Source organism: bacterium (genome assembly GCA_019912885.1).
GTDB lineage: Bacteria > Lernaellota > Lernaellaia > JACKCT01 > JACKCT01 > JAIOHV01.
On record JAIOHV010000006.1, the window covers coordinates 1 to 115,343 of the forward strand.

Annotated in this window: 99 protein-coding genes and 1 other RNA gene (1 of these 100 running past the window's edge); 68 read left to right on the forward strand and 32 right to left on the reverse strand. The window is 64.0% G+C overall.

Going from position 1 to position 115,343, the window contains the following annotated elements; genetic code table 11:
• Positions 1-2,010 (reverse strand): hypothetical protein (locus K8I61_00280; protein ID MBZ0270442.1); only part of this gene is annotated, 2,010 nt, incomplete at its 3' end.
• 76 nt (positions 2,011-2,086) lie between these two features.
• Between K8I61_00280 and K8I61_00285 the strand changes: the two genes are divergently transcribed.
• The 5 genes from K8I61_00285 to K8I61_00305 all read left to right on the forward strand — a co-directional run bounded on the left by K8I61_00285 (position 2,087) and on the right by K8I61_00305 (position 7,090).
• On the forward strand, positions 2,087-3,775 hold the full coding sequence (locus K8I61_00285) for a hypothetical protein (protein ID MBZ0270443.1): 1,689 nt from the start codon (positions 2,087-2,089) through the stop codon (positions 3,773-3,775).
• A 66-nt stretch (positions 3,776-3,841) separates the two neighbouring features.
• Entirely contained in the window at positions 3,842-4,123 is a 282-nt protein-coding gene (locus tag K8I61_00290) for a cell division protein ZapA (GenBank protein ID MBZ0270444.1), read from the forward strand.
• Between the two features lie 33 nt (positions 4,124-4,156).
• A non-coding RNA gene (ssrS, locus tag K8I61_00295) (6S RNA) lies at positions 4,157-4,346 on the forward strand.
• Positions 4,347-4,677: 331 nt separating this feature from the next.
• The gene (gene rny, locus K8I61_00300; GenBank protein MBZ0270445.1) at positions 4,678-6,246 is read left to right on the forward strand and encodes a ribonuclease Y; all 1,569 of its coding nucleotides are present in this window, start codon (positions 4,678-4,680) and stop codon (positions 6,244-6,246) included.
• Positions 6,247-6,661: 415 nt separating this feature from the next.
• Positions 6,662-7,090 carry a hypothetical protein gene (locus K8I61_00305; protein ID MBZ0270446.1) on the forward strand — a complete coding sequence of 143 codons (429 nt, stop codon included), beginning with the start codon at positions 6,662-6,664 and terminating at the stop codon, positions 7,088-7,090.
• Here K8I61_00305 and K8I61_00310 read toward each other — a convergent pair.
• From K8I61_00310 to K8I61_00325, 4 genes are all read right to left on the reverse strand, one after another.
• The gene (locus tag K8I61_00310; protein ID MBZ0270447.1) at positions 7,087-8,538 is read right to left on the reverse strand and encodes an amidase; all 1,452 of its coding nucleotides are present in this window, start codon (positions 8,536-8,538) and stop codon (positions 7,087-7,089) included. The genes K8I61_00305 and K8I61_00310 overlap by 4 nt on opposite strands.
• A gap of 120 nt (positions 8,539-8,658) precedes the next feature.
• A complete protein-coding gene (locus K8I61_00315) occupies positions 8,659-9,960 on the reverse strand; it encodes an FAD-binding protein (protein MBZ0270448.1) in 1,302 nt (433 codons plus the stop codon).
• A gap of 33 nt (positions 9,961-9,993) precedes the next feature.
• Positions 9,994-11,517, reverse strand: coding sequence for a mercuric reductase (locus tag K8I61_00320; protein MBZ0270449.1), 1,524 nt, complete (start codon positions 11,515-11,517; stop codon positions 9,994-9,996).
• Between the two features lie 23 nt (positions 11,518-11,540).
• Positions 11,541-12,284, reverse strand: a complete 744-nt coding sequence (locus K8I61_00325; protein ID MBZ0270450.1) for a TVP38/TMEM64 family protein — start codon at positions 12,282-12,284, stop codon at positions 11,541-11,543.
• A 95-nt stretch (positions 12,285-12,379) separates the two neighbouring features.
• Between K8I61_00325 and K8I61_00330 the strand changes: the two genes are divergently transcribed.
• Together K8I61_00330 and K8I61_00335 are read left to right on the forward strand one after the other, a co-directional pair.
• On the forward strand, positions 12,380-13,312 hold the full coding sequence (locus tag K8I61_00330) for an alpha/beta hydrolase (GenBank protein MBZ0270451.1): 933 nt from the start codon (positions 12,380-12,382) through the stop codon (positions 13,310-13,312).
• Positions 13,309-14,259 (forward strand): hypothetical protein, encoded by a 951-nt coding sequence (locus K8I61_00335; protein MBZ0270452.1) that lies wholly within the window; start codon positions 13,309-13,311, stop codon positions 14,257-14,259. Before K8I61_00330 ends, K8I61_00335 begins: the two co-directional genes overlap by 4 nt.
• Here K8I61_00335 and K8I61_00340 read toward each other — a convergent pair.
• Complete coding sequence (locus K8I61_00340; protein MBZ0270453.1) at positions 14,256-15,620, reverse strand: hypothetical protein; 1,365 nt, start codon at positions 15,618-15,620, stop codon at positions 14,256-14,258. The genes K8I61_00335 and K8I61_00340 overlap by 4 nt on opposite strands.
• Before the next feature lie 141 nt (positions 15,621-15,761).
• On the opposite strand from K8I61_00340, the gene K8I61_00345 reads away from it, so the two are divergent.
• The 5 genes from K8I61_00345 (at position 15,762) to K8I61_00365 (ending at position 21,328) form a co-directional block, all read left to right on the forward strand.
• Positions 15,762-17,300 (forward strand): hypothetical protein, encoded by a 1,539-nt coding sequence (locus tag K8I61_00345; GenBank protein MBZ0270454.1) that lies wholly within the window; start codon positions 15,762-15,764, stop codon positions 17,298-17,300.
• Between the two features lie 23 nt (positions 17,301-17,323).
• On the forward strand, positions 17,324-18,667 hold the full coding sequence (locus K8I61_00350) for a hypothetical protein (protein MBZ0270455.1): 1,344 nt from the start codon (positions 17,324-17,326) through the stop codon (positions 18,665-18,667).
• Positions 18,668-18,677: 10 nt separating this feature from the next.
• On the forward strand, positions 18,678-19,160 hold the full coding sequence (locus K8I61_00355) for a hypothetical protein (protein ID MBZ0270456.1): 483 nt from the start codon (positions 18,678-18,680) through the stop codon (positions 19,158-19,160).
• 6 nt (positions 19,161-19,166) lie between these two features.
• Positions 19,167-20,495, forward strand: a complete 1,329-nt coding sequence (locus K8I61_00360) for an outer membrane protein transport protein (protein MBZ0270457.1) — start codon at positions 19,167-19,169, stop codon at positions 20,493-20,495.
• 287 nt (positions 20,496-20,782) lie between these two features.
• Positions 20,783-21,328, forward strand: coding sequence for a TRAP transporter TatT component family protein (locus tag K8I61_00365; protein MBZ0270458.1), 546 nt, complete (start codon positions 20,783-20,785; stop codon positions 21,326-21,328).
• Here K8I61_00365 and K8I61_00370 read toward each other — a convergent pair.
• Together K8I61_00370 and K8I61_00375 are read right to left on the reverse strand one after the other, a co-directional pair.
• Positions 21,322-22,065 (reverse strand): outer membrane lipoprotein-sorting protein, encoded by a 744-nt coding sequence (locus tag K8I61_00370; protein ID MBZ0270459.1) that lies wholly within the window; start codon positions 22,063-22,065, stop codon positions 21,322-21,324. The two genes, K8I61_00365 and K8I61_00370, sit on opposite strands and share 7 nt — an antisense overlap.
• 68 nt (positions 22,066-22,133) lie before the next feature.
• Positions 22,134-24,464 (reverse strand): MMPL family transporter, encoded by a 2,331-nt coding sequence (locus K8I61_00375; GenBank protein MBZ0270460.1) that lies wholly within the window; start codon positions 24,462-24,464, stop codon positions 22,134-22,136.
• Between the two features lie 100 nt (positions 24,465-24,564).
• Here K8I61_00375 and K8I61_00380 point away from each other — a divergent pair, with 100 nt between their 5' ends.
• Positions 24,565-25,236 (forward strand): GNAT family N-acetyltransferase, encoded by a 672-nt coding sequence (locus K8I61_00380; GenBank protein MBZ0270461.1) that lies wholly within the window; start codon positions 24,565-24,567, stop codon positions 25,234-25,236.
• 75 nt (positions 25,237-25,311) lie between these two features.
• Here K8I61_00380 and K8I61_00385 read toward each other — a convergent pair whose 3' ends face one another.
• On the reverse strand, positions 25,312-27,153 hold the full coding sequence (locus tag K8I61_00385; protein MBZ0270462.1) for a hypothetical protein: 1,842 nt from the start codon (positions 27,151-27,153) through the stop codon (positions 25,312-25,314).
• A 133-nt stretch (positions 27,154-27,286) separates the two neighbouring features.
• On the opposite strand from K8I61_00385, the gene K8I61_00390 reads away from it, so the two are divergent.
• From K8I61_00390 to K8I61_00400, 3 genes are all read left to right on the forward strand, one after another.
• The gene (locus K8I61_00390; protein ID MBZ0270463.1) at positions 27,287-28,183 is read left to right on the forward strand and encodes a DMT family transporter; all 897 of its coding nucleotides are present in this window, start codon (positions 27,287-27,289) and stop codon (positions 28,181-28,183) included.
• An 82-nt stretch (positions 28,184-28,265) separates the two neighbouring features.
• Positions 28,266-28,952 (forward strand): hypothetical protein, encoded by a 687-nt coding sequence (locus tag K8I61_00395; GenBank protein ID MBZ0270464.1) that lies wholly within the window; start codon positions 28,266-28,268, stop codon positions 28,950-28,952.
• The gene (locus tag K8I61_00400) at positions 28,952-30,388 is read left to right on the forward strand and encodes a hypothetical protein (GenBank protein ID MBZ0270465.1); all 1,437 of its coding nucleotides are present in this window, start codon (positions 28,952-28,954) and stop codon (positions 30,386-30,388) included. Before K8I61_00395 ends, K8I61_00400 begins: the two co-directional genes overlap by 1 nt.
• 7 nt (positions 30,389-30,395) lie before the next feature.
• Here the strand turns inward: K8I61_00400 and K8I61_00405 are convergent, their stop codons facing one another.
• The 3 genes from K8I61_00405 to K8I61_00415 are packed head-to-tail and all read right to left on the reverse strand — an operon-like array spanning position 30,396 to position 34,202.
• Entirely contained in the window at positions 30,396-31,469 is a 1,074-nt protein-coding gene (locus K8I61_00405) for a hypothetical protein (protein ID MBZ0270466.1), read from the reverse strand.
• Position 31,470: 1 nt separating this feature from the next.
• Entirely contained in the window at positions 31,471-32,550 is a 1,080-nt protein-coding gene (locus tag K8I61_00410; protein ID MBZ0270467.1) for a hypothetical protein, read from the reverse strand.
• Positions 32,547-34,202, reverse strand: coding sequence for a 1-acyl-sn-glycerol-3-phosphate acyltransferase (locus K8I61_00415; GenBank protein MBZ0270468.1), 1,656 nt, complete (start codon positions 34,200-34,202; stop codon positions 32,547-32,549). The genes K8I61_00410 and K8I61_00415 overlap by 4 nt, the downstream gene beginning before the upstream one ends.
• Before the next feature lie 179 nt (positions 34,203-34,381).
• Here K8I61_00415 and egtB point away from each other — a divergent pair, with 179 nt between their 5' ends.
• Positions 34,382-35,653, forward strand: coding sequence for an ergothioneine biosynthesis protein EgtB (gene egtB / locus K8I61_00420; protein MBZ0270469.1), 1,272 nt, complete (start codon positions 34,382-34,384; stop codon positions 35,651-35,653).
• Positions 35,650-36,630, forward strand: coding sequence for an L-histidine N(alpha)-methyltransferase (egtD, locus tag K8I61_00425; GenBank protein ID MBZ0270470.1), 981 nt, complete (start codon positions 35,650-35,652; stop codon positions 36,628-36,630). The genes egtB and egtD overlap by 4 nt, the downstream gene beginning before the upstream one ends.
• On the opposite strand, the gene K8I61_00430 is transcribed toward egtD, so the two are convergent.
• Genes K8I61_00430 through K8I61_00450 form a run of 5 tightly spaced genes read right to left on the reverse strand, consistent with a single transcriptional unit; the run spans position 36,627 to position 40,210 of the window.
• Positions 36,627-37,037 (reverse strand): DUF4198 domain-containing protein, encoded by a 411-nt coding sequence (locus K8I61_00430; GenBank protein MBZ0270471.1) that lies wholly within the window; start codon positions 37,035-37,037, stop codon positions 36,627-36,629. The two genes, egtD and K8I61_00430, sit on opposite strands and share 4 nt — an antisense overlap.
• On the reverse strand, positions 37,034-37,951 hold the full coding sequence (locus tag K8I61_00435; GenBank protein MBZ0270472.1) for a metal ABC transporter permease: 918 nt from the start codon (positions 37,949-37,951) through the stop codon (positions 37,034-37,036). The genes K8I61_00430 and K8I61_00435 overlap by 4 nt, the downstream gene beginning before the upstream one ends.
• A complete protein-coding gene (locus tag K8I61_00440) occupies positions 37,948-38,682 on the reverse strand; it encodes a metal ABC transporter ATP-binding protein (GenBank protein ID MBZ0270473.1) in 735 nt (244 codons plus the stop codon). Before K8I61_00440 ends, K8I61_00435 begins: the two co-directional genes overlap by 4 nt.
• Positions 38,679-39,533, reverse strand: a complete 855-nt coding sequence (locus K8I61_00445) for a zinc ABC transporter substrate-binding protein (GenBank protein ID MBZ0270474.1) — start codon at positions 39,531-39,533, stop codon at positions 38,679-38,681. Before K8I61_00445 ends, K8I61_00440 begins: the two co-directional genes overlap by 4 nt.
• A 26-nt stretch (positions 39,534-39,559) precedes the next feature.
• Positions 39,560-40,210 carry a hypothetical protein gene (locus K8I61_00450; GenBank protein MBZ0270475.1) on the reverse strand — a complete coding sequence of 217 codons (651 nt, stop codon included), beginning with the start codon at positions 40,208-40,210 and terminating at the stop codon, positions 39,560-39,562.
• 78 nt (positions 40,211-40,288) lie between these two features.
• On the opposite strand from K8I61_00450, the gene K8I61_00455 reads away from it, so the two are divergent.
• From K8I61_00455 to K8I61_00465, 3 genes are read left to right on the forward strand one after another with little or no spacing between them, the layout of a single operon-like run.
• Positions 40,289-41,278, forward strand: coding sequence for an alpha/beta fold hydrolase (locus K8I61_00455; protein ID MBZ0270476.1), 990 nt, complete (start codon positions 40,289-40,291; stop codon positions 41,276-41,278).
• A gap of 27 nt (positions 41,279-41,305) precedes the next feature.
• Entirely contained in the window at positions 41,306-42,049 is a 744-nt protein-coding gene (locus tag K8I61_00460; protein MBZ0270477.1) for a sulfite exporter TauE/SafE family protein, read from the forward strand.
• 33 nt (positions 42,050-42,082) lie between these two features.
• A complete protein-coding gene (locus K8I61_00465; GenBank protein ID MBZ0270478.1) occupies positions 42,083-43,222 on the forward strand; it encodes a DUF819 family protein in 1,140 nt (379 codons plus the stop codon).
• Between the two features lie 34 nt (positions 43,223-43,256).
• On the opposite strand, the gene K8I61_00470 is transcribed toward K8I61_00465, so the two are convergent.
• Positions 43,257-44,474: an alanine racemase gene (locus tag K8I61_00470; protein ID MBZ0270479.1), complete on the reverse strand. Its 1,218-nt coding sequence runs from the start codon at positions 44,472-44,474 to the stop codon at positions 43,257-43,259.
• A 74-nt stretch (positions 44,475-44,548) separates the two neighbouring features.
• Between K8I61_00470 and K8I61_00475 the strand changes: the two genes are divergently transcribed.
• From K8I61_00475 to phoU, 9 genes are all read left to right on the forward strand, one after another.
• Positions 44,549-46,174 (forward strand): beta-agarase, encoded by a 1,626-nt coding sequence (locus K8I61_00475; GenBank protein MBZ0270480.1) that lies wholly within the window; start codon positions 44,549-44,551, stop codon positions 46,172-46,174.
• Positions 46,168-46,665: a GNAT family N-acetyltransferase gene (locus K8I61_00480; GenBank protein ID MBZ0270481.1), complete on the forward strand. Its 498-nt coding sequence runs from the start codon at positions 46,168-46,170 to the stop codon at positions 46,663-46,665. Before K8I61_00475 ends, K8I61_00480 begins: the two co-directional genes overlap by 7 nt.
• Positions 46,666-46,753: 88 nt before the next feature.
• Complete coding sequence (locus K8I61_00485; protein ID MBZ0270482.1) at positions 46,754-47,455, forward strand: winged helix-turn-helix domain-containing protein; 702 nt, start codon at positions 46,754-46,756, stop codon at positions 47,453-47,455.
• Positions 47,456-47,458: 3 nt separating this feature from the next.
• Positions 47,459-48,826: a PAS domain-containing protein gene (locus K8I61_00490; GenBank protein ID MBZ0270483.1), complete on the forward strand. Its 1,368-nt coding sequence runs from the start codon at positions 47,459-47,461 to the stop codon at positions 48,824-48,826.
• Between the two features lie 149 nt (positions 48,827-48,975).
• Positions 48,976-50,130: a PstS family phosphate ABC transporter substrate-binding protein gene (locus K8I61_00495; protein ID MBZ0270484.1), complete on the forward strand. Its 1,155-nt coding sequence runs from the start codon at positions 48,976-48,978 to the stop codon at positions 50,128-50,130.
• A gap of 15 nt (positions 50,131-50,145) precedes the next feature.
• The gene (gene pstC, locus K8I61_00500; protein ID MBZ0270485.1) at positions 50,146-51,042 is read left to right on the forward strand and encodes a phosphate ABC transporter permease subunit PstC; all 897 of its coding nucleotides are present in this window, start codon (positions 50,146-50,148) and stop codon (positions 51,040-51,042) included.
• A gap of 4 nt (positions 51,043-51,046) precedes the next feature.
• Positions 51,047-51,898 carry a phosphate ABC transporter permease PstA gene (gene pstA / locus K8I61_00505; GenBank protein ID MBZ0270486.1) on the forward strand — a complete coding sequence of 284 codons (852 nt, stop codon included), beginning with the start codon at positions 51,047-51,049 and terminating at the stop codon, positions 51,896-51,898.
• A 58-nt stretch (positions 51,899-51,956) separates the two neighbouring features.
• Complete coding sequence (gene pstB, locus K8I61_00510; protein ID MBZ0270487.1) at positions 51,957-52,724, forward strand: phosphate ABC transporter ATP-binding protein PstB; 768 nt, start codon at positions 51,957-51,959, stop codon at positions 52,722-52,724.
• 25 nt (positions 52,725-52,749) lie between these two features.
• Complete coding sequence (gene phoU, locus K8I61_00515; protein ID MBZ0270488.1) at positions 52,750-53,481, forward strand: phosphate signaling complex protein PhoU; 732 nt, start codon at positions 52,750-52,752, stop codon at positions 53,479-53,481.
• 48 nt (positions 53,482-53,529) lie between these two features.
• Here phoU and K8I61_00520 read toward each other — a convergent pair whose 3' ends face one another.
• Positions 53,530-54,651 carry a class I SAM-dependent RNA methyltransferase gene (locus K8I61_00520; protein MBZ0270489.1) on the reverse strand — a complete coding sequence of 374 codons (1,122 nt, stop codon included), beginning with the start codon at positions 54,649-54,651 and terminating at the stop codon, positions 53,530-53,532.
• A gap of 99 nt (positions 54,652-54,750) precedes the next feature.
• On the opposite strand from K8I61_00520, the gene uvrB reads away from it, so the two are divergent.
• A complete protein-coding gene (gene uvrB / locus K8I61_00525; GenBank protein MBZ0270490.1) occupies positions 54,751-56,748 on the forward strand; it encodes an excinuclease ABC subunit UvrB in 1,998 nt (665 codons plus the stop codon).
• A 994-nt stretch (positions 56,749-57,742) separates the two neighbouring features.
• On the opposite strand, the gene K8I61_00530 is transcribed toward uvrB, so the two are convergent.
• Together K8I61_00530 and K8I61_00535 are read right to left on the reverse strand one after the other, a co-directional pair.
• On the reverse strand, positions 57,743-58,717 hold the full coding sequence (locus tag K8I61_00530; GenBank protein ID MBZ0270491.1) for a hypothetical protein: 975 nt from the start codon (positions 58,715-58,717) through the stop codon (positions 57,743-57,745).
• A gap of 38 nt (positions 58,718-58,755) precedes the next feature.
• The gene (locus K8I61_00535) at positions 58,756-62,226 is read right to left on the reverse strand and encodes a CPBP family intramembrane metalloprotease (GenBank protein ID MBZ0270492.1); all 3,471 of its coding nucleotides are present in this window, start codon (positions 62,224-62,226) and stop codon (positions 58,756-58,758) included.
• 138 nt (positions 62,227-62,364) lie between these two features.
• Here K8I61_00535 and K8I61_00540 point away from each other — a divergent pair, with 138 nt between their 5' ends.
• Positions 62,365-63,159, forward strand: a complete 795-nt coding sequence (locus tag K8I61_00540; protein ID MBZ0270493.1) for a cytochrome c — start codon at positions 62,365-62,367, stop codon at positions 63,157-63,159.
• 156 nt (positions 63,160-63,315) lie between these two features.
• Here the strand turns inward: K8I61_00540 and K8I61_00545 are convergent, their stop codons facing one another.
• The 3 genes from K8I61_00545 to K8I61_00555 form a co-directional block, all read right to left on the reverse strand.
• A complete protein-coding gene (locus K8I61_00545; protein MBZ0270494.1) occupies positions 63,316-63,624 on the reverse strand; it encodes a hypothetical protein in 309 nt (102 codons plus the stop codon).
• Positions 63,621-66,593: a hypothetical protein gene (locus tag K8I61_00550; GenBank protein MBZ0270495.1), complete on the reverse strand. Its 2,973-nt coding sequence runs from the start codon at positions 66,591-66,593 to the stop codon at positions 63,621-63,623. The genes K8I61_00545 and K8I61_00550 overlap by 4 nt, the downstream gene beginning before the upstream one ends.
• Before the next feature lie 138 nt (positions 66,594-66,731).
• Positions 66,732-69,416: a CehA/McbA family metallohydrolase gene (locus K8I61_00555; GenBank protein ID MBZ0270496.1), complete on the reverse strand. Its 2,685-nt coding sequence runs from the start codon at positions 69,414-69,416 to the stop codon at positions 66,732-66,734.
• Positions 69,417-69,811: 395 nt separating this feature from the next.
• On the opposite strand from K8I61_00555, the gene K8I61_00560 reads away from it, so the two are divergent.
• From K8I61_00560 to glnA, 5 genes are all read left to right on the forward strand, one after another.
• Positions 69,812-70,963: a SpoIIE family protein phosphatase gene (locus tag K8I61_00560; protein ID MBZ0270497.1), complete on the forward strand. Its 1,152-nt coding sequence runs from the start codon at positions 69,812-69,814 to the stop codon at positions 70,961-70,963.
• A 67-nt stretch (positions 70,964-71,030) separates the two neighbouring features.
• Complete coding sequence (locus K8I61_00565) at positions 71,031-71,327, forward strand: STAS domain-containing protein (GenBank protein MBZ0270498.1); 297 nt, start codon at positions 71,031-71,033, stop codon at positions 71,325-71,327.
• Between the two features lie 15 nt (positions 71,328-71,342).
• Positions 71,343-72,053 (forward strand): HNH endonuclease, encoded by a 711-nt coding sequence (locus K8I61_00570; protein MBZ0270499.1) that lies wholly within the window; start codon positions 71,343-71,345, stop codon positions 72,051-72,053.
• A 178-nt stretch (positions 72,054-72,231) separates the two neighbouring features.
• Positions 72,232-72,570, forward strand: coding sequence for a P-II family nitrogen regulator (locus K8I61_00575; protein ID MBZ0270500.1), 339 nt, complete (start codon positions 72,232-72,234; stop codon positions 72,568-72,570).
• 79 nt (positions 72,571-72,649) lie between these two features.
• Positions 72,650-74,062, forward strand: coding sequence for a type I glutamate--ammonia ligase (glnA, locus tag K8I61_00580; GenBank protein ID MBZ0270501.1), 1,413 nt, complete (start codon positions 72,650-72,652; stop codon positions 74,060-74,062).
• 91 nt (positions 74,063-74,153) lie between these two features.
• Here glnA and K8I61_00585 read toward each other — a convergent pair whose 3' ends face one another.
• Positions 74,154-75,473, reverse strand: a complete 1,320-nt coding sequence (locus K8I61_00585; protein ID MBZ0270502.1) for a hypothetical protein — start codon at positions 75,471-75,473, stop codon at positions 74,154-74,156.
• Between the two features lie 239 nt (positions 75,474-75,712).
• Here K8I61_00585 and rpmE point away from each other — a divergent pair, with 239 nt between their 5' ends.
• The 18 genes from rpmE to K8I61_00675 all read left to right on the forward strand — a co-directional run bounded on the left by rpmE (position 75,713) and on the right by K8I61_00675 (position 93,344).
• A complete protein-coding gene (rpmE, locus tag K8I61_00590; protein ID MBZ0270503.1) occupies positions 75,713-75,934 on the forward strand; it encodes a 50S ribosomal protein L31 in 222 nt (73 codons plus the stop codon).
• Between the two features lie 52 nt (positions 75,935-75,986).
• The gene (locus K8I61_00595) at positions 75,987-77,045 is read left to right on the forward strand and encodes a DUF1385 domain-containing protein (GenBank protein MBZ0270504.1); all 1,059 of its coding nucleotides are present in this window, start codon (positions 75,987-75,989) and stop codon (positions 77,043-77,045) included.
• Between the two features lie 29 nt (positions 77,046-77,074).
• Complete coding sequence (prfA, locus tag K8I61_00600) at positions 77,075-78,157, forward strand: peptide chain release factor 1 (protein MBZ0270505.1); 1,083 nt, start codon at positions 77,075-77,077, stop codon at positions 78,155-78,157.
• Positions 78,147-79,055 (forward strand): peptide chain release factor N(5)-glutamine methyltransferase, encoded by a 909-nt coding sequence (gene prmC, locus K8I61_00605; protein ID MBZ0270506.1) that lies wholly within the window; start codon positions 78,147-78,149, stop codon positions 79,053-79,055. The genes prfA and prmC overlap by 11 nt, the downstream gene beginning before the upstream one ends.
• Positions 79,048-80,298, forward strand: a complete 1,251-nt coding sequence (murA, locus tag K8I61_00610) for a UDP-N-acetylglucosamine 1-carboxyvinyltransferase (protein ID MBZ0270507.1) — start codon at positions 79,048-79,050, stop codon at positions 80,296-80,298. The genes prmC and murA overlap by 8 nt, the downstream gene beginning before the upstream one ends.
• On the forward strand, positions 80,295-81,584 hold the full coding sequence (gene hisD, locus K8I61_00615; protein ID MBZ0270508.1) for a histidinol dehydrogenase: 1,290 nt from the start codon (positions 80,295-80,297) through the stop codon (positions 81,582-81,584). The genes murA and hisD overlap by 4 nt, the downstream gene beginning before the upstream one ends.
• A 244-nt stretch (positions 81,585-81,828) precedes the next feature.
• On the forward strand, positions 81,829-82,716 hold the full coding sequence (gene hisG, locus K8I61_00620) for an ATP phosphoribosyltransferase (GenBank protein MBZ0270509.1): 888 nt from the start codon (positions 81,829-81,831) through the stop codon (positions 82,714-82,716).
• Positions 82,717-82,750: 34 nt separating this feature from the next.
• Positions 82,751-83,326, forward strand: coding sequence for an imidazoleglycerol-phosphate dehydratase HisB (gene hisB, locus K8I61_00625; protein MBZ0270510.1), 576 nt, complete (start codon positions 82,751-82,753; stop codon positions 83,324-83,326).
• Complete coding sequence (gene hisH / locus K8I61_00630) at positions 83,323-83,976, forward strand: imidazole glycerol phosphate synthase subunit HisH (protein MBZ0270511.1); 654 nt, start codon at positions 83,323-83,325, stop codon at positions 83,974-83,976. The genes hisB and hisH overlap by 4 nt, the downstream gene beginning before the upstream one ends.
• Entirely contained in the window at positions 83,967-84,704 is a 738-nt protein-coding gene (locus K8I61_00635) for a tRNA-dihydrouridine synthase (protein MBZ0270512.1), read from the forward strand. The genes hisH and K8I61_00635 overlap by 10 nt, the downstream gene beginning before the upstream one ends.
• Positions 84,694-85,473, forward strand: coding sequence for an imidazole glycerol phosphate synthase subunit HisF (hisF, locus tag K8I61_00640; GenBank protein MBZ0270513.1), 780 nt, complete (start codon positions 84,694-84,696; stop codon positions 85,471-85,473). The genes K8I61_00635 and hisF overlap by 11 nt, the downstream gene beginning before the upstream one ends.
• A gap of 200 nt (positions 85,474-85,673) precedes the next feature.
• Positions 85,674-86,018, forward strand: coding sequence for a phosphoribosyl-AMP cyclohydrolase (gene hisI, locus K8I61_00645; protein MBZ0270514.1), 345 nt, complete (start codon positions 85,674-85,676; stop codon positions 86,016-86,018).
• On the forward strand, positions 86,015-87,319 hold the full coding sequence (locus K8I61_00650) for a hypothetical protein (GenBank protein MBZ0270515.1): 1,305 nt from the start codon (positions 86,015-86,017) through the stop codon (positions 87,317-87,319). Before hisI ends, K8I61_00650 begins: the two co-directional genes overlap by 4 nt.
• The gene (locus K8I61_00655) at positions 87,306-88,742 is read left to right on the forward strand and encodes a tetratricopeptide repeat protein (GenBank protein ID MBZ0270516.1); all 1,437 of its coding nucleotides are present in this window, start codon (positions 87,306-87,308) and stop codon (positions 88,740-88,742) included. The genes K8I61_00650 and K8I61_00655 overlap by 14 nt, the downstream gene beginning before the upstream one ends.
• A gap of 60 nt (positions 88,743-88,802) precedes the next feature.
• A complete protein-coding gene (locus K8I61_00660) occupies positions 88,803-89,441 on the forward strand; it encodes an HD-GYP domain-containing protein (protein MBZ0270517.1) in 639 nt (212 codons plus the stop codon).
• 84 nt (positions 89,442-89,525) lie between these two features.
• Positions 89,526-90,095, forward strand: a complete 570-nt coding sequence (locus K8I61_00665; protein MBZ0270518.1) for a HAMP domain-containing protein — start codon at positions 89,526-89,528, stop codon at positions 90,093-90,095.
• A gap of 13 nt (positions 90,096-90,108) precedes the next feature.
• A complete protein-coding gene (locus K8I61_00670) occupies positions 90,109-91,635 on the forward strand; it encodes a hypothetical protein (GenBank protein MBZ0270519.1) in 1,527 nt (508 codons plus the stop codon).
• A complete protein-coding gene (locus tag K8I61_00675) occupies positions 91,632-93,344 on the forward strand; it encodes a glycosyltransferase family 39 protein (protein ID MBZ0270520.1) in 1,713 nt (570 codons plus the stop codon). Before K8I61_00670 ends, K8I61_00675 begins: the two co-directional genes overlap by 4 nt.
• Positions 93,345-93,376: 32 nt before the next feature.
• Here K8I61_00675 and K8I61_00680 read toward each other — a convergent pair whose 3' ends face one another.
• Positions 93,377-93,940, reverse strand: a complete 564-nt coding sequence (locus K8I61_00680; protein ID MBZ0270521.1) for a porin family protein — start codon at positions 93,938-93,940, stop codon at positions 93,377-93,379.
• 80 nt (positions 93,941-94,020) lie between these two features.
• Here K8I61_00680 and K8I61_00685 point away from each other — a divergent pair, with 80 nt between their 5' ends.
• The 13 genes from K8I61_00685 (at position 94,021) to K8I61_00745 (ending at position 108,312) form a co-directional block, all read left to right on the forward strand.
• The gene (locus K8I61_00685; protein MBZ0270522.1) at positions 94,021-95,019 is read left to right on the forward strand and encodes a hypothetical protein; all 999 of its coding nucleotides are present in this window, start codon (positions 94,021-94,023) and stop codon (positions 95,017-95,019) included.
• The gene (locus tag K8I61_00690; GenBank protein ID MBZ0270523.1) at positions 95,010-95,420 is read left to right on the forward strand and encodes a hypothetical protein; all 411 of its coding nucleotides are present in this window, start codon (positions 95,010-95,012) and stop codon (positions 95,418-95,420) included. Before K8I61_00685 ends, K8I61_00690 begins: the two co-directional genes overlap by 10 nt.
• Before the next feature lie 24 nt (positions 95,421-95,444).
• Positions 95,445-96,905: an IMP dehydrogenase gene (gene guaB / locus K8I61_00695; protein MBZ0270524.1), complete on the forward strand. Its 1,461-nt coding sequence runs from the start codon at positions 95,445-95,447 to the stop codon at positions 96,903-96,905.
• Between the two features lie 3 nt (positions 96,906-96,908).
• Positions 96,909-98,459: a glutamine-hydrolyzing GMP synthase gene (guaA, locus tag K8I61_00700; GenBank protein MBZ0270525.1), complete on the forward strand. Its 1,551-nt coding sequence runs from the start codon at positions 96,909-96,911 to the stop codon at positions 98,457-98,459.
• A gap of 58 nt (positions 98,460-98,517) precedes the next feature.
• Entirely contained in the window at positions 98,518-101,952 is a 3,435-nt protein-coding gene (gene dnaE / locus K8I61_00705; protein ID MBZ0270526.1) for a DNA polymerase III subunit alpha, read from the forward strand.
• A 38-nt stretch (positions 101,953-101,990) separates the two neighbouring features.
• The gene (hfq, locus tag K8I61_00710) at positions 101,991-102,305 is read left to right on the forward strand and encodes an RNA chaperone Hfq (protein ID MBZ0270527.1); all 315 of its coding nucleotides are present in this window, start codon (positions 101,991-101,993) and stop codon (positions 102,303-102,305) included.
• A gap of 49 nt (positions 102,306-102,354) precedes the next feature.
• Entirely contained in the window at positions 102,355-103,581 is a 1,227-nt protein-coding gene (hflX, locus tag K8I61_00715; protein ID MBZ0270528.1) for a GTPase HflX, read from the forward strand.
• On the forward strand, positions 103,578-104,687 hold the full coding sequence (locus K8I61_00720; protein ID MBZ0270529.1) for a hypothetical protein: 1,110 nt from the start codon (positions 103,578-103,580) through the stop codon (positions 104,685-104,687). Before hflX ends, K8I61_00720 begins: the two co-directional genes overlap by 4 nt.
• Before the next feature lie 12 nt (positions 104,688-104,699).
• Positions 104,700-105,029, forward strand: coding sequence for a hypothetical protein (locus tag K8I61_00725; GenBank protein MBZ0270530.1), 330 nt, complete (start codon positions 104,700-104,702; stop codon positions 105,027-105,029).
• Entirely contained in the window at positions 105,026-106,174 is a 1,149-nt protein-coding gene (locus K8I61_00730) for an AI-2E family transporter (protein MBZ0270531.1), read from the forward strand. Before K8I61_00725 ends, K8I61_00730 begins: the two co-directional genes overlap by 4 nt.
• Positions 106,174-107,052, forward strand: coding sequence for a phosphodiester glycosidase family protein (locus K8I61_00735; GenBank protein MBZ0270532.1), 879 nt, complete (start codon positions 106,174-106,176; stop codon positions 107,050-107,052). The genes K8I61_00730 and K8I61_00735 overlap by 1 nt, the downstream gene beginning before the upstream one ends.
• A 91-nt stretch (positions 107,053-107,143) precedes the next feature.
• The gene (locus tag K8I61_00740; protein MBZ0270533.1) at positions 107,144-107,836 is read left to right on the forward strand and encodes a Crp/Fnr family transcriptional regulator; all 693 of its coding nucleotides are present in this window, start codon (positions 107,144-107,146) and stop codon (positions 107,834-107,836) included.
• An 8-nt stretch (positions 107,837-107,844) separates the two neighbouring features.
• On the forward strand, positions 107,845-108,312 hold the full coding sequence (locus K8I61_00745) for a hypothetical protein (protein ID MBZ0270534.1): 468 nt from the start codon (positions 107,845-107,847) through the stop codon (positions 108,310-108,312).
• A 6-nt stretch (positions 108,313-108,318) separates the two neighbouring features.
• On the opposite strand, the gene K8I61_00750 is transcribed toward K8I61_00745, so the two are convergent.
• The 6 genes from K8I61_00750 to K8I61_00775 all read right to left on the reverse strand — a co-directional run.
• Entirely contained in the window at positions 108,319-109,122 is an 804-nt protein-coding gene (locus tag K8I61_00750) for a hypothetical protein (GenBank protein MBZ0270535.1), read from the reverse strand.
• A complete protein-coding gene (locus K8I61_00755) occupies positions 109,062-110,018 on the reverse strand; it encodes a response regulator (protein ID MBZ0270536.1) in 957 nt (318 codons plus the stop codon). Before K8I61_00755 ends, K8I61_00750 begins: the two co-directional genes overlap by 61 nt.
• Positions 110,015-110,407, reverse strand: a complete 393-nt coding sequence (locus K8I61_00760; protein MBZ0270537.1) for a response regulator — start codon at positions 110,405-110,407, stop codon at positions 110,015-110,017. Before K8I61_00760 ends, K8I61_00755 begins: the two co-directional genes overlap by 4 nt.
• Positions 110,404-112,242 carry a HAMP domain-containing protein gene (locus K8I61_00765; protein MBZ0270538.1) on the reverse strand — a complete coding sequence of 613 codons (1,839 nt, stop codon included), beginning with the start codon at positions 112,240-112,242 and terminating at the stop codon, positions 110,404-110,406. Before K8I61_00765 ends, K8I61_00760 begins: the two co-directional genes overlap by 4 nt.
• 351 nt (positions 112,243-112,593) lie before the next feature.
• The gene (locus K8I61_00770; protein MBZ0270539.1) at positions 112,594-113,688 is read right to left on the reverse strand and encodes a tyrosine-type recombinase/integrase; all 1,095 of its coding nucleotides are present in this window, start codon (positions 113,686-113,688) and stop codon (positions 112,594-112,596) included.
• A gap of 5 nt (positions 113,689-113,693) precedes the next feature.
• Positions 113,694-115,343, reverse strand: the 3' portion of a protein-coding gene (locus K8I61_00775) for an SIR2 family protein (protein MBZ0270540.1). The gene runs 108 nt beyond the window's last position; only the last 1,650 of its 1,758 coding nucleotides appear in the window; its start codon lies off the right edge, out of view; its stop codon occupies positions 113,694-113,696.

Genomic DNA, 115,343 nt, shown 5'->3' on the forward strand with positions numbered 1-115,343 from the left:
GCCATCTTCGCGCCCCGATTCGATATGTCCGTGGGAAAAACGACGTTCGCGGCCATGCCGGTATTTCTCGCGTCCGGCGCGGGATGGGCGCTTCTTGCCGCTTTTGCCGCCGCCGTCGCTGCCGTCGACGTTGACATACGAAACGCGCGCCGTGCCGCCGGGACCGGCCAAATGGAATGGCGCGTTGCGCCCGGCGTAAGCGACCTGTCGCGGCGACTCGCGCCATAACGCGCCATAGCCGCGCCAGGGAAGATCGGCGAGGCCGGCGAACGTCGGCGCGACGAAGTGGCCGCGCGCCGGTCCGCGAATCGCGAACGCCGCGGCGCTCGACGCGCCGAACGCGAGAATCACGACGGCGATAAGCGAGCGAGCGCGAAAAGACGCCAGGACGGCCGCGACGGCGGCGGCAAAAGCGGCAAGAAGCGCCCATCCCGCGCCGGACGCGAGAAATACCGGCATGGCCGCGAACGTCGTTTTTCCCACGGACATATCGAATCGGGGCGCGAAGATGGCCGCGAACGCAATCGCGATCGCTGCTGACGACACGGCCTGGCCTCGGCGTGTTGCGGGCAGCGCCGCAAGCGGCGCGAAACACAACGCGATCGCGAAGACGAGGAATCGATCCTGCGAACTATAAGGCACAAGCGCGTAATGCCAGAGGATGGCGATCGGGCCAAGTCCCGCGATAACGGCAAGCCCGCGATCGCGCCGGCGCGCGGCTTCGAGAAGGCCCGCCACGATGCCCATGGCCGCCGCGGCGGCAAGCAACGGATGGAAGGCGCGCAGCGTCACACCGGCGGCGGTCGCCGCGTCCGGCACGTGAAACGGGCTTGCGAGCATCGCTTCGCGTGTGTAAAGCCCGGGGAAAAGGTCGATGCCGAAAAACCGCACGTGCGCGGGGAAAATCGGGTTGCCGGTCGCCATGAGATTGCGTACGTACCAGGGCGACGCGACGACGACGGCGGCGACAAGGAACGCGAGCGCATCGCCACGGCGAATCCGGCGCCCGGCCTGGACAACCGCCGCGACGACGACAAGCGGCGCGTAAACGATGGCGGCGTATTTCGTTGCCAGCGCCGCGCCTAGCGCGATTGCGGACATCGCGGCCAAAGCGCGGCGCGGCATGCGTGCGAAATCCATCGCGAAGGCAAGGGCGGCGAGCAAAAACGCCCCCATCATCAGATCGACGCCCGCCGTCGCGGACTGGCGCAACGCCCACGGCGAAATCGCGAACAGAATCGCCGGCAGCGCGGCGCGCGGGCCGGTCGCGCCGACGCCTTGCGCGATCATGATTAGCGCGGCGAGCGCGAGCCCGAAAAAAGGCAACTGCCCGGCGCGCGCCAGGGCGTCGATCCCCGCGAGCTTGAAGGACGTGCCCGGCGCCGGGCCGCGCCACGGCGCCATCAGCCAGGCGAACCATAATTCGCCGGACGCGGGCGCGTAGGCCGGCGCGGCGTCGCCAAACGGCGTCTCGATATGTTCGATGGCGCCCCTCGCCAGCCACTGCGCGGGAAAGTGAAGGTGGTAGGTGAGCTCGTCGTATTCCGCGGTCGGGTTCGACAGGCGCGCCGCGAAAAGGCCCGCGTGCGCGCTGATGGCCAGCAGCGCGAGCGTCGTGACAAGAGCAAGTTCGAGGCGGTTGGGCGTGCCGGAGTACCAGGTCGCGGCCACCCGCTCCCTGACGGTCGCGGCCACCCGCTCCCTGACGGTCGCGGCGCTGTTGTCGGTCGCGGCGCTGTTGTCGGTCGCGGCGCGGTGACGGACGATCGCCTCGACGGCGACGGCGGCCGACGCGAGAAGGATGATGTAGGTCGACGCCGATAAGGCGTGCGCGGCGCCAAGGACTCCGCCGGCCAGGTTGACCAACAGGAACGCGATGAGGATCGCGGCCGCCGCGCGCGCCGCGCCGGAAAAGGCGAGCGCCGCGGGCCCGGTGAGGCGGAGCGCCACGAAGACGACGGGCGCCGTCGCGAGAGCGGCGGCGACGGCGTGCGCCGCGAAATAGGACATGGCGCGATCTTGGCACGACGAAACGCGCGCGAACAAGCGGAGTGTGCTAGAAGAGCCGGACTTGCCGGAGCGCCCGATGAGAACCGACCGCTCTCCAAGCGCCATCCTCGCGCTCGTCGTCATTTTGCTTGCGTTGCCGGCCACGAAATACGCGGGCAGCAATGCCGTGAGCCGGTTTGCGACGACGGTGCGCCTCGTCGAGAACGGCACGGCGGAGCTTGGGCCGTACGCGCTCATGACCGCGGACCGCACGGTCGCCGGCGACGCCAGTTATTCCGACAAGGCGCCGGGCGTCAGCCTTCTGCTCGTTCCATTCTACGCGCTCGTCCGCCTTGCGATGCGCGATTTCGATGCCGCGCGCCATCTGACGCGCCTTGTCGCATTCGTACCGATCGTGCTGATGGGCGCCCTGTACGTCTTCCGTCGGTTGAAGACCCTGACGGGTGACGACAGGCTTGCGCGCTCCTCGGCGTTCGTCCTTTTAACCGCCGGAAGCGTTGCGTGGCCGTATCATGCGATGATCTACGCGCACGGTCTTGCGGCCATTGCCGTCGCGGCGGGACTTGCCGCGCTTTTGGCTTATCGGCGAGGCGACGAACGCCCGGCGGCGACGCTTGCCCTCGCGGGGATTTCGTTCGGCGGCGCGATCGCGATGGAGTACCCCGCGGCGGTTCTTGGCGCGATCGCGGGGCTATATCTGATCTCGTTTGAACGCCGGCCGGCGCGCGTGGCGCTGTTTGCCGCGCTTGGCGCGGCGCTGCCCGCCGCGATCATCCTCTTCTACAACGCCGCCGTATTCGGCGATCCGCTGCGCGTCAGCTACGAGCATGTCGCGTCCGAATACTACGCAACGGCCGCCTCGCGAGGACTATTCGGCATCGGCGCACCGAGTCTGTCCGGGCTCGCGCTGATCCTGCTGTCGCCCGCGAAGGGATTGTTCTTCTACAGCCCGGTGCTGATATTCGGCGTTGTCGGAATCGCCCGCCTTTGGCGCGAAAGCGCGCGGGATGCCCTGCTTCTCGGCGGGTCATTTTTCGCCTATGCGCTTATTTTTTCGGGATATTTCGAGGCGGGCGGCGCCGCGTCTCTTGGGCCGAGGCACCTTGTGCCGGCGATCGGCGCGCTCGTCATCGGCGCGGCGTATTTCGTTTCGAAGTCGAACGCGGCCTGGCGCGGCGCGTTTTGCGGGGCGGGGCTTATTTCGGGGCTCGTCGTGGCGTTCGGGACAATGGTCGAACCGCAAATGCCCGATCGCGTCGCCAATCCGCTCCACGAATTCGCGCGACCGATGTTGAAGGCGGGGGTCGGCGCGGGAAACATCCTGGGCCTGCCCGTCGGCGCGGCGGTTTTGCTCGCGATGCTGCTCGTTGCCGCGCTCTGGTTGTTTATCGCCGCGCACGACCGAAGCGCGCCCCGGCGGGCGCTTGCGGGATTCGCGGGCGCGGCCGTCGGTTTTGCGACGTTCTACCTCTTCATGGCGCCGCATCTTGCGCGAACCGATCCCGGCATTCTCCGCCAGGTGATGGCGAATCACTTTTCGATGCACGAGCGTTACGAGGATGCCGTGGCTGCTTACGGCGAGGCGTACGCGGCGCGCCGGGATCCGAATATCCTTTGGTACGGAGCGCGCGCCGCGTGGCGGTCCGGCGACGAGGCCGCGCTGCGCGGGTTCCTGGCGACGCTGCGCCGCGAGCATCCGGATTACGTGCCGCCCGGCGAGGTCGCGGCGGGAAAAGAAAATCCCGCCGAAAGCGACGCCAATTGACAAGCCCCTGCGCATTCGGCACAAAGGAAGCGAGTTCAAAGCACCAGCGCCGGGTGGAGGCCCCAGGTGGCGGATTTTCTCGAAGTCACGGTTTTTGGAAGAAAAATCCCGCTGAAGGCGGGCCGCGATGACGCGGAATACGTGCGTCGCGTCGTCGACTTCGTGAACGAGCACCTGGATGACGTTCAGCGGCGGCAGCCGGGGTTGTCCGACGTGACCGTCGCGATCCTGGCGGCGCTGGACATCGCCGACCAGTGCCTCTCCACGCGGGAGCGGCAGCGATCCGCGTTCGCGCAGATCGAGGAGCACTGCGACGAGGTGCTGAGCTACATCGACTCGAAGCTCTGACGGGCTTCGCGTCGGTTTTGACAAGAAAAGATGTGTCCCCTGCGGCTCTCGTGATCTGCAGGTGTGTTTGAGCCATCTCTGACGTAAGGGGCTTTGCTCCCTGCGGCCAGACGGCACGTCCCCTCGCAAGAGCGGATACGCCCGAGACCGCAAACCGAGGCCCGCCTGTTGTTGTTTTACAACAGGTTCAAATACTGGCAGACACGGTTTTCGCGGGGGGCATGTTTCGATGCGAATGCGCGCGGTGGTGCCGCGCGCTGGTAGATAAAAACCTCGGGGCGAAATTCCTCAGGGGTGACCGGGAGTCCGAAACCGACTAGCGATCCGGCGCAAGCCGGATCTAAAGATAACGATCGCGCACCTCGCGGCACGATAACGCGGCCGTGCGCGGTCCCGCCTTTTGTCGGCGGCGCCTTTGCGCGCATGGCGCAACGCGCCCGGACTTCCTGTTGATTTCGCCCTGATTTGGAGTCGCGTCGCGCGGATCGTCGCCGTGCGCGGATAACACCGCCGCGCCGGCCTGGGACGTTTCGCGCGTTGCGTAGGAGGCATCCATGAACGGTGGCTTCATTGTCGCCCTGATCGCCATTGTCGTGGCGCTCGGCGGCGGCGGGGCGGCGGGATATTATCTCGCGCGAACCGCCGGCGCGCGGCGCGTTCGCGAACTCGAGCTTCTGGCCGAACAAACCAGCAAGGAATCCGAGTCGCGTCAAAAAACGTTGACCAAGGATTTTGAACTGCGTCTCAAGGACGAGCAGCTTCGTCTGAAATCGGCCTTCGAGAACGAGGCGCAAGCATCCCGCGATCGCCTCAAGCATCAGGAACAGCGTGTCCGCCAAAAAAGCGAGATCGCCGACCGCAAGGCGGAGACGGTGGACAAGAAAGAGGTCGAGGTCGGGCAGCGCGAACGCACGCTGATCGTCCGCGAGCGCGCGCTGGTGCAGCAGGAAAAGAAATACCAGGCGCTCGTGGACGAGTGGATGTCGAAGGTCGAGCGCGCCAGCGGTTTCACCGCCGGTGAGGCGAAAAAGCAGCTCATCGACACCATGCTCTCGGAGGCCAAGCACGAGGCGGCCAAGACGATCCGCGAGATCGAGGAAGAAACGCGCGAAAATTCGGAGAAGAGCGCCAAAAAGATCATCGCGCTCGCGACGCAGCGCCTGGCGGTCGAATACAACAACGAGGCGTCGGTTTCGGTGGTGCATCTCCCGAGCGAGGACATGAAGGGCCGCATCATCGGCCGCGAGGGGCGCAACATCCGCGCGCTCGAGGCGGCGACCGGCGTCGATTTCATCGTGGACGACACGCCCGAGGCGGTCATTCTGTCGGCGCACAATCCGGTGCGCCGCGCGGTGGCGCGATTGTCGCTGCAAACGCTCATCCAGGACGGGCGCATCCATCCGGGCCGCATCGAGGAAGTCGTCCGCAAGTGCGAGTCGGATATTGAAAAAGAGATCTGGCAGGCGGGCGAGCAGGCGACATTCGACGTCGGCGTGCACGGCATCCATCCGGAACTCATCAAGCTGCTCGGGCGCCTGAAGTTCCGCACGAGCTATTCGCAAAACCAGCTCAGCCACGCCATCGAGGTGTCGTTCATCGCGAGTATCATGGCCGCGGAGCTTGGGGTGAACCAGAAGCTCGCCAAGCGCGCGGGCCTTCTGCACGACATCGGCAAGGCGGTGGATCACGACGTGGAGGGCTCGCACGCGCTCATCGGCATGGACCTCGTCAAGAAGTACAACGAGCATCCGGACGTATGCCACGCCGTCGGCGCGCACCACGAGGACATCAAGATGGAATCGACGCTCGATATCATCACGCAGGTGGCCGATGCGCTCTCCGGCGCGCGTCCCGGCGCCCGGCGCGAGATGTTTGAGTCGTACATCAAGCGGCTCACGGACCTGGAGCGCATCGCCAGCAGCTTCACCGGCGTCGAGAAGACGTTCGCCATCCAGGCGGGCCGCGAGATCCGCGTCATCGTCGAATCCGACAAGATCACAGATGACGACAGCGTGGTGCTGTCCAAGGACATCGCGAAGAAGATCGAGGAGGAGATGGTCTATCCCGGCCAGATCCGCGTCGTTGTCATTCGCGAGAGCCGCGCGGTGGATTACGCGAGGTAGGAGAAACGTCCGTCGAAAAACCACGCACCAGCTCTGACTTTCGAAAGCGCGGGCCTATGGGGTTCGCGTTTTTCGTTGGCGCTGTTCGTCGGCACCTTTTGCCGACTTGGTACGTCGCATTGACGATATTCTTTTCGATGTTTCTCGTTTCCTACCACATCGAGGACCGCGCCTTGATCGGGCACATGACGGCGGCGCTATGGCTGGGAATGTCGGCGGACGAACTCGTTGCAGTGACAGGCACTCCAATCTCTCGAAATGCCGACATTTGTCGCCGCTCAATACGCAGGGATTGTCCGTGGTGCGAATCTGCACGCACCGATTTTGACGCATGCGTCGTTTACAGAGACCGCACGTCTATCGTATCGATGCAATGCGTTGCGCTCGTCAAAGACGCAGTGTTCATGGAACTGATATGCACGTGCCAATGAAAACGAATGCCAAGAACGGAACCTCGAAGAAATTGCTAAAAGTGCTCGTCGTAATTTTCGTGGCTCCGCCCGCCGCCTTCGTCACTGCACTTATTATTGAATCCGCGCTTTATGGAGGAGTTTCGCAACCGCATCTTGGCCAAAAAGATTTCCGAATAAACCAGACTCGCGTAGCCATCACCGAAAAGTTCGGTGAAGCCGCCACGACGATTCAAGGTGCGGGTGCGTGCATCGACGCGGCGCGGCGGATCACAGGAAGGGCGCTTTCGTCGAAATCAGCGGAATATTGCCTGGTGTATCCGCGTTTTCTCGGCGAACATTCCGGACGCCGGTGTTTCCTCGCCTTTAACGCGGAAGACAGATTGCTCGAAGCCGTATGCGGCGACCGCCACGAGAAGCGTCCCGGATTTTAGTTCCACTCCCCCAGTTGCCGCGGCGGCGTCCAGCCGCCGAAGCGGCGCTCCAGTTCCATCGCCACCGCGACGCACAGATGGTCGTTGCCGTGCCTGGCGATGACCTGTACGCCGGTGGGCACGCCTTTTTTGTTCAGGCCGAGGGGCACCTGCGTCGCGGGGAGTTCGAGCGTGTTGATGATCCCCGTGTATACGAAGTTGAACGGCGCCACGAGCGGAAGGTAGTGCAGCGGCGCGGGCGAGCTGTACGACGGGAAAAGCATCACCCCGTCGTCGCCGAGTGCATCCGCGATCTCGTCTTTCAGGCGCTGGCCAAGTTCAAAGAAACGCTTCATCCGCGCGGGGAACGCTTTTTCGATCGACTCCGTCGCCGCGAGCATCAGTGTGGGCAGCGTGTGCGGCGACTTCCGCAAGATCCAGCTCGGAAGCTCCGCGAAGGCGTTCATGGCCTTGCCGTTGCCCAACAGTTCCGCGAACGACGGGCCTCCCGCCAGGGTGAGCGTCGAGCCCCAGATGTTGAACGATTTGCCGAGGTCCTTGAAGCGCGTTTTTTCCACCGCCGCGCCAAGCGAGCGCAAGTGCGTCGCCACGTCGCGCTGAGCGATGCGCAAATCGTCCGAAACGGGCGTGTGGCCGTTGTCGGGCACGTTCAGCACGCGCAGCTTCGCCACATCGACGGCGTGCGGATCGCCGACTTCCCACGGCACGCAGGAAAGGTCTTCGCCGTCGGGTCCGGCGAACGCCTTGACGAGCGTCCAGAGATCCTCCGCGCGCCGGGCGATCGGGCCGGTCGAGAGGCTGCGCAGCGCGTGGCCGTGCGCCATGGGGTATTGCCCCGTCGCGGGGATCATCGTGCCGGTCGCCTTGTGGCCGAAGACTCCGTTGAAAAACGCGGGCAGGCGGATCGATCCGCCAATGTCCGCGCCGAGTCCGAAGGGGGAGGAGCCCGAACCGATCAGGGCGCCCTCGCCGCCGGAGCTGCCGCCGACGATGCGCGTGGGGTCGTACGGATTGTTTGTACGGCCGTAGATGCGGTTTTCCGTCTCCATCCACATGCAGAGTTCCGGCACGTTCGTCGTGCCGATGGGGATCGCTCCCGTGGCGAGCAGGCGCGACACGCACGTCGCGTTTTTGGTCGCGATCATGTTTTTTCTGGCGACGAGGCCGGATGTCTGCGGAAACCCGACAAACGCGAAATTTTCCTTGATGGAGCAGGGCACGCCGAAAAAGGGCGGCAGGCCGTCCGTGCCTTTTTCGCGGATGCGCGCGTCCGCGGCGCGGGCTTCCTCGCGGGCCTTGTCGAATCGCAACTGGATGATGGCATTGATCGTCGGATTCACGCTTTGCGCTCGCCGGATGTGCGTCTCGACGATATCCTCCGAGGAGGCGGCCCCGTCGCGGATCAGGCGCGCGAGCGCGGTTCCGGATTTCAGCAGATATTCGTTCATGGGATTCACGTCCGAGGGTTTGGCGGCGTCAAAATGACGCGCCGCGACACAAAGCGGAATCTACGCTGAACGGCGATTCAGGAAAAGGGCGCAATGCCCCCGGCGCGGAAAAAACCCGCGTCAGACGGCGCGGCCGATCACCCGGCGCAGGTGATCGTTCAGGAACGTGCCCCGCGGATCAAACCGTTCGCGCACGGCGAGAAAGTCGTTCCAGCGGGGGTACAGGCGCGCGAAATCGGCGGCGGTCCTCGTGTGGCACTTTCCCCAATGCGGCCGGCCGTCGAATGCGCCCATACGCGCCTCGAAATCGTGGAAGAAATCGTCCCACGGCATGCCGTGGTGCTGGAATGCGCCGAGGTAACAACTGTCGCGGCCGTGCGCCGGCGAGAGCCACGGCGCGTCACCGCGCACGAAACGCACCTCGAGGATGAAGCCGATGTCGCGGTCGTGCTCATCGACGCACGCCTGCCTTGCGAGGATCGCCTCGCGCGCGTGTTCGATCGGCACGGCGTATTCGGATTCCCAATGGCGGGTGCGTACCCGGAAGTTGAATACGCGGTCGCTGCGATCGACGTATTCGATTGTTTTCGGCGAAACGGCGGCCAGCAGCCTGTGAAAGGCGCGCACGCGGCGCGGCTTCGGCGCGCAGGCGGCCAAGCCAAGGTCGACGATGTAGTTGCGCACCAATTCGCGGTGAATCAGGCGGTTGACCCGATGGCCACGCGGTTTTTCGTCCGTGCGGTTTTGCCGGAAGACCAGGGCGTAGTCCGTGTGTGGCAGGCACCAGAATTTGAAATGTTCGTTATCGCGCACGTAGGCGTCGAGATTCGCGAGCACCTCGTCAACGGTCAGCATTTCCTCGACGCAATGGACATTGAACGCGGGCACGCACTCCATTGTCACTTCGGACACCACGCCGAAAAGGCCAAGCGAGCAGGCGGCCGCGTGCAGCAATTCTCCGTCGCTCTCATCGATGCGCACGATCTCACCGTCGCCGGTGACGATCGTCAGGCCGCGCACGAGGTCGGAGAGCGTGCCGAAGCCGATGCCGGAACCGTGCGTCGCCGTGGAGATAAGCCCGGCAACGCTCTGCACGTCGATGGAACCGAGGTTCGCGAGCGCCACGCCGTGCGCGGCGAGCATCGCGTTGAGTTGCGCAAGACGCAGGCCGCCCTCAACGGTGAATCGCCCCGCGTCACGATCGACGAAAAGCAGCCGCTGGTGGCGGTCCAGGGTGATAAGTTCGCCGTCGCAGCGCGTCGCCTCCGACCAGGAGTGCCCGCCGCCAACGACGCGCACGTGGGCTTGAGAGGCCGCGGCGCGCCGCACGATGTCGCGGATTTCGGATTGCGTGCGCGGGCGGTGAAACGCGCGCGGGCGATTGACGACGTTGCGCGGCCAGTTCGTCCAGACGGGATCCACGAACCTACACTATGTTTCGATCGCGCCTGCCGTCTACCGCCGCCACGCGAGAAAGCGCCTGAACCATTTCGCCACGGACGGCGTGAAACGCGTGCGATTGTAGGCATCCGCCGCGCGCTTGATGGCCTCGGCCTGCGTGGGGTAGGGGTGGATAACGCTCGCGAGGCCGCCAAGGCCGATGCCGTGCACCATCGCGGTCGTGATTTCGCCGATCATCTCGCCCGCGTGGCGCGCGACGATGGTGGCGCCGACGATCTCGTCCGTACCCTTTTTCACGCGCACTTTCACGAAGCCGTCCGTCTCGCCCTCGGCCATCGCGCGGTCGTTCTCGGCGAGGTCGTGGCGATAGGTGTCGATCGCGATGCCGCGCTCGGCAGCCATCGACTCGGTCAGGCCGATCGCGGCGATTTCCGGATCGGTGTAGGTGCATCGGGGGATTTGCAGCGCGGAGAGTTTTTTGCTCCCGAAAAACAGCGCGTTCTGGATGACGATGCGTGCGGCGGCATCGGCGGCGTGCGTGAATTTCTGCTCCATGCAGATATCGCCTGCGGCGAAGATGCGTTTGTTCGATGTGCGCAGCGCGTCGTCGACCTTCACGCCCGTTCGCGGATCGTACGCGACGCGCGCGGCCTCGAGATTCATCGTATCGACATTCGGCTTGCGGCCGACGCCGACAAGAATCTCATCGACGTTCAGAATCGATTCGACGCCGCCGCGATCGAGCGTGAGCGCTTTTCCGTCGCCGTCGGAGGCAACGCGCGACAGTTTCGTGCCGAGGCGCACGTCGATGCCTTCCGCCTGAAAACGCGAAAGCAGAAGGCGCGCCGCGTCCGGGTCCTCGCGCAACAGAAATTGATCCATCGCCTCGACGATCGTCACCTCGGACCCCAGGCGCCGGAAAGCCTGGGCCAGTTCGCATCCGATCGGCCCGCCGCCGAGCACCGCGAGCCGGCGCGGCAGGCGCGTAATGTTGAAGACGGTCTCGTTGGTCAGGAAGCCGGCCTCGGCCAGGCCCGGGATCGGCGGCGTTGCGGGGCGCGCGCCCGCCGCGATGACGGCGCGCGAAAAGCGCAGTGTACGGCCATCGACGTCGATCGCGTCGGGCGCGCTGAAACGCGCGGTCCCGATGAAAACGTCCACGCCGAGGTCGCGGTAGCGCGCGGCGGCGTCAACCTTGCTGATATCCGCGCGAACACGGCGCACGCGCTCCATGACGCGCGCGAAATCGATTCGCGGATCGCCGGCGGATACGCCAAAACTCGCGGCGTCGCGAATGTCCCTGGCGGCGCGCGAACTTCGGATGATCGTCTTGCTCGGAACGCACCCGACGTTCAGGCAGTCTCCTCCCAGGAGGTGCTTTTCGATGAGCGCGACCTTTGCGCCGAGCCCCGCCGCCCCGATCGCGGTGACGAGTCCGGCCGCGCCGGCGCCGATGACGACAAGGTTGTATTTCGGCGCCGGTGTCGGATTGATCCAGTCGAGCGGGCGGACGTTCGCGATGAGACGTTCGTTCTGCTCGTCGCGCGGCTCGATCGGAAACGCGGGCGACCCGGACATTACGGCCATGGTGGTGGTTTGCGTCATGCGTCGTCTCCATCGGCCTCGATCGACACGCCGGCCGCTTTTTCCTTCTCCTGCAACTTCTTTTTCGCCGCGCGGACGATGAGGACGAGCACGCCGATGGCCGCACCGAATACCGCGACGAGCGCCCAGGGAATTTTGCCCTGTTCAAGGCCCCTCGTGACCGCGTCCGCGCCGACGACGTACAGCACCGTGCCCGGAATCATGCATACAAACGACCAGAGCGCGTAAGTCAAAAACGTAACGCGCGTCAGGCCGAATCCGTAGTTGAGCAGGTTGAACGGGAAGACAGGCACGAGCCTTGTCAGCGCGACGATGATCGCGCCGTGCGTTTCGGTGAGGCGATCAAGCTTCCTGAATTTCTCGTTCTTGCCGAGCCAGGCGGCGATGGCGTCCCGCGCGAAGTAGCGCGCGACAAGAAACGCCAGGCACGCGCCGAGCGTTGCGCCGACAATGACACTCGCGACGCCGACGACGGAGCCGAACAGCCCGCCCGCCGCGATGGTCAGCGCCGAGCCGGGGATCGCCGCGACGGTTGCGACGGCGTAGATCAGTACGAACACGACTGGGCCAAGCCAGCCGAGCGCGTCGATGAAGCCGCGCAGCCTGCCGAGCTGCGCGCCGATATCAAAGACGTACGAAAGGACGAGCACGGCTATCACCGCGGCCATGAGCGCGATCGGGCGCCAAGCGGACGCCTTGCGCGCGGACGGCGGTGCGTTGGGGTTCATGGTGTCGATCATGCCTTCTCCCGATCGGCGTGAAAACCGTTGCGCCGGATCGTCGAAGGATACGCGCGGGCAGGCGCGGGCGTTTCCGGCAAATCGCGGTTGACGGAGTGCGCGAATTTGCCGACGCTCATTCCTCGATGCTTTCCGTCGATACCGACTCCTTTGAGCACGCGACCGTGCCGACAAGCACGCTGCGTTTCCATGTGGTGCGCAAGGGCGACGGGCCGCCCGTCCTGATGCTGCACGGCTTTCCGGAGCACTGGTTTGCCTGGCGCTATCAGATCGACGCGCTCGCCGGCGCGGGCTTTCGCGCGATTGCGCCGGACCTGCGCGGCTACAACCTCACCGAGCGTCCGCCGAACAAGATCGACTACTCGATGGACCATCTATGCGCGGACGTGGATGCGCTCATCGACGCGCACGGCGGCGGGCCGGTGCACCTGGTCGCGCACGACTGGGGCGGAGGCGTCGCGTGGATTTACGCGGCGCGCAAGCCGGAGCGTTTGCGATCGCTCTCGATCATGAACGCGCCGCACCCGCGCGTCTTTCTGCGGCACGTTCTGACCAATCCGCGCCAGATGCTGCGCTCGTGGTACATGCTGTTTTTTCAGATCCCGCGCGTGCCGGAGTGGTTTTTCCTGCGCGATCCCGGGAAAGAGACGGAAAAGATGTTTCGCGGCTGGGCGCGGCGCAAGGAGATGTTCCCGGACGAGGTGATCGCCAAGTTTCGCGACGCGATGACGCAGCCCGGCGCGTTGACCGCGGGGATCAATTGGTACCGAGCGGTGCTTCCGGATCGAAAGAGCTTTCGCGAGGTGCGCGGCTTCCCGAAGATTCGCGTGCCGACGCTTGTCATCTGGGCGGGCAACGACCGCGCGCTCGGCCCGGAGCTCGTTGACGACATCGACAAGCAGATCGACGCGCCTTGCCGTCTGCATCGGATCCCCGGATGTTCGCATTGGGTGCAGCAGGAGGAGCCGGAGGAAGTGAATCGCGTGTTGATCGAATTTCTGCGCGAACAGGAGGCGGCCCGCTCATGAACAACGAGCCGATGATCGCGACGCACAACGATTTCGACGGGCTTGTGTCCGCGGCTCTGGTGTCGATCTGGAGCGGCCTCGACGCGTATTTTTTCACAAGCCCGACGCAGGTGCGCAACGCGCCGCTCGACCCGACGGACATCGTTTGCGACCTGCCGCATCCGATGCGCGAGGTCCGCGCGTGGTTCGATCATCACCCGGGCAATCTCGACGAGGCGAAAAAGCTCGGCCTGTCGATCGGCGAGGGCGCGGCGTTCGAGGCGCCGTCGGCCGCGCGCGTGGCGTTCGACCATCTGCGCGACAAGGCGGCGTTCCCGCCGTTCATGGAAAACACCGTTATCGACGCGGACAAGATCGACAGCATGGATTACGCGTCGATCGACGAGTGGCTCGCGGATTCGCCGGCGAACCTGGTGAACCGCGCGATCTACCTGCCGACGGAGGACTTCAAGACGGCGCGCGCGTTCATGATCTGGCTGACGCGGCGTTTTCGCGATACATCCGTCGCCGCGATCGCCGCGATGCCGGAGATAACCTCGCGCCTTGCCGAATACGAATCGAGCAAGAAGAGCTTCGCCGAAATCGTTCGCAAGCTCGGGCGCGTGCGTGGAAAACTGCTCGTGCTCGATTTTTCGGATATGCGCAGCGCGCCGCGGTTTTCGCGCAACCTGGCCTACGCCGTCCATCCGGAGGTGGATGCGCTCGTGACGGTGACGGCGCAATATCAGCAGAATCGCAAGACGAACGACCTGCGCGTTTCCGCCGCGCTCAATCCGTTCAAGAGGCAGGAGTCGCCGCCCGACCTCGCGTCGTTCATGGAAGATCGCGGTCTCGGCGGTGGACATCCCGCGGCGGCGGGCGGGATCATCCGAAGCGCGTCGAAGGACGAGCGGATCAAGAAGCTCGACGCGTTTTTGTCCGAACTGGCCGATGAATTTGGCGGTTAGGATTTGCCGAGCAGGCGCGCGCGAATGCGGTTGACGAAGGCGTCCGCGGCCAGCTGCGTCATAACATCCGTATAGACCGAAAATGCCACGAAAAAGCGTGAATCAAACGTGTAGGCGACAAAGCCGTGTCCCATGTTGTCGTCCACGGCGAAGTTCACCATGTAGTCGAGAATCTCGAGGTTCGCCGCGCGGGTGATCTCGCTGTCGCTCGTGACGCGCCCGTCCACGCGTCGCGGCCAGAGCACGCCGACGTTGGAAAGCATGAAGGTCATCGGCTGCGAAAACAGCTTGTGGAGCTTCGGCGCGCGTTTGGCGTACGGCAGAAAGCTCATGAAATAAAGCAGCCAGCCGAGCATGCGCAGATTGGCGTAGGCGCGGCCGGTTTCGGTGGCGCGCTTTCGCCGCGCGACGAACAGCCCGGTCATCGTTCGCTCGTCCAGGCGTTCGTCGCGCGTCAGTTCGACGTTGATCGACGTGGAATAGTTCATGCGCCAGTCGCGCACGTCGGCGTCCGTGCGGACATTGACGGGAATCCAGATGGAGTGCGTTCCGGGAGGCGTGCCGAGGTCTTCGTCCATGATGCGCGCGATCGAGACGCACACGAAATCGTTGACCGTCGCACCCGCGGCTTTGGCGCGATCGCGCAGAAGGCGCGTTTCGTTTTTGTCGAGCAGGATATACGCGACGTGGCGGCGCGAGCTTGTGACGCGCGTCGGAGGCGTGTAGCGGATGATGGGATGCTTTTTGTGCAGACGCGACTCGCGCGCCATCTCGACGATCGAATGCCGAAGGCTCGCGGCGGGCGCGGCGCGGCCGGTGGAGACCATGTCCTCGGTGTCGGCCCACGCGGGATGCTCGCCGGTCAACGTCTGATGATAGCGGGCCAGCAAGATGCGGATGAGCGGAAACATCGTGCCGGCGTCGGAGCCGACATGATGAAAGTAGAAAACGATCGCATCGTACCCGTCGGAGAAACGCGCGAGGTACAGGCGAAACGAGGACTCCGCGAACAGGTCCATGGGCGTGAGGTATTCGGGTTCAAACGCCCGGCGAAGCGCGTCAAAACGCCCGAGCGGTTTTTCGCCGGGTTCGGCGATATCGACAACACGCACCCGTGGCGGCGTGTCGAGCGGGACGCGGGCGAGTTTGTGGCGCAGGCCGGCCTGTTCTTCGGAAAGGCGGCAGTTGAGGCCGGGGAAAATGCGGACGATTTCGTCCAGCGCGGCCTGCAAGGCATCGAGGTCGACGCGGCCCCGCACGGAGAGATAACAGTACCCGCCGCGCGGCACGCCGGGCGAATCAAGGACGCTCATCGCCTCGCTGACCGGGCCGAGATATTTGCGGAACCGAACGTCGGTCATCGGGACGCCCTGACTTCACTTATCGTGGGAGTATGTCGATAAAAAACGCCACCCGGTCGCGTCCGGCGGCCCGCGGCGATGGACACGCTAACCGAGCTACGTTAACCTCCGCAAGCTTCGAAATTCCGGATTTGGGACCCTATGCATCGACCCATCCGGCGCGGCGTCGCGCGCGGCGCCCGCGCGCTTTACGTGCCGGCGGTGATCGTCCTTTCGCTTGCCCGTTCGGCGGCGGCGCAGGACGCGTGGGATCTCATCGACGAGGGTGCGTTCACGCCTCGCGCGGTTCTGTCCGGCGATTTTCAAAGCCGCACCACCGCGGACCTCGTCGCCGACGACGCCTTCGAGGATTTTGTGACGACGCGTGAGTTGCTCTTCGCGCGAGCCCTGTTCAACACAGCGCCCAACCTTTCCGTATTGCTGTCGGGCATCGTCGATTACGAAATACGTGGCAACCGCGATTTCGAGGGAAACGGCGCGACGTTCGAGCCGCGCCTTGAGGAATTGTACGCGGATGTGCACGTCGGGCAGGTGGATTTGCGGCTTGGTCACCAGATCGTGACGTGGGGGAGGACGGATGTCGTCAGCCCGACGGATACCGTAAACTCCTGGGATCTGCGTCGCGCGATCGACACCGAGCTTGGCCACGTGAAGATCCCGAACCTCATGGCCAAGGCGGATTACTACGTGGGCCCGTGGCGCTTCGAGGCGATCTACATCCCGTTTTTTGCGCCCGCGCGCGTCGATCTCATCGGCGGCGACTTCGCGCCGTTTGGAAACCGCGTGCCGATCGAACAAGCCGTCGGTTTCATGCAGGAGACCGAGGAGGGGCGGCGCTTCGTGCGTTTCGCGGACGCGTGGTTTCCGGACTGGCGCGACGAGCTCGCCGATGAGATTTCGCGCGGCGAGATGAACGGTGTCTATCCGATGCCGGACGCCGAGCCGGAAAACGGCGAGCTCGCCGCGCGCGCGAGCCTGATCTCCGGGCCGGTCGGCGCGTCCGTTTCGTACATTTACGGCCTGGATGACGTGCCGACGTTGTACCTCAATCCCGTCATTCGCGATCTCGTGCTCGAATCGGAGGAGCTCTCCGTCGAGGCGATCGGCGACCTGCTCGGCGACGCCGAGCCGCTGCCGCTGTTCGAGACGCGCTACGAGCGGCGCCATCAATTCGGCGCCGATTTCGCGGCGAATCTGGGGCCGTCGGTCGTGCGCGCCGAGGGAGTTCTGCAAACGCCCCGTCATCTCTACACGGACGAGCTGCGCATCGTCGAGCGACCGGCCGCGATCTACACCGCCGCCGTGGATTACACGTTCTCCTTCGACCTTCTTATCAACGCGCAGGTCTTGCAGATGTTCACGCTCGGCGACACGGACGATTTGCTGACCGACCGCGCCTATACTTTTTTCATCGCTTACGCGCGGCAGACGTTTTTCGAGGACAAACTCGAGGTGTACGCGCAGCTTCTCTACAACCTCTCGGAGCTTGATCGCGAGGACTGGAACGACGGCGATGTGTTCGGCGAGGACATGCAATTTTCCACCAAAACGAGCTACGACATCACGCCGGACCTTGAGATCGGCGCCGGCGTGATCGCGTTCGGCGGGCCGGAAGGCCGGCTGTTGTCGTTCGCGCACGAACGCAATTTCGCGTTCGTCGATGGGAAATACAGTTTCTGATGCGCGGCATTCCACGAATTTCCATGCGCCTGTTCATCGCGGTCGCGATCGCGTTCGCGGCGACGTTCGCCGCGATCCGAGCGCACGCCCAGACAAACCAGGCGTTTGAGGAATATGGCGTCGGGCCGCGCGATGCCGCGATGGGAAACGCCTACACCGCCGTCGCGGACGATTTCGCGGCCGCGTTCTACAACCCGGCGGGGCTGTATCAAACCGAAGGCGCCAACATGACGTTCGGCTGGAAATACTTGCAGCCGGAATTGACGATGAAGATGCCGGGATTCGACGAGAAGAAATTCACGGATTTTCAGCCGACCTCCTGGTTTCTCTACGGATTCACGTGGGATCTGCACGCGCCGCGGCTCATCAATCCCAAGGTCACGGATCGCGTTTCCTTCGGCGTCGCGTTCGCGATCAGCGAATACGTTCATTCGTATTCGAATTATTACGACGAGCACACGCCGTACTTTTTCCGCTATCAGGACCGGCCCGTCGCGCTTTTATCGCTCTACATCGCGGGGGCGTTCCGCATCACGGACTGGCTCGCGGTCGGCGGCGGTGTCGTCATCGCGCCTTCGTACACGTACATCGACGCGCGCGTGCGCACGGACATCTACCTGCCCGACGGGCGCGATGAATCGACGCAGGGGCTTGTCAATCGCTCGTACTCCATCGCGGAGCCCGTGCTCGGCGTCATCGCGCGTATCCCCGTGCTGGGCGAGAAGGACGGCGTTCGCGTCGGCCTGTCGTGGCGCGATGAGGTGAAGGTCATCGACGGCAAGGGCCGCGCGCTCAATCGCATCATCGTGCACGCACCGGGGGACGACGGCGGCATCACGCCCACGCCGCCGCAGGATGTGCCGGTGACGACGCTGTCGGGTTTTTCGCCGATGCAGGCAACGGCGGGCGTGTCGGTCAAGGCGTGGCGCGGCGCGCTTCTGGCGAACGATACGATCTACAAACGCTGGTCGCGCTTTAAGGGCTACTTCCTGACGGAGCCCGATCCGAAATTCGGCGACACGCTGCAAAATCGCACGGGCGTCGAGCAGTCGTTTTTTCCGGACGCGGGCTGGATCGAATCCTGGTCGCTGCGCGCCGGCGGTTATTACGAGCCGTCGCCCGTGCCGAGCCAAGACGGCGTCTGGAATTTTCTCGATAACGACAAGACCGTTGTGTCGGCGGGAGGCGGCGTGCGTATCGGTGATGTGCTCGGCGTCATCAAGACGCCGGTGGATATCGACGCGAACGTGCAGGTGCACTTGCTCGCGGACAAGACGATTCAGAATGACAACGATCCGAGCTTTCCCGAGATCGAGACCGGCGGCGCCCTTTGGTCCGGCGCGATCGCGGCGAAGCTCACGTGGTGAGGAGGCGGTCATGAGAAAAATGCGTTGGGTGTGGGCGGCCGTATTGCTGCTGCCCGTCTTCTTCGGAACGCACTGCGCCGAGGGCGAAACACCGGAAACGGTCGTCGTGCCCGTGGGAGAGCCGGACTACGGCGGCGACGACCCGTACGACTCCGGCGGCGACCTTGGATGCGGGTCGGAAACGGGGGCGATCACCGCGGACGCGATCGGCGGCGAGGACGGCTGGGTCGCGATCGTGTTCGTCGGCGAGCGCGACGTGTGGGCGTTCATGCTCTCCGCCGATGAAACGACGGCGCTGCGCGTCAGCCTTTCGGATTACTTCCCCGGCGACACGTGGCAAGACATCACCCGGCGAGACGTGGACGCGCTTCACGCGGAGCTTTGCGCTTCGCCGGGCGAACGCACGGAGCGCGCGGGCGCGCTGCGGGCGCTGTTTGGCGAGGTGCTCGGCGAACGCATGGCCGAGATGTCCGCCGAAGCCTGCGAGGACTAAACGACGATGCGCCGAACCGTCCTCCTCGCCCTGCTGATGCTGTTTGCGCGGCCCGCGTTCGCGCAGATGGAGCAGATCTACGAGGACTTCGGCGTCGGTCCGCGCGACATGGCGATGGGTAACACGGGCACCGCCTCGGCGAACAACTATGTGGCGTCATTCTACAATCCGGCCGCTCTCGTGCGCGCGCGCGGTCTGGCGCTCGACATGGGCTACAAGGGCGTGCATCCCGATCTCCACATGAAGATCGGGCGTCACGGCAGCAAGGCGTTCACGGATTATCCGTCCACGAACCTGTACCTCGTCGGACTTTCCTGGAACATGGAATTGAAGGGCCTTCTCGCCACGGACTTCATGTCGCGATTCACCGTCGCGCTTGCGGCCGGGTTTTCGGATTACTTCAAGAGTTTTACGGTCTACTACGATCCGGATACGCCGTATTTCTACCGCTACCACGACCGCTATCTGAACCTCATCCCGATCTATTTTGGCGCGTCGTTTCGCTTGTTCGAGTGGCTCTCCATCGGCGGGGGACTCGTGCCCGCGCCCGCGGATACGAAGGTGGATGTGTCGGTCGAGACGAACATCGGCGCGCCGGAATACGAATTCGCCGCGACGCAAAGCACCGTCACGCGCGCGAAGGGCAAGCTCGAACCGCTCGCCGGAATTCTCGTGCGCGTGCCGCTTGACGGCGAGCCGGATCGCCTCTCGTTCGGGCTCGTGTGGCGGGATCAGGTCTCCACCGCCGATGGCCTTGGCGAGGCGCGAAACTACACGACGGTGTTTTTCAACGGCGACGTCATCAAGCTTCCGAACTCGACGACGCCGATCCTGACGCTCACGGGTTGGTCGCCGATGCAGATTGCCGGCGGCATCGCGTGGAGGCCGCTGTCGAATGCGACGTTGACGGGCGACCTGCTGTGGAAGCAATGGTCCAAGTGGAAAAACTTCTTTCTGGAGCATCCCGACCCGCGTTTCCGGGATACGTGGAACGCGCGCTTCGGCGGCGAATACGTTTTTGAATTCGATCGCGATGTCTTGAAGTCGATCGCCGCGCGCGCCGGCGCGTATCGCGAAAACTCGCCCGTGCCGGACCAGAACGGCGAAAGCAATTATCTCGATCCTGACAAATGGGTGTTTTCCGCGGGCGGCGGCGTGGACCTGAAGGACCCGTGGGAAATCTTCCCGCAACCGGTGAAGTTCGCGATTGCCGGCCAGTGGCACAAGATGGATCGCATCCACCTTTCGAACGACCGAGATCCGGACTTCCCGGCGCTCGACGCGTGGGGCGACGTGTACAGCGTGTCGGCGACTGTCGGGATTTCGTCGCGATGAGTCGTAGACGCTCGAGCCGTTGTCATCCTGAGCGAAGCGAAGGATCTCGCCGCGCTCCACCAACACGCGTCCTGTCCTGCCTGTCCGTTCTGTCCATCGTGTCCATTCTGTCCATGGCGCCTTTGGCGAACGCGCAATCCGCCGATCGATCCTGCCGCGATTTCATAAACGAAGGCGTCTCGCATTTTGCGCTCTATCACGAATCGCGTACGCACCTCGATGCGGCGCGCGCGGCGTACCGGCGCGCGTCCGAATCCGGCGATTGCGCGTATGAAGCGCATTGGCGGATGGCAGAGCTGGAAATCGGCGCGGGTTACGGCCGCGATAAAGCCGAGCGCGTCGCGATGGCCGAACGTGGCGTCAAGGCGGCGAAAAAGGCCATCGAGCTGAACGCAAACGGAAAGGAAGGGCACTACTTCTACGCGATCAATCTCGGCAGCAAGGTCGAGGTGAAAGGCGCGCTGACGCAACTGCCGAGCGTGCGTGTCATCAAGAAAGAAAACGAACGCGCGCTCGAAATCGACCCGAACTACGGGCCCGCAATCCTTGTGAAGGCGCGCTTTTTATCCGACATGCCCGGACTGTTCGGCGGCGACGACGCGCAGGCGGAAGCGCTTTTTTTGCGCGCCATCGAAACGGCGCCGCGGTTCGAGGCCGCGTACATCAGTTATGCGGAATTTCTGGTGAAGAAAAAACGCCCTGGCGACGCGCTTGCCGTCATCGACAAAGTGCTCGCGCCGGAATTCGATCATCCGTACCCGTCCACGTGGGCGGATTACGAGCGCTTGCAGGCACTGACCTTGCGGGAAACGGCGCGCTCGGCGAGTCAGTAGCGATCCGTTTGATTCAAGAATCGCTCGGTGAAATATTCGTCGTCCACCGCTTTTCGTTCGCTGTCGATGACCTGGATGATCGTGCGGTGTTCGCGCTGCACGTCGTTCATGACCATCTTTTTCATGAGCCAGCCGTCGCCCTGGCGCGTGACGTCGTGGACGGTCTTCACTTTTTTCAGGTTGCCGTCGCGGTCGTAGTATTCCGTCTTCACGGGGATGAAGTTGTCCTTGCGGATCCAGTTCACCATCTTCGCGTAACCGGTGCCCGAATTGGGATCGGGCGTCGTTTCGACCTTGTACGTTTCCGCGCCATCGATCGTTTCTTCGCCGGCGAACGTGTGCGTGCCCGTGTCGGGATCGAGCGCCTCCAGGTCGCCAAACGCGAAGTCGGTCCCCATGTAGCTCTGGTTGCGCTGCGCGGTGCTGATCGTGCGGATGCGCTTGAGGTCGGGGATAAAAATCTTCATGTCGTCGTCACGGCCCGCGTTTTCGACCATCAGGAATTTCGTGCCCTTGGTTTCGTCCGGCGCGAGGAACGTCGTGACCGAGCGCGTCAGACCGCCTTCGGTTTTCGTGCGCGTCACGAGTTTTTGTGAAAGCGTCTCGCCGCGTTTGTTCTCGAGCGTCATCTCGATCTTGTTGACGGTGGCGCCGGTCTGTTGCGCGTCGCGCGATTTGGCGATGATTTCCTTGCCCGATAGTTCGGCGCGGGCGGGCGCCGCGAAAAGTAACGCCACGCAGAAGGCCGCGAGAAGAGCCGCAAATCGAGAGAATTGAAGATTGAAGAATGACGATTGGAGATTGGTCATGAGACTTCCCCCGCCGGGTTGGCTTGCGCTTCGATCGGCGCGCCGCCCGCGCGTACGAAACGTGGATCGAAGACGGCCAGCAGCACGGCCAGGATCGTAACCGCCGCGGCGAAACTTGTGAACATGTTCAACGAGATCATCACGCCCATGTGGCGGCTCGGCGGAAATTCGCTCGCCAGCAGCACCAGGAATCCGCCGATGACGACCGCCGCGTTGAAGAAGATCGCCTTGCCGGCGGTGCCCATCGTGGTTTCGACGACGGACGCGATGTCGCCCGACGTGCGTCGCATGAATCGGTATTTCGCGATGAAGTGAATCGCGTAATCGACGCCGACGCCGATGCCGATGCACGAGGTGATCGCCGTCGCCGGTTCTAGCGGAATGCCGAAAAGACCCATCACGCCGAAGTTGACGAGCGTCGCGATGGAAATCGGCACGATGTTGAAAACGCCGGCGACAAGCGAACGGAACATGATCGCGGTGATCGCAAAGACGCCCGCGATCGACAGCAGGATCGACCACACCTGCCCAAAGACAAGGATGTCGGTCAGCTCGACGAGAACGACGCCCATGCCGCCGACTTGCGGCGTCACGTCGGAGAAGGCGCCGAAGTGCTTTTCCATGAGCTCTCGGATGCGCGCAACCGCCCGCCCGACGGTTTTTGTCGATGTCGTCATCAGGCGCACGCTGATCGCCGTCTCGTCGCGAGCGTAGTTGATCGACTTGTCGAGGTTGTCGCCGGTATAGAGCATCAGATACGTGCCGGCGAGATTGCGCGTGGGCGGGACGACGCGGTTTTCCTCGCCGCCGCCGGACATCGCCATGTGCATCATCTTCAGCAGATCGACGACGCTCGCCGTCGCGCCGACGATCGGATCGGCCTCCAACTCGCGCTGAAACGCGTCGATCGCACGCAGGACATCGGGCTCGAGAAAACGTTTTTCCGTCCCGGAGGCGAGCGTCACGTGCACGGTCATCGCGCCGGAGAACAGGCGGTTGATGACGTCCGTCGAGATCGGAATCGGGTCTTCCTGATTGAAGTTCGCCATCGGATCGGAATCCACGTTGAGCCTTGAGACGAGCGCGGCGGACGCCAGGACGACAACGGTGCCGGCGGCGAGAACGACCGCACGCCGCCGGAAGACCGTAACGCCGACGCGGTCGAACATCTTGTCCGCGTTCGCCCACCAGGTGATCGCGTAACGCACGGCGGGCTTTTCCCGCAGCGAGAGCGCGGCGGGGATGAGCGTCAGGGAAAATACCATCGCCGCCATCACGCCGAACGCGGTGAAAACGCCGGTGTGAAAGATCGGCCGCATGTCGCTTGTCAGAAGCGAAAGAAACCCGACCGCGGTCGTCAGCGAGGTCATCACGACGGGCGACCCGAGTTCGAGCATCGTTCGCCGCGCGATGTCGCGGGAAAAATCGTTTGGGTGACGGCGCGCGCCTTCGTCGAATCGCGTCACGATATGAATGCCGTCGGCGACGCCGATCGCCATGATGACGATGGGGACGATCGTCGTCATGGGGTAGATCGGGATGCCGCACCAGGCCATGAGACCCATCGCGCAAACGACGGAAAGGAGCACGACGGCAAGCGGCAGCACCACGCCGCGCACGCTGCGGAAGATCGCGGTAAGCGTCAGGATGATGACGAGCGAAACGAGCGGCATCATCTTGGCCATGTCGCGCTCGACGTGGATGCCGATGACGCCCTCGATGACCGGCTGCCCCGTCACGTAAAACGTCTCCGGCCCCGGGGGCAGCGCGTCGAGAAGATCGCGCACGTCGAAGTAAACCTGCGCCTTGTTCGCGGCGGGCGTCAGCGCGCCGAAGACCAGCGTGCCGGCGCCGTTTCTGGAGACGAGCGACCCGTAAAAAAACGGATTGCCGCGCACGGCTTCGCGCAGCGCGTTCATCTGTTCGTCGTTCGCGGGCACAGCCTCCGCGAGCGGCGCGACCGCGAACCCGCCCTCGTCGGCGACGATGTTCTCCGCGGAAAAGACCGAATACACCTTGGCCGGATCGACGCCGCGAACTTCGGCGAGCCTGTCGCCGATCGTCTTCACGCGCGCGAGTGTTCCCGCGTCGTAAATCGATCCGCCGTCCTCGCGCACGACCGCGATCGTGATCGCGTCTTCAGCGCCGAACACCTCCTCGATGCGCTCTTTCGCCAACACCGCGGGGTGCCCCTCGGGCAGCATGTTCTCGACGTTCGCATCGGCGACAAGGCGCGTTAAGCCCGCGGCGAACGGCGCGGTGAACGCCAGGCAAAGCGCGATCGTGATGACGGGGCGCGTCGTGATCCAGGTAAAAAGGCCGGTCATGGAGATCGCGTGCTTTCGGATTCCGCTCGGAAAGGTTCGCGGAAATCTAGGAGAAAGGCGGCGTGTTGTATAGCGGGCATGGTGCTACATTCGAATGCGCATGAACGGCACCTCGCCCATCGAAGAAACGATTTCGATCCGGCCGGCGCGCGCCCAGGAGGCGCCCGCGATCGCGCCGCTCGTTTTCGCTTCGGGTCCGCGCGTTTACCGGCGCATGATGCGCGGCGACGATGCGATCGCGGTCGAGCGGCTGTCGCGGCTGATCGCGCGTGCGGGACATTTGCTTGGACATCAAAACATCCTCGTCGCATCGATTGGACGGGACGCAATCCGGGGAGCGGCGCTCGTTTACGACGCCAGACAGGAAAAACGCGAGGGCATGCGCCTTGTTCGCGAGATCGCGCGCGTCATGCCCGCGACGTCGTTTGGCGCGTCGCTCGCGTTCATGCTCGCGATGACGCGAGTGACCGCGTCGATCGCCGACGGCGCGCTATATCTCGCGGCGTTTGGCGTCGCGCCGGACATGCGCGGCCGGGGGATCGGCGCGCGGCTCATCGACGCCATGCGCGACGCGGCGATAAAGCGCGGGTTATCGCTTCTCGAAGCGGACGTGGATATCGATAACGAGCGCGCGATGGCGTTCTACCGGCGACTGGGATTTGAGATCGCGAAAACGAAACCGGCGGGTTTGCTGCGCCCGATGCTGGGGTTTCCGGGTCATCATCGGGTGCGCGTACGCGCGGACGACATTCGCGCCGAACGACAAATGTAGGGGCGCGACACTCTCCGCGCCCCTACATTGAATCGGCGCGATCCGCGAAGTCCGCGGATTAGCTTCCCGCTATCCCTATCGTGTGTATCGCCCGAGCCAATAGGCGAATCGGAAATCGACGCCCGGCAAAAGGCGCGTGCCGTTGCCGCCGCCGTTGACCTGATACGGATTCGAGCGCCACTCGTAGTTGCTGGGGCGGCGAATCTCCTTGGGGATCGGGTCCTCGGCGACGAGATCGTCGTTGCGTCCGACGTAGCCGAGCACGGTGATCGGCGTCACGCCGTCGATTCCGATGCAGTCGCCGGAAAGGATTTCGTCCTCGTCGCAGTTGATGATCTCCACGTCCCAGTAGGGCGGTTCGGGAAAGGCGTGCAGCGTCTCGACGCCGTTCGCGACCGCGAGTTGGTCGGGCTCCTCGACTATGCTGGTGTACGCGCTCGCGCCCGCGGCGAAGGCGGCGAAGATGAAGTCGTACATCGACATCTTCTGCTCCTTGGGCAGGCGCGGCCAGAACGGATGATCGTACATCTTGTTCGCCAGGACGTCGGCGATCCGGGCTCGAAATTCGGGATCGTCGATGTATCGCATCGCCAGATACACCCCCATGAACTCCATGTTCACGCCGGAGTAGTTCGATTTCGTGCCGAAATGAAGGCCGATCAAATTTTGTTCGACGATTTCGATGAAACCGCGCGCGGCGATGAGCGTGTCGTAGAGGTAGGCATAGGTTTCGTCATCCTCGGCGACGTACGCGAGCGACGCGACGATGCCAAGCGACATCATGGCGTAGAATCCGTCCTTGAACGGCAGGAAAGGCAGATACAGGCGGTCGAACGCGTTCTCGTTCAGGAAACCGTGGAAGGTGCGCCGCCCGTCCGCGTCGTAAATCTCGAGGTCGTATCCGTTCGGGCGCACGGTCGCGAGCTGCTGGACCATCTCCTTGGCGTACAACTGCAGTTTGTCCTTCATGCCCTTGGCGAACGCGTCGTCGTCGCGGATGACCTCCCACGCCGCGCCGAACGCGGCGGACCAGCCGATGTACATATCGCGGCTGCACGAGTCTTCCCAGATGAAGTCGGGAAAAACGCCGCCGTCGGAGTTGTCCGCGCGCCAGGTGCCGTTATTCTTTTCGGGCGGCAGCGGATCGCCAAACTCGTCGAAAAGCGGTGTCAGCACCTGACTATCCTGATTGCCGGGGATATCCAGGCGGTTGTATCCGCGGGCGATCAGTCCCGGCTCGCCGGTGATTTCAACCGCGACGAACAGCCCCTCGATGGCCGCGCGCAGGTGCTCGCGCGCCAGGTCGATCTCGGCTTGCGAATACTGTCCGGAATCGCGCACCACGGCGTAGCGGTACGCGTCCGCCACGATGCCCACGCCGCCGTAAAGGCCGGCGATCTTTTCGTAGGAGTCGATGACGTCAAAGGCGGTCTTGCCGCCGGAGTACGTTTCGAAATCCCACCCGTCCGTGTCCTGGACGAAACCGCGAATCAGTTCGCGATCGGCCGCGTCGGCCAGGGCGACGGTGAGATCCTGATTCAGGCCCGTGCCCGCCGCGTGGAACGTATGGAACGTCCGGTCGTACTGGCGCGCCAGATCCTCGAGCGCCGCGTCGTAATCGGGCTCGCCCGGTCCGTGGATGAGCGCGTAGGGATAATTATCGATGTCGTCGTCGCCCGTGTCGTCGTCATCGGCATCGTCGTCGCCGGAATCGTCGTCCGTCGCGTCGTCGTCATCGCCGCCGGTGTCGTCGTCGGCGTCGTCGTCGCCGGAATCGTCGTCGCCGGTATCGTCGTCACCGGGCGCGCCGCCGTCGTCGTCATCGTCGTCGCCGCACGAGCAACCGGCGGCGAAGATCAGCAGGGCGGCGGTCAGAAGCACGAGACACCGCGCCGTCAGGCCGTATTTCGCAAACATGAGCGATCCTCCCAAAACGCCGGGCGACGCCATTGCGCGCCTCATGCGGTCATGTCGAATGGGGCGACAGGTTACCAAATCCCGCCGGCGAAAGCACGCGCGCGGGCCGCGGAAATGTTATAGCGTCGCGGCGATGAATCGACGGACCGCCATCGGCCTTCTGGCCATGAACATTGCCTGGGCGGGCACGTATGCCGCGACCAAGGTGTTGATGGAACGCGCGCCGTTTTTTCTGGTGACCTCGCTTCGCTACCTGGCCGCCGCGGCGCCGCTTCTTCTCGTCGCGTGGCGGATTTCGGGGTTGCGGATGTCGGCGCGCGACTTCGCCCGCGCGGCGCTGATGGGGATCGCCACGTTCACGCTCTGCCCGCTTTTCCTTTACGCGGGCGTGTCGCTTTCGCGCGCGGGCGACGCGGCGGTGCTCGTTTCGACGGAGCCGCTTCTGGTCTCGATCGGCGCATTCGTCTTCCTGCGCGAAAAGATCGACCGGCCGACCGGCGCCGCGCTCGCGGCGGCCTTTGCCGGCGCGGTGATCCTTTCGGGCTTTTGGCTCGAGACCGGCGCGGTGCACCCGTTCGGCACGGCGCTCATCGTGCTCGGCATCTTTTTCGAGGCGTCGTATTCCGTCATGGGAAAGGAGCTGCTTCGCCGCCATCCGCCGCTTCGCGTGACGGCCGTGGCGCTCGCGGCGGCGTGCGTCGTGAATGCGGTCGCCGTGACGTTGTTTGTCGGCTGGGCTCCTGCCGCGAGGCTGACCGCCGGCGATGGACTGATCCTCGTCGGCTATCTCGCGGGGCTCTGCACCGTCGTCGGTTATACGTATTGGTATGTCGCGCTGCGCGACGCGGCGACCTCGCGCGTGACCCTGACGATCTTCGCGCAGCCGGTCGTCGGCCTGGCGGCGGCCTATTTTCTGAACCGCGAGAGCCCCACGGCGCACCAGATCGCCGGCGCGGCGATCATTCTCGCGGCCGTCGCCGCGACGCTGCGTCGCGTACCGGCGGTGCCGATCCCGCCGGAGGCGGCGTAAGTATCATTTTCATCCAGCGGCTTGCACCCGGCGGCGAATCGCCGTTCAATAACGCGACCGTATCCCCATCCCCGGAGGTCCGATGCGGACGATTGCCGCGTTGACGCTCATGATGTCGCTTGTGCTCGCGGGTCCGACGCTCGCCCAGGAACTCGATGAGTCCGATGACGACGGGCCGGGGACCGGCGGCGGGGGCGGATTGTTTTTCGGGCCGTCGTGGCACTTTCTCGATTTGTCCGAATTCAACGACGATCTCGACGCGCTCGGCATCTCGGAGTTCAACGGGCCGCCGTGGGGATTCTCGTTTTTCCTCGTCGGCGACGTGGCGTTCGGCAAAAACGTCGTTCGCCTGGGCGGCGGCGGGCGCAATTTCTCGGTGGAAAGCCACGAGTCCGGTCGTTACGCCGCTCTCGAATCCGGATATGGCGGACTGTTGCTCGGCTACAAACGCCTTCTCTCGCGCGGATTCGGCGTGGTCCTGGACGCGGTCGCGGGCTTCGGCCGATGGGAATATGATCTCTACAGCCCCGCGTTCGACGGGAGAGCCAGCGGCGGGTTTCTTTTTGTCGAACCCGAATTTGGATTGGAGTTGGCGGGCGATTTTCTGGGTCTTGGCGTGACGGGTTCGTATTTCTTCGAGGCGAACGACACGGGCAAGCTGTTTTCCGGCGACGCGAAGCGCGACGAATTCGGCGACCGCGATTTTCATCACGCGGTTCTGAACGTGTACGTCATGCTCGGCGCGTTCCGGCAAGGCGGGGGATTCTGATGCGTAAGACGGCCGCGAACGAAACCCGCTTCCTTACGGTCGCGGTTCGTATTGGCGTGGCGCTCGCGTCATTTCATACGGTCGCGGTTCGTACTGGCGTGGCGCTCGCGTCATTTCATACAGTCGCGGTTCGTATTGGCGTGGCGCTCGCGTCATTTCATACAGTCGCGGTTCGTATTGGCGTGGCGCTCGCGGCAATTCTTGCGTTCGCGATACCGGCCGTGGCGCGGACAATCGGCGGGCATCGCGATTTCGCGCGCTGGGCGATCGAGCAGGGGCTCGAGCCTGGTCGCGAATCGCGCCCGGCCACACGGCCGCTCGCGAAGGCGGCGCCGCTTGCGCTTGGCGTCGAGTCGATCGGCTTTTATCCGTACTGGTCGACGGAAGACCCGGCCGATCTGCCCTACGACGTGCTCTCCGTCATCGCATGGTTCTCCGTCACGCTCGGCTCAAACGGTGATATCACCGTGTACAACGGCTGGCCGGACGGCACGCTCATCGACGAGGCGCACGCGAACGGCGTGAAGGTCGCGCTGACGGTCAACAATTTTACGCCGACCGAACAGACGACGCTTCTTTCGAGTGCGATCAATCGCGCGAACGCGATCGACAATATCGTCTTTGAGGTCACGGACGCCGGCGCGGACGGCGTGAACATCGACTTTGAACTGCTTCCCGCGACGCAGAAGGCGAACTTCGTGACGTTCATCGAGGATCTGGCCGACGCGCTGCGCGCCGCGATACCGGGCGCTCATCTTTCGATCGACACGCCGGCGGTGGATTGGTCGGGCGCGTTCGATTACGACAAGCTCGCCGCCGCCGCGGACTACCTTTTCATCATGGCCTACGACTATCACTACAAAGGCGGTGATCCCGGCCCGGTGTCGCCGCTTTTCGCGGGCACGCTTTGGAGTCCGTGGTCCATCGAGTGGACGCTGAACGACTACGAGACGTACATCTTTCCGTACGACCTCGCGAATACGATTGTCGGACTTCCTCTCTACGGTTACGACTGGCCGACGACAACCGGCGCGGTGCCCGGCACGAAACGCGGCACGGGCCTCGCGACGATCCTCGCGACCGCGGTGAACATGGCCAATAGCGGATCGTACGGGCCGCGCCTGTGGGATGCCGGGAGCCGCACGCCTTATCTTGTCTACGACAAGGCAGGCGACGGCTGGCATCAGCTCTGGTACGACGATGCCGCGTCGCTCGCGGAGCGTTTCGAATACGCCGCGCTGCGCCATACCGGCGGCGTCGGCTTCTGGGCGCTTGGCTATGAGGGAAGCCGCGAAGATGTCTGGGACGCGCTCGACGCGACGTTCGGCATCCCTGGCGATGATGACGACGCGGCGGATGATGACGCCTCGGATGATGACGCGGCCGACGATGACGACGATGACGGCGGAATCGGACAGCTTTGCTGCGGAAGGTAGCGGCCGTTTATTCGAACGATTCTTCGTCCAGCATGTGACGCGGCGACGGGGCCGTAGCGTCCGTCGCGGACGTTTCCACGACGGGCGGAAGATACCATCGCCCTTGCCGCTCCGCCCGTTTCGGGAACAGCGATTTCTCCACGATCTCCGGGAATGTCTCAAGCGGCGTGACGAGGTTTTCCGCGACCAATTCGTCGTGCAGCGGCGCGAGATCCGCCGCGCCGAAAATCCCCCGGCGCACGCCTTCGGCCAGGTCCTCGGCTAGATCGTCCCGGCAAGCATGGTCGATCGCCAGCATGGCGCGCGCGCTGTCAACGGCGGCCTGGGCGCGCACAAGGCCGCCGAGCGTCATGTGCACGGCCATCTGAAACGCGCTGCGGCAGGCGACAAGGTCGCTTGAGAACGGCGCGAAGATTTTTGGGTCCGTCCGTTTTTCGAGATAGATGTAGATCCGCTCGACGCGCTCGCCGGGCGGTTTTACCGCGCGGAACGCCTCGATCACCTCGGCCTTTTCTTCCGCGTCGCATCGCTCGCGGCGCAAAATCTCCGACAGCTCCGCTTCGTTGACGCGCCCGGCGAGGATGTCGGCGTAGAGCGCGTAGGCACGCGCGTCGGCCTCCGCGTCGTCGCCGATCAGAATCTCGCGCGCGCTCTCGGGAAGCCGCGTGCGCTGGTGCAAAAGAGCGCTGACCTTGTAGGGCAACTGGCGGCGCAACCACGCCGGCTTTTTTCGCTTGAAAAGAATCTGCCGCCAGTCCTTGCACGTGACGCCGTCGCATTGCACGCCGTCGATCAGCATCTTGCGATAGACCTCCTTCATGATGAACGGAGGGCTCGCGGTCAGAAAGAAAAACGGCGTTTGCGCATTCTCGATTGCGCCGCCGTGACGCAACTCCCGAAGCACCGGCGCCATGCCCGCGATGGCGCGTTTGTCCTCGGCTTTTTCCATCGGGATGATCGCCAGGCCGAGCCACGATTCGAAATCGGATTCGAGATACGTTTTGTCGACGTCGCAGGTGATGACGCGCCCGGCGTATTCGGCGGGCAGGGTGCGTTCATCGTGTCGCACGAGAGGATACATGTCAGCTCCGGCCGCGCCCGCCTTTCGGCATGATGGCCGTCGCGCTTCGGCGCGCGTCGTCGAGATCGAGCCGCAGATCCTCGCCAAGCCGCGCCTCGCGCGCGATCAGGCGGCGCGCGGCCTCGGCCGGCGTAAGATCGCCGGTGAGAACCCCCCGCACGGCGGCGAGGATCGGCGCGCGAACGCACCGCGATTCGACAAGGCGCGCGGCCGCGTCGATGGTTGCGAGCGTTTCGGCGAGACCCGCGTCCGGCGGTTCGGCGCGCTTGCGCGACCGCGCGCGGTGCGTGCCGTATCGGTAGGCGGGCGATCCGTCCGCGTAGGTCTCGGCGACGATGCCGCCGAGCCCCGCGAGGCCGGCGAGCGTCGCGGGATCGGCGCCGAGCGTCGCGGCGATGCGCGCCATCTCCGCGACCGATCGCGTCACAAGAATCGCGCGCGAGGCCGCGCCGAAACCGAGGCCGTCGGCGATGCCCGCGGCGATCGCGTAGATCGGCGCGAGCGACGCGCCGACCTCGACGCCCGCCAGGTCGCTTGTGCCGTAGGCGTGAAATCGATCGGTCGTGAAAAGGCGGCGCGCCTCGCCGACGACCTCGGCAAACGGCGAGGCGACAAGCCCGGCGGCCGGCACGTTCGAGACCAATTCCGCGGGCTCGTGAACGCCGGCCAGAACGCCGATCTTCCGGACGCAGCATTCGGCGCGAATGACATCGCTTGCCGTCACAAGGCGCCCGTCAAACGCAAGGCCGCGGACGGCGTGCAGGACAATGTGTTCACCCGTGAGGTGTTCGCCGATCTCGCGCATCAACCCGCGCAATTCGTCAAGCGGCACGGCCAGGAACAGGACCGGCGCAGCGCACGCCTGCGCGGCGTTGCTCGCCGTCGACAATCGCGGCAAGGCCTTCGCGCGCCCAAAGCGCGTGGCCAGGGCCTCCTTGGCGAGCCGGTCCGCGAGGCCAGACGTAGCGGCGTAGACGCGAATCCGCCCGGCGCCGGCGCCTTGCGCGAGCAACGCGTACGCCAATGCGAGATCGCCGTCGCCGAAAACGGTCAGCGCGGTGTCCGGCGCGTTCGGCGTCATGTGTCCGGCCCCCCGATGCCGTATCCGAACAGGCGATTGCGGTAGTAGTAGAGCAGCTTCATATCGCCGACGAACAGGCGGTCGCCGCGCCGGTAGAGAACGGGCTGCGTGTGATAGCCGCCGAACCGGCGCAGCGCGCTGTTGACGAGCGCGGTCGCGTCGCCGGATTGCGCCGTCCCCGCCAGGTGGAGATCGCCGGCGCCGGCCCGATCGCGCAAGAGCGCAAGCACGCGGTCCACCTCACGATGCACCTCGACAAGCGGCACGGACACCTCGCGCGGCGTTTCGCGCAAAAAGCGGAAGAAGTCCGGGTCGTCGCTTTCGCGCCGGATGCGCTCGAACACGGTGAAGGCGAGGGTGTGCGTGGACTGGATGACGGTATCGCGCACGAACGATTCGACAACGCGCTCGCCGAGTTCGCGTGTGAACTCGCGGTCGCGATCGGCGTCGTCCACGTATTCGCCACGCCGTTGCAGGTACTTTCGCGTATCGATGACGCGCCCGCGGCCGTCGAGCGAGCGGCCCTCGTCGTCCACCCGGTTGCCGAACGGATCGAGCGCGGGCGAGACGCGCAGGTAGATGCGGTCGTCGAGCGTCACGATGTTGCGAAGGAACGAGTAGATACGCGACGGCATGCTGAACTCGTCGTCCTCGATGATATAGCGGCTCTTGCCCGCGTCCTTCAGGTAATCGTCGATGAGGTTTTCGGCCTCGAGCACGATCTGGTAGTTGATCGTACACGGGACGACGTAGACGTTGGGCTTCGGCTTGCCGGCGCGCAGGTTCGCAAGATAGGCGTTGAGCCCGCATCCCATGAGCCCAAGCTTGAGGTGGCGCTCCACCGCGCCGGAGCGGCTGCGCGTTCCGCCCGGAAAAAACAGGTTGTGGTAGCCGGCCTCGATGGTGACCGTCGCGTATTCCTTCAGCACCTGCTTGTAGAGCGAATGCTGCTTGAGCCGATCGACCTTGTACGCCCCGAGGCGGTGCATGAAAAAGCCGATGATCTTGTGATGGAACAGGTTCAGGCCCGCGCCGTAGGTGAACGGCGGAAGGCCCATGTGATAGATCGCCCAGCCCATCAGCGGCGAATCGACGTTGGACTGGTGCGTCGGCACCAGAACCACCGTGCCGAGCTTGTCGAGCTTGCGAATCTGCTCGACTTCGCCGTCGATGCGCACGTTTCGCGAAACGTCCGGGAGGTTCGGAAGCGACGTGACGAGCTTGACCGGGCTTAGCGCGCTCAGCATGAAGCCAAGGCCCACGGGCAACACCGTCGTCGAGAACTGATACACGGGCTCGGAAAAGTGGCCGACGATCTCCCGCACGTGGTGATCGACGATCTCTTCCACGAGTCGCCGTTTTTCGGCCTCGCTGGCCTTGCCGAAGCGCGAGCGGATCGACGCGAGCCACGCGCGGTCACGTTTCTGGTTTAGCCGATAGGGCAGGCGCTCGATGCGGCGCTGCTCGAAGTAGAGGACCTCGTGGATGAGGTTGTCGAGAAACGCCTCCTCGCTTTTGGCCGCGCGGGCGAGCACGTCCTTGTGAACGCGGCTGCGCACTTCCACGGCGATGCGCTCCTGGTCGTCCGCGGACATCCGTCCGGGCGTGCCGGGAGCGCGAAGGAATTCAAGAGCGCGGGAAATGTCGAGCATGGCCGCCGCATGATAGGTCTGCGTTACAAGGCGTACAACATGGCCTTGCGTTATCTCCGCGCCTTGCACGACGATCCGCGTGTCCGTGCCCGGTTCATGGCACGACCACGGATTTTGCGATGCGCGTCTTGCGTGGTAGGGTCCAAGCGCCGCGCGAGTCGATACGAAGGAGGAGGCGCATGAGCGTACCAACAACGGTCGTCGACCCGGCTGCCGCCCGCGCGGCGGACCTTCGCGCACGATACGACGAGGTCCGCGCCGCGACCGAGGCGTTTTGCGACCCGCTTTCGACCGAGGATTACGTCGTCCAGTCCATGCCCGACGTCAGCCCGACGAAATGGCATCTGGCGCATACGAGCTGGTTTTTCGAAACATTGATTCTCGAGCGGGGATTGCCGGGCTACAAGGTATTTCACGACGATTTTCGGATTCTTTTCAACTCCTACTACAACACCATCGGCCCGCAGCACGCGCGTCCCGAGCGCGGTTTCATCACGCGGCCGGGCGTCGAGGCGACACGCGCCTACCGCCGGCACGTCGATGACGGCATGCGGCGGTTTTTCGCCGAACCGGCGCCCGAATGGCTCGATATCGTCGAAATCGGCCTGCACCACGAACAGCAGCATCAGGAGCTCATGGTCACCGACCTCAAGCACGTGCTCTCGTGTAACCCGCTCAATCCGGTTTATCGCGCCTTCGAACGCGAAGCGCCCGTCGCCGTGCCCGGGCCGCTCACGTTCCGCGAATTTCCGGAGGGGCAAGTCGAGATCGGCCACGCGGGCGACGGATTTGCTTACGACAACGAAAGCCCGCGACACCGGCGTTTCGTGAACGCCTTCGCGCTTGGCGAGCGATTGGTCACGAACGGCGAATACCTCGAGTTCATGAACGACGGCGGATACGCCCGCGCCGAGTTCTGGCTTTCCGACGGCTGGTTCGCCGTCGCGAAAAAAGGCTGGCGCGCGCCGCTGTACTGGCGCGAGCGCGAGGGAGCCTGGCACGCCTTCACGCTTGGCGGGCTGCTGCCGGTCGACCCGAACGAGCCCGTGTGTCACGTGAGCTATTACGAAGCCGATGCGTTCGCGCGTTGGGCGGGCGCACGTCTCGCGCGCGAAGACGAGTGGGAGATCGCCGCGCGCGAGCAGGCGATCGAAGGCCATTTCGTCGAATCCCGCCGCTATCATCCGCGCGGCGCGGCCGGCGCCGGGATGCGTCAACTCTACGGCGACGTCTGGGAGTGGACGCAGAGTCCCTACATGCCCTATCCGGGCTATCGGCCGGCCGCGGGGCCGCTTGGCGAATACAACGGCAAATTCATGTGCGACCAGTTCGTCCTGCGCGGCGGGTCGTGCGCCACAAGCCGGACGCACATCCGTGCGACGTACCGCAACTTTTTCCCGGCCGCCGCACGCTGGCAGTTTTCGGGCATCCGCCTCGCGAAAGACGTATGAAAAGCGTGGACGACACCGCGACCGTGGAGGCGCTTCATTTCGCGCCCGATGAAGCGACCTTTTTCGCCGAGGTGATGGACGGTCTCACCGCCCGTCCCAAGACGCTGCCGTGTAAATACTTCTACGACGCGCGCGGCTCGCAGCTATTCGAGCGCATCTGCGCGCTTGCCGAATATTACCCAACGCGCACCGAGCTCGACATCATGATGAAACACGCGCCCGAGATGGCCCAGTTTATCGGCGCGCGCGCGGTGCTCATCGAATACGGCAGCGGCACAAGCACCAAGACGCGCGTGCTGCTCGATTATCTCGAAAAACCCGCGGCGTATGTGCCGATCGACATTTCCCGCGATCATCTTCTTCGCGCGGCCGCGGACGTCAACCTTGCGTATCCGGATCTGGCGGTGCTGCCGGTGTGCGCCGACTACACGGGCGATTTCGAGCTGCCCGACCTGCCCCAGGGTGCCGGCGCGCGCGTCGTCTATTTCCCCGGCTCGACGATCGGCAACTTCGATCCGGCCGACATTCCCGCGTTTTTCGGCCATGTCGCCGATGTCGTCGGCGCCGGCGGCGGATTCCTGATCGGCGTCGATCTCGTGAAGCCGCGCGAAACGCTGGAGCTTGCCTACAACGACGCGGCGGGCGTGACCGCTGCGTTCAACAAGAACATTCTCGCGCGCATCAATCGCGAACTCGACGGGCGTTTTGATCTCGATGCGTTCGAGCACCGCGCGCATTTCAACGCCGAGCGTTCGCGCATCGAGATGCACCTGGTCAGCCGGCGCGATCAGGCCGTGCGCATCGGCGGCACGTTCGTCGCGTTTCGCAGGGGTGAATCGATCCACACGGAGTCGTCCTACAAATATTCGCTGGATTCGTTCGCGTCGCTGGCCGAGGATCACGGTTTTCGAACGCGCCGCGTCTTTCTGGACGACGCCCGCCTGTTCAGCGTCCGGTTCCTGACGTATCGGGGCTAGTCCGCGGTCGGCGTCGGCGTCGGAAGCGGCGGGACGACGGGCGGCGTTGGCGTGGGCGAAGGCGTTGCCGGCGGCGTTTCGAACTCCATCCTCGACAGCGTAAACTTCGCGTGGTGATGCGTGTCGCTCTCCAGGCGGATCACCAGGTCCGCCGGCGCCTCTACCTCAAAACTGAACACGCCCTTGGCGTCCGTCTTGCCCTCGGCGATGTGGGCTCCCTCGGGCGTTTTGGCGGTGATGTCCGCGTCGGCCACCGGTTCGCCGTCGCTTGCGTGAGCCTCGACGCGCACCGTCAGCCCGTTGGCTTCCACCCAAAGCTCGACGCCATGGGCCAACGCGATCGACGTGAAGACGAGCGCGCATACGAAAACGCCCGTCCAGCCGAAGCGAATTGTCGAAAACGTCATGTCAAACCTCCGTGGCGGCGCAAGTCGTTTCCTTGACGTCGAACGGCGCCGGCGACCGCCTTTGATAGCAGCGCCGAGTAAAATAAAACCGTGGCCACGACGACAATCCCGCCGCCGGTCGGAATCGCGAGATAGCCCGATAGCGTAAGGCCGCCAACGGTGCTGATCGTCGATAGAATCACCGCGACGAAAAAGAACCCACGCAGCCCGCGCGCGACGTGCTCAGCGGCGGCGGCGGGCATCACCGTCAGGACAAGGACAAGCAGCGCGCCCGCGATCTTCAGCGACGCGACGACCGCCGCCGTCAGCAGCACGACGAACACATATTCGACAAGAACCGGCCGATGCCCGCGCACGGCGGCGAGCGTCGGATCGATGCCCGCGAGCAGCACGCGGTTGAACAGAAAGCCGCACGCGAAAAGTCCGGGCACGAAGGCCAGCGCGAGAATATCCACATCGCGCGGCGTCAGCGTGACGAGGCTTCCGAAAAGCACCGCCTCGATCTGGTGGATGTCGAACCGCTTGGTGACGAGCACGAGCATCACGACACCAAGGCCGAGCGTCTGAGACAGCACGACGCCGATCGCCGTGTCGGACGAAAAGCGCGTATGTCCGCGCAGAAACGTCATGACGATCGCGACCGCGAGGCAAAAGCCGTAGAGGCCGAAATACGGCTCGCGCAAAGGCTCGCCAAGGAGAAGGCCGATGGCGACGCCGGTCATCGCCGCGTTGCCGACGGTCTGCGTGAAGAAGGCGAGCTTCCGCGCGACGACCAGCGTTCCGAAGGCGCCCATGAGCGGCCCAACGAGAAGCGCGGCAACGAGCCCCCGCGCCATGAAGGCATGCTCGAAAATTTCCGGTAATGCGCCGCGTGATGCGGCCGACGAAAGAAAAGCGACAACCGATTCGGTCATGGCGCATCCACCGTGACGGGGGCGTGATGGCCTTCCGCCCCGTAAATCGCACGCAACGTTTCCGCTTCGGCGAGCCTCGATGCCGGACCCACGAAACGCACTGTCTCGTCGAGGCCGGTCGCGTCGTCGGCGAGGCGCGCGACGGCGCCGGTGTCGTGCGCGACCATGAGGATCGACACGCCGTCGCGGTCGCGCAACTCGCGCAACAATTCGTGAACGAGCCGCGTGCCCGGAAGGTCGAGATGCGTCGCCGGCTCGTCGAGGATCAATAGTTCCGGCGCCGGGCACAGGGCGTGCGCCACCAGTACCCGGCGCATCTCGCCGCCCGAAAGATCGCGCATTCGTCGTGCGAAAAGGTGCGTCGCGTTCAATCGCGCCAGCGCGGCTTCGATCGCGAGGCGCGACGCGCGCGGCAAACCCAGAAACGGCGGGCGCGGCCCGAGCGCGATCTGGAAAAAGTCGGCCACGGTCATCGGCAGCGCGTCGGGGACTTCCACGCGCTGCGGCACGTATCCCACGCGGCCGTCGCGCGCAAAGCGCATCGCGATCCGGCCGTCATGCGGCACGCCGCGAAATATCGCACGCAGCAGTGTCGTCTTGCCGGCGCCGTTCGGGCCGACGAGCGCGTGGATCGACCCGCGCCGCACGCGCATGTCGACGTCGCGCACGATCGCGACGCGTCCCGCGCGCACCGTGACGCCGTCAAGCGACAGGATCGCGTCCGCGCTCACGAGCCCTCGGCGAGCGCGCGCACGACGGTGTCGAGGTTGGCGCGCATGTCGTTCTCGAACCGGTCCGCGCCGTAAGCCCCGCCCGCGATATGCGAGAGTCTGTAGACGCGGCAGCCGGTCTCCTCGCGTAGCGTCGCGTCGAACCCGCCCGTGTAATCGGCCTCGGTGAACAGCACCGTCACGTTCGCCTCGCGGATCCGCCGGACCGTGTCGGCGAGCTGCTTCGCGGAAGGCTCGATGCCATGCCGCGGCTGCACGACGGCCGCGATTGTCAACCCGAGATCGCGGAATAGATACGCGTAGCCGTCGTGCACGGTCGCCACGCGCACGTCCTTGATGTCGATGGCGCCAAGGCTTTTTTGCGCGCCGGCCAGCATTTTTCGAAGGCGCGCGATGTACGCGCGGGCGTTCGCATCGATAGTGTCCTTCTCGTCTGGCCGCGCCTTTCCCAGGCCGCGCGCGATGTTTCGCACCTGCCGGATCGAGGCGTTGATCGAAAGAAACGTGTGCGGATTCGGCGCGTCCGATCCCTCGGCCTTGATGGTCGCGACGCCCTCGTTGGCGCGAACAATCGGCATGTCCTCGCGTCCCGCGGCTTTCAGCATCGGAAAGATGAACTCGTCGTGACCCAGGCCGTTGACGATCAGCACGTCGATCGCGGCGAGGCGTTTCACGTCGTCAGGACCGGGCTGAAAGCTGTGCGGATTCGCGCCATCGGGAAGGACGGGAACGACCGTCGCGGCGTCGCCCGCGATGTTTGCCGCGAACGAGTAATAAGGATGCAGCGTGACGCCGATGGTGAACGGCTTGTCCTCGGCCGCCGCGCTCCTTGCGGCGATGGCGACCGCGATCGCGAGGAAAACGGCGGTGCGTCGCTTCAACGCTTCACCTCCATCTTCGGCGGCGGCGGTGTCGACATCCGCGCGGGAAAAAGGATCGTCGGATCGTCGGGCGTGACGATCCAGATCCACCCCGCCTCCGGCAGCCGTTCGCCGGGATCGTCCGGCCGCGTGCCGCCGCTCCACCAGATCTGGTAGGTGTAGCGGCGGTCGGGATCGTAGTCGATGCCCGGGTGAGGATGCGGGTGATATTCCGCGTGCAGATCGATGATGCGCAGGATGAATCCGGCGTCGCCGCGCACGAAACGATAATCGGCCCACGACGGTTGATGCGTCTCGTGGGGTGCGAATCCGCGCAGGTCAGCCGCGAGCGTCGACTCGTCGTAGGGCGGCACGCCCGCTTTGCGCAGCTCGTCTATGGAAGGGAATCGGCCGGCGCCGGACATATCGGCCGCATCCTGCGCCGCGTTCGACAGCAATTCAAACAGGCGCACGGCGTTGTTTGGCGACGCGGTCGTCAGCCGCTGGTACGGGCGCAAAAATAGCGGCTCGCTGCTGCCGGAGAGAGTCGCCTGGCGAACGAAGGCCGCCGTCGCGATCATCGTAAGGACGGCGAACACGAGCCCGCCCTCGATGGCGCCTCGCGGCGATTTGACGATCACCTCGCGCGTTCGGTGCGGCGCGTTCATCGCCCGCAAGCCATGTTCGGCTTGTGCATGGGCGGGTGTCATAGCACAATGGCGCGCCCTCCGGAAAGGAACCTCCTCATGCCGCCGAAGCCCAGGTCCGACAAACAACCCGCGCCGTATCTGCCCGAGGCGATCGCGCGGTTTGTGCCCGATACGCGCTACATCCTGCCCCTCGGCGAGCATCTCGTGCACGTGATGGAAGCGGGCGAGGGACGGCCCGTGCTGATGTTGCACGGCAACCCGACGTGGAGCTTTCTGTGGCGCAAGGTCGCGCGCGAGATCGAAGGCAAGGGCGTGCGGGCGATCATGCCGGACCTCGTAGGACTCGGCTATTCCGACAAGCCGTCCGATCCCGCGTGGCACACCATCGAAAATCACGGTCAGGTGATCCGCGATCTTGTCGACAAACTCGATCTGAACGGCCTGATCTTCGTCGGCCAGGACTGGGGCGGGCCGATCGGCGCGTACGCGCTCGCCACGCGCGCGGACCGCGTTGCAGGCATGGTGATCCTGAACACCGTTCTCGGGCCGCCGCGCCCAGGCTTCAAACCCACCGCGTTCCATCGCTTTGCGCGCGTCCCCGGCATCAGCGAGTTCGTGCACAAGCGGCTGGGGTTTCCGATGAACGTGCTCGCGTACGCGCAGGGCGACAAGAGTTCGATGCGCGGTCTGCCCTCGCGGGCGTACAAGTTGCCTCTCGCGAGCGTCAGCCAGCGCGTCGCGCCGCTCGCGCTTGCGCGCATGGTGCCGGATTCGCTCTCGCATGTTTCGATCCCCGCGCTCGAAACCTGCCGCGATTTCGTCAAGGGATTCACGGGGCCGGAGGCGATCGTCTGGGGCGATCGCGATCCGGTGCTCGGCCGCGCGTTCAAGCGCGTCCACGAACTGATGCCGAACGCCGCCGTGACGCACACGCAGGCCGGCCACTTTTTGCAGGAAGAGGTGCCGGACGCGATCGCAAATGCGATACTCGACGTCGCCGCGCGGGCCGATGCGATCGACGCCGAACGCGCGCCCGTAACGCCGCCCGAAACGAACGGCGACACCGACGCGCCTGCCGGCGGCTGACCAGGCGCCAACGCAAAATCCCCCGACGTGTTGACGCCCGACTTCCTCGCGCTTGCCCTCATCGTCGTTCTCTCGCACGCCTCGCAGGCGATGACGGGTTTCGGCGCGATCGCCATCACGTTAACGCTCGGCGCGCATTTCTACCCCGTCGAGCAGCTCGTGCCGGTGCTCGTGCCGATGAACTTCGCGCTGTCGCTTTATCTTGCGGCGCGATATCGCGAGCACGTCGATCACCGCCAGCTCTGGACGCGCATCGCGCCTGTTTCGCTCGCGGCGGTTCCGGTGGGATTGTCGATCTATTTCCTCGCGCAAAGCCGCACGCTGCGCGTGCTCTACGCGACATTCATCATCGCGTTCGCGGCGGCGGGGCTTATTCGCGAGCGGCCGGGAGCCGCGCCGAGGCGGCCGGAGCGGGTGCGTTGGTTCGATTACCTCTGGCTGCTTCTGGGCGGGGTGATGGAGGGAATCTTCGCGGCCGGCGGCCCGCCGATCGTCATGTACGCGCGGCGGGCCATCACCGACAAGAGCCGCTTTCGCAGCACCTTGTCGCTTTTATGGGTCGTGCTGGTCGGCGTCCTGGTCGCCGGCTTCGCGGTCGGAGGCGCCATCACGCCGTTGACGCTGAAATTTTCCGCGATGCTCATTCCGTCGCTTATCGCCGGCACGGTCCTCGGTGACCGCCTTCATCATCAGGTGAACGAAGATCGATTTCGCCTGGCGATCCACGTCATCCTGTTCGTCGCGGGACTGTCTCTTCTGCTGGCCGATTGACCCGGCATAGGGTGCCGTGTTGGATGGAGAGCCATGTTTTCGCCGTTGACGATGCTGCAGACGCTCGTGTTGCTCGCGTTTCCCGCGCTCGCGATTTTCCTCACGCGGCGGGTGGAGGCGATGCGGCGCCTGTCGCCGGTCGTCGTCTGTTATCTGTTCGGCATCTTTCTGGCGAACCTGCCGCGCGTGCCGCTGGATGGCGGCCTGTCGCAGTCGATCGCGGAGGCGAGCGTGCCGCTGGCGATTCCGCTGCTGCTTTTTTCGCTCGATCTGCGCGTTGCGGCGCGAAACGCGCGGCCCATCGCGCTCGGCTACGGCCTGGCGGTTGCCGTCGTCGTGATCGTGGCGGCGCTCGCGCATTACGCCTTCCAGGCTCGCGTCGAAAATTCGTCGGCCGTGGCGGGCATGCTCGTCGGCGTATACACCGGCGGCACGCCGAACATGAACGCCATCGGCATCGCGCTGGGGATCGACGCGCCGACCTTCGTCAAGATGAACGCGGCGGATGTGCTGTTCGGCGGCGTCGTGTTCTTGTTTTTGCTCTCCGTCGCTAAACCGCTTTTCGGCAAAATTCTTCCGCGCGCCACACGAGCCCTGGGCGCTCCCGACGAAGAAATCTGGCGCGACGACGAGTTCGAGAAGTTGCTGCGTCGCGACACTTTGCGCCAGGCCGCGAACGCGCTGGGCTTGGCCGCCGCCATCGTGATCGTGTCGATCGGCGCGTCGGCCGCGATTTTCCGCGCGGTGGAAAGTACGTTTGTCATTCTGCTTCTCACGAGTCTTTCGATCGTCGCGGGACTATCGGCGCGCGTCCGCGCCTTGTCGGGCCCCTACGAACTCGGGCAGTACGTTTTGCTGGTGTTCTGCGTCGCGGTGGGATCGCTTGCGGATGTCGGCGCCCTGGCGCACGGCGCGGCGACGATCGTCGCCTTCGTCGCTGTCGTATTGTTCGCGTCGATGGCGTTGCACATCGCGCTTTGCGCGGCGTTTCGCGTCAACGATGACACCGCCATCATGAGCGCGACGGCGGCGATCTTCGGCCCGGCGTTCATCGGACCGGTCGCCGCGGCGATCGGCAATCGCGATCTCATCCTGCCGGGCCTCGCCGCGAGCCTCTTGGGCCTGGCCGTCGGGACGTATCTTGGCATCGGCCTCGCGTTCCTGCTTTCGTGACAGCGGTCTCGTGAACCGGCGCGATTTGGCGCGGTCACAGAAACGCGAAACCGAGGCCGCGATAGGTCGGCGCCTCGCCGACGATGTCATCGCCGCGCACAAGCAGGATCGTGTTGAAGTGCTCGGCCAATTCGCCGGCCTTCGCGTGGCGAAAGACGATGGGATCGCCAAGGGCGATCGGCGGCGCGCCGGGCGGCAGCAGGACGGGCGTCTGCACCTCGCCCGCGCCTTCGATCGAAAGCAACTCCGCGCCCGGCGGCAGCCACGGGCGCGGCAGGCGATCCGCGCCGATTTCGCCGCTCGCGACGTATCCGCCGCCGTGACAGGTCACCATGCCGGGCGCCGGGCGGCGCACGGCTTGCAGCGCGAAAAACGCGGCCGGCTCGAAGGGGGTGTTACGGTAGTAGTCGAACAGATGCGGGCAGAAAAAGCCGCTGCCCGCCGTCACCTCCGTGATCGGGTCTTCGAGCACCGTCGCCGCAAGACTCCCCGTGCCGCCACCGTTGAACAACTCGAGCGAAACGCCTTGCGAGGCGAGAAACGCCGCGATTTCGCGCCGGCGGGCGGCGACATCGACGATCGACCGACTTTTCACGAGACGCTTGACCGGATTGGCCGCTCGCGTGAACGGATTGGCATCGGTCATCCCCGCGACCTGCGCCTCGTAGGCCATGATCCCCGTGACGCGCACGTTTGGTAACGTTTCGGCGTGACGCACGAGCCGAAGCACGTCGCCGCCCGTTCGAACGGGGCTGCGTCTCACGCCCAGATGCACCATGTCACCGAACGGCCGCCACGCCATGTCGATCTCGAGGACGGCCTGAAGCATGACGCCCGCGGCGCGCCCCGCGGCATCGAGCGCGTCAAGATGCGCGTTGTCGTCGATCACCAGACACGCGCGTGATCCCTCGCGCGAAAGCTGGGCGACAATCGAAAGATCGCCGGTCTGCACGGTGGGGTAGGCGATCAAAAAGTCCCGATGACCGAGCGTCGCCAGATGGCGCGTTTCTTCGGCTGTGTACGTCATGAGGCCGCCGGCGACATCGCCCAGGCCGTCGATCGCGCGGGCGATGAGCGTGGGAACACGAAGCGATTTCGTCGCGACGCGCAACGTCTTGCCCGATCCGCGCACCATCGCCGCGGCCGTCCCGACATTGTGGTCGAACGCGTCGAGGTCGACAAACGCGCACGGCAAGCGCCGCCCGGCAAGCAGGCGGCGGATTCGCTCGTAGTCCGCGTTCGTTCGAGTCATCCGGGTCGCGTCTTTATGGTTTGTCCGGAAGGGGAGATGGGGTATCCTCGCGCGCGACGCCGGGCATGACAAGCATGAAACAAATACGTCGGCTGATTCTTGCGACCGTCGGGCTTGCCGCTTTTTGCGGCTCCGCGTTCGCGGCGTATTTTTCCACCGGGCAGGCGGACGGCCGCTGGTGGCTGCTCGACCCGGACGGTGCGCGCTTTTTCTCGCTCGGCGTGTGCGTTGTCGATCCGTCGGGCTATTACGCGCCGGACCTTGGCTATAGCCCCTATCAGCAAAACATCCTTGCAATATACGGCGACGAGGCGGCGTGGGCCGAGACGACGCGCGACCGCTTGCAAACCTGGGGTTTCAACACCATCGGATCGTGGGGAAAAGTGTCGCTTTTCGAGAACGACATGCCTTACACCGTCAACCTCGGCCTCGCCGACGCGAATTGGCAATACGGTGAGGTGACCGATTACTTCGATCCTGGCTGGCTCGATTTCGTCGATACGCGCGTGGCGCAACAGGTGACACCGCGCGCCGCGGACGAAAATCTCGTCGGCTGGTTTCTCGACAACGAGCTCCGTTGGGGTCCGGACTGGCGTTCGGTGAAGGATCTGTTCGCCGAGTACTTCGCGTTCCCCGAGACGGCGGCGGGCAAGATCGCTCTCGTCGATTTTCTCGTCGATCGTTATGGCGGCGACGTCGCGGCCTTCAACAGCGCGTGGGGAATGAGCCTGACGTCGTTCGACGATCTGCTGCCGATGACGGACACGACGCCCATGTCGCTGCAATCGCCCATGAAGGAAGACCGCGTCGCGTTTGGCGCCCTCGTCGCCGACAAGTTTTTCATGGAGACAACCGACCGCATCCGCGCGGCGGACCCGAATCACCTGATACTCGGCGTGCGTTTCGTGAGCTGGGCGATATCGAAGGCGATCGTCGAGGCAAGCGCGCCGTACGTCGACGTGCTGTCTTTGAACCATTACACGGTCTATCCGTTTTACGAGCCGCTGCTTGACGGCATCGCGTCGTTGTTCAGTTGGGCGAGCCCGCACGACGAATGGGCCGAATTTCACGCGCTGACCGGTCTGCCGGTGATGGTCAGCGAATTCAACGTGCGCGCCTACGATTCCGGCCTGCCGAACACCAATCCCTACGACTGGTTTTTCTACACCGTCGATACGCAGGCCGAGCGAGCGGATTTCTACGAAGGATTCGCGCGCGCGGCTTTCGAAAGTGCGCACGTCGTCGGCATCCATTGGTTCAGCTACATGGACGAGCCGGCCGAGGGGCGATTCGACGGCGAAAACGGCAACACGGGTATCGTGAACGAACAAGACGAGCCGTATGACCTCCTCGTGACGCGCATGGCAGAGACGAACGCCGACGCACTGGTTTGGCCGCCCGCGGGCGACGACGATGATAGTGCTGACGACGACGCAACGGACGACGATGTAACGGACGACGACGCAACGGATGACGACGCAACGGACGACGACGCAACGGACGACGACGCGACGGACGACGACGCGATGGACGACGATGCCGATGACGACGTGATGGATGACGACACGGATGATGACGCGGATGACGACATTGACGATGACGGCGACCTTCCGGGTGACGACGATTCGGTGAGCGGCGAAGCGGACGACGACGCGGTGCCGGCCGGCGACGACGACGACGACGGAGGTTGCGGATGCTAACGGGCGGCGCGCCGGGCGAAGAAGCGGCCCGCACGTTTGTCGTGCGTCGTGCGCGGGCGGACGACGCGCCCGATATTGCACGTCAGAGCATGGAGATGGCGCTCGAAACCGAACACCGGCGGCTTGATCCCGACACGGTTCTTTCCGGAACCCGCGGCGTGTTCAATGACGAGCGGCGCGGCTTTTACATCGTGGCCGTCGAGGGTGCGCGGATCGTCGGCCAGCTCATGGTGACGTTCGAGTGGAGCGACTGGCGCAACGGCCTTTTTTGGTGGATCCAGTCGGTGTACGTCGATCGCGAATTTCGCCGGCGCGGAGTCTATCGCGCGCTCTGGCAACATACGCGCGAGGAGGCCGCGCGCGCCGGCGGCGTGGCGGGTGTGCGCCTCTACGTCGAGCGCGACAACGCGATCGCCCGTCGCGCGTACGAAGCGCTTGGGATGAGCGAGCTGCCGTATCGGATCTACGAAATCGGATCGGCGCGCGCGTGACGGTGTCACGGGCGCGCGGCAAATTTGTATCGGCGTCGTAACCGGCGCGTCACACGAACGTCACGGGGCCATGAACAATAAGCCGCGTATGTCGGGGATGGTTCTCATTGTCGAGGACGAGGCCGATCTGGCCGCGACGCTCGAATTCAACCTCAAGCGCGAGGGGTTCAACCCGGCGACGGCCAAAACCGGCGCCGAGGCCCGCACCCGCCTTGCGGGCGATCGCCTGCCGGAGCTGATTCTCCTCGACCTGATGTTGCCGGACGCGAGCGGCACGGAACTGTGCCGCCTGGTGCGCGCGGACGCTCGCACGCGCGATATCCCGGTCATCATGCTGACCGCGCGCGGCGACGAGATCGACCGCGTCGTGGGTTTCGAGGTCGGCGCGGACGACTACGTCGTCAAGCCGTTTTCCGTGCGCGAGCTGATGTTGCGCATCAAGGCCGTGCTGCGCCGCCGGGCGGGCCAGCCCGCGTCCGAGGACGAACCGCTCGTGTTTGGCGTGCTGCGTATCGACGAGCAAAGCCACCGCGTGTGGGTGGCGGATGAAGAAGTCGTTCTGACCGCGCTCGAATTTCGCCTGTTGACGACCTTTGTTATGCGCCGCGGCCGTGTGCAGACGCGCGAGCGCCTGTTGGACGACGTGTGGGGCATCCAGGCTGACGTCACGACGCGCACTGTCGATACGCACGTCAAACGCCTTCGCCACAAGCTCGGCGCCGCGGAAGACTATATCGAAACATTGCGCGGGGTCGGGTATCGTTTCCGGGACAAAGTTCCCGGAGCGTGATTCTTGCCTCTTTCGTTTCGCGGGCGGCGTATTCGCGCAAGCGCCCTATTCGTATTGCTGGCCGCGGCGGGGGCCGCCGCGCTCGCTCTCGGGTTGTGGCCGGACAAGGCGGCGAGCTTCTCGTTTCTCTTTTCCCTGGCAGCCGGCCTTGGCCTTTTGATCGCCCTCGCGGTCAACCGGCTGACGACACGCGCCGTCGCCGCCGAGATGCGGGCGCTTGTCGAAAGCGCGCGCGCCGTGGCGCGATCGGGCACGCCGCCGGATGCGGGGCTCGCGGCGGTCAGCCGCGCCGATCGTTCGGTGCGCCTTCTGGCCGACGAACTCGAGGCGATGCTGCAATCCGTGGCGACGGAGCGCGACCGCTTCATCGCCGTGCTCGAGGGCATGAGCGACGCGGTGATCGCGATGGACAAGGCGTTGCGCGTGACGCTTGTGAACCGCGCCGCGATCGACTCTTTGGGCATTATCGAAAATCCGCGCGGCCGGCCGCTCGCGGACATCATCCGCGTGCCGGAATTGCGCGAAAAGATCGACCGCGCGGCCCGGCATCTCGAATCCGCGACGCTGGAGTTCGATCTTCCCGGCCCGACGCCGCGCCGTCTGTTCGGCCGCGTGACGCCGGTGCCCGGCGGCGGGCATATCGTGGTGCTGCATGACATAAGCGAATTGCGCCGCCTGGAAACCGTTCGCCGCGATTTCGCGTCCAACGTTTCGCACGAGTTGCGAACGCCGATCAGCGTCATTCGCGCGAACGCCGAAACGCTTCTCGCCGGCGCGCTCGACGAGCCGGACGCGGCCCGGCCCTTCGCCGAGGCGATCTACCGCAACGCCGACCGCCTGGCGAACATCATCAACGACCTGCTGGAGCTTTCGCGCATCGAGTCGGGAAATTCGCCGCGAAAAGCGGCGCCGGTTTCCGCCGCGGGCATCCTGCGCCGCGCGGCCGAGGCGCTCGAGCCGGCGGTGCGCGCCAGGCGCCATCGCGTACGCATCGAGGCCGCGGACGACCTGATGGCGCTCGGCGACGCCAAGGCGCTCGACCAGGTGATGATCAATCTCATCGACAACGCGGTGAAGTACACGCCGGAGCAGGGGGAGATCGTGTTATCGGCCGCGCGCGAAGGCGATCGCATCCGCCTGTCGGTGACCGACAACGGGCCGGGGATCGAGCCGCGCCATCGGCCGCGGATCTTCGAGCGTTTTTACCGCGTTGATCCGGGACGATCGCGCGATCTGGGGGGGACCGGACTTGGGCTTGCCATCGTCAAGCACCTGGTCGAGGCGATGGGGGGGCAGGTGGGCGTGGACGCCGTCGAGCCGCATGGCAGCATCTTCTGGATCGCCCTGCCATCGGCGCCTGCCGGCGGCTAAAGGCCACCCGCGCGCCTGTTGCGCCTCGCCGACGTTGAAAATCGATTTTTTTCATGTTTTTTCGTTCGTTCGGTTTTTGTCACACGGTTGTGACATTGAGCTTCTAGGCTCCCTGCGTCGCCACCATCCACGCAAAGGGGTTTCCGACCATGCGGTATTGGGCAGGTTATCGAAAATACGTTGTGTTATTTGCTTGCGTCGCCTTGATCGCCCTCGCCGGATGCGGCAAGCCGCCGGCGTCCGATCAGGGACAAGCTGCGGCGGCGCCGGACGCGGATCCTTCGTTCGCGGATCGCGTCATCGCCGTTGACGGCTCCAGCACCGTTTTCCCGATCACGGAGGCGGTCGCCGAGGAATACCAGAAAGTCACGAAGGCTCGCGTCACGGTCGGCATTTCCGGCACGGGTGGAGGCTTCAAGAAATTCTGCTCCGGGGAGACGGTCATCGCGGATGCGTCGCGGCCCATCAAATCCGCGGAGGTCGAAGCGTGTGCCGCGAAAGGCGTGGAGTACGTCGAGCTTCCGGTCGCGTACGACGGCCTCGCGGTCGTCGTGCATCCCGAAAACGACTGGATCGCGTCCATGACTGTCGCCGATCTCAAGAAAATCTGGGAGCCCGAAGCCCAGGGCAAGATCATGAAATGGAGCGACGTGCGTAAGGAATGGCCGAACGAGGAGTTGCATCTGTTCGGTGCCGGCGTCGATTCCGGTACATACGACTATTTCACGGAGGCCATTGTCGGCAAGGAGCACGCGAGCCGCGGCGATTTCACCGCGAGCGAGGACGACAACGTGCTTGTGCAGGGCGTTTCGACCGACAAGTTCGCCCTCGGATTTTTCGGGTTTGCGTATTACGCCGAGAACGCGGCGAAGCTGAAACTCGTTCCGATCGACGATGGCAATCCCGAAAACGGCAACGAGCCTGTCGCCCCGAGCATGGAAACCGTGGGGAACGGAACCTACCAGCCGCTCTCAAGGCCGATCTTCATTTACGCAAGCAAGGAAGCGGCCAATACGCGGCCCGAGGTTGACGCGTTCGTGCGTTACTACCTGGAGCACGGCGGTCCGCTCACCCGGGAGGTCGGATACATCCCGCTGCCGGATCAGGGGTACCGGCTCGCGCTCAAACGCTTTGCCGATCGCACGACGGGCTCCATGTTTTCGGGCGGATCCAAGGTCGGCGTCACCGTGGAGCAGCTACTGGCCGGTGAAGAGGCGGGCGGAGGCGAGGCGAAAACGGCCGAGGCCGGCGGCGAAGCGGCGCCTCCCGTTGATGCCCCGGGCGAGACGGCGAAACCCGAATAGCGCGGCCGGGGTATCGTGGAAAAAAGCGCCAATACCACGCAACCGATTTCCGAAAAGGCGATCGAGATCGGCCTGTTCGCCTGCGGGCTGATCTCGGTCTTCACCACTTTCGGCATCGTTTTCATCCTCGCGTTCGAATCGGCGGGCTTCTTTGCCGAAGTGCCGTTTTCGCGGTTTTTCCTCGACACGCAATGGACGCCGCTTTTCGTCGACAAACATTTCGGCATCTGGCCGCTTCTGTCCGGCACGCTGCTGACGACGGCGATCGCCGTCGCGGTCGCGGTGCCTTTCGGCCTTCTTTCGGCGATCTATCTCTCGGAGTTCGCGCCGGCGCGCGTGCGCAAGACGTTGAAGCCGGCGCTCGAGATCCTCGCGGGCGTGCCGACGATCGTATACGGCTACTTCGCGCTCGTTTTCGTGACGCCGTTGTTGCAGAAGATCGTCCCCGGCCTCGCGGGTTTCAACGCGCTGTCGCCGGGGATCGTCATGGGCATCATGATTGTCCCGCTCATCTCCTCGCTTTCGGAGGACGCCCTCTACGCGGTGCCCGTCAGTTTGCGCGAGGGCGCGTTCGCGCTCGGCGCCGGGCGGCTGCCGACGATCTTCCGCGTGGTCGTCCCCGCCGCGTTCTCGGGCATCGCGGCGTCCGTCACGCTGGCGGTTTCGCGCGCGGTCGGCGAGACGATGGTCGTCACCATCGCGGCGGGACAGCAGCCGCGCCTGACGCTCGACCCGCGCGTTCCGATCGAGACGATGACCGCCTACATCGTGCAGGTGGCGCTAGGCGATACGCCGCACGGCACGCTCGAATACAAGACGATCTTCGTCATCGGCATGTCGCTGTTTGTCGTCACCCTGGGCATGAACATGGCGAGCCAACGCCTGGCGCGCCGCTTCCGGCGGAAGCTCTGACGCCATGCATCAACGCAAGGGCCGATACCGCGAGTCGTTTTTTGTCGGGCTGTGCGCCGGCGCGACCATTCTTCCGCTTGTCGTTCTTGTCGTGCTCGTCGGCGACGTTCTCATCGACTCGTTGGGGCGCCTCTCGCTTGATTTCATCCGCTCCTACCCGTCGCGCAAGCCCGAGGAAGCGGGCATCTGGCCCGCGCTGATCGGATCCCTGTTCCTGATCGCCGTGACGGCCGCCATCGCCATTCCCGTCGGCATCGCGGCCGCGATTTACCTCGAGGAATACGGGCGCAAGAGCCGTGTCGCGAACATCATCGAGGTCAATATTGCGAACCTCGCGGGCGTGCCCTCGATCATCTACGGCTTGCTCGGCCTGGAGATTTTCGTGCGTTTCGCGCACCTGGGCCGAAGCATTCTCGCCGGCGCGCTGACGATGGCGCTTTTGATTCTGCCGGTCATCATTCTTTCCGCGCGCGAGGCGCTCGCTACGGTGCCGAATGCCCTTCGCGAGGGCTGCTTCGCCCTCGGCGCGACGCGCTGGCAGACGATCCGCCGGGTCGTGCTGCCGATGGCCGCTCCGGGGATTCTGACCGGCACCATTCTTTCGGTCGCGCGCGCCATCGGCGAGACCGCGCCGCTCATCACGATCGGCGCGCTGACGTACGTCGGCTTCCTGCCCGACGGCCTGCTGTCGCCGTTCACCGTTTTGCCGATCCAGATTTTCAACTGGCTCTCGCGGCCGCAGGCGGGATTCGTCACGGACGCCGCGGCCGGCATCGTGGTGCTTCTCGTCATCCTTCTCGTTTTGAACGGGTTTGCGATCTACCTGCGCAATCGCTTGCAAAAACGTATATATTAGTCGATCGAGCGTTCGGGCTTTTGCCGCGAGGCCGGGGCGCGACCGCGGAGGATTTGGAGTGTCCGGCAACGGCGAGAAAATCAGAATCAGCGATCTCCACGCGTGGTACGGATCGCACGAGGTGCTGAAGGGCATCAATATCAACGTCGCCTCGCGCGAGGTCACCGCGATCATCGGGCCGTCGGGCTGCGGCAAGTCCACGTTCATCCGGTGCCTCAATCGCATGCACGAACTGGTCGACGGCGGCCGCGTGGGCGGCGAGATCGTCATCGACGGCCACAACATTTACGACCGCGCCGTCGATCCGGTCGCGCTGCGCCGGCGCGTCGGCATGGTCTTTCAAAAGCCCAATCCGTTCCCGACCATGTCCGTGCGCGACAACGTCCTGGCGGGCTTGAGACTCACGGGCGCCATCCGGCGCGCGCACGCCGACGAGATACTCGAGCGCTCGCTTCGCCGCGCGGCCCTGTGGGACGAAGTGAAAGATCACCTCGGCAAGCCGGGGACGAGCCTGTCCGGCGGGCAGCAGCAGCGCCTTTGCATCGCGCGTGCGCTCGCCGTGGACCCGGACGTTATCTTGATGGACGAACCCTGTTCCGCGCTCGACCCGATCGCGACGGCGCACGTGGAAGACCTCATCCACCAGCTTATGGTGGACTACACGATCGTCATCGTGACGCACAACATGCAGCAGGCGGCGCGCGTTTCGACCAAGACCGCGTTTTTTCTGATGGGAGAGCTCGTCGAGTTCGACGATACGAACACCATTTTTACGTCGCCGGCGGACCGTCGCACGGAGGAATACATCACCGGAAAATTCGGGTGAGAGCCGGCAGGGATAAGGATCAAAAATGATTCGGGTGCACACCGACAGGGAATTTGAGCAGGAGTTGCAGGAGATTCGCGAGACGATCCTGTACATGGCGGGCCGTTGCGAGCAGATGATCGCCAAGGCCGTCAAGGCGCTCGTGGAGCGCGACAGCGCGCTGGCGCGAGAGACCATGGACCTCGATCACCTCGTCAACCGGGACGAGGTCCGCATCGACGAGCTTTCGCTCCTTGTGCTCGCCAAGCGCCAGCCGATGGGTTCGGACCTGCGCTTCATCACGCAGATCATGAAGATGGCCAACGAGCTGGAACGCATCGGCGATCTGGCGGTCAACATCTGCGAGCGCGTGACGCTGCTGAACCAGGAGCCGCCGCTCAAGCCGTATGTCGACACGCCGAAGATGGCCGAGGTCGTGCAGACGATGGTGCGCGACGCGATCAACGCCTTCGTCAATGCCGACACGCAATTGGCCGACGAGGTGATCGAGCGCGACGACATCGTGGACAACTATTTTCACCGCATCATCCGCGACCTGCTCGACATGATGATCAAGGACAACGCCGTCGTGGAGCGCGGTATCCACGTTCAGTCGATCGCCAAGTTCCTCGAGCGCATGGCCGATCATGCGACGAATCTCGCGGAGCAGGTCATTTTCATGGTCAAGGGGAAAGACGTTCGCAACACGCATTACGCGGGCGATACGACCGAGCCGAACGAACAGAACGACCCGAACGAGCCGAAGGCGAACGGTTAAAATATCCGGCGCCTGCCGGAGAGGCGGCGTCCATCGCGCCGCCCCGTTTTACTTTGCGGCGATGCGCCCGACGAAAAGCTCCACGCGCTGCCCTCCGTGGAAAAGCGTGTGGCGCTTTTCGTATCGCAGGCGCGCGCGCTGAAACAGCCGAAAGTCGGGCGCGAGCAACGCAAAACGCCATCCCGCGAACCGGGCCTTCAACGCATGCCCGATCGTGTCGTACACCGCGCCCGGATCGCCGTCGCGCATGCGCCGTCCGTAGGGTGGATCAAGTACGACGAGCCCCGGCAGATTCGGGGCGCGCACCTGGTTGATGTTCGCGCGTACGATCTCCACCGCGGCCTCGAGCCCGGCGCGCTCGCGATTGCCGTGAGCGGCGGCCAGCGCTCCGCCGCTTTGATCCGCCGCCAGGATCGGCGCGGGGGGCGTGCGCCGCTGGCGGGAATCGGCGTCGGCGATGAGGCGCTGCCAAAGCCGCGCATCGAAATCGCGATGGCGAAAAAACCGGAAGACGCGCTCGCGCCCGGGCGCGCGATCGAGCGCGATGAGCGCGGCTTCGAGCGCCATCGTGCCCGAGCCGCACATCGGATCGACAAGCGGCTCGTGCGGGTCGTACTCCGCGAGACGCAAGATCGTGGCGGCCAGCGTTTCGCGCAGCGGGGCGGCGGTGGTCAGTTCGCGATAGCCGCGCTTATGCAGGAGTTCGCCGGATGTGTCGGCGGAGACGGTGCAGGCATTGTGCAAGAAGCGTACGAGGACGAGCTGATCTTCGCCTTTTTCGACGCCCGCGACGCGATCGCGGATCGCGGTGAAAACGACGTCTTCGATCTTGCGTTTCATGGTCAGGCGCGAGGCGTGCGCGGTCGATCGAACATCGACGCCATCGCCGCGGCGCACGAAAATATCCCAGGGGAGGTTGCGCGTCTTGCGGTGTAGCTCCGGAAACGAGACGGCGGGAAACGTCGCCAGACGCCTCACGACGCGGCTGGCCAGGCGCGACCAGAGGTTGACGCGATAAAGCGTTTCGAGATCCCCGCCAAACTCGACGCCGCCCTCGACGATGATCGCGTTCGCGGCACCGAGGTCGGAAATCTCGTCGTAGAGCAAGCCTTCCGTGCCGGGAGCGGCGACGGCGAAGAACAGGGGCGTATCGGCGTTGGGTGCGTTCATGGGGCGGCTCGGATTCGGCATGGTGCTACCCGAATTCCGCGCGCTTTGCCATAATTATTGTTTCGAGCGGCGCGGGCCGCGCCGTGGAGCCATGATCCCATGCCCGACCAATTCCGCCTGATCGATGCGTATCCGCCCAAGGGCGATCAACCCACGGCGATCGCGCAACTTGTCGCCGGCGTCGAGGCGGGCGACCGGCATCAGGTGCTGCTCGGCGTGACCGGCAGCGGCAAGACGCTGACGATGGCCAACGTCATCGCGCGGACGAACCGGCCGGCGCTTGTCATTGCGCACAACAAGACGCTCGCGGCGCAGCTCTACGGCGAGTTCAAGGAATTGTTTCCCGACAACGCCGTGGAATATTTCGTCAGCTACTACGACTACTACCAGCCCGAGGCGTACATCGCGCGAACGGACACCTACATCGAAAAAGACAGCGCCATCAACGAGCGCATCGACCGGCTGCGCCACTCCGCGACGCGCAGTGTGCTGACGCGCCGCGACGTCATCGTGGTCGCGTCCGTCTCGTGCATCTATGGCCTCGGCAGCCCGCACGAATACAACAAGATGCTGAAGGTTTACGAGCCCGGTCAGACGATCGACCGCGACGACCTGCTACGCCAGCTCGTGGCGATGCAATACGCAAGAAACGACGTGGACTTTTTCCGTGGCGCGTTTCGCGTGCGCGGAGAGTCGGTCGAAATTTTTCCGGCCTACGAGGACGAGGTCGCGATCCGCATCGAGTTTTTCGACAACGAAATCGAGCGCATCAGCGAGATCGATCCGCTGCGCGGCCAGGTGATCCGCCGGCTTCCGCGCGTGGGCGTCTTTCCGAACAGCCATTACGTGACGGATCGCGAAACGCTCCAGCGCGCGCTCAACGACATCCGCCTGGAACTCAAGGACCGCGTCGCGCAGCTTCGCGCCAACAACAAGCTGCTCGAGGAGCAACGTCTCTCGCAGCGCACGCTCTACGACCTGGAGATGATCGAACAGCTCGGATTCTGTTCGGGTATCGAGAACTATTCGCGGCACATGGACGGCCGCGAGGCGGGAGAGCCGCCGTGGACGCTGATCGACTATTTCCCGGATGACTTCATCACCTTCATCGACGAGTGCCACCAGTCGATCCCGCAGCTTGGCGCGATGTACCACGGCGACCGCTCGCGCAAGATGGCGCTCGTGGAATACGGGTTCCGCCTCCCGTCCGCGCTCGACAACCGGCCGCTGAAGTTCGAGGAGATCGAGGAGCGCCTCGGGCAGATCGTGTACGTCTCCGCGACGCCGGCCGATTACGAATTGAAAAAAGCCGACGGCGTCGTCGTCGAGCAGGTGATCCGCCCGACCGGGCTCATGGACCCGCGGGTCGAGGTGCGTCCGGCGGGCAACCAGGTGGACGACCTGTTGGACGAAATCCGCGCGCGCATCGAGCGCGACGAGCGCGTGCTCGTCACCACGCTGACCAAGCGGATGGCCGAGGACCTGACGGAGTATTACCGCGACCTCGCGTTGCCGGTGCGTTATCTGCATAGCGAAATCGACACGCTGGAGCGCATCGGCATCCTGCGCGACCTGCGCCAGGGGAAGTTTTCCGTGCTCGTCGGCATCAACCTTCTGCGCGAGGGACTGGACCTGCCGGAGGTGAGCCTCGTCGCCGTGTTCGACGCCGATAAGGAGGGCTTTCTGCGATCGGGAACGAGTCTCTTGCAAACGATCGGCCGCGCCGCGCGCAACGTGAACGGCACGGTGATTCTATACGCCGACCGCGTCACCGACAGCATGCGCCGCGCGATCGACGAGACCGAACGCCGCCGCGAAATCCAGGCGGCCTACAACGCCGAGCACGGCATCACGCCGCAATCGATCGTGAAAGCGATCTCGAACGTGCTGACGAGCATCTACGAGAAGGATTACGTCACGGTCAAAACGCTGACCGACGACGAACTCGACGACGTGAAGCGCGACGAAATCCCGCAACTCATCAACGAACTTCGCCGTCAGATGAAACAGGCGTCGAAGAACCTGGAATTCGAACGCGCCGCCGATATCCGCGACCGCATCAAGCGCCTGGAGGACCGGCAGGTGATCGGCTTGTAGGAATGCGGAATGCGGATTTCGGAATGCGGAATGAATCGCAATTTTCACGCGGAGTCGCGGAGAATGTCAGAGCCGCGCGCGTCAGCAAGCGGCCACCCCGTTCACTCGATGTGGCGGCGACTCGGAAGAAGCACCGGCAACAGAGCCGCGCGCGTCAGGGAGCGGGTGGTCATGCCTCGGCTTTCGGCGTGTTTTCATTCGAATTGGAGCAGCGACCGTCAGGGAGCGGGTACGAGGCCGGCGATCCGCGCTTGCTCGGTCGCACCCCGCCGCCAGCGCACAATCCCCCAAATCGTCAGCGCGACGATCGGCCCGAACACCAGAATCGATCGCTCGATCGTCGCGACGTCGAAGGGGTGCGATGAATCAAAGCCAAAACGGAAAACACTGAAAAACTCGCGACGCGTATTCCACAACCACATGGCGATCAGATACGCGGAGCCCTGCCACCGCGCGAGAAAGAACATGAACGCAAAAGTCGCTGACCAAAAAATCATTTCGAATATTGATGAAGAGAGAGGCGCGTTGCCCCAGAAACCCAAATTCACGTTCAGTAGTGCCCACAGCATTGCGGCGAGTCCGGCCGCACGACGCGTGCGCAAGAAGGGGCGAAGCGCGGCGCAAACTGCCGTAAACCACATCGACTCTCGAAAGATTCCTCCCGCAACCATCGGACCTCTTAGAAGGTACGTGAGGGCGAGAGTGTCTAATCCAGTCGATTCCGGGGACGGGAAAAAATTGAATCTGTGCGGCGTAAACAAATAGGAAAAATCTGTCGCCAGGTCGTCTGCAAAAAGGAGGAATAAAAATGCGATACAACCGGCCGCAACGCCGCGTAGCAACGCGGCCGGTCGCCGGACTCCGTCGGGATCGGAAAAAAATAGTCGACGAAACGGTTGATCGTCGCCGGTTTCCGCTCGGAGTAAGACAATACCTGAAAACGCGATTGCAATAACCCAAAGGGAAAAGATTAGCGCGCCAAAGGCGATCTGCTTCAGCTCGTGCCGGATCCGATCGGATAGCGGCCAATCGGCATGGAAAAAAAATCGCGCCAGTATGCCGGCGCATCGATGGTGACTTCCGCCAACAGAGGAAGAAGACCGAATATGGCGACGCATGAAACGGCGAACTTCAAATCGCTGCGGGCGACCTTTCGACGAAAAATTTGCGACAGCGTTCTCAGGGAAACGATGCCGATGACGATCCGCGTGATCCAAATGCGAGCGGCGTTCTTGGTTCGGGCGAATATTTCGACAGGAAAGTCGAAGTCGGCGCGAAATGGGCGCGGGTATTCGTATCGAAGCTCCGTGATCATTGCCGCACGATCGCCACGAACGATCACGTCGCGCGTACGGCGGATACCGTTGGTATTTGCCGATACGTCCTGCCATGCGATTGTGAAATCGCAGCGGTGCTTCAGGCGGGTCGGTTCGATTTCTCGTACGCGCCAATCGCCGTCTGTATAAAACGACATCTGAATCAACGCTTCTCGCGCTAACGAAACAGCCTCGTCGCGTGTAGCCGTGTTTAGAGGTATGTCGACGGGGATGTATTCATTGATAAAAAGAAGTCTGCCGTCGTCGGAAATCTTCGTCCCGTATTGTTCGTGAGAGTCGTATTTGAACCATCGGGTGAGCCACGTCGGTTGGTTTTGGAAATACGCGCCAAAGTCTTGTGCCGCCGCGTCGGCGCCGAAATCCCAGGTCGGGCCATTGTAGATCGTCGTCCAATCGTCATCGAATTTCGTGACCGAGCGAAATCCGGTCGGATCGAGGCCAAACTGAGCGAGGTATGCGGCGCCAAGCGCCTCGGCTTTGTCGGGTGTTAATTTTACGTCGGGCCGAGTTCCAAAGGGATTCGGCGGCGTGACGATCTTCGACGCGCCGAACATGACGAACGCGGCGACCGCGAGCACGACGACAGTCTGCGTTGGGGACGGACGTGAATAAAACCGATCCTCGCCAACCACGTGATAGTACTCCGCGGGCGTTTAGCGGAAGAAATCTATCACGTATTGAGCGCGCCGCCTCTAGACGGCGGGCGATGTTGCCAGGTTACGGTCGCACACCGCCGCCAGCGCACGACACCCCAAATCGTCAGCGCGACGATTGGTCCGAACACCAGAACCGATCGCTCGATCGTCGCGACGTCGAAGGGGTGCGACGACGCGAAGCCGAACCGATAGAGGCCGTAAAACTGCCCCGAAACGCTCATGGCCCAGAACATCACGAGGTAGGCGAGACCCTGTCGCCTAGCTAGGACGGTAACGAATACGTAGATGCCGATCCACTGCACGAGCGACATCGCGACATGGAAAAGGTCTTCGCCCGCGGTATCGCCGCGTTCCGCGGTGATGAGCGCCCACACGATCGCGGCCGACATGCCGATGCGCCTTGTACGGAAAAACGGCCAAAGCGAGCCCACGACGACGGTCCAGCCGGCCGCGTACTGAAACGCATGCTGGGCATGCAGCGGCGCATTGAGCAGATACGAAACCTCGCGCGTCATGAGGCTCGATGCCGATGCCGACAAGACGGTTTCCGTGGGGACGAACAGGTAGTGAAGATCGTCCTCAATATATTTCGCGGCCATGAAAATCGCGAACGCGAGCAGGCCGCATGCGAGCGCGCGAAGGACCGATCCCGGCCGCGCGACGCCATCCGGATCCGCAAGGACAACATGCCGTAAAGCGGACTCGTCGCCGGTCGCCGTGCGGATCGCGAGCGACGCCAGAAAGGCGAAGATAAATATCGTCGCCGTGTCGCCAAGCGCGCCGATCGCCGCGATCGCGATTTGCCGCGTAACGTATTGCGTCGCCGGTTCCTCCGTGTTTTGCGCATAATCGTCGTAGAAGCCGGGCAGTTTGTTGGCTGTCCACGCCGCGGACGCCACGAATCCGAAAAGCAGGGCGCACACAATTGCAAAGTGCAGGTCCGCACGCTTTGCCTGACCGCGTACGACCGCGCGGCCGAGACGAACGATCACCACGAGGCCGATGATCAGGAATCCGGCGATCGGCGCGAAGCTCCACACCGTGTGGAGCGGATCGTCCGCGCGCATTCGCCGTTCGCGCTCCCAGGCGTCGGGCACATCGTACCGTGCCGGGTAGAGCCCCGCGACGCGATCGCCGGCAACGGACGCCTCGATTTCGCGGCGCAGCCCGGCAAGCTCGAACGACTCATCGAGCCATTCGACGTCGAAATCCAGGCGCGCCGGGCGAGCGTATTCATCGACCTCTTCGACAACCCAGTCGCCATCGGCGAGGAAGTCGAAACGTCGCATCGCATCCGTCGCGCGCTCGATCGCGTCCGTTCGCACAATCGACGCGCCCGGGGCGTCTTCCGGGAGATCGGCGTCGAATCGAAGCAGGCGCCCATCGTCAGCGATCGTGACCGAATATCGATCGATTGTTTCGAATTTGTACCATTGCGTTCGCCATTGCGGCGCGCGTGCGTAATACGCTCCGAATCGATCCGCCGCGTCGTCCGGCCCGAGCATGGCGACCGCGTACAGCGGCAGGCCCACACGATCGTCATCGAAGGTCGTAAACGACCGGAACCCCTCCGGGTTGTAACCGAGATCGCGCAGATATCGCGTCGAGATGGCTTCGGCTTCGGCCGGCGTCATGGTCACAGGAGGCGGAGCGCCGAACGGATCGGGCGGATCGATGATCGTGGTCGCCGCGATGGCAAGCGCGGCGATGACCGCGAGCGCCGCGACGGTGCGCCCCGGTGAGAGGACGCCGGTCGCGGCGGATACCGGCGATGAGGCAAGAGCGTCGGGCATTTCGGGGATCGGCGCGGGCGTCGCGGTCGAGGCGGCGCCGCGTTTGCGTCGATAGCGAATGGCGGCGCGGTCCGCGGCGAATACGAATCCCACCGGAGCGGCCAGCGCGAGGAGCGCGAATACGATCAATCGTGGATCGCCGGACTGAAAGTGCGGAACGACCCCGACGAACGTATTGAAGACGCAGTGCGAGACAAGTGTGGTGACGATGCCGAATCGCAGGAAGACAAGCCCAAAAAGGACGCCTTCAAGCGTCAGTTCGACACCTCGAATGTATACGGGTTCTTGTGGATACGAGGTGTGCGCGAATCCCCAGACGATCGCGGGCAGCAACACGGAAAGCCACGGGCGCCCCGTGATGCGCCAAAGAAACGCGATCGCGAACAGGCGAAACAAACCTTCCTCGCCCGATGCCGCGGACACACCGACGAGCAGCGCCTGAAGGCTCGGAAACCAGGTGGAAAAGGTTTCGGAAAACCGGATGTCCACGGGCGTCCACGCGCCGAACCATCGGATCCCGGCGACGTAGAACAGCGTAACGTAACCGAGAGATACGAACGCGAGCGCGTAGCCGCAAAGGACGCGGCGATAAACGCCGGGATCGCGCACAAGACGCGGTTCGAGCGCGTCGAACCGCTGGGCGGGACCGAACGGGCGAAAGCGCCCCGCGGCGTCCGCGACGGCGACGATCCCAAGCGTGCCGATTCCCGCGCCGAGCCCTCCGAGCAGCATGAACGCGATGGTTTTGAACGCGAACGACAGGAACGAGTCGGTGGTCGGGTAGCCGCGCAACATGAGCGGCAGCGCGTTGATTTGAACGGCGATGACCAAAAGACCGACCGCGACGGCGATCGGCAGCGCGGCCCGGATATGCGTGCGCCGCCGGTGCAACGCGATGACGAAAAAAACCACCGCCGCAAGCGAAAGCGCGAGGATCGGCAATCCGTTGATCGCATTGACTGTATCGCGCAACTTGCGTAACGCGGTGCGCTCGCGGCTCCAGGCCTCGGGGATTTTCAGGCGCGTGTCGTAGTGGCCGATCTCGTCGCCCTGCAACGTCACCGAGCGGCGCAGTTCAGCGCCATCCACGTCGAAGCCGATACGCCGCCAGGTCAGCGTGCGATCGAGGCGATTGGGCTGCGACTCTTCCTGTCGCTCGATAAGCTCGTATTGCGCAAGATCGACGCCCGCGGGTCCGGCGAGAAATTCCTCGGCGACGCGCCGCGCGACGGCCTCCGGGATTTCGGGTCGCGCCTCGTTTTCCGGCAACTTGCGGTGGAGACCCGCGAGCTTTCCGGAAATGTCCCACAAGACCGCGTATTCGACTTCCTCGAGTTCGCGGTAAAAGCGGGTGCTCCATCGCCATACGGAAACTGTGTCGCGAAAAAGTTCGTTCGCTTTGGAGAGGCCGAGCTTGCGTTCAAGGTAGTTGATGTCGGTGCGCGTCTCGGCAAGCGTTGTGACGTCGCGGTAGCCCGCGAGATCGAAATCCAGGCTCGCCAAAAGCGCGCGAGAGCGCGTGGCGGCCTCTTCGCGCGAGATGCGAAAGTCGATCGACGCCTCCGGAAAGGCGTCGTTGTAATAGGCGAGGAAGGCGACAAAGCCCGCGAACCCGGCGGCAAGAAACGCGATGATCGCGCGCCGGGACGGCGGCGCGGACGAGACCCACGAACGATTCGAAAGAGCGCGCACGATCGTTTCGTCTCCCCTTGCATTCAGGGATAGGCGCGTAACGCGACGATCAAGATTCAACGAGAAAGCATTATCACAAAACGCGCAGGCGCGATGCCCGCCTTTGCCCGGACGCCGGATTTCGATTAATCAACATGCGTGAGCGATACGCCCAATAGCGCCGCGACGCCGGCCGCCGCGAAACGCACCAGGCGCGTGCGCTGGTTTGCCGGCGTGTGGTCGGCGGTAACGCTTGTCGCCGCCGTGCCGATCCTCGCGTCCGTCGCGCTGTCCGCGCACGAGTGGCATGCCTGGCGCACGGACCCGGATTGGGAGCTTTTTCGCGACACGTGTTCGGAGTGCCACGCCGTCAGCCGGCCGCAGCGTTTCGCAAAATCGCCCGAGCAATGGCGGCGCACCGTTGACACCATGCTCGCAAAAGACCCGGATTACGGAAAGCTCATCACCGAGGAGGAACGCAAGCGGATCGCGGCGCTGCTCATACGCCATCGATCGGCCGGCGCAAAAGAGCTGTTCGAGATCCGCTGCAACGCCTGCCACCAAGCCGGGGTCATCGACGCCTATCGCGACCTCGACGAGGAGGCGCTGCGCGATTTGCTTGGCCGCCATGTGCTGACGCATAACTACTACGTCCAGACCTGGGAAGGCGATCTGATCTACAACGCGATCCGCGAACGCTTCGCGGCCATGCCTCGCGGGGAGACCGTGAGTGACGTCGGCAGCCAGCGGCTCTTCGAGCGGCGCTGCAACGTCTGCCATACGGTCGGCTTCCGCTACCGCACGATGTTCGACCGCCCGCGCACGCCCGCGGAGTGGTACGAGATCATCGAACGCATGCGCCAGAAGGCGCCGGATTTCATTTTGGAGACGGAGATCGCCTCCCTGCTCGCGCACATCATGCGCATCGAGGAGACGGGGAGGCCGGTGCCCTGAAGTCAATGCGGAATTGCGAATTGCGAATGTGGAATGCCATCGCAATTTCTCGCGCGGAGGCGCGGGGGGCGCTTTCATCACACCCCTCCTCGCTGCATCTCTCAACAAAATCAGATGACCCCGTCGAAAAAGATCATGCGATGACCTTCCTGACTTTCAGCCGTTCAGCCTCGTCCTTATTTTCCACCACTTCGCCCAGCCGACGCCGACGACGCCGAAGACGAGCGGCATCACAAGGCCGAACGCGATGCGAAGCGCGACGATGCGCATGTTCAGCGCCATCTCGTCGGCGCCGCTGTGAAGCCAGACGAGATGTCCCGCGCGCGTCATGGCGTAATGGCCGATGGCCGACCAAAGAGCGAGATAAAGCACGACCGACGCGATGAAGGCGGCGGGGTAATAGACGACGGCCGGCCAGTGGACGACGCCCGCAAGGCGGCGCAGGGCGCCGGGCCGTGGTTTCATCCGCGCCCCGGTCCGGCGCTGTCGTCGCGGAACGCCGCGGGAATCAGAACGCGCCCGCCGCGCAGCGCCATCTTGCCGCCGGCGGTCGCCTTTTCACCGTCGGGGCCAACGCCTTCGATGAAAACGCCGATCTCGATCGTGTCGGACAGGCCCGGTTCGGCATAACCGCCGAATAGTCCGGCGATGCCGCGGCGAAACGCCTCGGCGAGTGAGCGCGGCGAATCGAGCGGATGCGCCGGGTGACTTTTCACATTCGGAAACTCGTCGCCGAACTGATGCGGAAAAAATCGCAGGCGGAATTCGTCGCCGTCCATCGTTTGTTGTCCTTCATCCATCAGGATGCCCGGCGTGACGACCGTGTAATAGGCCACCGCGTCGCGCATCGGCGGATCGACACGGCCCGCGATGGTGAGCGTCTCGCCATAGCGTACCTCGCGCGGCGTGTCCGCATGGAATAGCACGCGATACCTCGTGTTCGCGTCAACCGAATAAACCTGAAACCACCCCCCGGGCGCGCCGACCGTGGTGCCCGTAAACGCGCCCTCGCGAAACTCCGAGCGTACCCGGTACACGCCCGCCTGATCGAAAACAAGCGGCCCGCCCGGGCACACGTACAGGCCGAGATCGTTCGCGCGGCCGTCGCATTGGCGCCGGGTGCCATCGGGCGCGACGATGGTGACGTGCACGTCGTGCGCCACCATCGGCACCGTCATGGTCCCGATGCCCTTGACCGCGCCGGTCTCGTACATCGTGCCGGGCGAGGGACCCATGCCCGCGTAGAGATCGAGTTCGCGTCCCTTGAACGTCGTCACCGGGCGCACGAACGGCGGTTCGGTGAAGTTGGTGTCGTCGCCGCGCGGTTGAACGACGGCGCCCGTGCCGTATTGCCCGGCGAACGCCTCGCCCGATTCCTCATCCGCGTACAGCGCGCCGGCGACCGACCAATAAACGTCGCCCGGTTGATCGCCGCGCGTCGACGCGCCGATCGTTCGCAGATACGAGCCGACGCCGGTGTTCCAGTAATTCTCCGCGATCGTCGAGTCGGCCACGACGTAGAAGACGGGGAAGCCCGGCCGCGAGGTGGCGATGTAGAAATATCCCCGTTGACGCACGCGGTCCGGGTGCGTCGCGGGATTGAGATTGCGCTCGGCGAACGACAATAGGGGGAGGAACCCGCCGTCCTTGCCCTTGCGCGCGAAGATGCGGAACGGCTCCTGGTTGCCGGGAAAGTTGATCTGATTGTGCACGAACGCCGTCGCCGCGCGTTCCTCCGCGCCAAGACGCACGAGCGGCCACGGCGCGTTTTTTTCGATCGCGGACGCGATCGCGCCGCTCGGTTCGTCCACCATCAACACCGCTTGCAGCGCCTGCGGCAGCGGCGCGTTGCCGGGAAAAAACATCTGGTCGCCGGAATTTTCGGGGAAGAAAAGGTTGCCGAGATTCTCCGACCGCTTGCCGTCCAGCGCCTGCGAAACCTCCTTCCGCAATTCGCCGTATCCGTCCGGATAACCTTTCACCGTCAGATTCGGTTCCGCGGGCAACACGACGGACGCGTTCTTTTGCGAACCCATGTACAGGCGGCCGGTCTCGTCGGTCCAGGTCGCGAAAATCTCGAAGACGTATTCGCCCGCCTCCGGGAAACGCAGGAGTTGTTCGTCGGTGCGCGGGTAGTAGTAGCCGAATTTCTGCGCCTGGCCTGCGTACCGCGCGACGAGTTCGTCGCCGGGGTGCGTCGCGGGGTAGAAACGCACGGTGGCTCGCACGTCCGCGGGCACCGGCGGATTGATTGACGCGGCCGGCGAATAGAAGCCGCCGGCGGCCGACGGCGTACCGGGTTTCATGCCCGTCGAGAACGTGAGCGGATACGCCACCCACACCTCATAAGTGCCGCCGGCCTCGAATCGGTTGCCGAAGCGGTCGAACATGTGACCAGCCATGACGATCTCATAGCGGCCGAACTCATCGAAAGCGTAGTCGAGCGCCCGGCCGAAGGTTTTCGGCCCGTAAAGTCCCGGCGCGACGAAGCCGTGCGTCCCAAGATCGTCCTTCGTTCCGTCCGGTTTGGTGACGACAACGCTTACCTCGCCGGCGTTCCAATCCGGCTCGAATAGCGAAGACGGATAGAGCTTGCCGCGGAAAAGCGCGGTGCGGTTCGGCGCGACCGTCGGCAACTCGGGTTCCAGCCGGAAGACGCACTCGTCCCGGTCGGGCGTGCAGGGCAGGGTGTATTTGGCTTGCGGCTTCACGCGGTTCGAAATGGCGAAGTACGGGCGATCCTCCTTCGCGACGACGCCGCTCATGCCGAAGTTGGGGCTCGACGTCAAAAGCGTCCACACGATGCGCGGTTGCGCGATGGCTCCGACGCGCGCCGGCGGCATGAAAAGGCGCGAATAGTAGAGGTACTCGTAGTCCACATCGCAGCCGACGATCTCGCCATCGACGCCACGCATCATCGGCAGCTTCATCCAGATGCCCTTGATCGCGGCGAAAAACGCGATCTCGAATCGGTACAGTCCGGGCGGGAAATCGTCGGCGAGCATCGCCTTGAGGTTTGCCGAAAAACTCAGGCGGTCGTCGGAATAGGTCACGTCATCCAGCGGGACGCGGATCACCTCGTCGAATGGCGTGCGGTACGGGCCGCCGACCTGGCTGTTCGGGATAAGGTACTGGAACGTCTCGATGGGCATGCCGCCCGGAGTGAGGAAGGTCGAATAGTTGAGGTTGTCGGGATCGCGATAGCGGCCGTTCTCGTCGTTCATGCGGATGGCGGCGAAGGCGACCAGGATCTCGCTCACGTCGCTCATGGCGTCGCGGAAACCATGGCCCTTCATGCGGAAGTCGACCGACCAGTCAATCGCCTCGCCGGGCTCCAGTTCGGGATCGAATCCCTTTATGACGGCCTTGAACGATCCGTCGGGATAGCCGTCGCCGGAGAACACGACACGGTCGCCGTCCACCTTCGCGGGCATTCCGCTCGCACAGGAGCTTGCCGCAAGCCCCATCGCGAAGACCAACGCGCAAAACAAAAAGGCATGGCGGGAAGGCCGCTTCATGCCTTGATGATAAGGGAGCACCCGCCGCCCTCACAAGGCGGCGGGTGCGTTGCGTCAGGGAAGTCCGGGCGCGTCGAACACGTCGTTCATGTCCACATCGACGAAGATCGGGTTCGTCATCGCGAAGATGTTCTCGCCCGGCGCGACGGGCCCGAGGCGCCCCGTCGTGTGGCCGGCCTCGATGACGAAATACGAGTCCTCCGAAATCGGGCCGACGCTGAGCGTATCGTCGTAACGCACGACCCCGGTGGATGGAATTGCCATGTCCACGATCACGTCGCCGTGGTTCGTGTAGACCTTCAGGAAGTTTGTCTCCACCCACTCCGGCGCCTGGACGCGGATATCCAGATCGACCATGCCGGCGCCGTGGTCGGGCACGGTTCCGCCAAGGCCGACGCCTTCGATGGAAAAATCGATGAACACGCCGGCGCTCACCACGTTTTTCTGCCCGAGCATGGCCGCGGTCAGATCGGCCTCGCTCGCCGCGGCGGGATCGTCGGTCGGCATCTGGACATAGTTCCGCGGGTTGCCGAGTTCCGACGTCGACGTGTGCGAATCGGAATTGCCGTTCATCGTGTAAATGAGGCCTTGGTCAAGGAAACTGAACCAGTCGATGAGCGTGCCCTGGTCGCTCTTGCCGCCGTTCCACACCTCGATGGCGTCGAAATCCGTGCCCCAGCGATGCGGGACCGTGCTTGAAACGCCGGACGCCGGATCGTATTGCACGTAATCGAACCAGCCGGTCGAATCGCGCGGATGATTGATCTGGACGACACCGGCGCCGAAATCGTTGCGCACGATGCCCCAAAGATCCGGGAACTGAAGCCACGCGGTGGCCACGTCGTTCGCGTCGTATTCCATGAGCGGAATCGCGTAATACCGCGGGCTGCCCGGCGGGGGCGTGAGCGGCCACGCGTTCATGTGCCCAATGATGGGGCTGACCTCGCAACCCGCCACCGGCTTGATGAACGCCTCCATCCCCGCTTCCGCGACCAGCGCCGTGTAATCGGAGATGTGATCGTGGTCGGTGATGACCGGAATCTCCAGGCCCTCGGCGACCAGTTCGCGCACGCGCGTGCGCGCGGGCACTTGCGAGTCCACGGAGAATTGCGTGTGGATGTGGAAATCGCCGGAGAGGTAACCGGCCGTATCGACCACGCGGTCAAGCGAAGCGGTGAACGGCGTCGTCTGTCCGGCGACGATGGTGATGTCCTCGGTGACGATCTCGTATTCGAAACCGCGTGACGCGGTTGCGGTGTAGGCGCCCGGCGCGACCTTGACCGCTTCGCTGCCCGTCGCCGAGTAAATCAGGCGCGCCACGCCGGATTCGGGTCCCGCGCCATGGCCGTTCTGGAGTGTGATCTTCGCGGGAATCGCCAGCGCGTCGCCGTCCGTCACGTCAAAATCCAGAAGGCCCGCCTCTTCGATTTCGACAAGCGGCGTGATGGTGTTGCCGGCGGTCACCGTGACCTCGACCGTGGCGCCGTCGTTGCGTCCCTCGCCGATCGCCTGCAGCCGGTATTTGGCCGCGGGCAGGGCGATACCGAAATTGCCGGAATCGTCCGGGCGCAGCGCGGCGACGAAGTTTTGCCCCGCCGGCCGCGTCTTGTCCGTCACGATCACCGTCACCTCGTCGGGAAGACCGCCCTTGTCTTCATTGATCGAGCCCTCGATCGTGCCCAGGTTCGCCGTCTGGTCCACGGCGTCCGCGGCCGCCTGAATGAGGCGCGTGTCACCGTCGCCGACGATGAATAGGCGCTCGACCCAGGCTTCGCCGCCCGCGGGAAGATCGGGCGTGCCCATCATCAGGGGTACGATGTCGCCGTCCACGTAAGGCGCGTAAACGTTCGCCCCGGGCGTGGATGGCGCGATGCCGTACGAAACGGGATGAAACTCGCGGCTGACCGCGCCCATCCAGCGGAGTTGCGCGAGCAGATCGGCGTCGCCCATGTTGAAGCCCGCGCGCGGCGAGAACGTCGCCATGTCGTCCGCCCACATGGGGAAGTCGGCGACGAAGACCTGCCGGTTGCGCGTCTGGTTCTTATTGATGAGATGCGTCGTGACGATCAGGTGATCCGAATCCGGATGCAGCGTGTAGATCATTTCGACGGTCAGGTTGTAATTCCAGGTCTTGGCCGCGTTGTCGATGATGTCGAGCCCGGCGTCCTTGCCGACGACGCGCACAACGGCCGGGCCGTTGTGACCGTCTTCGAGGACCTCCGCGGTCAATCCCTTGAACACGCGGGCCAGGCCGAAAATGTGGCTAAGGCCGGCCAGGCCGTCAAAGCCCGACGCGCCCGGTTGCGCCCGGTCCGCGTCGATCAGGTTGCCGCCGTATTTGGTCCAGACGACGCCGGGATTGTCCGGATGGCGGACGATGAACTCGGCGTTCGCGTTGTACAACTTGATGTCGCCAAGCTCGCCCGCGGCCGCGGGTCCGCCGATCAGCTCGTCCGGGGCGGTGACGATGCCCGCACGGACCTCGCCAGCGCCAAGCGTATCCGAAAGGTTCGGCCACGCGTCGTCGTCATCGTCCGCATCATCGTCATCATCCGCGTCGTCGTCGTCGTCGGTGTCGTCATCGTCGCCACCGGTATCGTCGTCGTCCGCGTCGTCATCCGACACGTCATCGTCGCCGACACCGCCGCCGTCATCGTCGTCGTCGTCGCCGCAAGAGCAGGCGATGGGGGCAAACGCCAAAAGCGCGCAAAGCGCGAGGAATGGAAGAATTTTGTTCATGGTCCTACCCAATGGCTAAGGTATGTCGCAAAAAAGACACGAAAATTTAACACAACCGTCCTCTCCCGGCCATATGTCGCGTCCCCGCGGCGACAAATTTCGCGACCGTGCCTTCAGGCGAATTTTTTTCGGGAGTCGATCCCGCATTTCAGATTCTCGTGGTCCGCGCCGATGTAAGGAGAAGGAACGCGAAAGCCTTGCCACCCGCGGTGAGGCCCGCGCCCGCCAGGACGAACCGGGAAACCCGGTTTGTGAACCGTATCGCCACGTTGCGGCGAGAGGGGCGAGGACTTCGATCCGCGAGCCGATGAAATGGCGACGCCGCGGAATCGAGGCGGTCGCGAGAGGTGGAGTCGCGTATCCGCGCGCCATGGCGCGAGGGGAGACCCGGTCGAATGATTCTGATCGTCGACGACGAAACGCTCAATCGCAAGGTCATTCAGTGGTCCCTGAAGCGCCTGGGCGTCGAATTCCTGCACGCCAAAAACGGGCGCGAAGCGATGGACCTGCTTGCCGAACGCGACGATATCCATCTGGTCGTCCTTGACCTTATGATGCCGGTCATCGACGGATTCGGCGTGCTGGAATGGCTTGGCGGCTCCGAGCGCCACGCCGATATCCCGGTTGTTGTCAATTCCGCGCTGACCGATATCGATTCGGTCAAGCGCGCGCTCAGCATGGGCGCGTACGACTATTTCCTGAAACCGTTGTCGAGCGACACCCTCGAGGTGCTCCTGCCGACCAAGGCGAAAAACGCGATGGAGCGGTCGCAGCTCATGCGCGAGGTGCGCCGGCGGCGGGACGCATTGCAGGCCGAACTCGCCTCCGCCGTGCGTTTCCAGTCCTCCATGCTACCCAAACGCGAGGATTTCCTTCCGCTGCATATCGACTACGTTTACCAGCCGAGTTCGGGCGTGGGGGGCGACTTTTTCGACGCGCTTCGCCTTGATGAGTCGCGCATCGCGCTTTTTATCGGGGACGTTACCGGGCACGGGTTGAAAGCCGGCATGATGTCCCTGATGGTGAAATCCGTGTTTCGCGAACTGATCGTCCGGCACCCGGATCCTGCGACGCTCGTGCATCGAATGAATCGCACGCTGCTTTCGGTTTTTGAACTTGGGCACTACATCACGGGTGTCTACGCGCTGTTTGACCTGAAACGCGGCACGATGACCTACGCGAATTGCGGGCACCCCAGCCCCGTGCGCCGCATGGCGGACGGATCGACGGAGCTTCTGCCGGGTTCCGGCAATTTTCTTGGCATGCTCGATGACATTCAGGTCGATATCAACGAGGCGCCGCTGACGCACGGGACGCGGCTTCTGCTTTTCACCGACGGCGTCAGCGAAGCGACCGACGGCGAGGGGCGCGACCTCGAAGTCGAAGGCCTGTGCCGCGCGTTCGGCGAAACCGACGTGAATGCCGAAGAACCCAGCCGGGATCTTTGCGACAAGGTGGTCGCCTGGCAGGGATCGAACGAATTTCGCGACGACGTCCTGCTTGTCACGTGCTGGCTCGACGGCGAGGCCGTGGCGATGGCGGGTTGACCTTTCCGTTGGGATAGGCGAAGGCGTAGGATATGAGCTTCAGGTTAAATTTGTTTGGAGTTATTCAATGAAGGTCGAAACGAAGGCCGAAGGCGATACGACGCACGTCATTTTTCACGGGAACATGGATCTTGGCAGCGTCGAAGAGGTCCGGCGCGAACTCGACAAGGTCGGCGAGCTCGATTCGGAACGGTTTGTCCTCGATTTTCAAAACGTCGGCTACGTTGACAGCGCGGGGCTTGGCGCGCTTGTCGTCTTTCACAAAACGCGGCAGGGCAAAAGCATCGTCCTGAAGAACGTCAACGATCGCGTGCGCAAGCTGTTCCAGATCACCCGTCTCGACTCGGTATTCAAGATCGAATAGCCGCCGGAGCCCCCCATGAGCGCGTGCGTCGCCATGACGTTCGCCGAGATGTGCCGGCGCGAAGGCCTTTATGTTCAGCGCGGCATGTATTGGCGCGCCCGGCCCGGGCGCTCGCTCGTGTTCATTTCCAGCCGCGGGCGCTCCGGGTACACCGACCACACCGCGCTAAACGGCGCCTTCATCGTGTACGAAGGCCACAACGCCATGCGGCACCGCGCGGCGCCCCTGCCGCAACTTGTCGATCAGCCGATCCGGACGCGGTCGGGAAATCCAACGGTCAATGGGCGATTTCTCGATGCGGCTAGCGCCTATCGCTCCGGCCTCGCACCCGCGGAGACGATTCACGTCTATCGCAAGCTTGGCGGCGGGGTATGGCTGTTTCTCGGTCCGCACCTGCTTGTGGACGGATGGACCGAGTCGGACGGGCGGCGGCTTGTCTGCAAATTCAAGCTGAAACCGGCGACGGGGTACGCCGGGCGCGACACGGTTGACCTCGTGCGGTCCGATGCCGCCTCGGTGGCTGCCCCCCGCGCGATCCCCGCCGGCGTCCGGGCGCGCGTCTGGAACCGCGACGGCGGCCGCTGCGTCGTCTGCGGCGCGACGGAAAATCTGCACTTCGATCACATCGTCCCGGCGTCGAAGGGCGGATCGTCAGCGACCGCGAAGAACGTCCGCCTGCTCTGCGCCGCGCACAATCTGGCCAAATCCGACCGCCTCGATCGGTGAACCCGGCGTGTCGGCCGCATGCCGCCGGGTGGGGTTGGGGCGGCGCCAATGACCGCCCGGCGTTGCTTGACACGTCGCGCTATCCGTCCTAAAGGGAGCTTTCCTCATTGGCGTTATCCACGCGCAATTTGATTCCAGGGTCCGTGGCGAAAACCGTAGCGGCGTGACGTATTCGAGCATGAAACGAGTTGAGGCCATCATCAAGCCGTTCAAGCTCGACGACGTAACGGACGCGCTGCAAAAGGCGGGCGTGTTTGGCATGACCGTCACCGAGGTGCGCGGGTCGGGCCGGCAGAAGGGGCACAGCCCCTTGTACCGTGGCGCCGAGTACGTCGTGGACTTCCTGCCGAAGCTCAAGCTCGAGCTGGTCGTTCGCGACGAGCAGGTCGACGCGATCGTCGAGGCGATCGCCGAGGCCGCGCACACCGGAAAGATCGGCGACGGAAAGATCTTTGTGTATCCGGTCGAGGACGCGGTTCGAATCCGTACGCGCGAGCGTGGAGATGACGCGATTTGACGGCCTTGGTTTTCGTCAACCGGCAGCCTGGGATTCCAGCGCGGCCCCGTATCCGAAAGGTTAAGGAGGAACAGGAGCGATGACGCCGAAAGAGGTCTTGGAATTCGCGAAAAAGCATGGGGCGGTCATGGTCGATCTCAAGTTCATGGACTTCCCCGGAATGTGGCAACACTTCGGTGTGCCGATCGCCCATCTGAACGAAGGAAGCTTCGAGGACGGTTTCGGTTTCGACGGCAGCTCGATCCGCGGCTGGCAGCCGATCCACGCTTCGGACATGCTCGTCGTGCCCGATCCGTCCACGGCGGTGATGGATCCGTTTTCCGCCTATCCGACGCTCTCCCTCATCTGCAGCATTTCCGACCCGATCACGCACGAGGAATACAGCCGCGATCCGCGCAACATCGCCGCGAAGGCCGAGCGCCACATGAAGGCCGCCGGCTTCGCCGACACGGCGTTTTTCGGGCCGGAAGCCGAGTTTTTCATTCTGGATGACGTGCGTTTCGACCAGACGGCCAACCAGGCGTTCTACTTCATCGACTCGGTCGAGGGCGCGTGGAACACGGGCCGCGCCGAGGGGCCGAACCTGGGCTACAAGCCGCGTTACAAGGAAGGCTACTTCCCCGTCGCGCCGACCGACAGCATGGCCGACATCCGCGCCGAAATGTGCATGGAGCTGATCAAGATCGGCATCGACGTCGAGGCGCAGCATCACGAGGTCGCCACCGGAGGCCAGGCCGAAATCGACATGAAGTTTTCGCCGCTCCTGAAGATGGGCGACCAGCTCATGTGGTTCAAGTACGTACTGAAGAATGTTGCCCGCCGCCACGGCAAGACGGTCACCTTCATGCCCAAGCCGATCTTCGGCGACAACGGATCGGGCATGCACGTTCACCAGAGCCTGTGGAAAGACGGCAAGCCGCTGTTCGCGGGCGACGGCTACGGCGGTCTTTCGCAAATGGCGCTGCATTACATTGGCGGAATCGTGAAGCACGCGCGCGCCCTCGCCGCGTTCACGAACCCGACGACCAACAGCTACCGCCGACTGGTTCCGGGTTTCGAGGCGCCGATCAACATCGCGTATTCGAGCCGCAACCGCTCGGCCGCGATCCGCATCCCGATGTATTCGGCGTCGCCCAAGTCCAAGCGCCTGGAGTGCCGCTTCCCGGATCCGTCCTGCAACGGCTACCTCGCGTTCGCCGCGATGCTGATGGCCGGCCTCGACGGCATCAAGAACAAGATCGATCCGGGACAGCCGCTGGACCGCGACATCTACGGCCTTTCGCCCGAGGAGCTGAAGGACGTGCCGAAGATGCCCGCCGATCTGCCCGACGCGCTCGCCGGCTTGCAGGAGGACCACGAATTCCTGCTCGCAGGAGACGTCTTCACGCAGGACGTCATCGATACGTGGGTCGAATACAAGATGGAAAAAGAGGTCTCGCCGATGCGCCTTCGCCCGACGGCCTACGAGTTCATGCTGTATTACGATTGCTGAGCGAAAAAAGAGAAAAGAGAAACGCGGCGGCGATCCGGGCGGGTCGCCGCCGTTTTTTATTTTTTTGATGGCAAAGGTGCGTCGCGCCTTCCTACGCCTCGAGCCTCCGCATGGCGAGCGCGCCGAGATCCATGCTGAGCATGCCGGCGATATCGCGGAACGGTCCGGCCAGGCGCTCCACGCGGTCGCGGCCCAGGCTTTCGAGAAGCGTCGTGTTGAACTCTTCCAGGTTGGACAAAAGCGTTACGTGTTCGTCGCCGACCTTTTCGGAAAGCAGCGCCGCCGCGTCGGGCGACACGCCGCCCGCGCCGTAGACGAACAGCTTCACGTTCGTCCGCTTGCCGAGAACCCGCAGGATTTCCTCGGCGCCGCTCTTGTCGAACGGCCGGGAATCGAGCACGAACACCAGTCCTCCGTCCTCCGCGGGAACGAAGGCGAGGTCGAAGCGTCCGCCATCATCCGAAACCTGAATGGCGTCCGCGGGATAGCCCATCCGGGTCAGCATATTGAGAAGGAAGGTGCGCGCGGCCCAGTTGCCCGCGATGAAAGGGCGGCTGCGTTCGGGTAGAAGGATCAGGCGGCAGATGCGCTCGTTTTGCAACGACTCGCCGCAAAAGCAACTGATGCCGCGTTCGGCCAAGGCGTCGAGCGCCGCTCGGTCCTTGGCGCGGATCGTGTATTGACCGGTCTTGCGGCAATGCACGACGACCTCCTCGGTCAGGAAGTCCGCCTCGAACAGCTTGTCGATGTAATATTCCGTCTCCTCGCGGTTATCCGCCTTCTCCAGAAAATCGTCGAGCACAAGGCTCCCCTTCGCGCCGAGCGTCTCGAACAGCGGATTGAGCTTGCCGTCGCGGAAGATCGCGGCGAGCTCCATGCTGTACGCGTCCGGCGCGGTCGCGGGGATTCCGGCAAACGGCGCATCGCCGGCGCCCGCCGTGCGTTCGGTCCATTTGATGTCCCGCTCGCGCACCTTGAGGGTGCCGTGCAAATACGCGTTCGCGGCGGCGATCAACCGGTCGAGCGCCTCGCCGGGCGTTCCCGTCAGCGGGCTGACTTCTCCAGCCTCGAACAGAATCGTGGAGTCGGCGCCCGAACGGCCGGGATCTTCCCAGACGTTGTCTTCGGTCACCGGGGCGTCCGGTCCGCCCGATCCCTCGTGTCGCGCGATAAGGAAAAGCGTCGTTTCCTTGTTCGGCAGGAACAGATCGCCGAAGACACCGCGCGCGCCGGGGTAGAGAATACCGGGGGCGAGCGCATTGCCGTTGGCGCCGAATCGCTCCAGAAGGTCGTTTTTCGCGCCGTAAACGACGCCGACCTGGCCTGCGGACGCAAGGCCGCGGCAAAGGGCGGTCCAGTCGAACTTCGAAACGGCAAGCTGGCACGTGCGGCGAATGACGTTCGGAATCATCTTTAAGGTTCCATTTTTGTTGACGAAATCGGACTTTATAGGCTAGTCGCGATGGCGTGCTTCGTCAACCGGATTTTCGTGCCGAAAAGGCGCCCGGACGGCGGCGGCGATTTGACGAACGGCCACGGCGTGGTCATGCTGATCTTGCCAATCGGGGCGCGGATGGTGTAAAAGTTTGCGCTCGGATTTTTGCGCCGCCGCGGGATGCGGCTTTTGGCGCTGTCCGCCAAGGAATCAAAATGAAAAAAGACATTCACCCGAAATACGTGGAAACGACCGTCACCTGCGCGTGCGGCCATTCGTTCGTGACCCGTTCGACAACCGGCCCGGAGATCAAGCTCGATCTTTGCTCCGAGTGCCACCCGTTCTTCACGGGAAAGCAAAAACTTGTCGACACGGCCGGGCGAGTCGAGCGCTTCCGGCGCAAATACGCCAACACGCAGGCCGACGCCTCGTCGTAGGCGCTGTCTTTCGCCGTGCGTTTGGCGCGGCGAAGGGCGCCCGGCACCCATCATGAGCGTTATTTCAGCGAATCCGGACGGCACGCCGATGACCGTGGGCGGTCAGGCGGTGATCGAGGGCGTCATGATGCGCTCTCCCAATAGTTTTGCGGTATGCCTGCGCGCGGCCGACGGCAAGATCGTCGTGCGCGAGGACCGCTGGCAAGGCGTCTGGACGCGCGCGAAATTTCTGCGCAAGCCGTTTCTTCGCGGCGTGGTGGTTCTTGTCGAGGCGCTTTGGAACGGCATCTCCTCGCTGACGTTTTCCGCCAAGTGGGCGGCGATGGAAGAGGACAAGAAGTCCGACGACACGCTGACCGCGGGCGACGGATCGATCAAGCAAGCCTCCGGCCTGACCGACATCGCGCTGATCGTGACGATGCTCGTCAGTTTCGCGTTCGCGATGGGACTTTTCGTCGTGCTGCCGCACGTGCTCACCGCGCTTTTCGGATTCTCGACCGACACCGTCGCGTTCCACGCGATCGACGGCGTCATCAAGATCGCGTTCCTCATCGCGTACGTCGGGCTCATCGGGCTTGCGCCGGATATCCGCCGCGTTTTTCAGTACCACGGCGCCGAGCACATGGCGATTTCGACCTACGAGAAAAACCTGCCGTTGACCGTGGAGCACGCGCGCGGGTTTTCGACCTATCACCCGCGCTGCGGCACGAGCTTTCTGCTCTTCGTGTTGACGGTTTCGATTTTCGTGTTCTCGTTCGTGTTTCCGTTCCTGCCGGAGCTTGCGGGCGTTCCGAAAATCTTGCGCAACGTGCTTTACATTGGCATCAAGATACCGCTGATGCTTCCGGTTGCCGGCATCAGCTACGAGATCATCCGCCTCGCGGGCAAAAACGAGAACCACCCGGTACTGAGCCTTATCTCCAAACCCGGCATGTGGCTGCAGCGCCTTACGACGCGGCGCCCGACCGACGATCAACTCGAGGTCGCGCTCGTTTCGCTCCGCACGTGCCTGTGGCGCGAGCAGGTCGTTCGCGAGAGCAACGAGACCGAAATCCCCGGTCGCCTAAGCCTTTACGAGTCCTTCGGCGAGGCGGCCCAGACGATCGCCTAGCGCCTCGCGCGCGGGGTTCTTCCGTGTCCATGTTTGCCAAACTTGAAGAGGTCGCGCGTCGATTCGACGAGATCGACAGCCGCCTTTCCGTGCCCGACGTCGCTTCGAATCAAACCGAATACGTGCGTCTGACCAAGGAGCGCGCGGACCTGGCGTCGATCGTCGATTCCTGGCGCGAATATCAGAAGATCGAAGCGGAGCTATCGGATTCACGCCAGCTTCTCGAGGACGACGACGAGGAGGTGCGCGCGATGGCGCACGAGGATGTCGAACGCCTGGAGGTCCGGCAGGAGCAACTGCGCGAGGCGCTGATGCTTCTGCTCCTGCCCAAGGATCCCTACGACGATAAGAACATCCTCGTTGAGATCCGCGCGGGCACCGGCGGCGAGGAGGCGGCGCTGTTCGCCGCCTCGCTGTTTCGCATGTACGCGCGTTACGCCGAGTTGCAGCGCTGGAAGCTCGAGATCATCTCCCAGAACGAAACCGGCCTTGGCGGCTTCAAGGAGATCATCTTCGCCGTCGCGGGCAACAAGGTTTACTCGCGTCTCAAATACGAATCCGGGGTGCATCGCGTGCAGCGGGTTCCCGAAACCGAGGCCCAGGGGCGCATCCACACCTCCGCGGTCACCGTGGCCGTTTTGCCTGAGCCCGAGGAGGTGGATGTCCGCGTCGAGGAGAAAGACCTCAAGATCGACGTGTATCGCTCAAGCGGCCCCGGCGGGCAGAGCGTCAATACCACCGACTCGGCGGTCCGCGTCACGCACTTGCCCACGGGGCTTGTCGTCGCGATCCAGGACGAGAAGAGCCAGCACAAGAACAAGGCCAAGGCGCTGAAGATTCTCAAGGCGCGGCTCCTCGAGCGGGAGATCGCCGAGCAAAACGCGAAGATCTCGGCGGAGCGCCGCGGGATGGTCGGCACCGGCGATCGGTCCGAACGCATCCGCACCTATAACTTCCCGCAAAACCGCCTGACGGATCACCGCATCGGGCTCACCCTCTACCAACTCGACCGCGTGATGGAAGGCGATCTCGACGGCTTCATCGATCCGCTCATCGCGCGGATGCGCGCCGAGCAACTCAACGCCGCGCAGTCGGATCCGCGTGGCGACTGAGACCACCGGCGAGGCGCGTCCCACCGTTCTTTCGCTCATCGGAAAGGCGACGGGATATCTCGCCGGACAGGGCGTTTCCTCACCCCGGCTGGATACCGAAATCCTGCTGGCGCATGTCTTGTCGCTGGATCGCGTCGGACTGTATTGCGCGTTCGAGCGCGAACTGACCGAAGAGGAGGTCGGCGCTTTTCGCGAACTGATCCGCCGGCGCGGCAAGCGCGAGCCGGTGGCGTACATCGTCGGCGTGCGCGAGTTCTTCAGCCGGCCGTTTGCGGTGACGCCCGCGGTATTGATCCCGCGCCCGGAGACCGAACACGTCGTCGAGGCCGCGCTCGAATGGATCGGCAAGGACGCACGCGCGCGCGTGCTGGATGTCGGCACGGGCAGCGGCGCGATTGCCGTGACGATCGCGGCCGAGCGGCCGAACGTGCGCGTCGTTGCGACGGACGACGCGGCCGAGACGCTTGTCGTCGCCCGGCAGAACGCCGAGCGCCACGGCGTCGGCGAGCGGGTGGAATTCCTGTGCGGCGCGTTTGACGCCGGCGCGGCGGGGCCGTTTGATCTCGTCGTGTCGAATCCGCCCTACGTCGATCCGGCCACGCGGTCGCAGCTTGCGCCCGATGTGATAGACTTCGAGCCTTCTCGCGCCTTGTTTGCCGAGTCCGACGGCCTGGCCGTCATTTTTCGGCTCGCCGGGATCGCTCCGGCGCTTCTTGCGCCCGGCGGCCGCCTCGTCGTGGAAATCGGGTACGATCAGGGCGAAGCCGTTACAACGCACTTGCAGGCCACGGGCGCGTACGATGCGATCGAGGTGCGCCGTGATCTGGCCGGGAAGCCGCGCGTCGCTCTCGCGAGAAAAATCGCGGACGCCGCGATGGGGAAATCGATCGATGGATAAGATGGTCATCACCGGCGGGGAGCGCCTGATCGGCGAGACGACGGTCTCGGGTTCGAAGAACGCCGCGCTGCCGCTTCTGGCCGCGACGATTCTCGCGGACGGGCCGTGCACCATCCGCGGCGTCCCGCGCCTGAACGACATCCACACGACGACCGCGCTGCTCGAACACCTGGGCGCGACGATCGAGGGGACGTCCACGCTGATCGTCGATCCGCGCGGCATCAATCGTTCCGAGGCGCCGTACGATCTGGTCAAAACGATGCGCGCCTCGACGCTTGTGCTGGGGCCGCTCGTCGCGCGGTACGGCACCGCGCGCGTTTCGCTGCCCGGCGGTTGCGCCATCGGCGCGAGGCCGATCGACCAGCACCTGAAAGCGCTTTCGGCGCTTGGCGCCCAAATCGATCTCGTGCACGGCTACGTGGAAGCCCGCGCCCAAAAGCTCACCGGCGCGAAGATCGTGTTCGACATGCCGAGCGTCGGCGCGACGGAAACGGCCATGATGGCGGCGGCGGCGGCCCAGGGCGTAACGACGATCGAACACGCCGCGCGCGAGCCGGAGATCGGTGCGCTCGCGGATTTTCTGCGCCGCATGGGCGCGACGATCGAGGGCGACGGCACCCGGCAAATTTTCATCGAGGGAAAAACGCCCCTTGGCGGCGCGGACATCGATCTCATGCCCGACCGCATCGAGGCCGGAACGCTGATGGTCGCCGCGGGCATCACGCGCGGAAACATCCTGCTGCGCGGTTGCGCGCTCGAGCATCTGGGCGCGGTCGCGGACAAATTGCGCGCCACGGGCATGACCATCGAGAAAGAAGGCGACGGCGTGCGTTGCGTGGCGCGGAAAATCCCCCGGGCGGCGGACATCAAGACGCAGCCGTATCCCGGTTTTCCGACCGACATGCAGGCGCAGTTCATGGCGCTGATGTCCGTGGCGGACGGGATGAGCGTCATCAACGAATCGATCTTCGAAAACCGCTTCATGCACGTGCTCGAGTTGCAGCGCATGGGCGCGGATATCAAGGTGGACGGCGCGACCGCGATCGTGCGTGGCGTGCCGCTGTTGTCGGGCGCCGAGGTGATGGCGACCGATCTGCGCGCGAGCGCGAGCCTGATTCTGGGAGGTCTTGCCGCCGAAGGCGAGACGGTCGTGCATCGCATCTACCACCTGGACCGCGGCTACGAGGCGATTGAAAACAAGCTTCAAAAGCTCGGGGCGAACATTCGCCGGGAGAAGGAATGAAGCGCCTGAACACCTCGGAAACGGGTTTCCCCAAGGCGTTCGAGCGCCTGGCGGCCCGCTCTTACTCGGCTTTGCCCGAGGTGAGCGCGTCGGTGGAGGCCATCATCGAGCGCGTTCGCGCCGGCGGCGACGAACAACTCGATGCGTGCTGCGCGGAATTCGACGGCCGCGCGTTCGCCGAAATCCCCGCCGAGCGCCTGGCCGAGGCCGAAACCGCGCTTGACGACAAGCTCGCGCGCGCGCTGCGCCTTGCGGTCGAACGCGTGCGCGACCAGGCCGAGCGCGAACTGCCGCGCAAGGTGCCGGAGTTCGAGGACGAGATCGGCGTCACGCTGGGGCGCCGGCATTTGCCGCTTCGGCGCGCGGGACTCTACGTCCCCGGCGGGCGCGCGGCGTATCCCAGCTCGCTCATCATGTCCGCGGTGCCGGCCAAGGTCGCCGGCGTTTCGGAGATCGTGGCAGCCTGCCCGCTCGATCCGGAAACGGAGGGCGCGCGGGCGGTGATGGCCGCGGCGAGCATTTGTGGCGTCGATCGCTTTTTTGTCATGGGCGGAGCGCACGCGGTCGCGGCGATGGCCTTCGGCACGAAGCGCGTGCCGCGCGTGGACATCGTCGTGGGCCCGGGCAACGCGTACGTCGCCGAAGCCAAGCGCCGCCTGTACGGCATCGTCAACATCGACGGCATCGCGGGACCGACGGAGGTCGTCATCCTCGCCGACGCGACATTTCCGCCCGCGCACGCAGCGGCCGACATGCTCGCCCAGGCGGAGCACGGGCCCGACTCGCGTTGCGTGTTGATGACGCCGGACGCGGATTGGGCGACGCTCGTCGAAGCCGAGATTACGCGCCAGACGGCCGAGGCGCCGCGAAAGGAAATCATTCGCGAGGCGCTCGAAAATTTCGGCGCGATCGTCGTTGTCCGGGACATGGAAGAGGGCGCGCGGCTCGCCGACCAGTTCGCGCCCGAACACCTGGAGATCGTCTGCGAGGAGGCCGATCGCGTGGCGGTCAAGATCCGAAACGCGGGCGCGATTTTTCTTGGCCCCTGGGCGCCGGAGGCGCTGGGCGATTATCTCGCCGGCTCCAATCACATTCTGCCGACCAACGGCACGTCGCGCTTTTTGTCGCCCGTGTCCGCGGCGACCTTCTTGCGCGCGACGAATATCATCCGCGCGACGCGAGAGGGGCTGGAAAAGCTCGGCGACGCCACCATGCTGCTTGCCAGGACCGAGGGCCTGCACGCGCACGCGCGATCGATCGAACTGCGGCTGGCGAAGAAACCGTGAGGATTGAGAATTGAGGATCGAGGATTGAGAGAAACGCAGAGGCGTTTGGCCGCCGTTTCGAACGTCCATGATGTCCAGGGGTCCATCATTCGGGCGCGGGCACGGGCACGGGCACGGGCACGGGAAAGGGTTTGACTCAATCCTCAATCCTCTATCCTCACTCCTCGAATAAAGGGCTGACGCCCGAAATTCGATCTGATATGTTCCCGCGCCCCGGACTCGGGGATTTTTCGGAGGAAACCTCATGAGCGCGAACGCGCGCCCCACGCTTCGCCTGGGCCTGCCCAAAGGCAGTCTTCAGGAATCGACATTCGAACTTTTCGGCCGCGCCGGATGGAAAATCCGCGCGACCGAGCGCGGCTATACGCCCTACATCGACGACGAAGAAATCGACGTGCTTCTGCTTCGCGCGCAGGAAATGGCGCGTTACGTCGAACTCGGCGTGCTCGACGCGGGCCTGACGGGGCAGGACTGGGTGCGCGAGTCCGGCGCCGACGTCACGGAGGTCGCGGCGTTCATTTACGCCAAGGCGGGCTTTCGCCCGGTGCGTTGGGTGCTCGCGGTGCCGAACGATTCGCCGGTCCGATCGCCGAAAGACCTCGACAAAAAGCTGATCGCGACCGAGGTCACGAACATCGCGCGCCAATATTTCCGGGAGCACGGGGTGACGCCGGTGATCGAATTTTCCTGGGGCGCCACGGAGGCCAAGCCGCCCGAACTGGCGGACGCGATCATCGAGCTGACCGAGACCGGCTCGTCGCTTCGCGCGAACGGCCTTCGCATCGTGGATACGGTGATGTCCTCGACGACGGCGCTCATCGCGAACAAGACCGCGTTCAAGGATGACTCCAAACGCAGGAAGATCGAGCAGGTGCGCCTGCTTCTTCAGGGCGCGATGGACGCGGCCAGCCGCGTCGGCCTCAAGATGAACGTGCCCGCCGCGACGCTCGATGCGGTCATCGGGAAACTTCCCGCGCTGCGCAATCCGACCGTCTCGCGTCTATCCGAGTCCGACTGGTTTTCGGTCGATGTCATCCTCGAGGAAAAGACGGTGCGCGACCTCATCCCCGTCTTGCGCGAGGCCGGCGCGACGGGCCTTGTCGAATATCCGCTCAACAAGGTGATATTCTGATCGCGCGCCTTTTCGCGCCGGGAGAAAAGCCATGATCCGCGCCGGCGAAGTCGAACGGGAAACGACCGAGACGCGGGTGCGCGTGCGCGTCGGGCTCGACGGCCCGGCCGCCTCCGACATCGAAACCGGCGTCGGATTTTTCGATCACATGCTCGACCAGATCGCGCGCCACGGGCGCATCGATCTTGCCGTGCGCGCCACGGGCGATCTTGTCGTCGATGCGCATCACACGGTCGAGGACGTCGGCCTGGCGCTTGGCGAGGCGATCGACAAGGCGCTTGGCGACAAGCGCGGCATCGAGCGCTACGGCCACGCGCGCGTGCCGATGATGGAAACGCTCGGCGAGGCCGTCATCGATTTTTGCGGCCGGCCCTGGCTGACCTACGACGGCGAGACCGCCGGTCGCCTTGGCGAGATGGACGTGGAGCTCGTCGAGGAGTTTTTCCGCTCCGTCGCGTTCGCGGGCCGGTTCACGCTGCACCTGACGCTCGTGCGCCGGGGCAATCGCCACCACGGCGTGGAGGCGCTGTTCAAGGCGTTCGCCGTTGCGCTGCGCCGCGCCGTCGCCGTCACCGGAACCGACGTGCCGAGCACCAAGGGCGTGCTGTGAGCCGCATCGCGATCGTCGATTATCAGGCGGGCAACCTGCGCAGCGTCGCGCGTGCGCTCGAACGCCTGTCGGCCGACTATTTCGTCGCATCGAGCGCGACGGAAATCGCCAGGGCCGACGCGGTGATCCTGCCGGGGCAGGGCGCGTTTCGCGATTGCGTCGCCAATCTGACCGACCGGGGCGTCGATGTGGCGATCCGCGACGCGATCCGCGAGGGCAAGCCGTATCTCGGTATTTGCATCGGCCTCCAGGTGTTGTTCGACGAATCCGAGGAATTCGGCAAAACGCGCGGCCTTGGCGTGCTGCCCGGCCGCGTCACGCGATTTTCCGGCGATCCGTTCGAGGGCACGCCGCCGCGACTGAAGGTGCCGCACATGGGCTGGACGCGCGTGCGTCCGGTGGGTCACCACCCGTTGTTCACGGGCATCGAAGAGGGCAGTTACTTCTACTTCGTGCATTCGTATTTCGCGCATCCGTCCGAGCCGACCGACATCCTGGCGCTTGCCGAGCACGGCCACGCCTTCGCCGCGGCGGCCGGCCGCGGCCGCGTCATGGCCGTGCAGTTTCACCCGGAAAAAAGTCAGGAGCCCGGGCGCATCTTGCTTGAAAACTTTCTGCGCATCGCGAACGGGGAGCTCGAATGTTCCTGATCCCCGCGATCGACGTGAAGGGCGGAAAGTGCGTGCGCGTGACGCGCGGCGATCTGGATACGGCGACGGTGTATTACGAGGACCCGCTTGACGCGGCCTTGTGGCTCGCCGACGCGGGAGCCCACCTGCTGCACGTCGTGGACCTGGATGCCGCCGTTGAAGGCATACCCGTCAACCGCGCGGCGATCGAACGGATCGCGGTGCGCGCGGGCGTCGTGCTGCAAATCGGCGGAGGCGTGCGCGACGAGGCCGCGATTGATGCCTGGCTCGCGTGCGGCGCGGCGCGCGTCATCGTCGGCACCGTGGCGGCCAACGACCCGGACCGCGCGATGGAATGGATCCGCGCGCGGCCGGGCCGCGTGGGCGTCGCGCTCGACAGCAGGGACGGCGAAGCGGCGACCGACGGCTGGACGCGCGGGTCCGGCAAGCGCATCGCGGATCTGGCGAAGCGATTCGACGATCCCGCCGTCGCCGTCATCGTTCACACCGATATTGCGCGCGACGGCACCGAGGCCGGCGCGAACCTTGCCGCGACGCGCGAGCTTGCGCGCGCGGTTTCCGTGCCCGTCGTCGTGTCCGGCGGGGTGCGTGACATCGACGACATCCGCCGCGCGGCGGCGGCGCCGGAGCCCAATATCGCCGGCGTCATTTCCGGCCGCGCCGTATACGAAAAGCGCTTCGACATCGCCGAGGCGCTTGGCATCGCGAAGGAGAATCATGCCGGCTAAACGGATCATCCCCTGCCTGGACGTGCGCGATGGCCGCGTCGTCAAGGGCATCAATTTCGTCGATATCATCGACGCGGGCGATCCGGTCGAGACCGCGCGCGTCTACGACGCGCAGGGCGCGGACGAGATCGTCTTTCTGGACATCACGGCGAGCCACGAGAAACGCAACGCGATCCTCGACGTGGTTGAACGCACCGCATCGCAGATTTTCGTGCCGCTCACCGTCGGCGGCGGCGTCAGCGACATCGCGCATATCCGCGAATTGCTTCTGGCGGGCGCGGACAAGGTCAGCATCAACACGGCGGGCGTTCGCCGCCCGGAGTTGATCGGCGAGGCGGCGCGGCAGTTTGGCAGCCAATGCGTTGTCGTGGCGATCGACGCGAAAAGGCGCGCGGAAGGCGGCTTCGAAGTGGTGGTCGTCGGCGGGCGCGAGCGGACCGGCATCGATGCGATCGATTGGGCGAAAAAGGCCGAGCAGCTTGGCGCGGGTGAAATTCTGCTGACCAGCATGGATCGCGACGGCACCCGGGACGGATACGATCTGGAACTGACGCGCGCCGTCGCGAACGCGGTGCGCATTCCGGTCATCGCCAGCGGCGGCGCGGGAACTCTGGAGCATTTTTACGAGGCGATCGAAACCGGGGCGGAGGCGGTGCTTGCCGCGAGCCTGTTCCATTTTGGCGCCTATGCGATCGAGGACGTGAAGGACTATCTCGCGCTGCGCGGCGTCGAGGTGCGGCGGCTGACGGCACACAAGGAGTCGGCGTAGAAGAGGATCGAGGATTGAGGATTGAGCGAGACGCACGATCGCTCCGTGCGAAGCGAAGTGCGCGGGTTAAACAATCGCGTGACGCGGACCTGCCACGCAATCCGCGACCGTGTGCGAGTCCATCGGCGTGTTGCGTCCATGTCCATTTTGTCCATCATGTCCATTCGGCCCATTTCGGAGCAGGGAAGGGTTAACACGCCATGGATATTTCCCTCGTGAAATTCGACGACAACGGTCTTGTGCCGGCGGTCGCCCAGGACGCGACAACCGGCGAGATTCTCATGGTCGCGTGGGCCAACGAGGAGGCACTGCGGGAAACGGACGCAACCGGCCTGGCCACCTGGTGGTCTCGCTCGCGCGATGAGCTCTGGACCAAGGGCAAGACGAGCGGCAACACGCTTGCAGTCGTCGAGGTGCTCATCGATTGCGACGGGGACACGCTCATCTATAAGGTGAGGGCGACCGGCCCGGCGTGTCACACAGGCCGGCGCACCTGCTTTTTCCGAAAGGACGTGGGCGGAACGTGGCGCGACGTGGACGAATGACCGCCGCGCGATCCCGCGCGTTGATGACGGTGCTCGTGCTTGCGTTTTTCGCGATCGCGCCGCTTTTGGCATGCGATGGCGCGGACGAAGACGAGACGGACCCCGCCGCGCCCGACGCGGCGGATGACGACGATGGCGCGTCGAACGATGACGACACGGCGGGCGACGTCGATAACCCCGCCGATGACGATCATGCCGATGACGACGCGGCCGACGATGATGCCGACGACGACGAGCTTCTCCCCTACAGCGACCCCGGCGCATTCGGGCCGTTCGCCGTCGGCGTGACGACGATCTTTGTGACCGATCCGTCGCGCTACGAAACGTGGGGCAAGATGGACCGCACGTTGCCGATCGAGGTCTGGTATCCGTCAAACGGCGGGGGCGGCCGTGTCAACACCATGCCCGACATGGTTGGAGGGATGCCGGGTTGGGGCATGGCCGTTTTGCACGCGGTGTATCAGGAAAACTTTGATATCCTTTGGGCCGTTACGACCGCGGCGCGACGCGATGCCGAGTGGGCCGAATCGCCTTCGCGTTTTCCGGTGATTCTCTTCAGCCACGGCCTCACGGCGATTCGATTTCAGAACTACCACCTGTGCGAATACCTTGCGAGCCACGGTTTCGTCGTCGTGGCGCCCGATCACTACGGAAACGCGATCTTTACAAACGTGCCCGGGCCGGACGTCGTCCTTGTCAATCCATCGGACATCGCGGGATCGCTCATCGACCGGCCAATCGACGTGCGTCTGATTTACGACGCGCTGCGCAATGGCGAGGTTCCTTCTCCAATCGCCGGCCGCGTGGACGTGACGCGGTTTGGAATCAGCGGCCACAGCTACGGAGGTACGACGGCGTTTCTTTCCGGCATGGCGCACGAGTTCATCGATGCGGCGGCGCCGTTGAATCCTGGCTGGATCAACCTGATGCTCGATTTCGAAAAGCCGCTTTTTGTCCTGCAAAGCGAGCTTGATTCCGTGGTCGGATTCGCGCACGACTTCATTGTGAATCTTTATGACAACGCATCGACGCCCCAAAAGGCGTATCTCGAACTCGCCAATGCCGAGCATTACACGGCGACGGATGCGTGCCTGCTCGTACCGGAATGGCTATCGCTTTACGATGCGGGATGCGCGGACGATCTGCTGCCCAAGGACGAGGCGAACGCGATCGTCTCGCGGCGGCTGACCGCGTTTTTTCAGGTCACGCTAAACGGCGACAACCGATATCTTGCGTCTCTTGCCGATCCGGACGAACCTGAGGCCGTCACCTATGAGGTCGAATGGGATGAAACGCGCTGACGCATCGCGCCTGTGCGCCGTGGCCATCGTTGCCGCTTTTTTCGCTGCGTGCGCGGGCAAACCGTACGTTCCGGTGAGGCAGGCGGTCGCGCCGTCCGACGATCGCCAACGGCAAACCTTCGCGAACGTCTCCACCGCGGCGCTCAATCTGCACCGACGCGCGATCGACGCCTTCAACGCGGGCGATTATGAAAACGCCGCGCGGCAGTGGCGCGACGCGCTGCGCGCCGGCGTGCGCGACGACGATTTTCTATTCGAGGTGAACTACAACCTCGGTGTCACGTTCCTTCGCATGAACCGGCCGATTCTCGCGGAGCAGCATTTTCGCAAGGCGCTCGCGCTCGACGCGGGGTCCGCCCGTGCCCTGACCGGGCTTGGCGCCGCGCTCTCGACGCAAGCGCGCGTCGTCGATGCGCAAAATGCTTACGCGCGCGCGATCACGCTGAATCCGGCGTTCGGCGAGGCGCACCTGGGCGTCGCCCAGCTTTATCTCGGCAACGAAAGACCGGACGCCGCGATCGACACGCTGCGCGCGGCGCGCCATCTGCTTCCGGTCGATGCCAAGATCCGGAGCGCGCTGGCGGGCGCCTGCGTGACGCAGGCTCGCGTATTCCTTGCGGGCGGGCGTCTTGACCTGGCCGAGCAATATTTCGCGATGGCCGTCGCGGAAGACAACACCGAAGCCCGTGCGCACATCGGGCTCGCGCGCGTTCAATTCGAGCGCGGCGCGGTCGACGCGGCATGGGCGCACCTGGCGTCGGCGCGCGAGGCGTCGCCGGTCATCAAGGCGGAACCCGCGGACCTCTTCGAGGGCGCGGTTCCGGCGGTCGACCCGGCCGAGGCGATCCGCGCGGCGAGCCTGGCCACGACCGCGCGCGATCGCGGCGATGACGCGGGCGCGGCCCGCGAGTACGAGCGCGCCCTGCGCGTTGATCCGGACAATCGCGACCTGTGGCGCCAACTCGGCGAACTGTCGATCGAACGGCTGGGAGACCGAGTCCGTGGCGCGCGCGCGGTGCAGGCCTTGTGGCTTCTGGGCGACCAGCCAGGCGCGACGGCGCTTTCGGAGAAGCTGCGCGCCGACCTTCCGGACGCGCAGGGGACGCCGTCGGTGGTATCGACGGATGCCGGTCGCGGTCTGGCCGGACCGGAACAAGCGGGAGTCACGAGCGCGTTCGAAACGGGATCCCGCGTGTGGCGCCGGGCGAAATTCGCCGGTGTCGCCGGCCGGCACACGTTCGAGGGGCGGCTTGTCGATCCCGCGGGCTCCACCGTTCGCCGGACCTATTTCACGCTCGACAGCCCGGTCGCCGTGCGCGAGGTGCTGGTTTTCGACACGCTCCACCGCGCCGGCGCCTGGCGGCAGGAATGGACCGTGGACGGGCAGCTCCTGGCGCCGCACGACTTCCAGCTTCAGGATTAGCGCGATTCGCCGATAAATAAGGGAAACGGCGCGGATCGTACGTCCGCGAGGAGCGTTTCCATGTCCGTCAACGTCGCCGAATTGCGCTCGCCTTTCGCCGAGCTTGGGATCGATGAAGTCGCGCAGCTTCGCATCGCGCACGCGGCCGCGATCCAGACGCTCGTGCGCGCCATCGAAAGCAAGGATCCTTTCACCGCGGGCCACTACGACACGGTTGCGCGCCTGGCGGTGGACGTGGGGCGGCGCATGGAGTTGCTCTCAGGCGACATTGAACGTTTGCGCATGGGCGCGCTCGTGATGGATGTCGGCAAGATCGCCATACCGACGGAAATCTGGACCAAGCCGGGGCCGCTTGACCCCAACGAGGAAGCGATCGTCCGCGAGCACGTGGCGATCGGCGCGCGGATCGTGGAGCCGATCGTCGAGCCCTGGGATCTGGCCGAAATCGTTTTTCAGCACCACGAGCGCTACGACGGTTCGGGCTATCCGCGCGGGCTGGCCGGCGATGCGATCTCCGTGGAGGCCCGCATCCTCGGCGCTTGCGACAGCTTTGTCGCTATGACCTCGGAACGCGCATTCCGGCAGGGGCTGGAACACACCGAGGCGATCGCCCAAATGCGCGAACTCGCGGGGCTGACGTTTGATCCGGCGGTCGTTTTGGCGCTGATCGAGGCGGCCGGGGCGACGGCGGAGAGTTGAAACGGTCGATCTCGCCACGTTGCTTGACTTTGATGACCCTCGTTTTCATGATCGATACGCGAATCGTTCCACCGGGAGGATGAGATGGCCGAGGTCCGTAACAGGCGACGCGGATTGCTCATCGACAAGAAATTGCAGGGGAAGATGATCGGCACGGCGGTCGTTCTCCTTGTCGCCGCGCTCGTGGGGTTCCTTGTCGTCGGGTATGCGTCCTGGTCCACGAAGGGCGTCATCTCGCAGGCGCCGGCCGGACAGGCGTCGTCGGCGCCGCTCATCGGTATCGCGGTCGTCGTCCTGATCCTCATCCTGGCGATCGTATGGTACGGGCTTCACTTTTCGCATCGGATCGTCGGCCCCGTCTTCGCGTTCAATCGCCATCTCAACTGGGTGCGCGAAGGCAATCTGACGCGCGATCTCAAGCTCCGGGACGGAGACGAATTCCAGAGCCTTGCGCAAAGCTTCAACGCCATGCAGAGCTCCTTGCGCCGCCGGGTGCGCGAGGATCTCGAAGCGGTCGAGCGCGTGCAAAAGCTCGTGACGCAACTCGCCGAGGCCGCGAAGGCCGGCGATACGAACGCGGCGTCCGTTTTCGAGTCGATGGAAAAGGAGTTGGCCGAGGTCCGGCGCCGGCAGGAAGGGCTGCTCGCCTCCTGAGCCGCCGCGCCGCGTGACCGGGGACAAACGCCGCCGCGATCCGTCGGCCACGCCGGCCGGGATCGCCGCGCGCCGTGCCGCGATCTGGATCCTCTACGTCCAGGGCATCGCGTTTTATTATTACTGGGACGGATACGCGCTCGCCATCGATCGCACGATTCTTCTCGTGCTGGGCCTGTGGTTTGCGCGGTATCGCACGGCGTTTATCGCGGTCTTTTCCCTTTTGTTTTTGTCGATCCTCCTGCGCGTCGTTTACTACATGACGAACGTCGCACTCTACAATCCGTGGATGCTCGCGGGCATCGCGGCATTCGCGATCCTCTCCGGCGCGGCGGCCGGCGGCGGGCCATCGGCAGGAAAAGGGCGGCGGCAGCTCGCCGTCACCGGGATGGCCGGCGGGATTGCGGTGCCGCTTCTGGCCGCGGGATCGTTCGACATCGACCTTCTGGGCGACATCGCGGCGGCGATCGTCACGTTGCCGGCGCTTCTGATCTTCGCGCGCCCCCCGGGCTCCTGGCGGCGATGGTTCGTGGGCGCTTTCGTCTTTCTGTTCGGCATCCAGTCCGTCTTCATGCTCTACAAATTCAGCCTGCGTCCGGGCCTTTCCGAGCGCCTCGCCGAAACCCAACCGGAGGTAACGCGACTTTTCGCGCCGGACATGGAGGGGATGATCTACAGCATCGTGGCGATCGTCGACCTCGACCACGCGGGGCGCCTTGCGGTCTTGCCCAACAAGGGCTGCGATGAGATCGTCATCCTGCGCAACGGGAAGATCGAGAAAATCATCGAGTTGGGAACGGAGACTTCCAATGTCGCGTTTTTCCTTGACGGGAAATATTACCTCGACAACGGCGGCATGTTGTCATCGCTCGATCCGCGGACGCTCGAACTAAGGCAGGAAATGCGGCTTTCCAAAACCGCCGAAGGCGAACCGATGCAATCCTCCTTCATGCATCACGACGATGCGCGCCGGCGTCTTTACGCGTGCGATTACGAGATGTGCAATGTCGTGGACACGCGACGATTCGAGGAGATATTCGAGACGCCGATCGCCGGGGGGTTCGGCGTCGCCCTTCCGATCAAGGATGGGGGCGAGTTTCTCGTGACGACGCTGGCATGGAAGGGTCGCCGCGTGCGGATCTTCGACGCGGATACGTTCGAGCTTTTGCGCGAGCGCACCTATTTCGATCCGGGTTACGTCGATGCGGCCGTCAGCCCGAGGAGCGGCCGGATCTATCTTTCTTCGATGCTCCTTGGCCGCGTGATGGCGGTCGATCCCGACACGCTTGAGCCCGTCGAAAAGCGGTGGCTGTCGCCCGGGCTCTGGAACGCGGTCGTCGATCCGCGGCGACCCTACCTGTATTCGTTCAACTATCACACCGGCGAAATTACCGTGCTGACCGATCCGGGCCTCCAGGTCATCAAACAATTTTCCGTCGGCCCGAATCTGCGAGCGATCCACCTGGACGCGGCGGGCGACCGCCTGCTCGCCGGTTCGAAAGCCGGCGGCTTTGCCATCGATCTGACGGGGCTTCCGTGAACGCCACGGAGGAGCGGTTCGTCGCGTCGGACTTCGGGCGGATCGTACGCCTTGCCGCCGCCGTCGCCATCGTCCTTTCGCTGGGGTTGCGCGCGTATGCCGTTTTCGGAGCGCCGCTCAACGAGGACGAAATCGACGCGCTGTACCACGGCTGGCTGATCGGACAGGGCGATCGCATGTATGTCGACTGGATCGACGTTCGCATGCCGCTGACGTTCTACGCAAACGCCATGCTGCTGAAAATGCTGCCCGACTCCTCCGCCGTGATCGTCGCCGCGCGCGCGGCCTATCAGCTCCTTGTGCTTCTGGCGTTGGCGGCGGTCTTTTCCGCCGGGCGGCGACTCGCGCGCGGCGTGACGGGGGCCGCGCTCGCGCTTGCCGTGTTCTCTCTATTCGAGTTTCAGGTCGCGCGCACCGCGCAGGTGCGGCCGGATGTTTGGGTGTTGCTTTTCGTCGCGGCGGCATTCGCCGTCGCCGCCCGATTCGGATCAGAGCGGCGACGCGCCGGCGACCTGGCGCTCACCGGACTCTGCCTGGCCGGAGCGGTGCTCGCGAAACAAAGCGGCGTCTTCCCGGCGATTGGGATTGCGGCCTTTGTCGCCGCCGCGCCGCGAGAGGATCGCCGCGCCTCGGCGATCGTCCGCGATCTCGCCATTCTCACCGGATCGTCGCTTGCCGCCTTTGGCCTTTTCGTCCTGGCGCTTATCGGATGGAACGCGCCGTCGGCGATCGAGATGATCTACAGCGCGTGGACGGTTTTTGACCTGAACGAGGCCGACCGATCCAACATCTTCATCCTCTTGCCGCTCGCGTTGCACGCGCGAATCCTGCTTGTCGCGCTTCTGGCGCTTGTCATGATTCATCCGCGCATTCGCGGCCGGCGACCGCTGTCGGCGCCCGATACTTTTCTCGCCGCGCAGGCATGGTGTGCCGCCGCCTCTATCCTGGTGCGCGGAAAAATATTCGAGCAGGATCTCATCTATCCGGCGCTCGTCCTTTCGCTTGTCCTTGCCCGGGTCGCCGGGCCGCTGTTCGACGGACTCAACCTGCGACGGCGGGTGGCGGCGCGAAACCTGACCGCGATCGCGTTTTTCTCGCTCGTGCCGTTCCTCGCGGCGGCCACCTACCATGCGCGTCTTTCAAGCGAGGCGATTCGCCACCATCGCGTCGCCATCATGAGCTTTTATGGCGACCACGAGGGCATGCACGAAACAAATCTTGATCCCGTCGAGGTCAAGCGATTTTTCGAAGCGACCTACATGAAAACTCGCCACCATCCGAGTCAATCGCTGGCGACGCAACGCCGTCAAATGGACTGGTTGCTCGACAACGTCTCGGAGCGCGAATCCGTGATGACAGGGAACAACATGCCGATCTTCCGGCATCAGACGCACAACGTCGTGCGCATGGATCCGTTGCGCGCCCTGCTTGGTGTTCGCGATCGCGTGGACGATCCGTCCCGCCTCCAGGCCGTTTGCCGCGTCGAACCGGCGACGTGCCGCAATGATTTGAATCCCGGTGAACGCGCGGTGCTGGTGCTGGAGATGCGGCCGCCGCGAATCATCGTCCTTGACTACGCGGTCGCGGATCTGATTTTCGGCGCGCCCGAGGTGTTCAATTGGGTCGCGGAAAACTACCAGTTTCGCTTCCACGGCGAGACGCTCTCGTTTGTCGCCTACAGAAAAGGCCCGCCTCCGCTGACCGGCTGACGGACCTTTTCGCGCGGCGCGATGCCGGGCGTTCAGAAGTAGTAGCGAATCCCCATCACGCCAAACCCGCCGCCGAACGTGCTGATCTGCGCGTAGGTATCGATGTCGATGTATTGCAGGCCGAACTCCACGTCGAACGCCAGGTTCGGCAGACCCTCGAGAAAGAACTCCATTCCGGCGAATCCCATCAGCAGAAAGCCGGTTTCGTCCACTTCCTTGCGGCCGTAGTCGATGCTCATGGGGATGATCCCCAGCCCGCCGCCGCCGTAGAAGTTCATGTTCTCTTCCATGATGAGGTTGTAGACGACCTTGGCCGCAATCTGGAGCGCCCAGCCTCCCACGTCGTCGTTCTTGGCCGTGAAGTAGCCGAACATCGGCTCCACGCCGAGCAGGTCGTTGATCCAGTAGCGGCTCGATATCGCCTGTTGTGTGAAAAACGCGTCGGCGAGCGCGGCGTTCGGTCCGCCGATATAGCCGAAGTTGATCTGGTTGTTGTAGCCGACGCTGATCCGGTTTGTCAGATCCTTAGCGCCGGCGCCGGACGCCAGGGCAAGCACGAGAACAAGGGCGGCGGCGGCGGCGAGCGATTTGTGCATGGACAGCCTCCTCGGCAGGCAGATGCTTCATCTGGTAGTACGAATGCGTTCGGACCACTATATATAGACACGTTTCGCGCGTGTCAACGCCGTCCGCGCTTGCCCGAAATCCGGGCCGGTGGTATACACCCGAGATGATCCGCGCCGCGATGGACATCGGCTCGAACACCGTTCGGGTTTTGTGCCTCGATATCGATGCGGACATCGTGCGCCCGATCCATCGCGACCGCCGCATCACCCGCCTTTCCGGAAAATTCGACGGGCGCCTTTCGCCGGATTCCGTGGAGCGGACCGTGGCCGCCGCGCGCGAGCTTGCCGGCGCGGCCCGGGCGCTTGGCGTGGCCGAAATTCGCGTCGGATGCACCGGCGTCATCCGGCGCGCGCAAAACGCCGGCGAATTTCTCGCCCGCCTGCGCGTCGAGGCGGGCATCGAGCCCGTCGTGATCGCGGGCGAGATCGAAGGTGCGCTGTCCGCCGCGGGAACCCGCCACAGCCTCGGCGACGACGGCCACGATTTTCTGATGATCGATATCGGCGGTTTTTCGACCGAACTTGTCGCGGTGGACGACCGCGTTCGCCGGCGCGCCAGCTTCGATGTCGGCGTCGTCGCGCTGACCGAGCGCCTGCTTCGAGGCGACCCGCCCACCGCGTCGGAAATCGACGCGGTTCGCCGCGAGGCGCGCGCGGCGATCGCGCCGTTTTTCGCACAGCCGGTTCCCCCACGTCTTGTCGGCATCGCCGGCACCGCGACGACGCTCGCGGCGATGGACCTTGCGCTTAACCGCTTTGATCCGGCGCCGATTCATCGCCACGTCATTTCCGCCGCACGCCTTGACGCGCTCTTCGCCGAGGCGGTGTCGATGCGCGCCGACGACCGCCTGTCGCGCTGGGGCGGCCTCGAACGCGGGCGCGAGGATCTGATCGTCGCCGGTATGCTCATCATCGAGCAGGTTCTGGCCGCGGGCGCGTTTTCGGAGGTCACGATCGCGCTCGGAAGTCTGCTTGAAGGTATTGCCTTGGCGGCCATGTGGCCGCCGGATTTCGATTCCAACCGCAAGGAGGTGGGGCGATGCGCGTAAGGAACGGATGGGGCGATCGTGGAGGTTTCACCTGGGTTACGGCGCTTCTCTTGCTGATCGTGGGCGGCGGCATCTACACAACGTACGCCCTTGCGCCGTCATACGTGGCCGACTGGAAATGGCGGCGCGAGATCAACGGCCAGCTCATCAAGGCGTCCGAGCTGAACGACCAGGAGATCCGGCAGAATCTGATGAAGCACGCGGAAATGCTGCACATCCCCGTGTCCAGCGGCGAAGGCACCTTCAACATCATGCGCCACGCGAACAACGTCGAGGTCGAGTACGAATACGAGGTGCCCGTGCCGATGCCGGGCGTGGAAAAACTGAAATTCAAGGACAAGGTCTCGCGCGAGGTGACCGAGGTCAAACATCTGTTCCATCAGCCGGCGGAACCGAATTAGTCAACGCCGGACAGGAAAAATTCCATGTTGAGCGAACGCATGACGAAGGCCCTGACCTTCGACGATGTCCTTCTGTTACCGGGACGCGCCGATTTTCACCCCCAGGAAGCCGACATCGGCACGAACCTGACGCGGACGATCCGCCTGAAAATTCCGCTGATGTCGGCCGCGATGGACACCGTGACCGAAAGCGCGACGGCGATCGCCATGGCGCAACAAGGCGGCATCGGCCTTGTCCACAAAAATCTGCCGATCGAAACGCAGGCGCTTGAAATTGACCGCGTCAAAAAAGCCGTGTCCGGCATGATCCTGCGCCCGATCACCATGAGCCCCACGCAGCGGATCTACGAAGCGCTCGATATCATGGAGCGTTATCGCATCTCCGGACTGCCGGTCGTCGAGAGCGGGCGCGTCGTCGGCATCCTGACTAACCGTGACCTGCGTTTTCTGACCGACCGAAACAAGACGGTCGGCGAGCTGATGACCAGGGAAAACCTGATCACCGTTCCCCCGGGCACGACACTCGAGGAGGCCAAGGGCATCCTGCACCGGCACCGCATCGAAAAGCTTCTTGTTGTCGATGACGAGCGGCGTCTCGTCGGCCTCATCACGATCAAAGACATCGAAAAGAGCGAACAATATCCGCACGCCTGCAAGGACGACCACGGGCGCTACCGCTGCGGCGGCGCCGTGGGCGTGACCGAAGCCGATCGCGAACGCGTCGCCGCGCTTGTCGAGAAGGAGATCGACGTGGTGTGCGTCGATACGGCGCACGGCCATTCGCAACGCGTGCGCGACATGGTGGAGTGGATCAAGGCAAACTACCCGGACACGCAGGTCATCGCCGGCAACGTCGCGACGGTCGAGGGCACGAACGAGCTTTGCGAGGCCGGCGCGGACGGCGTGAAGGTCGGCATCGGCCCGGGCTCGATCTGCACGACGCGCATCGTCTCGGGCGTCGGCGTTCCGCAGATCACCGCCGTCAACGAGTGCTCGCGCGCGGCGTCGAAATTCGGCGTGCCCGTCATCGCCGACGGAGGCGTGCGTTTTTCCGGCGACGTCACCAAGGCGCTCGCGGCGGGCGCGTCGTCGGTGATGATCGGTTCGCTGTTCGCCGGCACGGAGGAGAGCCCCGGCGAGGTGATTCTCTTCCAGGGGCGCAGCTACAAGGTCTATCGAGGCATGGGCTCTCTCGGCGCGATGGCCGAAGGCAGCGCCGATCGGTACAGCCAGGAGCGGGTGGAGTTGCAAAAATACGTGCCCGAGGGCGTCGAGGGCCGCGTGCCGTACAAGGGGCCGATCGCCTCGGTCGTCGAGCAGCTCGTCGGTGGTCTGCGCGCGGGCATGGGGTACACCGGCTGCCGCGACATCGAAACGCTGCGCACGAAAAGCCGCTTTGTCGAAATCACCTCCGCGGGCCTTTCCGAAAGCCACACCCACGACGTTACGATCACGAAGGAGTCCCCGAACTACCAGCGGGGCTGACGGATGTTCAAGGCCAGGGACGCGATCCTCATTCTCGATTTCGGTTCGCAGTACACACAGCTCATCGCGCGGCGCGTGCGCGAGTTGAAGGTCTATTGCGAAATCCATCCGTGCACGCTTGATTTCGCGAAGGTGCGCGAGCTGTCGCCGTCCGGGATCATCCTGTCCGGCGGGCCGTCGAGCATCTACGACGAGGGCGCGCCGATGGCCGATCCGCGCATCTTCGAATACCCCGCGCCAATTCTTGGGATCTGCTACGGCATGCAGCTCGTGGCGCATGTCTTCGAAGGGAAGGTCGCGCGTTCCGCGCATCGCGAGTACGGCTTCGCGGAGATTGAAATCGAGGCGACCGACGACTTGTTCGCCGGGTTCTCCACAAGCGAGCCGGAGCCGGTCTGGATGAGCCACGGCGACCGCGTGGACGCGCTGCCCGCCGGATTCGAGGTCGTGGCGCGCTCGAAGAACTCGCCGTACGCGGCGGTGCGCGACGCGGCGCGGCGCATCTGGGGCGTGCAGTTTCATCCGGAGGTGGTGCACACGCCGCGTGGCGCGGAGATCCTCGGCAACTTCGTGCACAAGATCTGCGGCTGCGGCGAAAACTGGACCGCCGCGAATTTCATCGAATCCACCGTGGCGGGTATCCGCGAACAAGTGGGCGAGGGGCGCGTGGTTCTCGGACTGTCCGGCGGCGTCGATTCGACCGTCACGGGCGTGTTGCTGGATCGCGCGATCGGTGATCGCCTCGTGGCGATCTTCGTCAACAACGGGTTGCTGCGCAAAAACGAGGCCCAGCAGGTTCTCGCGGCGTATCGCGAAAATCTTCACCTGAACGTCGTGTATGTCGACGCGTCGGATCGCTTCCTTGGCGCGCTCGCGGGCGTCACGGATCCGGAAACCAAGCGCAAGACGATCGGCCGCGTTTTTGTCGACGTGTTCACCGACGAGGCGAGCAAGATCGAGGGCGCTGCGTTTCTCGCGCAGGGAACGCTCTATCCCGACGTCATCGAATCGGTAAGCTTCAAGGGGCCGTCGGCGACGATCAAGAGCCATCATAACGTCGGCGGGCTTCCGGATACGCTCAACCTGACCCTGGTCGAACCGCTTCGTGAGCTGTTCAAGGATGAGGTTCGCGCGGTCGGCCGCGAGATGGAGGTGCCCGAGGAATTGATCGGCCGGCACCCGTTCCCCGGTCCGGGCCTGGCGGTTCGGATTCCCGGCGAGATCACCGCCGAACGTATCCGCATCCTGCAGGACGCGGACGCGGTTTTCATCGAGGAGATTCGCGCCGCCGGCTGGTACGACCGCATCTGGCAGGCGTTTGCCGTCTTGTTGCCGGTGCGCAGCGTCGGCGTGATGGGCGACGAGCGCAGCTACGACAACACCGTCGCGCTGCGCGCCGTGCATTCGCGCGACGGCATGACGGCGGATTGGGTGCATCTGCCGTACGATCTGCTGGCGCGGATCTCAAGCCGCATCATCAACGAAGTGCGCGGCGTCAACCGCGTCGTGTACGACATCTCCAGCAAGCCCCCGGCCACGATCGAATGGGAATGACGCCCGCCGCGCCGCGCCGGACGCGGCGGCGGGTTTTGACAATGGAATCCACGCGGACATGAACGACTTCACGCATCTGCATCTCCACACGCACTTTTCCTTCCTGGATGCGATGAACCGCATCCCCGACCTCATGGAGGCCGTCAAGGCGCACGGGCAGCGGGCCGTGGCCGTTACCGAGCACGGCAACCTTTGCAGCGCGCTGCAGTTTTACAAGACGGCAAAAAAACACGGCGTCAAACCGATCCTCGGCTGCGAAATCTACGTCACGCCGGGCTCGCGCCGCGATCGCACGGGCGGCCAGAAGCACAACCACCATCTCGTGCTGCTCGCTGAAAACGAGATCGGTTTCAAAAACCTCATCCGCCTTGTGAACGGTGCGCATCTGGAGGGTTTCTACTACCGGCCGCGCGTCGATCACGAGTTGCTCGAGCGTTATAACGAAGGCCTCATCGTCTCGTCGGCGTGCCTCTCGGGCGAGGTGGCGAGCGCCATCCTCGATCATCGCATCGACGAAGCGGAGAAGATCGCCGACTGGTACGCGAGCGTTTTCAAGGGGCGCTACTACCTGGAGATTCAGGAAAACGGTATCGAGGACCAGAAGCTCGTCAACGAGGCGATCGTCAAGATGGCCTCGCGCATGAATCTGCCGCTTGTCGCCACGAACGATTGCCACTATCTGACGCAAGCCGACGCGGTGCCGCACGACATCCTTCTTTGCGTCGACACCAAAAAGACCGTCCACGAGCAAAAACGCAAACGCTACGGATCGGACGCATTTTACCTGCGAAGCACGCGCGAGATGGCCGACCTGTTTTACGACCGGCCGCAAGCGATCAAGAGCACCTCGGAGATCGCGGAGCGCTGCAACCTCGAAATCGAGTTCGGTAAGTTTCTCTTTCCGGGCTTCGACGTCGCACGCGGCGAGACTCTCGAAAGCACGCTCGCGCAGATGTCTCGCGGCGGACTCGAGCGGCGCCTGTCGATCGCGGGTCCCGCACCGGAGATGGCGCCGCGCCTATACGAAGATCGGCTCGCGGAGGAAATCGAACTCATCAGCGGGCGAGGCTTCGCGGGCTACCTGCTCATCGTGCAGGACTTCATGAACTGGGCCCGGCGCGAGGGAATCCCCGTGGGGCCGGGACGCGGCAGCGCGGCGGGCAGCCTTGTGTGCTACGCGCTCGGCATCACGGACATCGATCCGCTGCGTTACGGCTTGTTGTTCGAGCGCTTCATGAACCCCGAGCGCCGGGACAACCCGGACATCGATTGCGATTTCTGCGGTGAGAAACGCGACCGCGTCATCGAATACGTCACCGGCAAATACGGCGTCGATAACGTCAGCCAGATCGGCTCGTACGCGACGATGAAGGCCAAGGCCGTCGTGCGCGATATCGGCCGCGCGCTCGGCTTCCCGCTCGCGGACGTGGACCGCGTGGCCAAGATGATCCCCGGCGATCTCGACGTCGATCTTACCAACGCGCTCGAACGCAATCCCGACCTGCGCGACTACCTCGAGAACAACGCCTGGGCGCGCGAGCTTTGGGACGTGGCGCGCTCGCTCGAGGGGCTCTCGCGCCACATCGGCAAGCACGCGGCGGGCGTCGTCATCGCGCCGGAGCCGCTGTTCGATCTGGTGCCGCTCACGCGCGACAAGGACGGCCGAATCATCACGCAGTGGGACAAGCGGGGCGTGGAGGAAATCGGGCTTATCAAGTTCGACTTTCTGGGCCTGATCACGCTGACGATCATCGACAAGGCCGTGAAGCTGATCGAGGCGACGCACGGCGTGAAAATCGACCCGGAAACGATTCCGATCGACGACACCAGGACCTTTGAATTGCTTGGCACGGGTCAGACGACGGGCGTCTTTCAGCTTTTTTCGCCGCCGATGCGCGACCTGTTGCGCCGGCTCAAGCCCAAGTCGATCCACGGGATCATGGCTCTCATCGCACTCTACCGGCCGGGGCCGATGGGTCTCATCCCCGAGTACATCGACTGCGCCAACGGCCGCAAGGAACCGCACTACGCGCTGCCGATCCTGGAGCCGATCCTGAAGGAGACTTACGGCATCATGGTCTATCAGGAGCAGGTGATGCAGGTCGCCACGGCCGTGGGCGGGTTGTCGCTCGGCGAGTCCGACCTGATGCGTCGCGCGATGAGCAAGAAAAGCGCGAAGGACATGGAGACGTTTCGCGGGAAATTCCTGGAAGGCGCCAGGGCGCGGAACATTTCCGGCGAAACGGCAAAACAAATTTGGGATCATCTGGAAAAATTCGCGGACTACGGTTTCAACAAGAGCCACTCCGCGGCGTACGCCGTCGTCGCGTACCAGACCGCGTACCTCAAGGCCAACTATCCGATCGAGTTTTTCGCGGCGCTCATGACGGTGGATTCGTCGTCCACCGACAAGCTGCTGCCCGATGTCGCCGAGGCGCGCGAGATGGACTTCGAGATCCTGCCGCCCGATATCAATCGTTCGAAACGCGATTTCTACGTCGAGAACGGCAATATCCGGTTCGGCCTCGCGGCGATCAAGGGTGTCGGCGTCGCGACGGTGGACGCGATCATCGCGGCGCGTGAGCGCGTGGGCGGCTTCCGCGGCCTTTTGCACATGCTCGAGGAAACCGAGCACCAGCACATCAACAAGGGCGCGGTCCAAAGCCTGATCCGCGCGGGCTGTTTCGATTCACTGCTGCCGGACCGCGCGCGCCTGTTCGCCGGCGTTGACGTGGCGTTCGATCGCGTCAACCGCATCCTGCGCGAAAAACAGACCGGGCAGGCGACGTTGTTCGGTCCATCGACGAGCCCCTCCGAGGCCGCCGGCGACCGCGTGCTGCCGGAGGTTGCCGCGTGGACAGACAAGGAGCGCCTGGAGAACGAAAAGGAAGCATTGGGTTTTTTCCTTACTGGACACCCGCTTCAGCAGTATGCCAAGATGATTAGGAAGTACGCGTCGCATACCTGCGCGGATTTGCGAGAGATTACGGGCCGGCAGGACGCGACCATGGGCATCGTCGCGTCGATCCGAAAGGTGCACGACACCGCTCGTGGCCGCATGGCGGTCCTGGACATTGAAGATTTGACCGGTTCGATGGAAGCGGTCGTTTACGCCGAGCCGTTCGCTCGGCACGAGGCGTTGATACGGGGGAACGATCCGATCCTCGTGAAGGGGCGGGCGGACTCCACGGAAAAGGGGCCCAAGCTGTATATCGACGAGGCATGGCCGCTCGCCGAGGCGGATCGTTTGCGGGGCGCGGAGATGCACATCCGCCTTCCGGAAAACGGCATGACCGAAGGTTCCGCGTCGATTCTGCGGAACATTTTGTCCGCGGCCGAGCGCGGCAAATGCCGGCCGCTCGTCCACTGCCGGGTGCCCGGCGTCGGCATCGCGGTCATGCGGCTTCCGTCCCAATTCCACGTCTCGCCGACGGATGAAATCGTTCACCGGCTCCAGGATCTTCTGGGAAGCGACGCGGTGGACTTTTCGTAATCTGCTGATGAATTGCGGATAAAGGAGGCATTGAAATCATGAGACCTCGAATCAACGTCCAGGACCAGTTTCTCAACCAGGCCCGCCGGGAGCGCATCAAGATCACCATGGAGCTGACCGACGGCCAGAAAATCCATGGCACGATCAAGAGCTTCGACAACTATTGCGTTGTGCTCGACGGCGACAAATTCCACCTCATTTACAAGCACGCGATCACCAACGTGAACGTCCCGGCCGGAAGCAAGATGGCGCAGATCTTCGGCGAAGGCGCAAGCCAGAGCTCGTACGATCGCGGCGACCGCCCGGATCCACGGTCCGATCGCGCGCCGAAGGGGCCCTCCCATAGCGAGTGATCGCAAAGTCGAATCGAGCGGCCCCGCCGATGGCCGCGTCAAAAGCGCCCTGCTCGTCGGTTCGCGGCGGCAGGGCGTTCCCGCGTTCGTCGCCGACGAGCATCTCGACGAATTGGCCGAACTCGTGCGTTCGGCGGGCGGCGAGGTGGCCGACCGCGTCATGTGCGAGCTGCGCCGCGTTGTGCCCGCGACCTTCATCGGGCGCGGCAAGGTCGAGCAGATCGCCGCGGACGCCGAGGCGGCCGGGGCGGACTTCGTGGTCTTTGACGACGAGCTTTCCCCGTCCCAGCAACGCAATCTCGAGGAAAAGCTCGGCCGCATGGTCATGGACCGCACGGGGCTGATCCTCGATATCTTCGCCATGCGCGCGCGCACGACCGAGGGCAAGTTGCAGGTGGAGCTGGCGCAGCTTGAATATCTGCTGCCGCGATTGCGCGGCATGTGGACGCATCTGTCGCGCCAGGGCGCGGGCATCGGAACGCGCGGCCCTGGCGAAACCGAGCTCGAAACCGACCGCCGCCGCATCCTCGCGCACATCGCGCACGCCAAGCAGCGCCTCGAGAAGGTTCGCCGCACGCGCGATCTGCATCGCAAGTCGCGCCGGCGCGTGCCGTACGATTCGGCGAGCCTTGTCGGTTACACGAACGCGGGCAAGACGACGCTGTTCAACGCGCTGACGGGCGCCGAGGCGTTTGCCGCGGGCGCGCTGTTCGCCACGCTCGACCCGACGGTGCGCGAGTTGCACATCGACGAGGGCCCTCGCGTGCTGCTCTCGGATACGGTCGGTTTCATCCGCAAGCTCCCGCATCAGCTCGTCGAGGCCTTTCACGCGACGCTCGAGGAGGTGACGACCGCGGATTTTCTCATCCACGTCATCGACGCGTCCCACCCGTTCGCGGACGATCACATCGAGGCCGTCAACGGCGTGCTTCGCGAGCTCGACGCGGGGGACAAGGACGTCATCCACGTGCTCAACAAGATCGATCTCATCGGCGGTGCGTCTCTGACGCGCTTGACACGCACGCTTTCGTCCGCGGTGATGGTGTCGGCGCGAACGGGCGAGGGCCTCGATGCGCTTCGCCATCAGATCGCCCGCCGCGCACGGAGAAACCGCAGCCTGGTGACCTTCGACCTCCCGATTTCGGAAAAGGGCCTGCTTGGGGAGGTGCATCGCGCGGGCGCCGTCGTCAACGAGACCTACGGCGAAGGGCGGGTGCGCATCGAGGCGTGGGTGCCGGCGCATCTGGCCGGCCGGCTCGCGGAGTACCGCCGATGAAAATGACCGCCGCCGCCGCCGGAATATTCACGGCCATCGCCTTCATTTGCGCGACGGCGTTCGCGGGCGGCATCGCGATCCATCCGGGGCTGGGGCGAGCGAAAATCGAGCACCGGAACCTGCCCGCCGCGCGCGCCGAGGCCCTACGCCTCGCGATGCGCAACGCGCTCGATGTCGCGATCGCAGGCTCGGTGCCCGGCATCGAATACGAGAAAAAACGAAGGCTCGTCGAGAAGAGCCTGTTGCGCCGGCCCGCGCCCTATATCGTTTCGTATGAGACGATCAAGGACGAGCACGACGACGAATTTTACGAAATCGGCATCGAGGCGCGATTCGACGTGGATCGCCTGCGCCGCGTGGTGGGCGAGCTTGGCGCCCCGGCCACGGCGGATTCCGGCGAGCGGCGCGCGCTGGTTGCGATCGAGGCGGAAAAAAACAAGGAGCGGGAGCGCTTTTCGTTTCTCGAAAACGAGCTTGCCGAGCGCCTGGCGCTCGCGGGGTTCGACATCGCATCGGGCGAGATCGGCAAGGATTTTCTCGCCGACGAAACCCTCCGAACGGCGCTGCGCGGCGATTTCGACGCCGCCGCCGAAAAGCGGGACGTTCTTGGCGTGCGTTTCCTTCTGATCGGTTCGGGCGATTTTCGCCACCCGACGGATAATTGTCCGCGTGACGTGACGCTGTTTTTCGTCGATCTGCGCGCGCGCGAGGTGCTGCACAAGCTGGCCTATCGCCTGAAGCCCGAAGCGCCGTGCGACGAAGCCGCGCGCGAGGCCGCGGCGGAGATATTCGAGGGCCTGGCCCCGGTCATCGGCAAGAAAAACCTGCTTGCGCCGCTATCGGCCGGCACGACCACCGTGGTCTTCACCGGCGTGCGCGATTTCGCGGATATCGTTCGCCTGCGCGAAGGAATCCGGTCGATCGCGATCGTCAAGGACGCGCGCATGTCCGCCGTGGCCACGGGCGGCGTCGTGCGTTTCGTGATCGACCACGAAGGGGCGTCCGCGGAGCTCGAACGCGCCTTCAAGGACGTGAAATTCGCGGGGCTTTCGCTGAAAAAGCGGGAGACCGAGGACGGTCGATTGACATTTCGCGTGAATTACTGAAATGGACCCCTGATGCGACGATTCCTTCCGCTGATTTTCCTTTCGATCTTCGCGGCCGGCTGCGCGATGCCGTTTTCAGCGCCGCCTCGGCCGGCCTATGGCAAGCTGTTGCTCGACGTGGAGCCCGCGTCCGCCAGGGTGTGGCTTGACGGCGATTACATGGGCCGCGTCGAGCGTTTCGCCGGCCGCGGCCTCATGCTGGCGCCCGGCGCGCACGTGTTGCGTCTTGAGCATGACGATTTCGCGAGCGAAAAGCGCGAGGTCTTCGCGGCGACGGAACCGACCCTCGTCACGATCCGCATGCTGCCGCGCCCGGTCGCGCCCGAGCCGGCCGAAAAATGACCGGCATTCCTTCGCGTTCCGCGCTCGGTTTTCTCGCGGAGATTTGGGCGAACCGCTGGATTAAGCTTGTCGTCTTTCTTTTGGCTCTCGGCGCCGCCGGCTGGGTCGTTCATCTGCTATGGCCGATCGTCAAGCTGTTCGTCATTGCCGTCGTGCTCGCCTATCTCTTTGACCCGATGGCCGACAAGCTGCAGCGCGGAAAAATCTCGCGCACGATGTCGACGATCTATATCGCGCTCATCGTGGTTTTGAGCCTTGTCGCGGTGCTCGCGTGGATCGTGCCGTACATGATCTCAAGCGTGCAGCAGTTCGCGATGAACGTTCCGCGATACGTCGAGGACATTCAGCTCTGGGCGCAGCCTGTGTTGCAGCGGTTCATGTCCGGGCCGATTCCGCAGAGCCTTGACGAGTGGCGCGAGCGCCTCACGGGTCACGAAGCGCTGATCGGCAACGTCCTTCGCGAGGCGCCCGGGCAGATCGCGGCATGGATCGGCGGCGCGTTCACCGGCGTCGCGGGCTTCATCACCGCGATCCTCAGCGTCATCGTCGTGCCCGTCGCGTGGTTTTACCTGCTGCGAGATTTCGATCACCTGAAAATCGGCGCGGTCGGGCTTGTGCCGGAGCACCGGCGAGGGCCCGTCCTTGATATCGCCGGCGAGATCGACACCGTCATCTCGAATTTCATGCGCGGGCAGTTCCTCGTGTGCCTGTTTCTGGCCTTCGTTTACGCGGTCGGCTTGCAGTTTGTCGCGGGTATACCGCTTGGTTTTGTCATCGGCCTTTTCGCGGGGCTGATCAGCTTCGTTCCCTATCTCGGGATGATCCTCGGCATCGGGCCGGCGCTCCTCCTCGCTTTCCTGGAATACAAGGACGTCCTGCACCCCGCACTCGTCGTCGCCGTGTTTTCGTTCGGCCAGTTCATGGAGGCCAACGTCGTCACCCCGCGCATCATGGGCGAGAAGCTCGGCTTGCACCCGGTCACGGTGATCTTCGCCATCCTGATCTGGGGCAATCTGCTCGGCATCACCGGAATGATCATCGCCGTCCCGGTCACCGCGGTCATGAGCGTTTTCTGGCGCCGCGGTTTCAGGCGTTATCAGGACAGCCGGTTCTATCGCTTCGGAGCCGCGAAACCCGAGACGTGATGCGGGCATTTGTACGAAGAACCGGGTATCTCCTTTTCGTGTTCGCCGCCGCCGCGGGCACGTTCGCCTGGCTTCAACACCGCGAGCGGGTTTTCGCCTGGGGCTACGACCTTGTGCACCGCTACCGCGAGAACATCGACGGCGTGCTTGCCGTCGCCGACGCGGGGTATTGGATGCCGCTCGCGCCGGGCGTCGAGCGTCGGGTCGTCCGCGTCACCCGGGGAGATCGCTATCCGCTGAGTATTTACGCGGTGCGTTTTCATCCGAAAAAAATCCGCTTTGGCGTCGTCGCGCCGGACAAGGCGCGCATCGACGACGCGCCGATCGAGGAGCTGGTCGAGTCGGCCCGCGCCGTCGCGATGATCAACGGCCCGTTCTTCGCCAAGGATCGCAAGGCCGTGGGGCTGGTGATCGCGGCGGGCAAAACGATCTCCGGATTCGCCCCCGCGAGCGACGACGAAGGCGTTTTTTTCGTGCGCGGCGGCGTCCCCCACCTCGCGCATCGCGACAACTTTCGCGAGCACGGCGTGACCGAGGCGGTGCAGTCCGGGCCGTGGCTCGTTCGCAACGGCGCGCCGCAAATGGATTTCCGCAACGCGGACCGCGTCACGCGGCGATCCGCCGTCGGCCGCGACGGGGCGGGGCATATCCTTTTCGTCGCGACCGACACCGTGATTTCCGGCATCACGCTTGGCGACCTCTCGCACCTGCTGGCCCTTCCGATCGGGCAGGGTGGCTTCGGGTGCGTCGACGCGCTCAACCTGGACGGCGGAACGAGCACGCAGCTTGTGCTCCGCACGCGGGACGACAATCACCTGGTCCGCGGATTCGTCAACGTGCCGGTGTATCTCGCGGCATTCGACGCCGGCGCCCGCTAAGCCCGACAATCGACAATTCGATCGGGAATTCGTTTACACCCGGCCTTCGATTGTGCTATTTCCGAACGCGCCGAAAGGCGGCGGCGCGCACGTGGAACACCTCGAAATTCTGAAAAACGTGTTCATTTTTTCGGGGTTCGACCTCGACGAGCTGGCCCGCATCCAGGCGCTAGCGGTGGAAGAGAGTTTCGCGAAGGGCGCGGCGATCTTTTGGGAGGGAGATCCGCCGACGCACGTCGTCGTCGTCATCAAGGGCAAGGTCAAGCTCTTCAAGCAATCGCGCTCGGGCAAGGACACGATCCTGCGCATCGTCGACGCCGGCGAGACGCTCGGTGACGTGGCGGTGTTTGACGGCCGGCCGTATTCCAGCTCCGCCAAGGCGATGACCGCCGCGACCATCCTGAAGATCCCGCGCGCGGAATACCTCGACATGGTGAAGCGCCGGACCGATGTCACCTACGAGATCATCCTCGAGTTCGCGCGTCAGATTCGCGAGGCGCAGGAGGTCATCCAGAACCTCGCGGTGGAGCGCGTGGAGCGTCGCATCGTGCACCTGCTTCTCAAGCTGGGCGACCGCGCTGGCCGCGCCGACGGCGCCAACCGCGTGCGGATTCCGTTCGCGCTGACAAGGCAGGACATCTCCGAGATGGTCGGCAGCACCGTGGAGACAACCATCCGCATCCTCTCGCGCATGACCAAGGACGGCCTCATCGAAACGAAAGGCCGATCGATCATCCTGAACGACATCAACGCGCTCCGGTCGTTACCGGACGACGCGCTCTAGGAGACGGCGTGGCCGAGATCTTCGATTTGCCCGCGATGATAAAAAAGTCGATCAACCGCGAGCGCATTTCGTTCGCCCTTTATCGCGGATGGGAGGGCCGATTCGCCGACGACGCGGCCAATCGCATGGCGCGCATGCTGGCGCGCGAGGAAGAAGGGCACGTGAAGATGCTCGAGATGACGCTGGCCGACGGCAAGCTCGAACGCCTGGGGAAGCGCGCCGTCAAACCGCGCACCGGGCCGGTGCCGCGCGTGCCGGAGGTCGATGAGTTGACGGAAAATTCCACCGCGCGCGAGGTCGTGGCGTACGCGATCGGCCACGAGGATCGCGCGATTCGCTACTACGCCCGCTATCTCGATGTCTTTCGCGACACGCCGCTCCAGGAGTTCTTCCGGCGCATGGTGCGCGAGGAAGAAACGCACAAGGACCGGCTGGAGAACGTCTTTCTCAAGGAATTCGGCGGCCGCAGGGCTTGATCGCCCTCAGACCCCCGCCGGTTTCGCGCCCGGAAATTCGATCCGAAACTCGACCCCGCCGCTTTCCGCGACTTGCGTCGATATTGTCGCGCCGCCTCGCGTCAGAAGTTGGTACGCGATCGCCAGCGACAAATCCAGACGCACCATGTCGCCGCTGTTCTTCCGGGCTACCTCGAGGCGCGGATCGAACAGATGCGGCAACTCGTCGGACGTCGCCGCCGCGTCGGGATTCACCGCGCTCAGCCGCACGCGCTTGTCGTCGGCCTCGGCGCTGACCGAAAGGCGCGATCGCCGGTCCGCCGAATCCTTCATTTTGGAGAGATAAAGCAGCAGCGCGCAAACGGACGCGCGCAGATCGTCGGGGGAGAACCGGACAAACAGGCCGGCCGGGATCGACGTGACGACATTCCGGACGCCTTGGCCGCCAAGGGCGTTGACGCACCCGGCGACGAACGGCGCCAGTTCGATCTCGCCGACGTTCCTTGGCGCTTCAGACTGAGCCAGGCGCGAAAATCCCTTGACGAGGTCGCCGATCCGGCGGACGCCTTCCATGATGTCGTCCACCATGCCGGCGACGTCGTGGATGAGCCGGTCGATGTCTTTGTGTTCCGTGGGGGGCACGAGCGCATCCGCGACGCCGCCCGCGTCTGGCACCGGCAGGGCGCGAAGGTATTCCGCGGCGCTCTTGGCGGCGAGCCACAAGCCTCCGATCTTCGAGCTGTAGTCGCGGATGGCGCTGATGTTGCCCATCACGACAAGCAGCGGGTTGTTGATTTCGTGCGCGACATACCCGGCCAGCCGGCTCGCCACGCCGGCCTTTTCCGCGCGGACAAGCCGATCCTGCGTACGCACCAGCTCATCGACCTTCTCGGAGAGCTCCTCGTACAGGCGCGCGTTGTCGAAGGCGAGCGCGATCTGATTGGCGAAAACGGTCCCGCGTTGCAGTTCGGACGCGAGAAAATCCGGTTGGCTCGCGCGGCGCACGACAACGAGCGATCCGATCCGTTGATCGCGGCTGACAAGGGGGTAGGCGAGCCCGAACCGATTTCGCCGAAATCCAGGTCGGCGACGCCGGTCGTCGTCACGCGCAGCGGCGCGGACGAGTCGGCGGCCAGGTGGTTGAGCGCGGCGAGAGCGGCGCCGGAGATTTCCGGGACCTCGCTTCCGAAATGAATGGTTCGCGGCACGGCGTCCGCGTCGCCCGGCACAAGCCAGGCCACATCGGCCTTCAGAACCGAAACCGCGAGCCGGATGACGATCGAGACCAGTTCGCCGGTGTCGAGCGTATCGAGAATGGCGCGGCTGGCCTCGTACAGCGCGACGACGCCTTGCAGATGGCTTTTTTCCATCGCGCGTTCGAGCAGCGTTTTCAGCTCGTCCAGGTTGAACGGCTTCTGGATGTAGTCGTAAGCGCCGCGTTTCATGCACGCGACGGCCGTTTCGACCGTGGCGAATCCCGTCGCGACGATGATCTCGAGATCGGGGTCGATCTTGCGCAACGCCTCCACGGTAGCGACGCCGTCCATCCCGTGCATCTTCAGATCGGTGATGGCCAGGTCGAACTTCCGGCGCTTGACGGCCTCGACGGCGGCATAGCCGCTCTCCGCGGTTTCGACCTCGAAGTTTTCCTGCGTCAACTCGAAGGCGAGCAGGTCGCGGATTCCGGGTTCGTCGTCAATGACAAGAACGCTGGCTGTCGTATTCATGCGGTCGCTCGCTTTTCGGGGGATGTCGCCAGGGCGTCGGCGACAAGTTTGCGGAGATCGCCAAGGACGAACGGCTTGGTGAGGTAGATGATGTCGGAAATCCCGGCCGGCGCCTGCGCCCGTTGTTCCGGGCACAATCCGCCGCTGACGATGATGATTTTCTGATCGGTGCGCATCTCGAGAACGTTCTTCAACGTCTCGCGTCCATCCATGCGCGGCATCTGCATGTCGAGGACGACAAGGTCAAACGGCTGCCGTCGAAGCGCTTCGAGAGCCGCAAGCCCGTCGTGCACCGCGACGATCTCGTACCCCAACGGCGAAAGGACGATACGATACAGCTCCCGGATACCGGCTTCGTCGTCCGCGATCAGGATGCGCCTTGCCGTCATGCGGCGCTCCCCTGGATGGCGGGTGCCGGTGCGCCCGGCAAGGAAATTCGGAATGTCGTGCCCCGTCCGATCTCGGTATCGAGGTCGATACGCCCGCCGTGTTGCTGCACGATTTCGTAAACGAGGGAAAGGCCAAGGCCGGTGCCCTTGCCGACTTCCTTGGTCGTGAAAAAGGGATCGAAGACGTGACGCACGACGTCGGACTCGATACCCGTCCCGGTGTCGGAAACCTCGACGACTACCGCGCCGGAATCGTCCGCGAGCGTCCGCAAGATCAGAATCCCGCCGTTCGGCATGGCGTCAAACGCGTTGGTTCCGAGGTTGACGAGAATCTGCTCGAACTGCGTCCGGTTGGCGTCGACGTGTGGCAGGTCGGCGCCAAATTCCCGGTTTATCGCCACGTGCTGCGATTTGGCGCGGGTTTCCAGAAGGATCAGCGACCGCTCGATGATCTCGTTCACGTCGATGCGATCGCGCGTCTTTTTCGCCGTGCGCGAAAACGTGACGAGTTCCTGGACGAGATTCCGGCATCGCTCGGCTTCCCGCAGGATGGAGTCCACGGGCATGCGAAGCGGGTCGCTCGCCGCGATGCGGCGATCGAGAACCTGGGCGAAGCCGAAAATGACGGCCAGGGGATTGTTGATCTCATGGGCGACGCCCCCCGCGAGCTGACCGATCGCCGCGAGCTTGTCGGCCTGGACGAGCTGGGCGCGGGAGTCGGCGAGCCGGCGAACCATCGAATTGAAGGATTCCGCAAGAAGGGCGATCTCGCTTGCGCCGTTGACCGGAACCTCGACATCCGTGCGCCCGCCCGCGACCGCGTCCGCCGCCCGCGACAGTTCCACGATCGGCCGCGTCACCTTGCGGATATTCCTTAACGTCGCCACAAAAACGAAGATCGCCGTGATAAAGGCGACACCGACGATCGTCGCGGCGGAATACCACGCGCCGATCTCCATGAAGACCGACGGAATCGCGAAGGCGATCTTCGCGCCCGTTTCCGGATGTTCGGAATCGAGATTGTCGATCATGGCGAAGCCCGAAAATCCGGATTCGCCGCGCTCCCAGGCCCCGTGGGACTCCAGATAGCCGCCATAATCCGGGATGCGGATCGTCAGGCGGTGAAAGATTCGTTCCGGAGAGCCGAGGCCGCGCGCAAGAAATTCCGCCGGAAAGCCGGGTTCGACGCGCTCGCCCGCGATGTTTTTCGCGCTTGTCGCGACGAGGCGTCCGCCATCGTAGATCGCGATTTCGGTGTTGGTGATCCGCGACATGTCATCGGCGAAGGCGTCGCCGACGATAAGCCCGATCACGATGATCGATCCCTGATCGCTTCGGGCCGACGCACCGAGGAACAGCGAATCGCCGCAATGAAAAAAGCCGCGGTCATACAAACGCAGTTCGCGGCGCAACTGAGACGGGTTTTCGCAATCGGGTTGATTGGTCAGCGCCGGCTGGTTTGCCGCCGGCAGAATCACCCAAATGTTGTCGGGCGACAGAAAAAAGGCCTTGCGTCGAATGCTGTCGAGCGCTCCCTCAAGGTCGCCGGTCTCGACGGCGCTCACGAAATCCGGGTCCATCGCCATCGCATAGGAATGTTCGTGAAACTCCTCGATCTCCTCGTGCACGACCGCGTCAAGCGAATTTTTCGACGCCGTGAACCACTCGCTTGTCCCGATCTTGGCCCCGTTGAGGATGATGCCGACGGTCGCCGTGGCGACAACGCTCGTGCCCAAAACGATAAGGACGCCGAGGGTGATGAGGAGCCGCCAGCGGATGGACATGCGCCCGGCCGGTTTTTTTTCGGGCGTCGAAAGCCTTGATTTGCCGATCATGATCGTCCCCACACCCGATAATTGTGTCCGCCCCGAGCGCGCCCTCGCGCTTGCCGATCGCCAAGACGCCTGGACGGCTCGGCTCGTTCGGTGGCGTCTATTTGTTACGGATAACGCGCCGGCAGGAACCGTCGCACTACTTCTGTATTATCGGTCACTTCGAAATATTCTTTAATTACGACGCGTAGGGGTAGGGAACGCGCAGGCGCAAATGGCAGGGGGGCGCCAAAACGGGCGTCGCGACGCGGGGAGCATGGATATTTGGGGGGAAGCCGCCGAGTGGAATCGAACCACCGACCACCTCCTTACCAAGGATCGAGATGCGTAGAAAATATGTCGTTAAATCAATGACTAATGTGACTGCATAATCGCGTTGACAATAGGTTTGCAGGATGGGAGGACCGAGAGGGCGGCTTTGAGGTCGGCGTCGGTGATGCGGGCGTAGCGCTGCTCCACCGTGGAGGCGAAGGCCAGGTCCTTCCCCCAGCCGAGAACGACGCGGCGGTATTGGTCATCGACGCCCGCGCGAAGCAGCTCCATGTGGAAGGAAGCGCGCAGATCGTGGAGGCGAAAGGGGATGCCGGCTTTTTTCGAGGCGCGCTGGATCGCCTTCCGGATCGAATCGACGGGCACCGGCCTGATTTTCTTGCCGGCCTTGTAGGTGATGACGCGGCCGGACGCCTTGCGCGGGCCGAAAACCTCAAGGAGTCCCTCGCGGATGGGAATGCGGCCGACCGCCTTGCGGGAGGCCGCCTGCGTCGCGGTCGGGTAGATCATCCCGTCGTCCGTGATCTGGCTCCAGTCAAGGGCGAGGACGTGGCTGTGCCGAAGCCCGGTGAAGCGGGCGATGAGCATCGCGCGCTTCACGTGGTCGGCGCGGCCGCGGCAAAGTTTGACGAGCTGCTCGTCGGTGATCTCCCGGTGAACGGGCGACGCCTCGGGCAGGCGGTCCACGTATTTGCAGGGGTTGTGCGGAGGGCGGACGCGCCCGCTTTTGACGCCGTAGGTGAACACCGCGGACAGGACCGTGATCTCCCGGTTCACCGTTGCCGGCGCGATTTTCTTCCCGTGTTTTGTCTTTTCGTCCTTGCGCGCGCGCCGGTATTTTTCGATGTCGTCGTAATCGATGTCCGCGACGACCCGGCGCCCCCACCGCTCCTCGAAGCGATCGAGGATCCAGCTCTCGGCCTTTTCAAAACTCGCCTTGGATTCGGCCGCGTGCTTCCGGTACGCCTCGACAAGCGTCGCGAAGGTGATCGCCCGCCCGTGGCCGGCAAGCCGCTCGGCGAGTTCACCTTGCAATTTGTGCTCGACGTCTTTTGCCTGCCGCATCGAGCCGTAAACGACCTTGTGCCTTCGGACGAGCCGCCCGTCGATGACGCGGGAGACGTCGACGATGTAGCCCTTCAGGCCGGTGCGGGGATGGGCGTGGGGACGGATGGGCATGGTAGCTATGGCAAGGAGCCAAGCTCATCAAGTTTAACATAATCGAATAAGTATCGAAAATTGAGTCGTTCGAGTTTGCCGATAGCCTCGGTATACTTCTTTTTAAATTCATCAGCGCTTGACGCTCCGATTGCAAGAAGCAGCTTCTTAAAAAAAGCGTAACTCGCGGCGCGGCGCAATAAAATTGGCGACTGTTTTAAATAAATGAGCGTCATTGGGTACCACAATCGACCTTCGTTCATGGCCGATCGCGCAAATAGAAAAAATTCTGCCTCCATGAAATCATCAAATGAAAGTAATCGTGCCAAGCGGCCGCTTATGTATCGATAATTTATCGTATCTGCAGCTACGGAGACCTGACGCTTTCCAGTCAATCTTGAATTGCGAAGGTCGTCGAGCGAACGAAGGTAAGATCGAAATTCCGTAAAATGCTTATACGGGTCGGGGCGTCTATCGTCGGAAAAAATTTGACGAGATAGCAAGCGATTTAATTCTTCCCATCGCTCGAATCGAATTAAAGCCGCAATGAATGCAACAAACATTTCCCACGCAGCAAACCGGAATCCGTCGAAGTCGGTGTCTGAGAATCTTCCTCCTGGAAAACTCTTTGGCAGATCGCACAATGGCAGAATGTAACCAAATCCCTCATATATCGCGTCATTGACTTGCGGAATTCCGAACTCGACGGCTTCGATGATCGCTTCGATAAAAGACGCCACGATTTCCTCGGCTGATTCGATTTGCGCAACAATCGCATCATCCTCATATTCGTATTTCGAAAAGTCGGGGCGCGTCTTTTCGAGCGCGCCAGCAACTCCTTTCATATAATTCGTGTATTTTGCGGCGATTGCTGCGTGGTTTTGAGAGCCCAACAGTTTCATTGTTGAATCGCGCAATTCGGCGACGGACGGCTGTCCCTCAAGCGTCCCGGCAAGTGCATCCAAGCGATCAGCCGCGTCCAAAAACGAACGCAGAAAGTCGGCGGCTCCGATACCCGTGACACAATCAGAATTGGTGCGAGTGAGATATTCGTCGACGCTCGGAATTGGGGCATTTGGGTCGATCCAGCAGAGCGGAAAGTGATTCGTCTTGCGTCTCTCTATGATCGACTGAAGTCCCTTATCAAGGCCCGCGTAGCCAAGGACGATTACGCCGTGCTCGCTAAAGCGTCGTCGCAACTCCGCCGTCATTTTTTTGGGGAGGGCCGCGAGTTCTGCCGGTGTTACCCTGAGCAAATCACCCCGATCGAGTGATCCGTGCGGTTTGTATATACGAACGCGATAACAGTGCTCCAGCGGCTCGCACCCTTCGACGTCCGCGTCCGAAACGATGACTTGCGGTTTCAGATTCTTTGCGTGCAACGCGTTCTCGATGCAGCAATCGAAATTGGTCGTAACAATCGCTCGTAAAATGCCGCGTCGCGCGAGTTCGGCAATCAATTGATGGGCTTCGCCTGCCGGTTTGCCGCCGATGTAGTCGTCGAGAAAACTTCGGCGTTGTGCATCCGTCGAATAAATCTCCGACGTCAATTCGGAAAAAGATTTTTCGGCATATTCGCTCCCCAAAAACCACGCCTCAAGCATATCGGGATCCGGCCGGCCGGTTCGGCCCTTTAGGACGTACAGTTTGGCGGCAATTTCCATCATCAGATCCCA

Bases quoted from the DNA above. Each gene is read 5' to 3' on its own strand.
- K8I61_00285 (MBZ0270443.1), top strand. From the start codon at position 2,087: ATGAGAACCGACCGCTCTCCAAGCGCCATCCTCGCGCTCGTCGTCATT.
- rny (MBZ0270445.1), top strand. From the start codon at position 4,678: ATGAACGGTGGCTTCATTGTCGCCCTGATCGCCATTGTCGTGGCGCTC.
- K8I61_00305 (MBZ0270446.1), top strand. From the start codon at position 6,662: ATGCACGTGCCAATGAAAACGAATGCCAAGAACGGAACCTCGAAGAAA.
- K8I61_00310 (MBZ0270447.1), bottom strand. From the start codon at position 8,538: ATGAACGAATATCTGCTGAAATCCGGAACCGCGCTCGCGCGCCTGATC.
- K8I61_00320 (MBZ0270449.1), bottom strand. From the start codon at position 11,517: ATGTCCGGGTCGCCCGCGTTTCCGATCGAGCCGCGCGACGAGCAGAAC.
- K8I61_00325 (MBZ0270450.1), bottom strand. From the start codon at position 12,284: ATGATCGACACCATGAACCCCAACGCACCGCCGTCCGCGCGCAAGGCG.
- K8I61_00335 (MBZ0270452.1), top strand. From the start codon at position 13,309: ATGAACAACGAGCCGATGATCGCGACGCACAACGATTTCGACGGGCTT.
- K8I61_00340 (MBZ0270453.1), bottom strand. From the start codon at position 15,620: ATGACCGACGTTCGGTTCCGCAAATATCTCGGCCCGGTCAGCGAGGCG.
- K8I61_00345 (MBZ0270454.1), top strand. From the start codon at position 15,762: ATGCATCGACCCATCCGGCGCGGCGTCGCGCGCGGCGCCCGCGCGCTT.
- K8I61_00350 (MBZ0270455.1), top strand. From the start codon at position 17,324: ATGCGCCTGTTCATCGCGGTCGCGATCGCGTTCGCGGCGACGTTCGCC.
- K8I61_00355 (MBZ0270456.1), top strand. From the start codon at position 18,678: ATGAGAAAAATGCGTTGGGTGTGGGCGGCCGTATTGCTGCTGCCCGTC.
- K8I61_00360 (MBZ0270457.1), top strand. From the start codon at position 19,167: ATGCGCCGAACCGTCCTCCTCGCCCTGCTGATGCTGTTTGCGCGGCCC.
- K8I61_00365 (MBZ0270458.1), top strand. From the start codon at position 20,783: ATGGCAGAGCTGGAAATCGGCGCGGGTTACGGCCGCGATAAAGCCGAG.
- K8I61_00375 (MBZ0270460.1), bottom strand. From the start codon at position 24,464: ATGACCGGCCTTTTTACCTGGATCACGACGCGCCCCGTCATCACGATC.
- K8I61_00380 (MBZ0270461.1), top strand. From the start codon at position 24,565: ATGAACGGCACCTCGCCCATCGAAGAAACGATTTCGATCCGGCCGGCG.
- K8I61_00385 (MBZ0270462.1), bottom strand. From the start codon at position 27,153: ATGTTTGCGAAATACGGCCTGACGGCGCGGTGTCTCGTGCTTCTGACC.
- K8I61_00390 (MBZ0270463.1), top strand. From the start codon at position 27,287: ATGAATCGACGGACCGCCATCGGCCTTCTGGCCATGAACATTGCCTGG.
- K8I61_00395 (MBZ0270464.1), top strand. From the start codon at position 28,266: ATGCGGACGATTGCCGCGTTGACGCTCATGATGTCGCTTGTGCTCGCG.
- K8I61_00400 (MBZ0270465.1), top strand. From the start codon at position 28,952: ATGCGTAAGACGGCCGCGAACGAAACCCGCTTCCTTACGGTCGCGGTT.
- K8I61_00405 (MBZ0270466.1), bottom strand. From the start codon at position 31,469: ATGTATCCTCTCGTGCGACACGATGAACGCACCCTGCCCGCCGAATAC.
- K8I61_00410 (MBZ0270467.1), bottom strand. From the start codon at position 32,550: ATGACGCCGAACGCGCCGGACACCGCGCTGACCGTTTTCGGCGACGGC.
- K8I61_00415 (MBZ0270468.1), bottom strand. From the start codon at position 34,202: ATGCTCGACATTTCCCGCGCTCTTGAATTCCTTCGCGCTCCCGGCACG.
- egtB (MBZ0270469.1), top strand. From the start codon at position 34,382: ATGAGCGTACCAACAACGGTCGTCGACCCGGCTGCCGCCCGCGCGGCG.
- egtD (MBZ0270470.1), top strand. From the start codon at position 35,650: ATGAAAAGCGTGGACGACACCGCGACCGTGGAGGCGCTTCATTTCGCG.
- K8I61_00430 (MBZ0270471.1), bottom strand. From the start codon at position 37,037: ATGACGTTTTCGACAATTCGCTTCGGCTGGACGGGCGTTTTCGTATGC.
- K8I61_00435 (MBZ0270472.1), bottom strand. From the start codon at position 37,951: ATGACCGAATCGGTTGTCGCTTTTCTTTCGTCGGCCGCATCACGCGGC.
- K8I61_00450 (MBZ0270475.1), bottom strand. From the start codon at position 40,210: ATGAACGCGCCGCACCGAACGCGCGAGGTGATCGTCAAATCGCCGCGA.
- K8I61_00455 (MBZ0270476.1), top strand. From the start codon at position 40,289: ATGCCGCCGAAGCCCAGGTCCGACAAACAACCCGCGCCGTATCTGCCC.
- K8I61_00465 (MBZ0270478.1), top strand. From the start codon at position 42,083: ATGTTTTCGCCGTTGACGATGCTGCAGACGCTCGTGTTGCTCGCGTTT.
- K8I61_00470 (MBZ0270479.1), bottom strand. From the start codon at position 44,474: ATGACTCGAACGAACGCGGACTACGAGCGAATCCGCCGCCTGCTTGCC.
- K8I61_00475 (MBZ0270480.1), top strand. From the start codon at position 44,549: ATGAAACAAATACGTCGGCTGATTCTTGCGACCGTCGGGCTTGCCGCT.
- K8I61_00480 (MBZ0270481.1), top strand. From the start codon at position 46,168: ATGCTAACGGGCGGCGCGCCGGGCGAAGAAGCGGCCCGCACGTTTGTC.
- K8I61_00485 (MBZ0270482.1), top strand. From the start codon at position 46,754: ATGTCGGGGATGGTTCTCATTGTCGAGGACGAGGCCGATCTGGCCGCG.
- K8I61_00495 (MBZ0270484.1), top strand. From the start codon at position 48,976: ATGCGGTATTGGGCAGGTTATCGAAAATACGTTGTGTTATTTGCTTGC.
- pstA (MBZ0270486.1), top strand. From the start codon at position 51,047: ATGCATCAACGCAAGGGCCGATACCGCGAGTCGTTTTTTGTCGGGCTG.
- phoU (MBZ0270488.1), top strand. From the start codon at position 52,750: ATGATTCGGGTGCACACCGACAGGGAATTTGAGCAGGAGTTGCAGGAG.
- K8I61_00520 (MBZ0270489.1), bottom strand. From the start codon at position 54,651: ATGAACGCACCCAACGCCGATACGCCCCTGTTCTTCGCCGTCGCCGCT.
- uvrB (MBZ0270490.1), top strand. From the start codon at position 54,751: ATGCCCGACCAATTCCGCCTGATCGATGCGTATCCGCCCAAGGGCGAT.
- K8I61_00545 (MBZ0270494.1), bottom strand. From the start codon at position 63,624: ATGAAACCACGGCCCGGCGCCCTGCGCCGCCTTGCGGGCGTCGTCCAC.
- K8I61_00550 (MBZ0270495.1), bottom strand. From the start codon at position 66,593: ATGCCCGCGAAGGTGGACGGCGACCGTGTCGTGTTCTCCGGCGACGGC.
- K8I61_00555 (MBZ0270496.1), bottom strand. From the start codon at position 69,416: ATGAACAAAATTCTTCCATTCCTCGCGCTTTGCGCGCTTTTGGCGTTT.
- K8I61_00560 (MBZ0270497.1), top strand. From the start codon at position 69,812: ATGATTCTGATCGTCGACGACGAAACGCTCAATCGCAAGGTCATTCAG.
- K8I61_00565 (MBZ0270498.1), top strand. From the start codon at position 71,031: ATGAAGGTCGAAACGAAGGCCGAAGGCGATACGACGCACGTCATTTTT.
- K8I61_00570 (MBZ0270499.1), top strand. From the start codon at position 71,343: ATGAGCGCGTGCGTCGCCATGACGTTCGCCGAGATGTGCCGGCGCGAA.
- K8I61_00575 (MBZ0270500.1), top strand. From the start codon at position 72,232: ATGAAACGAGTTGAGGCCATCATCAAGCCGTTCAAGCTCGACGACGTA.
- glnA (MBZ0270501.1), top strand. From the start codon at position 72,650: ATGACGCCGAAAGAGGTCTTGGAATTCGCGAAAAAGCATGGGGCGGTC.
- K8I61_00585 (MBZ0270502.1), bottom strand. From the start codon at position 75,473: ATGATTCCGAACGTCATTCGCCGCACGTGCCAGCTTGCCGTTTCGAAG.
- rpmE (MBZ0270503.1), top strand. From the start codon at position 75,713: ATGAAAAAAGACATTCACCCGAAATACGTGGAAACGACCGTCACCTGC.
- K8I61_00595 (MBZ0270504.1), top strand. From the start codon at position 75,987: ATGAGCGTTATTTCAGCGAATCCGGACGGCACGCCGATGACCGTGGGC.
- prfA (MBZ0270505.1), top strand. From the start codon at position 77,075: ATGTTTGCCAAACTTGAAGAGGTCGCGCGTCGATTCGACGAGATCGAC.
- murA (MBZ0270507.1), top strand. From the start codon at position 79,048: ATGGATAAGATGGTCATCACCGGCGGGGAGCGCCTGATCGGCGAGACG.
- hisD (MBZ0270508.1), top strand. From the start codon at position 80,295: ATGAAGCGCCTGAACACCTCGGAAACGGGTTTCCCCAAGGCGTTCGAG.
- hisG (MBZ0270509.1), top strand. From the start codon at position 81,829: ATGAGCGCGAACGCGCGCCCCACGCTTCGCCTGGGCCTGCCCAAAGGC.
- K8I61_00635 (MBZ0270512.1), top strand. From the start codon at position 83,967: ATGTTCCTGATCCCCGCGATCGACGTGAAGGGCGGAAAGTGCGTGCGC.
- hisF (MBZ0270513.1), top strand. From the start codon at position 84,694: ATGCCGGCTAAACGGATCATCCCCTGCCTGGACGTGCGCGATGGCCGC.
- hisI (MBZ0270514.1), top strand. From the start codon at position 85,674: ATGGATATTTCCCTCGTGAAATTCGACGACAACGGTCTTGTGCCGGCG.
- K8I61_00650 (MBZ0270515.1), top strand. From the start codon at position 86,015: ATGACCGCCGCGCGATCCCGCGCGTTGATGACGGTGCTCGTGCTTGCG.
- K8I61_00655 (MBZ0270516.1), top strand. From the start codon at position 87,306: ATGAAACGCGCTGACGCATCGCGCCTGTGCGCCGTGGCCATCGTTGCC.
- K8I61_00660 (MBZ0270517.1), top strand. From the start codon at position 88,803: ATGTCCGTCAACGTCGCCGAATTGCGCTCGCCTTTCGCCGAGCTTGGG.
- K8I61_00665 (MBZ0270518.1), top strand. From the start codon at position 89,526: ATGGCCGAGGTCCGTAACAGGCGACGCGGATTGCTCATCGACAAGAAA.
- K8I61_00680 (MBZ0270521.1), bottom strand. From the start codon at position 93,940: ATGCACAAATCGCTCGCCGCCGCCGCCGCCCTTGTTCTCGTGCTTGCC.
- K8I61_00690 (MBZ0270523.1), top strand. From the start codon at position 95,010: ATGCGCGTAAGGAACGGATGGGGCGATCGTGGAGGTTTCACCTGGGTT.
- guaB (MBZ0270524.1), top strand. From the start codon at position 95,445: ATGTTGAGCGAACGCATGACGAAGGCCCTGACCTTCGACGATGTCCTT.
- guaA (MBZ0270525.1), top strand. From the start codon at position 96,909: ATGTTCAAGGCCAGGGACGCGATCCTCATTCTCGATTTCGGTTCGCAG.
- dnaE (MBZ0270526.1), top strand. From the start codon at position 98,518: ATGAACGACTTCACGCATCTGCATCTCCACACGCACTTTTCCTTCCTG.
- hfq (MBZ0270527.1), top strand. From the start codon at position 101,991: ATGAGACCTCGAATCAACGTCCAGGACCAGTTTCTCAACCAGGCCCGC.
- K8I61_00720 (MBZ0270529.1), top strand. From the start codon at position 103,578: ATGAAAATGACCGCCGCCGCCGCCGGAATATTCACGGCCATCGCCTTC.
- K8I61_00725 (MBZ0270530.1), top strand. From the start codon at position 104,700: ATGCGACGATTCCTTCCGCTGATTTTCCTTTCGATCTTCGCGGCCGGC.
- K8I61_00730 (MBZ0270531.1), top strand. From the start codon at position 105,026: ATGACCGGCATTCCTTCGCGTTCCGCGCTCGGTTTTCTCGCGGAGATT.
- K8I61_00735 (MBZ0270532.1), top strand. From the start codon at position 106,174: ATGCGGGCATTTGTACGAAGAACCGGGTATCTCCTTTTCGTGTTCGCC.
- K8I61_00755 (MBZ0270536.1), bottom strand. From the start codon at position 110,018: ATGAATACGACAGCCAGCGTTCTTGTCATTGACGACGAACCCGGAATC.
- K8I61_00760 (MBZ0270537.1), bottom strand. From the start codon at position 110,407: ATGACGGCAAGGCGCATCCTGATCGCGGACGACGAAGCCGGTATCCGG.
- K8I61_00765 (MBZ0270538.1), bottom strand. From the start codon at position 112,242: ATGATCGGCAAATCAAGGCTTTCGACGCCCGAAAAAAAACCGGCCGGG.
- K8I61_00770 (MBZ0270539.1), bottom strand. From the start codon at position 113,688: ATGCCCATCCGTCCCCACGCCCATCCCCGCACCGGCCTGAAGGGCTAC.